109 protein-coding genes and 1 pseudogene (2 of these 110 cut by a window edge) are annotated in these 113,389 nt (G+C 73.0%); 50 read left to right on the top strand and 60 right to left on the bottom strand.

Features of this window, described 5'->3' with window-relative positions; genetic code table 11:
- A protein-coding gene (locus HNR21_RS23295; RefSeq protein ID WP_182706861.1) for a phosphatase PAP2 family protein crosses the window boundary here: on the bottom strand, positions 1-481 show its 5' portion. The gene continues 221 nt to the left of window position 1, outside the view; only the first 481 of its 702 coding nucleotides appear in the window; it begins with the start codon at positions 479-481; its stop codon lies off the left edge, out of view.
- Positions 482-624: 143 nt separating this feature from the next.
- A complete protein-coding gene (locus tag HNR21_RS36105; RefSeq protein ID WP_312881198.1) occupies positions 625-1,245 on the bottom strand; it encodes a DedA family protein in 621 nt (206 codons plus the stop codon).
- Between the two features lie 176 nt (positions 1,246-1,421).
- Between HNR21_RS36105 and HNR21_RS23285 the strand changes: the two genes are divergently transcribed.
- On the top strand, positions 1,422-1,844 hold the full coding sequence (locus HNR21_RS23285) for a nuclear transport factor 2 family protein (protein WP_182706859.1): 423 nt from the start codon (positions 1,422-1,424) through the stop codon (positions 1,842-1,844).
- 290 nt (positions 1,845-2,134) lie between these two features.
- Here the strand turns inward: HNR21_RS23285 and HNR21_RS23280 are convergent, their stop codons facing one another.
- Positions 2,135-3,154: a tyrosine-type recombinase/integrase gene (locus tag HNR21_RS23280; RefSeq protein ID WP_312881197.1), complete on the bottom strand. Its 1,020-nt coding sequence runs from the start codon at positions 3,152-3,154 to the stop codon at positions 2,135-2,137.
- A 309-nt stretch (positions 3,155-3,463) separates the two neighbouring features.
- Between HNR21_RS23280 and HNR21_RS23275 the strand changes: the two genes are divergently transcribed.
- Positions 3,464-4,081, top strand: coding sequence for a dihydrofolate reductase family protein (locus tag HNR21_RS23275; protein WP_182706857.1), 618 nt, complete (start codon positions 3,464-3,466; stop codon positions 4,079-4,081).
- Positions 4,082-4,734: 653 nt separating this feature from the next.
- Here the strand turns inward: HNR21_RS23275 and HNR21_RS23270 are convergent.
- Positions 4,735-5,745 (bottom strand): tyrosine-type recombinase/integrase, encoded by a 1,011-nt coding sequence (locus tag HNR21_RS23270; RefSeq protein WP_182706856.1) that lies wholly within the window; start codon positions 5,743-5,745, stop codon positions 4,735-4,737.
- A 1,138-nt stretch (positions 5,746-6,883) separates the two neighbouring features.
- On the opposite strand from HNR21_RS23270, the gene HNR21_RS23265 reads away from it, so the two are divergent.
- Positions 6,884-7,585 (top strand): polysaccharide lyase family protein, encoded by a 702-nt coding sequence (locus HNR21_RS23265; protein WP_182706855.1) that lies wholly within the window; start codon positions 6,884-6,886, stop codon positions 7,583-7,585.
- A gap of 380 nt (positions 7,586-7,965) precedes the next feature.
- Here HNR21_RS23265 and HNR21_RS23260 read toward each other — a convergent pair whose 3' ends face one another.
- A complete protein-coding gene (locus HNR21_RS23260) occupies positions 7,966-8,748 on the bottom strand; it encodes an HAD-IIA family hydrolase (RefSeq protein WP_119730524.1) in 783 nt (260 codons plus the stop codon).
- Positions 8,749-9,278: 530 nt separating this feature from the next.
- A complete protein-coding gene (locus HNR21_RS23255; protein ID WP_182706854.1) occupies positions 9,279-10,367 on the bottom strand; it encodes an aminotransferase class V-fold PLP-dependent enzyme in 1,089 nt (362 codons plus the stop codon).
- Between the two features lie 84 nt (positions 10,368-10,451).
- On the opposite strand from HNR21_RS23255, the gene HNR21_RS23250 reads away from it, so the two are divergent.
- A complete protein-coding gene (locus HNR21_RS23250; RefSeq protein ID WP_119730522.1) occupies positions 10,452-11,363 on the top strand; it encodes a LysR family transcriptional regulator in 912 nt (303 codons plus the stop codon).
- A 27-nt stretch (positions 11,364-11,390) separates the two neighbouring features.
- Here the strand turns inward: HNR21_RS23250 and HNR21_RS23245 are convergent, their stop codons facing one another.
- The 3 genes from HNR21_RS23245 to HNR21_RS23235 all read right to left on the bottom strand — a co-directional run bounded on the left by HNR21_RS23245 (position 11,391) and on the right by HNR21_RS23235 (position 13,709).
- A complete protein-coding gene (locus HNR21_RS23245) occupies positions 11,391-11,855 on the bottom strand; it encodes an SRPBCC family protein (RefSeq protein WP_119730521.1) in 465 nt (154 codons plus the stop codon).
- A gap of 134 nt (positions 11,856-11,989) precedes the next feature.
- Positions 11,990-13,303: a hypothetical protein gene (locus tag HNR21_RS23240; RefSeq protein WP_182706853.1), complete on the bottom strand. Its 1,314-nt coding sequence runs from the start codon at positions 13,301-13,303 to the stop codon at positions 11,990-11,992.
- 1 nt (position 13,304) lies between these two features.
- On the bottom strand, positions 13,305-13,709 hold the full coding sequence (locus tag HNR21_RS23235) for a cupredoxin domain-containing protein (protein WP_182706852.1): 405 nt from the start codon (positions 13,707-13,709) through the stop codon (positions 13,305-13,307).
- A 140-nt stretch (positions 13,710-13,849) separates the two neighbouring features.
- Here HNR21_RS23235 and HNR21_RS23230 point away from each other — a divergent pair, with 140 nt between their 5' ends.
- Together HNR21_RS23230 and HNR21_RS23225 are read left to right on the top strand one after the other, a co-directional pair.
- Positions 13,850-15,727, top strand: a complete 1,878-nt coding sequence (locus HNR21_RS23230; protein WP_220500273.1) for a hypothetical protein — start codon at positions 13,850-13,852, stop codon at positions 15,725-15,727.
- The gene (locus tag HNR21_RS23225) at positions 15,724-15,921 is read left to right on the top strand and encodes a hypothetical protein (protein WP_182706851.1); all 198 of its coding nucleotides are present in this window, start codon (positions 15,724-15,726) and stop codon (positions 15,919-15,921) included. The genes HNR21_RS23230 and HNR21_RS23225 overlap by 4 nt, the downstream gene beginning before the upstream one ends.
- A gap of 101 nt (positions 15,922-16,022) precedes the next feature.
- Here the strand turns inward: HNR21_RS23225 and HNR21_RS23220 are convergent, their stop codons facing one another.
- From HNR21_RS23220 to HNR21_RS23205, 4 genes are all read right to left on the bottom strand, one after another.
- On the bottom strand, positions 16,023-17,117 hold the full coding sequence (locus HNR21_RS23220) for a hypothetical protein (protein ID WP_182706850.1): 1,095 nt from the start codon (positions 17,115-17,117) through the stop codon (positions 16,023-16,025).
- A 67-nt stretch (positions 17,118-17,184) separates the two neighbouring features.
- Positions 17,185-18,195, bottom strand: a complete 1,011-nt coding sequence (gene add, locus HNR21_RS23215; protein WP_182706849.1) for an adenosine deaminase — start codon at positions 18,193-18,195, stop codon at positions 17,185-17,187.
- A 75-nt stretch (positions 18,196-18,270) separates the two neighbouring features.
- Complete coding sequence (locus tag HNR21_RS23210; protein ID WP_312881192.1) at positions 18,271-19,074, bottom strand: ABC transporter permease; 804 nt, start codon at positions 19,072-19,074, stop codon at positions 18,271-18,273.
- Complete coding sequence (locus HNR21_RS23205) at positions 19,071-20,009, bottom strand: ATP-binding cassette domain-containing protein (protein WP_312881191.1); 939 nt, start codon at positions 20,007-20,009, stop codon at positions 19,071-19,073. Before HNR21_RS23205 ends, HNR21_RS23210 begins: the two co-directional genes overlap by 4 nt.
- A 130-nt stretch (positions 20,010-20,139) precedes the next feature.
- On the opposite strand from HNR21_RS23205, the gene HNR21_RS23200 reads away from it, so the two are divergent.
- Positions 20,140-20,727, top strand: coding sequence for a TetR/AcrR family transcriptional regulator (locus tag HNR21_RS23200; protein ID WP_119730517.1), 588 nt, complete (start codon positions 20,140-20,142; stop codon positions 20,725-20,727).
- A 106-nt stretch (positions 20,728-20,833) separates the two neighbouring features.
- Here HNR21_RS23200 and HNR21_RS23195 read toward each other — a convergent pair whose 3' ends face one another.
- From HNR21_RS23195 to HNR21_RS23185, 3 genes are all read right to left on the bottom strand, one after another.
- Positions 20,834-21,115, bottom strand: coding sequence for a hypothetical protein (locus HNR21_RS23195; RefSeq protein WP_119730516.1), 282 nt, complete (start codon positions 21,113-21,115; stop codon positions 20,834-20,836).
- Positions 21,116-21,369: 254 nt separating this feature from the next.
- Positions 21,370-22,404: a tyrosine-type recombinase/integrase gene (locus HNR21_RS23190; RefSeq protein ID WP_182706847.1), complete on the bottom strand. Its 1,035-nt coding sequence runs from the start codon at positions 22,402-22,404 to the stop codon at positions 21,370-21,372.
- A gap of 37 nt (positions 22,405-22,441) precedes the next feature.
- The gene (locus tag HNR21_RS23185) at positions 22,442-23,551 is read right to left on the bottom strand and encodes a ferritin-like domain-containing protein (protein WP_119730514.1); all 1,110 of its coding nucleotides are present in this window, start codon (positions 23,549-23,551) and stop codon (positions 22,442-22,444) included.
- 59 nt (positions 23,552-23,610) lie between these two features.
- Here HNR21_RS23185 and HNR21_RS23180 point away from each other — a divergent pair, with 59 nt between their 5' ends.
- Positions 23,611-25,200 (top strand): AMP-binding protein, encoded by a 1,590-nt coding sequence (locus tag HNR21_RS23180; RefSeq protein ID WP_220500272.1) that lies wholly within the window; start codon positions 23,611-23,613, stop codon positions 25,198-25,200.
- A gap of 11 nt (positions 25,201-25,211) precedes the next feature.
- On the opposite strand, the gene HNR21_RS23175 is transcribed toward HNR21_RS23180, so the two are convergent.
- Both HNR21_RS23175 and HNR21_RS23170 read right to left on the bottom strand, forming a co-directional pair.
- Positions 25,212-26,156 carry an aminoglycoside phosphotransferase family protein gene (locus HNR21_RS23175; protein WP_182706846.1) on the bottom strand — a complete coding sequence of 315 codons (945 nt, stop codon included), beginning with the start codon at positions 26,154-26,156 and terminating at the stop codon, positions 25,212-25,214.
- Positions 26,157-26,163: 7 nt separating this feature from the next.
- A complete protein-coding gene (locus HNR21_RS23170; protein ID WP_312881189.1) occupies positions 26,164-27,006 on the bottom strand; it encodes a pentapeptide repeat-containing protein in 843 nt (280 codons plus the stop codon).
- Positions 27,007-27,267: 261 nt separating this feature from the next.
- Here HNR21_RS23170 and HNR21_RS23165 point away from each other — a divergent pair, with 261 nt between their 5' ends.
- From HNR21_RS23165 to HNR21_RS23135, 7 genes are all read left to right on the top strand, one after another.
- Positions 27,268-27,975, top strand: coding sequence for an SRPBCC family protein (locus HNR21_RS23165; RefSeq protein WP_182706844.1), 708 nt, complete (start codon positions 27,268-27,270; stop codon positions 27,973-27,975).
- Between the two features lie 863 nt (positions 27,976-28,838).
- On the top strand, positions 28,839-29,219 hold the full coding sequence (locus HNR21_RS23160) for a hypothetical protein (protein WP_119730510.1): 381 nt from the start codon (positions 28,839-28,841) through the stop codon (positions 29,217-29,219).
- 2 nt (positions 29,220-29,221) lie between these two features.
- Positions 29,222-30,022: a hypothetical protein gene (locus tag HNR21_RS23155; RefSeq protein ID WP_220500271.1), complete on the top strand. Its 801-nt coding sequence runs from the start codon at positions 29,222-29,224 to the stop codon at positions 30,020-30,022.
- 11 nt (positions 30,023-30,033) lie between these two features.
- Positions 30,034-30,546 (top strand): roadblock/LC7 domain-containing protein, encoded by a 513-nt coding sequence (locus HNR21_RS23150; protein WP_182706843.1) that lies wholly within the window; start codon positions 30,034-30,036, stop codon positions 30,544-30,546.
- A 33-nt stretch (positions 30,547-30,579) separates the two neighbouring features.
- Positions 30,580-30,951: a hypothetical protein gene (locus HNR21_RS23145; protein WP_182706842.1), complete on the top strand. Its 372-nt coding sequence runs from the start codon at positions 30,580-30,582 to the stop codon at positions 30,949-30,951.
- A gap of 156 nt (positions 30,952-31,107) precedes the next feature.
- Positions 31,108-32,307 carry a hypothetical protein gene (locus HNR21_RS23140; RefSeq protein ID WP_182706841.1) on the top strand — a complete coding sequence of 400 codons (1,200 nt, stop codon included), beginning with the start codon at positions 31,108-31,110 and terminating at the stop codon, positions 32,305-32,307.
- A 172-nt stretch (positions 32,308-32,479) separates the two neighbouring features.
- Entirely contained in the window at positions 32,480-33,667 is a 1,188-nt protein-coding gene (locus HNR21_RS23135; protein ID WP_182706840.1) for an amidohydrolase, read from the top strand.
- Between the two features lie 56 nt (positions 33,668-33,723).
- Here the strand turns inward: HNR21_RS23135 and HNR21_RS23130 are convergent, their stop codons facing one another.
- A complete protein-coding gene (locus HNR21_RS23130; protein ID WP_182706839.1) occupies positions 33,724-33,996 on the bottom strand; it encodes a LysR family transcriptional regulator in 273 nt (90 codons plus the stop codon).
- On the opposite strand from HNR21_RS23130, the gene HNR21_RS23125 reads away from it, so the two are divergent.
- Positions 33,943-34,371 carry a DUF6817 domain-containing protein gene (locus tag HNR21_RS23125; protein WP_182706838.1) on the top strand — a complete coding sequence of 143 codons (429 nt, stop codon included), beginning with the start codon at positions 33,943-33,945 and terminating at the stop codon, positions 34,369-34,371. The two genes, HNR21_RS23130 and HNR21_RS23125, sit on opposite strands and share 54 nt — an antisense overlap.
- 175 nt (positions 34,372-34,546) lie before the next feature.
- Here the strand turns inward: HNR21_RS23125 and HNR21_RS23120 are convergent, their stop codons facing one another.
- Together HNR21_RS23120 and HNR21_RS23115 are read right to left on the bottom strand one after the other, a co-directional pair.
- Positions 34,547-34,951 (bottom strand): hypothetical protein, encoded by a 405-nt coding sequence (locus HNR21_RS23120; protein ID WP_182709003.1) that lies wholly within the window; start codon positions 34,949-34,951, stop codon positions 34,547-34,549.
- Complete coding sequence (locus tag HNR21_RS23115; RefSeq protein ID WP_220500270.1) at positions 34,948-35,310, bottom strand: PadR family transcriptional regulator; 363 nt, start codon at positions 35,308-35,310, stop codon at positions 34,948-34,950. The genes HNR21_RS23120 and HNR21_RS23115 overlap by 4 nt, the downstream gene beginning before the upstream one ends.
- A gap of 312 nt (positions 35,311-35,622) precedes the next feature.
- On the opposite strand from HNR21_RS23115, the gene HNR21_RS23110 reads away from it, so the two are divergent.
- Positions 35,623-36,066 (top strand): DUF3592 domain-containing protein, encoded by a 444-nt coding sequence (locus tag HNR21_RS23110; RefSeq protein ID WP_182706837.1) that lies wholly within the window; start codon positions 35,623-35,625, stop codon positions 36,064-36,066.
- Between the two features lie 57 nt (positions 36,067-36,123).
- On the opposite strand, the gene HNR21_RS23105 is transcribed toward HNR21_RS23110, so the two are convergent.
- Positions 36,124-36,555, bottom strand: a complete 432-nt coding sequence (locus HNR21_RS23105) for a DUF6098 family protein (RefSeq protein WP_220500269.1) — start codon at positions 36,553-36,555, stop codon at positions 36,124-36,126.
- A 177-nt stretch (positions 36,556-36,732) separates the two neighbouring features.
- Between HNR21_RS23105 and HNR21_RS23100 the strand changes: the two genes are divergently transcribed.
- Complete coding sequence (locus HNR21_RS23100; protein ID WP_182706835.1) at positions 36,733-39,525, top strand: ATP-binding protein; 2,793 nt, start codon at positions 36,733-36,735, stop codon at positions 39,523-39,525.
- Between the two features lie 93 nt (positions 39,526-39,618).
- On the opposite strand, the gene HNR21_RS23095 is transcribed toward HNR21_RS23100, so the two are convergent.
- The gene (locus HNR21_RS23095; RefSeq protein ID WP_119730500.1) at positions 39,619-40,071 is read right to left on the bottom strand and encodes an iron chaperone; all 453 of its coding nucleotides are present in this window, start codon (positions 40,069-40,071) and stop codon (positions 39,619-39,621) included.
- A gap of 99 nt (positions 40,072-40,170) precedes the next feature.
- On the opposite strand from HNR21_RS23095, the gene HNR21_RS23090 reads away from it, so the two are divergent.
- Positions 40,171-40,308, top strand: a complete 138-nt coding sequence (locus HNR21_RS23090; RefSeq protein ID WP_182706834.1) for a hypothetical protein — start codon at positions 40,171-40,173, stop codon at positions 40,306-40,308.
- A 38-nt stretch (positions 40,309-40,346) separates the two neighbouring features.
- On the opposite strand, the gene HNR21_RS23085 is transcribed toward HNR21_RS23090, so the two are convergent.
- Together HNR21_RS23085 and HNR21_RS23080 are read right to left on the bottom strand one after the other, a co-directional pair.
- Entirely contained in the window at positions 40,347-41,012 is a 666-nt protein-coding gene (locus HNR21_RS23085; protein ID WP_220500268.1) for a phosphotransferase, read from the bottom strand.
- Positions 41,013-41,131: 119 nt separating this feature from the next.
- Entirely contained in the window at positions 41,132-42,346 is a 1,215-nt protein-coding gene (locus HNR21_RS23080; protein WP_182706833.1) for an XRE family transcriptional regulator, read from the bottom strand.
- A gap of 281 nt (positions 42,347-42,627) precedes the next feature.
- Between HNR21_RS23080 and HNR21_RS23075 the strand changes: the two genes are divergently transcribed.
- Positions 42,628-43,362: a hypothetical protein gene (locus tag HNR21_RS23075; protein ID WP_182706832.1), complete on the top strand. Its 735-nt coding sequence runs from the start codon at positions 42,628-42,630 to the stop codon at positions 43,360-43,362.
- Positions 43,363-43,665: 303 nt separating this feature from the next.
- Positions 43,666-44,004 carry an IS3 family transposase gene (locus tag HNR21_RS36660; RefSeq protein ID WP_376766598.1) on the top strand — a complete coding sequence of 113 codons (339 nt, stop codon included), beginning with the start codon at positions 43,666-43,668 and terminating at the stop codon, positions 44,002-44,004.
- Between the two features lie 67 nt (positions 44,005-44,071).
- On the opposite strand, the gene HNR21_RS23070 is transcribed toward HNR21_RS36660, so the two are convergent.
- From HNR21_RS23070 to HNR21_RS23060, 3 genes and pseudogenes are all read right to left on the bottom strand, one after another.
- Positions 44,072-44,458 (bottom strand): hypothetical protein, encoded by a 387-nt coding sequence (locus HNR21_RS23070; RefSeq protein ID WP_182706831.1) that lies wholly within the window; start codon positions 44,456-44,458, stop codon positions 44,072-44,074.
- 547 nt (positions 44,459-45,005) lie between these two features.
- Positions 45,006-45,335: a hypothetical protein gene (locus HNR21_RS23065; protein WP_182706830.1), complete on the bottom strand. Its 330-nt coding sequence runs from the start codon at positions 45,333-45,335 to the stop codon at positions 45,006-45,008.
- A gap of 74 nt (positions 45,336-45,409) precedes the next feature.
- Positions 45,410-45,823 (bottom strand): annotated as a pseudogene (locus HNR21_RS23060) (transposase); the annotation flags it as partial.
- Between the two features lie 147 nt (positions 45,824-45,970).
- On the opposite strand from HNR21_RS23060, the gene HNR21_RS23055 reads away from it, so the two are divergent.
- Positions 45,971-47,200, top strand: a complete 1,230-nt coding sequence (locus tag HNR21_RS23055) for a hypothetical protein (protein WP_182706829.1) — start codon at positions 45,971-45,973, stop codon at positions 47,198-47,200.
- A gap of 324 nt (positions 47,201-47,524) precedes the next feature.
- Here the strand turns inward: HNR21_RS23055 and HNR21_RS23050 are convergent, their stop codons facing one another.
- Together HNR21_RS23050 and HNR21_RS23045 are read right to left on the bottom strand one after the other, a co-directional pair.
- A complete protein-coding gene (locus HNR21_RS23050; RefSeq protein WP_312881188.1) occupies positions 47,525-48,064 on the bottom strand; it encodes a DUF1062 domain-containing protein in 540 nt (179 codons plus the stop codon).
- Positions 48,065-48,430: 366 nt separating this feature from the next.
- Positions 48,431-49,168: a VOC family protein gene (locus tag HNR21_RS23045; protein ID WP_182706827.1), complete on the bottom strand. Its 738-nt coding sequence runs from the start codon at positions 49,166-49,168 to the stop codon at positions 48,431-48,433.
- 345 nt (positions 49,169-49,513) lie between these two features.
- On the opposite strand from HNR21_RS23045, the gene rox reads away from it, so the two are divergent.
- Positions 49,514-50,947 (top strand): rifampin monooxygenase, encoded by a 1,434-nt coding sequence (rox, locus tag HNR21_RS23040; protein WP_182706826.1) that lies wholly within the window; start codon positions 49,514-49,516, stop codon positions 50,945-50,947.
- 96 nt (positions 50,948-51,043) lie between these two features.
- On the opposite strand, the gene HNR21_RS23035 is transcribed toward rox, so the two are convergent.
- The 4 genes from HNR21_RS23035 to HNR21_RS23020 form a co-directional block, all read right to left on the bottom strand.
- Positions 51,044-51,847, bottom strand: coding sequence for an ABC transporter permease (locus HNR21_RS23035; protein WP_182706825.1), 804 nt, complete (start codon positions 51,845-51,847; stop codon positions 51,044-51,046).
- Positions 51,844-52,818 (bottom strand): ATP-binding cassette domain-containing protein, encoded by a 975-nt coding sequence (locus tag HNR21_RS23030; protein ID WP_182706824.1) that lies wholly within the window; start codon positions 52,816-52,818, stop codon positions 51,844-51,846. The genes HNR21_RS23035 and HNR21_RS23030 overlap by 4 nt, the downstream gene beginning before the upstream one ends.
- Positions 52,819-52,846: 28 nt before the next feature.
- A complete protein-coding gene (locus tag HNR21_RS23025) occupies positions 52,847-53,692 on the bottom strand; it encodes a DUF4097 family beta strand repeat-containing protein (RefSeq protein WP_182706823.1) in 846 nt (281 codons plus the stop codon).
- 92 nt (positions 53,693-53,784) lie between these two features.
- Positions 53,785-54,306: a toxin-antitoxin system HicB family antitoxin gene (locus HNR21_RS23020; RefSeq protein WP_182706822.1), complete on the bottom strand. Its 522-nt coding sequence runs from the start codon at positions 54,304-54,306 to the stop codon at positions 53,785-53,787.
- 527 nt (positions 54,307-54,833) lie between these two features.
- On the opposite strand from HNR21_RS23020, the gene HNR21_RS23015 reads away from it, so the two are divergent.
- The 5 genes from HNR21_RS23015 (at position 54,834) to HNR21_RS22995 (ending at position 59,319) form a co-directional block, all read left to right on the top strand.
- Complete coding sequence (locus HNR21_RS23015; RefSeq protein WP_220500266.1) at positions 54,834-55,289, top strand: M15 family metallopeptidase domain-containing protein; 456 nt, start codon at positions 54,834-54,836, stop codon at positions 55,287-55,289.
- Positions 55,290-55,363: 74 nt separating this feature from the next.
- Complete coding sequence (gene alr / locus HNR21_RS23010; RefSeq protein ID WP_220500265.1) at positions 55,364-56,416, top strand: alanine racemase; 1,053 nt, start codon at positions 55,364-55,366, stop codon at positions 56,414-56,416.
- Positions 56,413-57,405 (top strand): D-alanine--D-alanine ligase family protein, encoded by a 993-nt coding sequence (locus tag HNR21_RS23005; protein WP_182706819.1) that lies wholly within the window; start codon positions 56,413-56,415, stop codon positions 57,403-57,405. Before alr ends, HNR21_RS23005 begins: the two co-directional genes overlap by 4 nt.
- A gap of 107 nt (positions 57,406-57,512) precedes the next feature.
- Positions 57,513-58,220: a response regulator transcription factor gene (locus HNR21_RS23000; RefSeq protein WP_182706818.1), complete on the top strand. Its 708-nt coding sequence runs from the start codon at positions 57,513-57,515 to the stop codon at positions 58,218-58,220.
- Positions 58,213-59,319 carry a sensor histidine kinase gene (locus HNR21_RS22995; RefSeq protein WP_182706817.1) on the top strand — a complete coding sequence of 369 codons (1,107 nt, stop codon included), beginning with the start codon at positions 58,213-58,215 and terminating at the stop codon, positions 59,317-59,319. The genes HNR21_RS23000 and HNR21_RS22995 overlap by 8 nt, the downstream gene beginning before the upstream one ends.
- Positions 59,320-59,326: 7 nt before the next feature.
- Here the strand turns inward: HNR21_RS22995 and HNR21_RS22990 are convergent, their stop codons facing one another.
- A complete protein-coding gene (locus tag HNR21_RS22990; protein WP_246446643.1) occupies positions 59,327-59,638 on the bottom strand; it encodes a hypothetical protein in 312 nt (103 codons plus the stop codon).
- A 105-nt stretch (positions 59,639-59,743) separates the two neighbouring features.
- The gene (locus HNR21_RS22985) at positions 59,744-60,151 is read right to left on the bottom strand and encodes a RidA family protein (protein WP_182706816.1); all 408 of its coding nucleotides are present in this window, start codon (positions 60,149-60,151) and stop codon (positions 59,744-59,746) included.
- A gap of 75 nt (positions 60,152-60,226) precedes the next feature.
- Here HNR21_RS22985 and HNR21_RS22980 point away from each other — a divergent pair, with 75 nt between their 5' ends.
- Positions 60,227-60,892 carry a TetR/AcrR family transcriptional regulator gene (locus tag HNR21_RS22980; protein ID WP_220500264.1) on the top strand — a complete coding sequence of 222 codons (666 nt, stop codon included), beginning with the start codon at positions 60,227-60,229 and terminating at the stop codon, positions 60,890-60,892.
- A 377-nt stretch (positions 60,893-61,269) separates the two neighbouring features.
- Complete coding sequence (locus HNR21_RS22975; protein WP_182706815.1) at positions 61,270-62,562, top strand: tetratricopeptide repeat protein; 1,293 nt, start codon at positions 61,270-61,272, stop codon at positions 62,560-62,562.
- A gap of 117 nt (positions 62,563-62,679) precedes the next feature.
- Here the strand turns inward: HNR21_RS22975 and HNR21_RS22970 are convergent, their stop codons facing one another.
- The 10 genes from HNR21_RS22970 to HNR21_RS22925 all read right to left on the bottom strand — a co-directional run bounded on the left by HNR21_RS22970 (position 62,680) and on the right by HNR21_RS22925 (position 70,927).
- Positions 62,680-63,306 carry a dihydrofolate reductase family protein gene (locus HNR21_RS22970; protein ID WP_182706814.1) on the bottom strand — a complete coding sequence of 209 codons (627 nt, stop codon included), beginning with the start codon at positions 63,304-63,306 and terminating at the stop codon, positions 62,680-62,682.
- Positions 63,303-63,779 carry an SRPBCC domain-containing protein gene (locus HNR21_RS22965; RefSeq protein WP_182706813.1) on the bottom strand — a complete coding sequence of 159 codons (477 nt, stop codon included), beginning with the start codon at positions 63,777-63,779 and terminating at the stop codon, positions 63,303-63,305. Before HNR21_RS22965 ends, HNR21_RS22970 begins: the two co-directional genes overlap by 4 nt.
- Positions 63,776-64,114, bottom strand: coding sequence for an ArsR/SmtB family transcription factor (locus HNR21_RS22960; RefSeq protein ID WP_182706812.1), 339 nt, complete (start codon positions 64,112-64,114; stop codon positions 63,776-63,778). The genes HNR21_RS22965 and HNR21_RS22960 overlap by 4 nt, the downstream gene beginning before the upstream one ends.
- Before the next feature lie 99 nt (positions 64,115-64,213).
- Positions 64,214-65,194, bottom strand: a complete 981-nt coding sequence (locus tag HNR21_RS22955; RefSeq protein WP_182706811.1) for a helix-turn-helix transcriptional regulator — start codon at positions 65,192-65,194, stop codon at positions 64,214-64,216.
- Positions 65,195-65,742: 548 nt separating this feature from the next.
- Positions 65,743-65,976: a hypothetical protein gene (locus HNR21_RS22950; protein ID WP_182709002.1), complete on the bottom strand. Its 234-nt coding sequence runs from the start codon at positions 65,974-65,976 to the stop codon at positions 65,743-65,745.
- Positions 65,918-66,937, bottom strand: coding sequence for an ABC-2 membrane transporter-related protein (locus tag HNR21_RS22945; RefSeq protein WP_182706810.1), 1,020 nt, complete (start codon positions 66,935-66,937; stop codon positions 65,918-65,920). The genes HNR21_RS22950 and HNR21_RS22945 overlap by 59 nt, the downstream gene beginning before the upstream one ends.
- A complete protein-coding gene (locus HNR21_RS22940) occupies positions 66,934-67,782 on the bottom strand; it encodes an ABC transporter ATP-binding protein (protein ID WP_312881185.1) in 849 nt (282 codons plus the stop codon). The genes HNR21_RS22945 and HNR21_RS22940 overlap by 4 nt, the downstream gene beginning before the upstream one ends.
- 762 nt (positions 67,783-68,544) lie before the next feature.
- Positions 68,545-69,198: a response regulator gene (locus HNR21_RS22935; protein WP_182706808.1), complete on the bottom strand. Its 654-nt coding sequence runs from the start codon at positions 69,196-69,198 to the stop codon at positions 68,545-68,547.
- On the bottom strand, positions 69,195-70,340 hold the full coding sequence (locus tag HNR21_RS36430; protein ID WP_182706807.1) for a sensor histidine kinase: 1,146 nt from the start codon (positions 70,338-70,340) through the stop codon (positions 69,195-69,197). The genes HNR21_RS22935 and HNR21_RS36430 overlap by 4 nt, the downstream gene beginning before the upstream one ends.
- Positions 70,341-70,423: 83 nt before the next feature.
- Entirely contained in the window at positions 70,424-70,927 is a 504-nt protein-coding gene (locus HNR21_RS22925) for a metal transporter (RefSeq protein ID WP_182706806.1), read from the bottom strand.
- A 159-nt stretch (positions 70,928-71,086) separates the two neighbouring features.
- Between HNR21_RS22925 and HNR21_RS22920 the strand changes: the two genes are divergently transcribed.
- Together HNR21_RS22920 and HNR21_RS22915 are read left to right on the top strand one after the other, a co-directional pair.
- A complete protein-coding gene (locus HNR21_RS22920; protein ID WP_182706805.1) occupies positions 71,087-71,281 on the top strand; it encodes a hypothetical protein in 195 nt (64 codons plus the stop codon).
- 57 nt (positions 71,282-71,338) lie between these two features.
- Positions 71,339-72,541: an erythromycin esterase family protein gene (locus HNR21_RS22915; RefSeq protein WP_182706804.1), complete on the top strand. Its 1,203-nt coding sequence runs from the start codon at positions 71,339-71,341 to the stop codon at positions 72,539-72,541.
- 72 nt (positions 72,542-72,613) lie between these two features.
- On the opposite strand, the gene HNR21_RS22910 is transcribed toward HNR21_RS22915, so the two are convergent.
- The 4 genes from HNR21_RS22910 to HNR21_RS22895 all read right to left on the bottom strand — a co-directional run bounded on the left by HNR21_RS22910 (position 72,614) and on the right by HNR21_RS22895 (position 78,087).
- Positions 72,614-74,329: an ABC transporter ATP-binding protein gene (locus HNR21_RS22910; RefSeq protein WP_182706803.1), complete on the bottom strand. Its 1,716-nt coding sequence runs from the start codon at positions 74,327-74,329 to the stop codon at positions 72,614-72,616.
- On the bottom strand, positions 74,326-76,149 hold the full coding sequence (locus HNR21_RS22905; RefSeq protein WP_182706802.1) for an ABC transporter ATP-binding protein: 1,824 nt from the start codon (positions 76,147-76,149) through the stop codon (positions 74,326-74,328). The genes HNR21_RS22910 and HNR21_RS22905 overlap by 4 nt, the downstream gene beginning before the upstream one ends.
- An 84-nt stretch (positions 76,150-76,233) precedes the next feature.
- Positions 76,234-76,623 carry a cupin domain-containing protein gene (locus HNR21_RS22900; protein ID WP_182706801.1) on the bottom strand — a complete coding sequence of 130 codons (390 nt, stop codon included), beginning with the start codon at positions 76,621-76,623 and terminating at the stop codon, positions 76,234-76,236.
- Positions 76,624-76,689: 66 nt separating this feature from the next.
- A complete protein-coding gene (locus HNR21_RS22895) occupies positions 76,690-78,087 on the bottom strand; it encodes an MFS transporter (protein WP_312881184.1) in 1,398 nt (465 codons plus the stop codon).
- A gap of 347 nt (positions 78,088-78,434) precedes the next feature.
- Here HNR21_RS22895 and HNR21_RS22890 point away from each other — a divergent pair, with 347 nt between their 5' ends.
- Together HNR21_RS22890 and HNR21_RS22885 are read left to right on the top strand one after the other, a co-directional pair.
- A complete protein-coding gene (locus tag HNR21_RS22890; protein ID WP_182706799.1) occupies positions 78,435-79,577 on the top strand; it encodes a sensor histidine kinase in 1,143 nt (380 codons plus the stop codon).
- Complete coding sequence (locus HNR21_RS22885; RefSeq protein WP_119730476.1) at positions 79,574-80,233, top strand: response regulator; 660 nt, start codon at positions 79,574-79,576, stop codon at positions 80,231-80,233. Before HNR21_RS22890 ends, HNR21_RS22885 begins: the two co-directional genes overlap by 4 nt.
- 64 nt (positions 80,234-80,297) lie before the next feature.
- On the opposite strand, the gene HNR21_RS22880 is transcribed toward HNR21_RS22885, so the two are convergent.
- A complete protein-coding gene (locus HNR21_RS22880; RefSeq protein WP_182706798.1) occupies positions 80,298-82,568 on the bottom strand; it encodes an ATP-binding cassette domain-containing protein in 2,271 nt (756 codons plus the stop codon).
- 275 nt (positions 82,569-82,843) lie between these two features.
- Between HNR21_RS22880 and HNR21_RS22875 the strand changes: the two genes are divergently transcribed.
- From HNR21_RS22875 to HNR21_RS22855, 5 genes are all read left to right on the top strand, one after another.
- A complete protein-coding gene (locus tag HNR21_RS22875) occupies positions 82,844-84,352 on the top strand; it encodes an SDR family oxidoreductase (RefSeq protein ID WP_312881183.1) in 1,509 nt (502 codons plus the stop codon).
- An 89-nt stretch (positions 84,353-84,441) separates the two neighbouring features.
- Entirely contained in the window at positions 84,442-85,788 is a 1,347-nt protein-coding gene (locus HNR21_RS22870; protein ID WP_182706797.1) for an aldo/keto reductase, read from the top strand.
- 84 nt (positions 85,789-85,872) lie between these two features.
- Positions 85,873-86,772 carry a transposase gene (locus tag HNR21_RS22865; RefSeq protein ID WP_182706796.1) on the top strand — a complete coding sequence of 300 codons (900 nt, stop codon included), beginning with the start codon at positions 85,873-85,875 and terminating at the stop codon, positions 86,770-86,772.
- A gap of 140 nt (positions 86,773-86,912) precedes the next feature.
- Positions 86,913-88,820: a DUF4158 domain-containing protein gene (locus tag HNR21_RS36100; protein ID WP_182706795.1), complete on the top strand. Its 1,908-nt coding sequence runs from the start codon at positions 86,913-86,915 to the stop codon at positions 88,818-88,820.
- Positions 88,787-89,956 (top strand): Tn3 family transposase, encoded by a 1,170-nt coding sequence (locus HNR21_RS22855; RefSeq protein ID WP_182706794.1) that lies wholly within the window; start codon positions 88,787-88,789, stop codon positions 89,954-89,956. The genes HNR21_RS36100 and HNR21_RS22855 overlap by 34 nt, the downstream gene beginning before the upstream one ends.
- A 35-nt stretch (positions 89,957-89,991) precedes the next feature.
- On the opposite strand, the gene HNR21_RS22850 is transcribed toward HNR21_RS22855, so the two are convergent.
- On the bottom strand, positions 89,992-90,369 hold the full coding sequence (locus HNR21_RS22850; RefSeq protein ID WP_182706793.1) for a hypothetical protein: 378 nt from the start codon (positions 90,367-90,369) through the stop codon (positions 89,992-89,994).
- Between the two features lie 26 nt (positions 90,370-90,395).
- Positions 90,396-90,971, bottom strand: coding sequence for a recombinase family protein (locus HNR21_RS22845; RefSeq protein ID WP_182706792.1), 576 nt, complete (start codon positions 90,969-90,971; stop codon positions 90,396-90,398).
- Positions 90,972-91,527: 556 nt separating this feature from the next.
- Here HNR21_RS22845 and HNR21_RS22840 point away from each other — a divergent pair.
- The 3 genes from HNR21_RS22840 (at position 91,528) to HNR21_RS22830 (ending at position 96,010) form a co-directional block, all read left to right on the top strand.
- Positions 91,528-92,055 (top strand): pyridoxamine 5'-phosphate oxidase family protein, encoded by a 528-nt coding sequence (locus HNR21_RS22840; RefSeq protein WP_182706791.1) that lies wholly within the window; start codon positions 91,528-91,530, stop codon positions 92,053-92,055.
- A gap of 662 nt (positions 92,056-92,717) precedes the next feature.
- The gene (locus tag HNR21_RS22835; RefSeq protein WP_220500261.1) at positions 92,718-94,748 is read left to right on the top strand and encodes an excinuclease ABC subunit UvrA; all 2,031 of its coding nucleotides are present in this window, start codon (positions 92,718-92,720) and stop codon (positions 94,746-94,748) included.
- 362 nt (positions 94,749-95,110) lie between these two features.
- The gene (locus HNR21_RS22830; RefSeq protein ID WP_182703785.1) at positions 95,111-96,010 is read left to right on the top strand and encodes a transposase; all 900 of its coding nucleotides are present in this window, start codon (positions 95,111-95,113) and stop codon (positions 96,008-96,010) included.
- 30 nt (positions 96,011-96,040) lie between these two features.
- On the opposite strand, the gene HNR21_RS22825 is transcribed toward HNR21_RS22830, so the two are convergent.
- On the bottom strand, positions 96,041-96,994 hold the full coding sequence (locus HNR21_RS22825) for a helix-turn-helix transcriptional regulator (protein WP_182706790.1): 954 nt from the start codon (positions 96,992-96,994) through the stop codon (positions 96,041-96,043).
- A gap of 89 nt (positions 96,995-97,083) precedes the next feature.
- Between HNR21_RS22825 and HNR21_RS22820 the strand changes: the two genes are divergently transcribed.
- From HNR21_RS22820 to HNR21_RS22800, 5 genes are all read left to right on the top strand, one after another.
- Positions 97,084-97,833, top strand: coding sequence for an alpha/beta hydrolase (locus tag HNR21_RS22820; RefSeq protein WP_182706789.1), 750 nt, complete (start codon positions 97,084-97,086; stop codon positions 97,831-97,833).
- Between the two features lie 214 nt (positions 97,834-98,047).
- A complete protein-coding gene (locus HNR21_RS22815) occupies positions 98,048-98,983 on the top strand; it encodes a pseudouridine-5'-phosphate glycosidase (protein WP_182706788.1) in 936 nt (311 codons plus the stop codon).
- Complete coding sequence (locus tag HNR21_RS22810; RefSeq protein ID WP_312881182.1) at positions 98,959-99,894, top strand: carbohydrate kinase family protein; 936 nt, start codon at positions 98,959-98,961, stop codon at positions 99,892-99,894. Before HNR21_RS22815 ends, HNR21_RS22810 begins: the two co-directional genes overlap by 25 nt.
- A 149-nt stretch (positions 99,895-100,043) precedes the next feature.
- Complete coding sequence (locus HNR21_RS22805; RefSeq protein ID WP_233358704.1) at positions 100,044-100,433, top strand: VOC family protein; 390 nt, start codon at positions 100,044-100,046, stop codon at positions 100,431-100,433.
- Between the two features lie 165 nt (positions 100,434-100,598).
- A complete protein-coding gene (locus HNR21_RS22800; protein ID WP_182706787.1) occupies positions 100,599-101,270 on the top strand; it encodes a hypothetical protein in 672 nt (223 codons plus the stop codon).
- Positions 101,271-101,297: 27 nt separating this feature from the next.
- Here HNR21_RS22800 and HNR21_RS22795 read toward each other — a convergent pair whose 3' ends face one another.
- Positions 101,298-102,284, bottom strand: coding sequence for an EamA family transporter (locus HNR21_RS22795; protein WP_312881181.1), 987 nt, complete (start codon positions 102,282-102,284; stop codon positions 101,298-101,300).
- Positions 102,285-102,403: 119 nt separating this feature from the next.
- Between HNR21_RS22795 and HNR21_RS22790 the strand changes: the two genes are divergently transcribed.
- On the top strand, positions 102,404-105,337 hold the full coding sequence (locus tag HNR21_RS22790) for a hypothetical protein (protein ID WP_182706785.1): 2,934 nt from the start codon (positions 102,404-102,406) through the stop codon (positions 105,335-105,337).
- A 55-nt stretch (positions 105,338-105,392) separates the two neighbouring features.
- Positions 105,393-106,466, top strand: a complete 1,074-nt coding sequence (locus HNR21_RS22785) for a helix-turn-helix transcriptional regulator (RefSeq protein WP_182706784.1) — start codon at positions 105,393-105,395, stop codon at positions 106,464-106,466.
- 33 nt (positions 106,467-106,499) lie between these two features.
- Here HNR21_RS22785 and HNR21_RS22780 read toward each other — a convergent pair whose 3' ends face one another.
- The 3 genes from HNR21_RS22780 to HNR21_RS22770 form a co-directional block, all read right to left on the bottom strand.
- Positions 106,500-107,036, bottom strand: a complete 537-nt coding sequence (locus HNR21_RS22780; RefSeq protein WP_182706783.1) for an ATP-binding protein — start codon at positions 107,034-107,036, stop codon at positions 106,500-106,502.
- A gap of 576 nt (positions 107,037-107,612) precedes the next feature.
- Positions 107,613-107,801 (bottom strand): DUF3040 domain-containing protein, encoded by a 189-nt coding sequence (locus HNR21_RS22775; RefSeq protein ID WP_119730464.1) that lies wholly within the window; start codon positions 107,799-107,801, stop codon positions 107,613-107,615.
- Positions 107,802-107,884: 83 nt separating this feature from the next.
- Positions 107,885-109,486: a glycoside hydrolase family 10-like protein gene (locus HNR21_RS22770; RefSeq protein ID WP_182706782.1), complete on the bottom strand. Its 1,602-nt coding sequence runs from the start codon at positions 109,484-109,486 to the stop codon at positions 107,885-107,887.
- A 132-nt stretch (positions 109,487-109,618) separates the two neighbouring features.
- On the opposite strand from HNR21_RS22770, the gene HNR21_RS22765 reads away from it, so the two are divergent.
- On the top strand, positions 109,619-110,632 hold the full coding sequence (locus HNR21_RS22765; protein WP_182706781.1) for an Rv2578c family radical SAM protein: 1,014 nt from the start codon (positions 109,619-109,621) through the stop codon (positions 110,630-110,632).
- 124 nt (positions 110,633-110,756) lie between these two features.
- On the opposite strand, the gene HNR21_RS36095 is transcribed toward HNR21_RS22765, so the two are convergent.
- Positions 110,757-111,683: a S1C family serine protease gene (locus tag HNR21_RS36095; RefSeq protein WP_182706780.1), complete on the bottom strand. Its 927-nt coding sequence runs from the start codon at positions 111,681-111,683 to the stop codon at positions 110,757-110,759.
- A 346-nt stretch (positions 111,684-112,029) separates the two neighbouring features.
- On the bottom strand, positions 112,030-113,389 hold the 3' end of the coding sequence (locus tag HNR21_RS22755; RefSeq protein ID WP_246442301.1) for an ATP-binding protein. It continues 1,886 nt past the right edge of the window; the window shows 1,360 of its 3,246 coding nt (coding positions 1,887-3,246); the start codon falls outside the window, past its right edge; the stop codon is at positions 112,030-112,032.

Raw genomic sequence — 113,389 nt, 5'->3', positions numbered from 1 at the left:
ACCCGGCCGCCACGTCGTGCGGGTAGTGCACCCCCACGAACACCCGGGAGAACGCCATCAGCGCCGCCAGCGGCAGCACCAGCGGCGCCACCGCCCGCCACGCCACCGCCAGCGCCGTCGCCGACGCCGCCGCGATCGTGGCGTGGTTGCTGGGGAACGACCAGTCGCCCACCGCCGGGCAGGCCGCGATGTTCATCGCCCCGGCCACCGCCCGGCACGGGCGTTCCTGCTCGATCAGGCTCTTGGCCACCTCGCTGACCAGGTAGGCGGCCACCGTGACCACCGGCCCGGCCACCGCCAGCGCCATCGCCCGCGCGTCGGCGGTGCGGGCCCGCCACCAGCCCGCCGCGAACAGGACGGCGAACAGCAGCAGTCCCGCGTCGGTGCCGACCTCCGCGACCGTGTGCAGCCACGCGGGGGTCCCGTGCGCGAACTCGGTGACCGCCCGATACCAGTCGGCGCTGAATTCCGGCGCTCGCATGCTCTCCCTCGACCTCGGAGCCCGGCCCCGCGCACCGTGCGCAAGGGCCCGTACACGAACAGATCGTCTCCTGGACGGGGCGAGTTCACATCCCGTTCATCTTTTTATGGGGATATCACCCGATCAAGATCGAAATGTGCGGATCAACGGCCCGCGGGCACCCCCGCCCGCCGCCGCGCCACCACGAACCGGACCGTCTCCACCGCCACCGTGATCCCCACCGCCAGCCCGAACCCCGCCAGCAGCCCCCGCAGCGGATCGGCCTCGAACGCCCGGCCCCCCACATACCCCACCAGCGCCGCATAAGCCCCCCAGCTCACCGCCGCCACCCCCGCGAACAGCGCGAACAACCGCCCCGGATATCCCGACGCGCCCATCGTCACCGTCACCGCCGTACGACCCCCCGGCACGTACCGCGCCACCACCAGCACCAGCCCGCCCCGCCGCCGCAGCGTCCGCGACGCCCACCCGAACGCCCGCTCCCGCCGCGACCCCGGCCGCAACCGCCCCTCCAGCCGTCCCCGCGACGCCCACCCCACCCAGAACGCCACATGATCACCCGCGAACGCCCCCGCCGCCGCGCACACGATCGCCCCCGCCAGGCTCGGCTCACCCGACGCCGCGTACACCCCCGCCGTGATCACCAGGCTCTCGCTCGGCACCGCCGGGAAGAACGCGTCCACACATGCGAACACCAGCAACGCCACATAGAACCACGGCGAGGACACCGCCCCCTCCACCCACACCAGCACCTGATCGACCACCGCGGCCATCCCTCTCACGTCCGTCCGGCGACGTGAACGGCCACCCCGCCCACGCACCGCACGACCGTAAGGACCGGCCACCGGCCCCCACATCCGGCCGAAGACACCTCCCGCCCCCGACTTTCGTCACCCCGCCGCTGATATACCTGGACATCCCGTACGCGAAAGGCACCCGCATGGACACCGCACGCCGCTTCCAGCAGGCCGTCCACGACCGCGACCTGGACACCATCACCGCCCTGCTCGCACCGGACGTCCGCTTCTTCAGCCCCGTGAAGTTCACCCCGTTCACCGGCGCCGACATGGTCGGCGGCCTCTTCGGCGTCCTGCTGCGCACCTTCGAGGACTTCCGCTACACCGGCGAACTCCACGGCCACGCCCGCATCGGCGCCGACGGCCCCGACGCCCCCTCCCACATCCTGATCTTCCACGCCACCGTCGCCGGCAGGCACATCCACGGCATCGACCTCATCCAGACCGACGCCCAGGGCCTCATCACCGACTTCACCGTCATGGTCCGCCCCCTGTCGGCCGTCACCGCCCTCAGCGAAGCCGTCCACGCCGGCCTCGTCGCCGACGGCCTGGTCCCCGCCCGCTGACCCCCGCAACACCAGCACCCCGCAACAGCCCCACCGGCGGATCCCAAGGCCCGCACGGCGGGCACCGGCACTCGACCCAGACCACGCGGCCGGATCGGTTTCGCGGCCCGGCCACACGGCGAGGCCGGAGGGGTGCCGCCGACCCCCGCATGCTTCGGCGGCGTGAACGGCCACGCCGCCGAAGCATGCGACCGTAAGGACCGGCCCCCGTCACCCCGCCGCTGATACACCCCTGCGACGCGACGGCATGGCGGCGGCCCCGGCGGGCGGCCGACCGCCGCGGCACCGGCTCACCTGCGGCCCTCCTCCAGCAGCGGGTGAACGCGCATCGCCGCCTCCAACTCGCCCGGCAGCTCGTCCCGGTAACGCGACAACGTCGACAGATCCGAATGCCCCAGCACCCGCCGCACCGCGTCCATGTCCGTCGCCGCCGCCAGCAGATGCGTCGCCGTCGTGTGCCGCAACCCGTGCGGCGTCACCGCCCGCCGCCGCGACGGCTCCACCCGCGCCAGCACCCGGTCGATCACCGCCTGCACATCACCGCGCGCCAGCCGCCGCCCCCGCCACGACAACAGCAGCGCCTTCGGCTCCACACCCCGGTCCAGCAGCGGACGACCCCGCGCCAGATACTCCTCCAACAACACCGCCACCGGGCGGGGGAGCGGCACGTCCCGCGTCCGCCCGCCCTTGCCGAAGATCCGCCAGTACCGGTCACCGCCGTTGACGAAGAAATCCTCCACGTTCGCCCGCGTCAGCTCCGACACCCGCGGCCCCACCGTCGCCAGCAGCACCACCGCCAGCGCATCCCGCAACTCGGTCCGCTGATCGCGCCGCCGCGCCGCCGGAACCGGCTCCTCGGCCATCCGCCGCGCCGCCGCCAGCAGCCCACCGGCCTGCTCCACCGTCAACGCACGCCGCTCCGCCCGCAGCCCCCCGCGTTCACGCGCCGACACCGTCACCGCCCGCATCGGATCCAGCTGCACCCACCCCGCCGTCACCGCATGCCGGAAGAACACCGACAACGACCGGCGGAACCGCGCCTGCGACGCCGCGCTCTGCGACGCCCGCCCCGCCCGCGCCGCACCCCCGCCGTCCCCACCGTCCTCGCCGGCCCGCCGCCGCCCGTCCGGCCTGCGCGCGAACGCCAGCAGCACCGCGTCCACGTCCGCCCCGTCCAGATCGTCCAGCACCCGCCCGGCGCCCGCCAGCTCCGCGAACGTCTGCACATCCCGGCAGTACACCTCGGCGGTCGCCGGCGAGAACTGCCCCGTCACCGTCTTGGCCCGCACCAGCTCCACATACCGATCCACGGCTTCCTGAACGGACACACGCTCGATCTCGGCAGGCCGCATACCCCCGAACCCTAACCACCCCCACCGACAAACCCCGCCCCACCGGCCCCCCGGGCACCAACACGACCGATCCCGCACCTCCGGCCTCCTGAACCCTGACCGCAGCCAGCCGGGACCGACCGACCCGACCAGCGCCCGACAAGCGAAGAAGAGGCAGATCCGATCTCTTGCCGATTGCTCGAACCCCGGTTCACGCAAACCGAGGAATCCCATGAGCCCGCCCCGCCTACCGTGACGAACAGGACCGGCGGCGGAAGGGGCGGACCCATGAGCAGGCTGGTAGTGAACACCTTCGTCACCCTGGACGGCGTGATGCAGGCCCCGGGCGGACCCGAAGAGGACCGCAGCGGCGGCTTCGAGCACGGCGGATGGATAGCACCGCACTTCGACGACACGGCGGGCGCGTTCATCAACGAGGTGATCGAACGCGCCGGCTCGTTCCTGCTGGGACGCAGAACCTACGAGATCTTCGCCGGGTACTGGCCCCACGTGACCGACGAGGACGACGTGGTGGCCTCCCGGCTCAACACGCTCCCGAAATACGTGGCCTCCCGCACGCTCGACAAGGCGGACTGGCACAACACCACGGTGATCCGCGACGTGCCCGCCGAGGTCGCGGCGCTCAAGGAACAACCCGGCGGCGAACTACAGGTCCACGGCAGCGGAAACCTCGTCCAGACGCTCATCGAACACGACCTCGTCGACGCCTACAACCTCCTCACCTTCCCCGTCGTGCTGGGCACCGGCAAACGCCTCTTCCCCGAAGGCACCACCCCCGGCGCACTACGCCTGACCCACACCCAGACCACCGGCACCGGCGTGGTGATCACCTCCTACGAACGCGCCGGCAAACCCACATACGGCACAGTCGGCCAGGACACCTGACCCCGCGCCCGACACGGGACGCCCCCGATGACTGCCACGGGGCCGTGCTGAGAACCCCTGAAGATGGCCGTGAGAGGCGGGACGCCCAGGGAGTTCCGCGACTACATCCGCCCAGGGCCCCGTCCTAGGGTCTGTCCGGTAGACCTTGGCGGTGGCCCGAACGTCACGCTGCGTGACCCGTTCACCAGCCGTTCGCAGTGGCCGTCCCAGGGGAGTGCGCCCCGAGAACTGCGGTAGGCGTCCACGGTCGCCGCCAGGGGAGTGGGGCGGTGCGCCGGCCGCGAAGTGCACATCCGACCGGACGCGGAAGAAGTGCGAGCCTGGAGCTGCCGGGCCGCGTTGCAACAGCGGGTGGGATCGTTCTGCGGCTGGAGTGGACGGGGCTGCCCGCAGGATCTCCCTGGCGAGAGGGCCCGCCGGGTCGGTCGGCCGGACCAACGGCGATACCCAACAGAATTTGGCTTCTGTCTGGTATCAACCTGAATGTTCCGAATGTCCGAGTGGGGTCATGGGCGGCTGGCAGGGAGGCGCTGGGGAAGGGGGGACATGGGATTCGGTGAAGGCGGTCAGCGAGGCGCCCTGCGGCAGCGGCGAGGCACCCGAGCGTTCAAAGGCACCGGGGCATGTGCCCGGTCGGGGACGTGGTGCGGGGGTCATGTGCCGGGGTCGGAGACGGGCGGGCGGGTCTCGCGCAGGTGCCGCAGGACCGGTGCCGTGCGGGCCAGGTCGCGCAGGCCCTCGGCGGCGACCTTGGTGTAGATGCTGGTCGTGGCCAGGTTCTGGTGGCCCAGCGCCGCCTGCAGCTCGTTCAGCGAACCGCCCTCGCGCAGCACGCCGACCGCGTAGGTGTGCCGGAACACGTGCGCCAGCTCGCCCTCCGGCCGCCGCACCCCGGCGCGGCGGAACCACTGGTCCACCCGGTACTCGATCATCCCGGTGGTGATGGCCCGCCCGGTGAGGGTGACCAGCAGGGGATCGCCGGCCTCGAACGGCCCCAGGCGCCGCCGCCGGTCGGCCAGGTAGTCGTCCACCGGCTCCACCGCGACCGGGTCGATCGGCACGTTGCGGTGCGCGCCGCCCTTGCCGCGCAGCCGCAGCAGCACCCCGCCGGTGTCGCGGACCACGTCGTGGACCCGCAGGCCCACGACCTCCGACGTGCGGGGCCCGGCTCCGGCGAACAGGGCGATCAGCGCCCGGTCCAGCAGGATCCACTGGCCGCGGGCCTGCCGGTGGGGGGTGGAGGCGGCGCGGACGATCCGGCCGAGCTCTTCGTCGGTCAGCGCGACCGGCAGGCGGCGCGGCAGCCGCGGGGTCTCCAGTTCGATGGTGGGGTCGGCGGTCAGGTGCCCGGTGCGCACCAGCCAGGCGCACCAGCCGCGCATCGCCGAGATCCGGCGGCTGCGGGTGGCGGCGGACTTGCCCTCCCGGAAGAACGCGGCCGCCGCGGAGGTCAGCGCCTCCACGGTCAGGTGCGCCGGTTCCAGCGCCTCCAGCGGCTCGAGCCCCTCGGGCACGTGGACGCCGTGGTGGTCGGCCAGCGCCTGCCCCCATGCCTGCAGGTCGGCGCGGTAGGCGGCCTCGGTGTTGTCCGACATGCCCCGCCCGGAGGCGCGCTTGTGGTCGAGCCAGCGTCGCCCGAGCTCCCACAGCGTCACGTCCGCCACGCGCATCCTCCCTGTCCGTTCGCTCACCCTGAGGGGTGTCGGTGTCGCTCGTTCACGACGGTGGAACGGCGCCACGTGCCGACCGCCCGGACCCCGCCGAGCCCCGCTCGTTCACCTGCTTATCCAGGATAATACATATTATCCTAGACAGATTCCCGCTCCTCCGCCGGCGCCGGGACCCTCGTGTCGCGCACTCGCATCGCCTGGTCCTGCGTCCCCGGACGAGCCAAGCAAGCGACGTCGGTACGGTGCCGCCCCATGCCGACCAGCGGACCATCGCCCATGGCACCGCAGTGCCGGCGCGCTGCAGGCAAACGTGAGCGCCGGACGCCCGACGTTCACGCTCGCCGCATTCCGTCTCCACAAGAGTTCTCCCGAACGACCGCCGCATGGCACATGGGCCCGTGCTCTCCGGCGTACGCGGCCTGCCCTGGCCCACCGCCCGTTACGGCGGACGACGGCGATCCGACTCGCTGGTGCCGCTTTCCGGGCTTCTGGAGCGGTGAGCCGCCTTCCCTGCGGCAAGAGCGGCGTCCGATCAGGATCAGTGGTGCCACAAGCCCGCCTGCGCGAACTGCGATCACAGGAAGGTCTGGAATGGGTGGCGTCGGCGCCTCGTGACGGTCCCGCAGAGGGCTCTGCGGTATTTCGGTCAGGCCCATGGCAAGGAGGTTGGGCGGGTTTCTGTGGCGGGGCCTGGCCGGCCTGTGACGCGCCACTCCCCTACGCGCCTCCTGTGCGGTGGGCCGCAGGCGGTCGTTGCCGTCCGGCGAGAAGACGTCACGAATCGGCGATTACGGTCCGTAGTTGGATGGTGTCGGTTCGGGTGGTGCGGCATGAGGACATGGCGGGTGGTGCTCCCCCGCCGGCCGCCCCTGGTCGGCCGACGAGGTGCGTCCTTGGCGTGCCTTCGGTGGCGGACGCGGCGACCGGGCGAGAAACGCCTGCAAGGAGGCCGCTCCTCTCCCCTGCCTGCGGTTTCCGCCTGGCCCTCCCCCAGTTCGGCCGCCGGCCCTAGAGCAGGGTGCCGAACGAGGGCGGGTGGCCTGCCGAGGATGAGCGGTGACCGGCGGTTCCGCGGGGGTTGTTGATGCCGGGTTTCCGAGGTGGGGGGAGACGGGGGCGCGACACTGGGCGGGTGGGTGGTGATCGCTGGACGTTGGTGTGGAGTCCGGTGCCGCGGCGGGACGGGCTGGGGGCGTTCGGGGGGATCGAGGACGACCGGGCCGGGTCGCATCCGGGGGTGCCGCATGTCAGGGCGCTGGGCACCATGTACCGGTTCGACATCCACCATCCCGGTGACGTGGACACCTACCCGGACCGGCAGCGGCAGGAGGTGCGGGGGATGCGCGTCGGCGGGCGGGAGCGGCGGGCCGCCGAGGGTGAGACGTGGCGGTTCACCTGGTCGTGGTATCTGCCCGCGGCGCTGCGGGCGACGAGGAGCTTCACCCATGTCCACCAGCAGTTCGCGTCGGGGGCGGGCGGCGGGCCGGTGTTGACGGTCTCGCTGCGGCGCCGTGGGGGCCGTGACCTGGTGGAGCTGAACGCGTTCCGCTCGGGGGTGATCGTCGGGGAGGCGGAGCTGGCGCCGTTGCGGAGCCGCTGGATCGGGGTGGAGCTCGAGGTGCTGTTCGCCGGGCCGCCCGCCGGGCGGGTGCGGTGGCGGGTCACCGCGGGGAACGCGGTCGCGGTCGACATCGAACGCGGTGGTCTGGCCACCTGGGCCGGTGCGCGAGGGGTCTTCCCCAAGTGGGGCATCTACCGTTCGCTCGAGGACGCTTCGCGGTTGAACGATGCGCACCTGCTGCTGAAGGACCTCAAGGCGTACGTCCGGCGGTGACCGCCGGGGCATTCCCGGCGGTGACCCGCCACCGCACCCGCCCGGCGGGCGGCGCCTCCACCGGTGTCCCCTGAGCCCCGTTCCGGACTTCTCACCGGGTGTTCGACGCCGCCGGTCCCCGGGGCCGTTTGAAGACGAGGATGCCGTGTTCGGGATGCACAGGCGTGCGCACGGTGCGGCGGTTCCGCCGTTCATCTTGCGGAGAACGGGAGCGGGTGTGCCTTGCGGCGGCTTCCCGTTCCTCGCATCTGGGCGGCGCGATCGTGCTTGGGGAACGCGGCCCGCACCAGAGGGGCCGGTCGGTGGGGCCGTGTCGTACGGGTGCCGCTCCCCCACCGGCGGGGCCTTGAGGCCGGTGGGTGGGCGTGCTGCGTCGGCGGTCAGGTGATGAGGGGGATGACGTCGGCGATGGAGGGGAGCACGCGGGTGGGGCGGTAGGGGTAGCGGTCGACGTCGGCGGAGCGGGTGACGCCGGTCAGGACGAGGATGGTGCGCAGGCCGGCCTCCATGCCGGCGACGACGTCGGTGTCCATGCGGTCGCCGATCATGACGGTGGACTCGCTGTGGCCCTCGACGGCGTTCAGGGCGCTGCGCATCATCAGCGGGTTGGGCTTGCCGACGAAGTAGGGGGCGACGCCGGTGGCCTTGCTGATCATGGCGGCGACGGCGCCGCAGGCGGGCAGGGAGCCCTCGTGGGAGGGGCCGATGGGGTCGGGGTTGGTGGCGATGAAGCGGGCGCCGCGTTCGATGAGCCGGATGGCCTTGGTGATCTGGGAGAAGCTGTAGGTGCGGGTCTCCCCCAGCACGACGTAGTCGGGGTCCAGGTCGGTCAGGACGTAGCCGGCCTCGTGCAGGGCGGTGGTGAGGCCGGACTCGCCGATGACGTAGGCGGAGCCGCCGGGCCGCTGGTCGTCGAGGAACTTGGCGGTGGCCAGGGCGGAGGTCCAGATGGCGGTGGGGGGCACCTGCAGGCCCGCGGCGGCCAGGCGGGCGGACAGGTCGCGGGGGGTGTAGATGGAGTTGTTGGTCAGGACCAGGAACCGTTTGCCCGAGGCGGTCAGGCGGGCGATGAACTCGGCGGCTCCGGGCACGGGGTGGCCTTCGTGCACCAGGACGCCGTCCATGTCGGTCAGCCAGTATTCGATGGCCTCGGGTTCGTTCATGCCGTCATTGTCTCAGCAGTGATCTCCCGACGCGCGGATCATCGGCCCGTCCGCCGTCCACGACCACAACGTGGGCTTGACCGGCCGGTTCCACGCGGTCCCGGGTGCTCCGCCGCGTGGGTCGGCGGTCGTCTTCCTGCCCGTCCTCGACGGCGCCGCCTGTGGTGAACGGCGGACCGCGCCCGGTTGACGGCCGGGAGTGCGTGATGTCGGCGGCTTTGCCGCAGGCAAGTCCGCACGGCGTGTCAGGCAAGTCCGCGCGGCGTGTGCGGTACGACGACCGGTGGGCTCGGGCCGCGGGGTCCGTGGCTCGGTGGCATGGCCCCCTGAGCGGCACGGTGGCATCGGAGTCCTTCGGCAGGACGACGATCCTGGACAGCTGTGGTAGGGAGCCGACGCTGCGGAGGGTCCGGGTGACGCCCTTGGGAGTTGGGCCCCGCCCGGCCGGATCGTCGACGGCGCGGCCGGACCCGGGGCGGTGAAGGGATACGCGGGTCCGCACCCGGTGGCCCGCCGGGGCGGTCGCGGGGTCAGACGGCGGCGGGGAGGCGGCGGCCGAGGTGGTGGGTGAGGTGGTGGGTGAGGACGTCGGCGGCGTGGTCGACGTCGGCGACGGTGGTGGACAGGTGGAAGGCGCAGCGCAGGCGGCCGGCGCGGACGCTGGTGATGATGCCGTGGGCCTGGAGGGTTTCGGCGGTGCCGTCGGGGACGGGCAGGGAGACGATCGCCGACTCCCCCGGCGGCAGGCCCAGGGCGGCGCGGAACCGGTTGGCCAGGGCGACGTTGTGGTCGTGGATGGCGGGGACGCCGACGTCGGCGAGGAGTTCGAGGGCGGGGGCGTGGCCCGTCCAGCACTGCCAGGCCGGGGACAGGTCCAGGCGGCGGGCGTCGTGGGCCAGGCGCAGCGGGGCGCCGTAGATGGCCTCCCAGGGGTCCTCGCCGGCGTACCAGTTGGCGGCCAGGGGCGGGAGGGCGGCCAGGGCGTCGTCGGTGCCGGTCAAAAAGCAGGTGCCGCGGGGGCCGAGCAGCCACTTGTAGCCGGAGGCGACGAGGAGGTCGACGCGGTCGGTGGGCAGCGGGAGCCATCCGGCGGCCTGGGTGGCGTCGAGCAGGATGCGGGCGCCGGCGGCGCGGGCGGCGGTGATGAGGTCCTCGAGGGGGGCGATGCGGCCGTCGGCGGACTGCACGGCCGAGACCGCGACCATGGCGAGGCCGGGGGTGACCGCGTCGGGCAGGTGTTCCAGGGGGGCGGAGCGGACGGTCAGGTCGGGGCGGGCCAGGAACGGGAACAGCAGGGAGGTGAAGTCGCCGTCGGCGACCAGGACGGTGGCGCCGGCGGGCAGGGAGGCGGCGGCCAGGGCGACGAAGTAGGAGGCGTGGGAGGCGACCGCGACGCGGGCGGGGTCGGTGCCCAGCAGGCGGGCGAACGCGGTGCGGCAGCGGGCGACGGCCTGGTCGGCGGCGGGGACGGACAGGCGTCCGGCGTAGCGGTCGGTTTCGCTGTCGAGCATGGCCTGGTGGGCGCGGCGGGGCGGCAGGCCGTAGGTGGCGGTGTTGAGGTAGGTGAGGTCGGTGGTGAACTCGGCCTGGGCGGCGGCGATCGGCAGGCGCTGGGACATGGGTCGATGCTGGCCCACATGCGAGGCATTAGGCAAAGGACTGTTTTCTGGGGGATCCATAAGCGGTGTTGATATCGTGCGGGTGTGCTGGATCTGCATCGGGCCCGGATTCTGCGGGAGGTGGCGCGGCGGGGGTCGATGACCGCGGCGGCGCAGGCGCTGGCGTACACGCAGCCGGCGGTGTCGCACCACATCGCGCGGCTGGAGCGGGAGCTGGGGACGCCGCTGGTGGTGCGGCACGGGCGGGGGGTGCGGCTGACGGAGGCGGGCCGGATCCTGGTGGAGCACACCGAGGCGGTGCTGGCGCGGCTGGCCGACGCCGAGGAGCAGATCGCGGCGATCGCCGGGCTGCGGGCGGGGCGGGTGCGGGCGGCGGTGTTCCCGACCGCGGCGGCGGGGCTGCTGCCGGACGCGCTGGTGGCGTTGCGGGAGCGGGCGCCGCAGGTGACGGTGTCGCTGCTGGAGGCCGAGCCGCCGGAGGCGCTGGCGGCGCTGAAGGCCGGTGAGGTGGACGTGGCGGTGGTGTTCTCCTACGAGGAGACGCCGGAGGCGGGGTGGCGGGAGGTGCCGCTGCTGACCGATCCGGTGCTGGCGGCGGTCCCGGCCGGGCACCGGCTGGCCGGTGCGGGGCGGGTGCGGCTGGCGGATCTGGCCGACGAGGCGTGGGCGGCCGGGTGCGAGCGGTGCCGGGGGCATCTGACGCGGGCGTGCCTGCGGGCGGGGTTCGAGCCGCGGATCGCGTTCGCCACCGACGACCATGTGGCGGTGCAGCGGCTGGTGGGGCGGGGGCTGGCGGTGACGGCGCTGCCGCGGCTGGCGTTCACGGTGCACACCGATCCGCAGGTGGCGGTGCTGCAGGCCGCGGAGCTGGGGTGGCGGCGGGTGAGCGCGCTGGTCCCGGCGGGCGGGCGGCCCCCGGCGGTGGCGGCGCTGCTGGACGAGCTGGTCGCCGCCGCGCGGCAGGCCCCGCCCGGGCCGGGCGTCCCGGCCGCCTGACCGGGCGGCCGGGCCGGACGCCCGGGGTCAGCGGGTGGGGTCCTGGCCGACCTCGCCGCGCCAGGCGCCGGTCTCGGCGCCGCGGGACTCGATGAACTCCTTGAACTTGTCCAGGTCGCCCTTGATGCGGGTCTGCACGATGTTCAGCGCGTCACCGGCCTTCTCCACGACGCCGTCGGGCTCGTACTCCATCTGCAGCATGACGCGGGTGCGGCCGGGCGCCAGCCGGTGGAACGTCACCACCCCGGCCTGGCGGGGGCCGTCGACGGTGCGCCAGGCGATCCGCTCGTCGGGCCGCTGCTCGGTGATCTCGGCGTCGAACTCGCGGGTGACGCCGCCGATGCTGGTGCGCCAGTGGGTGCGGGTGTCGGTGATCTGGTCGATCCGCTCCACGCCCTTCATGAAGCGGGGGAACTCGGTGAACTGGGTCCACTGGTCGTAGGCGGTGCGGACGGGGACCTCCACGTCGACCGACTGCTCGATCGTGCTCATGGGGGATTTTCTCCTTTCGTTCGGGGCGGCTTGCGTCCCCGGGCAAAAGGTCGTTAAACGCCCGGCGGGCGTGGCGCGGGCCGCACGGCCCGGTGCGGGAGGCCCGGGCCGGTGGCGGCCCGGTGGGCGGCGGATCACCCGCTGAGCAGGGCGAACAGGCCGGCGCAGGTCAGCGCGACCATCACGGCGGCCACCGGGAGCTGGCCGCGGACGGCGCGGCCGGGCGGGCCGAGCCGCAGCGCCAGGTCGTGGGCGGCGACGGTGGCGGCGATGTGGCCCAGCACGATCGCGTTCACCTGCACCTGCGCCACCAGCATCGGCGGGGCCAGGTCGTAGTCGACGCGGTGCCCGGCGGTGCCCAGCAGGTCCCATCCGGCGCCGAACGGGTCACCGGCCAAGATCACCGTCATCTGCCCTTCCAGCAGGAAGAACGAGAAGTAGTGGGCGAGGGTGTAGCCGAGGGCGATCGGCAGCAGGGTGGGGGCGAACCGGCCGGGCAGGGCGGCGGCGTCCAGGCCGGTGAGGGCGGCGGTGACGCGCAGCGCCCCCAGGTACAGGGCGGTGACCAGGGCGATGGCGGCGGCCAGGCCGAGGGTGCCGGCGGTGACGCTGCCGGGGTCGACGGTGTCGCGCCAGTAGGTGGTGCGGGTGATCCCGTCGAACGCGGTCGACCCGATCAGCACGCACGCCACCGCCGCCAGTCCCCGCTCCGGCGGCTGGTCGGGGTCGCGGGTCAGGCCGGTGAGGGGGGTGCGCCACACCAGCCGCCCTTGGGGGTGGCGGCCGATCGGGGACATGCGGGCCAGCAGGGTCGCGTACACCTCGAAGCCGTCGCCGCGGGCGAACCAGCCGCGCCCGAAGTACAGCGCCGCCGCCACGTTCACGACCGCGTACCCGCAGATCACGGCGCCGACCAGGCGGGGGTCGGCGCGGTGGGGGGCGACCAGCTCCAGCCACACGAAGGCCGTCAGCCACGCCGCCGCCGGCCAGTGGCCGCCGGGGGCGGGCCGCCGCCCGGCCGGGTCCAGGCGGGTCAGGCGGCAGCAGGCGGCGTGCAGGGTCCGCAGCGGGTTGATCCGCCGCCACACCGGCCCGGCCAGCACGCTGAGCGGCACCAGCCCCACCCAGAACGTCACGTACAGCGCCCACGGGGCCAGGTTGCGGCGCTCGTCGCCGGGGCCGGCGAACGCGGCCGCGACCACCAGGGCCAGCGCCGCCAGCGCCACCGCCCGGCCCGCCGCCGTCACCGCCCGCGACCCCGCCACGGCCTCCAAGGCGGCCGGGACGGGGCGGCCGGCGTCGGGACGCAGCCGGGGCCGCTTCCACGCGGCGGTCAGCGCCCAGAACGAGGCGGCCACCGCGATCCCGCCGCCGGCGATCGCGCCGAGCGGGTCCAGTGGCAGGTCGGTGCGGCCGCCCAGGCCGTGGGCCAGCAGCAGCGGGTCCACCTCAGCCGACCTGCAGTTCGAACACCCGGGCGCCGGAGTGGTGCAGCTCGGCCTCGAACACCCCCGGCACGTCGCAGGTCAGCTCCAGCACCGCCGGGCTCCCCGGCCGCAGGTCCAGGGCGCGGTCGTAGCCGTGCAGGTGGAACTCGTCCGGGGCGTCGGAGGTGACGGTGATGCGGACGCGGGCGCCGCGGTCCACCGTGATCCGGCCGGGCTCGGGGGTGACGCGTCCGCCGCGGACGGTGACGGTGATCGGGACCACCGCCGGGGACGCCGCCGCGGTCCCGGAGGGGCCGCCGGCGGGTCCTGCGGGGGCGGGGGCGGCGGGTTCTCCGCAGCCGGCGACCAGGGCCGCGACCAGGGCCGCGGCCGGGGCGAGGGCCGCGAGGGGGCGGCGTGCGCGCATCGGTGCCTCTTTCGCTCGGTGCTCCGCTCAGTGCGTGACACCACACAACGTGACACTGGACAATGACACATTGAAGGATGACATACTCCTGGCATGCGGGGGCATGACCGCCCCGTGGGCGCACGAATGGAGACCGAGCCGTGTGGGACGAACGGACGCAGCACGCGCTGCGCGTGATCGCCGAGGAAGCGCCGCCCGCCGGCGGGGCCGCCCTCGACCAGGTCCTCATCGCCACCGGCGGCGCCGGCGCGCTGACCGCCGTGCTGCTGGTGCTGGGCGCCGGGCACCGCACCGGCCGGATCGCCCTGCTGGGCCGGCTGGCCGCCGCGGCCGCCTCCCGCGGCCCCAGCCGCGGCATGCCCGGCTGGGCGGCGCTGCCGATGATGGTGGCGTTCTGGTCGCTGCTGACCGCGCTGCTGGGCATGTACTGGGACATCTCCCTGCACATCACCCAGGGCCGCGACGAGGGGCCGCTGGCCAACCTCGCCCACTACCCCATCCTGATCGGCCTGTTCGGGATCTTCACCGCCGGCGTGCTGGCCATGACCCTGCCCAAGGGCGAACGGCCCGGGCCCGCGTCACTGCGGATCACCCGCGACTGGCACGCCCCCACCGGCGGGGCGCTGCTGGCCGGCGCCGGGTTCTACGCCCTGCTCGGATTCCCCCTCGACGACGTGTGGCACCGCATCTTCGGCCAGGACGTCACCCTGTGGGGACCCACCCACCTGATGCTCATCGGCGGCGCGGGCCTGTCGCTGGTCGCCATGATGGTCCTGGAACGCGAAGGCCGCCTGGCCTCGGCCCCCGACGTCCCCGGCGCGCCCGGCGGGCGGCTGCGGTACGTGCGGCGCGTCATGTCCGGCGGCGGCCTGCTCATCGGGCTGTCGGTGTTCCAGGCCGAGTTCGACTTCGGCGTCCCCCAGTTCCGGCTGGTGTTCCAGCCGCTGCTGATCGCCATGGCCGCCGCCTGCGCCCTGGTCGCCGTGCGGCTGTGGGCCGGCCGCGGCGCCGCCCTCGGCGCCGCGGCGTTCTACCTGCTGGTCCGCGGCGGCGTGTCGGTGCTGGTCGGCCCCGTCATCGGGGAACTGTGGGCGGCCGTGCCGATGTACCTGGCCGAGGCGATCCTGATCGAGCTGGCCGCGCTCGCGCTGGCCCGGCGGCCGCTGCTGCTCGGCGCCGTCGGCGGCCTGCTGGTCGGCACCGTGGGCTTCGCCGCCGAGTACGCCTGGACGCAGGTGGCGTTCCGGCTCCCCTGGAGCGGCGACATCCTCGCCGAGGGCACGCTGATGGCCGTCACCGGCGGCCTGGCCGGGGGCGTGTGCGGGGCGCTGCTGGCCCTCGGGCTGCAGGGCCGCATGCCCCGGCCCGCCGTCGCACGCACCCTGTTCGCCGCCGCGCTGGCCGCCGTCGCCGCCGCCGTCGCCAACGGACTGCTCACCACCGTCCCCACCGGCGTGCAGGCCACCGTCGACCTGCGGCCCGCCCCCGGGGCGGGCCGCACCGCCCACGCCACCGTCACCCTGCGGCCGGCCGGCGCCGCCGACGCCCCGGCCTGGCTCACCATCACCGGCTGGCAGGGCGGCGACCTGCACGTCCACCCCCTGCGGCGGATCGGGAACGGGGTGTACCGGACCAGCGAGCCGATGCCGCTGGACGGCACCTGGAAGACCATGATCCGCCTCCACGACGGCCGGTCCCTGGCCGCCGTCCCGATCTACCTGCCGGCCGACCCCGCCATCGACGCGCCCGCCGTCCCCGCCACCGACCCCCTCACCCGGCCGGTGCAGACCGAACGCGCCATCCTGCAGCGCGAGCTCAAGGACGACGTGCCCGGCTGGTGGTGGGCCGCCGCCTCCGCGGTCGTGCTCGCCTGCACCCTCACCCTGGTCATCTCCCTCGGCTGGGGCGTGAACCGGGTCTCGCGCCGCAGCCCCGCCGCACTCTCCGGCCCGGCGGGCACCGCCGGACCGGCCGGAACCGAGGGCGCCGCCGACCCGGTGCCGCAGACCGCCCGATGACCGGCCCCGCAGCCGGGATGGACGGGGCGGCCGGGGTGCTGGCCTCCCACCCGCTGATCAGCGCCGTCCCGTTCTTCGTCCCGACGTTCATCGTGGTCGCCGTCATCGCCGTCGTCATCTGGCGCGACCGCCACCGCACCGACGACCACGAAGACGAACACGAAGACGAGCGCGAAGACGACCCCCGCCCCTGACACCCCCGGCCCGCACCGCCCGCCGGGGGCACCCGGACCCGCCCGCTGTGCAACCGCCCTCCCCCGCACAGCGGGCGGCCGGGCGCGGGCCAGCCCGCGGGTCAGGGGTGCTCGGGCGGGTCCTCGGGGGTGCGGGCGGCCTCGGCGGCGGCGCGCAGGGCGTCGGCGGCCACCTGGCGGGCCGCGTCCCGCAGCGTCTCACGCAGGGTGTGCTTCAGCGCCGCCCGCAGCGGCTCGCGGATCAGGTCCCACAGCAGCGGCTCGATCGCCGAGGCGGCCAGCCGCCCGGCCCGGCCGCCGGCCGTCGCCAGCGCCGCCCGCAACGGCGCCGCGTCCCGCGACCCGGTCAGATCGGCGGCCACATCCCCCGCCAGCGACGCCGCCAGACCCGCCACCGCCGACACCAGCGGCAGCGCGCCCGTCCCGGCCACCGCGCGCACCGCCCGGTCCCGTACCGCACCGGCCGCCTGCCCGGCGGCGCGGGCGGCCAGCTGCCGGGCGGCGTCGGCCAGCACCGCCCGCACCACGTCGGCGCCGGCGTCCATGACCACGTCGACGGCGGCGTCGGCGGCCGCGTCCAGCAGCGGATCCAGCACCGTGTCGGTGACCGCGCGGGCCGCCGCCGTCACCACCGGGGAGGCCGCCAGCTCCAGCGCGGTCGCGATCGAGGCGCGGCCCAGCGGATGCGCCGCCGCCAGCCGCAGCGCCCGGCCCGCCATCGGCCGGCCCCCGCGCCCGGCCAGCCGCGCCGCCGCGGCCGCCGCCTCCAGCGCCGTGCCGGCCAGCCGGTTGCCGCCGGCGGCGGTGCGCGCCTCGGCCAGCGCCCGCTCGGCCGCCGTCTGCGCCGCCGTGATCATCGCGTCCCGGGCGGCCTGCTCGGCCGCCCGCATCACCGGGGTGCCCGCCAGCCGCCGCACGATCACCGCGGCGGCGTCCTCGGCCGCCTGCGCGGCCCGCCGCCGCACCGCGTCCGGCACCGGCGGCACCAGTGGCATCGGCGGCCGCGGTGCGCCGCGCACCACGACCGCGCCGACCACCGCGTCGTCCCGGCCGGCGCCCTGCCCGGTGCCGTGATCGGTGCCGGGGCCGGTGTCGTGATCGGTCTGATGATCGGTGCGCCGGTCGATGTCGTCGCCGGTGGCGGGTGCGGGGAGCGCCGCCCGCCGCGGCCGCGCTGCTTCGTGCCGTTCGTCCACTACCCCCGCCTTTGCCGTGCCAGGATTTCACGATAACCCGCGGCCCGCGGCGGCGGCACCCGCGCCGTCAGCCCGCCCTCAGCCCGCCGCCGGCCCCCCGCGCCCAGGCGGCGATCCGCCCCAGCAGCCGGTCCTTGACCTGCGGCGGGGCGAACGAGGCCGACACCCCGGCGGCCGCCAGCTCGGCCAGCACCCGGTCGCCGTACCCGAACACCCGCCGCAGACGGGCGTACTCGGCGGCCAGCGGCGTGCCGATCGGCGCCGGGATGTCGGTGCTGACCGTCACCACCAGCCCCGCCTCCCGCAGCCGCGGCAGCGGATGCTCCGCCAGCGACGGCGCGAACCCCAGCGCCACGTTCGACGAAGGGCACACCTCCAGCGGCAGCCGCCGGTCCCGCACCTCGGCCACCAGGGCGGGGTCCTCCAGGATCCGGATGCCGTGCCCGATGCGCTCCGCGCCGCCGGGGCCGATCGCCTCCCGGACGCCGGCCGGTCCCTCCCCCTCCCCGGCGTGGTGCACCACGTGCAGGCCCGCCGCCCGCGCCGCCGCGAACACCTCGACGAACGGCGCCGCCGGATGGGCCTCGTCCCCGGCCAGCCCCACCGCCACCACCCCGTCGGGGGCGTACCGTTCGGCCAGCTCCAGGGTCCGCCAGGCGCGTTCCACCGGGCGGCGCCGCGAATGGTCCAGGATCACCCGGACCTCCACCCCGGTCTCGGCGCGGCCGGCCGCCAGGCCCTCCAGCACCGCCCGCAGCGGCATGTCCGGGTCGCCCAGGCGTTCCCCGTGCGCGGCGGCGCTGAACGACACCTCCGCATAGGCGGTGCCCTGGGCGGCCTCGTCGTGGCAGAACTCCCGCGCGATCCGGTGGAAGTCCGCCGGGGTGCGCAGGCAGGCGCGGACCAGGTCGTTGTAGGCGAAGAAGCCGGCGAACCCGCCGAACGCGCCGCCCGGCGGCGGGTCCGGCGGGACCGGCAGCCCGTTGGCGGCGGCGATCTCGCGCAGCGTGGCGGGCCGCACCGTGCTCTCCAGATGAACGTGCAGATGAGCCTTGGGGAGCGTCAGCAGATCACGCACCGGCGTACGGTACGTCACCCGGCCCCGCCGCCGCACCGCGATTTTCCCGCCGTGCCCGCCGCCGCGGCCGCCGCGTCAGCGGTCCAGGCGGCGGTAGCGGCGGACCGCCAGCGGCGCGCACACCGCGATGATCACCACCGGCCACGCGACCGCCAGCTCCAGCGCGTGCCGCGCCGCCCACCCGTCCCCGGCCACCCCGGGATTGCCGAACAGGTCCCGGCAGGCGGTGACCGTGGCCGACAGCGGGTTCCACGCCGCGACCGGCTCCAGCCAGCCCGGCAGCTGGGCGGGCGACACGAACGTCGCCGACAGGAACGTGACCGGCAGCACCGGCATCCACGCCGCCTGCGCTCCCTGCGGGCTCAGGCCCAGCCCCAGCCAGATCCCCAGCCACACCATCGCCAGCCGCAGCGCCAGCAGCAGCCCGACCGCCGCCAGCGCCGCCGCCGGGCCCCGGTGCCAGGACCACCCGGCCACCAGCGCGCACCCGGCCAGGATCGCCAGCTCCAGCGTCCCGTTCACCATGTCGGCCAGGCAGCGGCCCAGCAGCGGCGCCGCCCGCGACACCGGCAGCACCCGCAGCCGGTCGGTCACCCCCTGGGCGGCGTCGGCGGCCACCACGATCATCGTGGACACCACCCCCATCGCCATCGTCTGCGCGAACATCCCCGGCATCAGGAACTCGCGGTAGTCGCCGCCGCCGGCCACCTGGATCGCGCTGCCCAGCACGTAGCCGAACAGCAGCACCATCACCGCCGGATAGGCCAGAACCCCGGCGACCATGCCGGGGTTGCGGACCCAGTGGACCAGGCCGCGGCGGGCCAGCGCCCACGCGTCGGCCAGCGCCCACCGCACCGCGACGATCGTCGAGGCGATCACGACCGGGTCCCCGTCCTGCCGGTCAGGTGCAGGAACACCTCGTCCAGGGTGGGGCGGCGCAGCTGCAGGTCCTCCACCGCCACCCCGGCGCCGCGCAGCTCCCGCGCCGCGGCGATCAGCGTGCCGATCCGGTCGCGGACCGGGACGCCGACCCGCCGGGCCGCGGCGTCCACGGCCGCCGGCGCGCCGGCGACCCGGGACAGGACGGCGGCGGCGTCGCCGAGGCGGTCCGCCTCGGCGACCACCACGTCGACGCGGTCGCCGCCCAGGCGGTCCTTCAGCCGCGCCGGGGTGTCGTCGGCGATCACCCGCCCGCCCTCCAGCACCACGATCTGGTGGGCCAGCCGGTCGGCCTCCTCCAGGTACTGGGTGGTCAGCAGCACGGTGGTGCCGTCGGCGGCCATCTGCCGGACCGCCCGCCACACCTGGTCGCGGCTGCGCGGGTCCAGGCCGGTGGTCGGCTCGTCCAAGAACAGCACCCGCGGCGCCCGCAGGAACGCCGCCGCCAGGTCCAGGCGGCGGCGCATCCCGCCCGAGTAGTGCCGCACCCGCCGGTCGGCGGCGTCGGCCAGGCCGAACCGCTCCAGCAGCTCGTCGGCGCGGCGGCGGGCCTCGGCCGCGCCCAGATGGTGCAGCCGCGCCCACAGCCGCAGGTTCTCCCGCCCGGTGAGGATCTCGTCGACCGTGGGATGCTGCCCGGCCAGCCCGATGCGGCCGCGGACCCCCGCCGGGTCGGCGGCCACGTCCCGGCCGGCGACGCGGGCGCGGCCGCCGTCGGGGCGCAGCAGCGTGGCCAGGATCCGCACCACGGTGGTCTTGCCGGCGCCGTTGGGGCCCAGCAGCCCGCACACCGCGCCCCGGCCCACCCGCAGGTCCACACCGGCCAGCGCGACCGTACGGCCGAACCGCTTGCGCAGCCCCTCCGCCTCGATCACCGGCCCCCCACCCACCGGGTGGGAATCAAAACTCCAACTCATGGAGTCGAACATACATTAATGAGATATCAATGTCCCATCGGGGGTGCCGGGGATCCCGCGGTGGGAGGCGGTGATAACTTCCGATGCCATGAGGGGGACTCCAGTGCCGGCCGAATCGGGAACCCGCAGCCGCACCCGCCGCGCCATCCTCGCCGCGGCCGCCTCCGTGCTCGCCCGCAACCGCACCGCCACGCTGGCCGACATCGCCGCGGCCGCCGACGTGGGCCGCAGCACCCTGCACCGCTACTTCCCCGACCGCGACGAGCTGATCAAGGCCGCCGTCGAGGACTCCCTCCGGCTCATCGAGCAGGCCGTCGCCGACGCCGCCATCGACCAGGGACCCCCGGCCGAGGCGCTGCGCCGCCTGGTCGCCGCCCACGTCGAAGTCGGCGACCGGCTGCTGTTCCTGTTCGGCGACCCCCGCACCCTCGAGGGCGTCACCCTGCAAAGCGTCGGGGAACGCCCCACCGCCGGCGAGCGCGCCATGCTCGACCTCATCGAACGCGGCCAGCGCGCCGGCGTCTTCGACCCCGACCTGCCCGTCGGGTGGATCCAGCACACCCTGTGGGCCCTGGTCTACACCGGCCTGGAGGCCGCCGCCCTGGGCGTCCTGCCCCGCCACGGCGTCACCGCCACCGTCATCAAGACCCTCGAGAACGGCATCCGCCGCCCCTGACCCCGCGGCCCGCGGCCGCCGGGACCGGTGACCCGCCGCGCGGTGCCCGCCCGGCCCGCGGCCGCCCGGCCCCGAAGACCGTGCCGGGCGGCGCCTGAGTGCCGGGTCAGCCGACCGGCATGGTCTCCGGTGCCGGCTGCTCCATCATGCGGGCGTCGGCGCGGGTGGTCTCCCCCCACTGCTCCTCCAGCCGCAGGGCACAGCCGAGGGCGAAGAACGTCGGAGCCCACTGGCCCACGAAGATGCCCCACCGGTCGGCCCGCGCCAGACTCGCCGCCTCCAGGTTCTTGGAGGCGAACCAGCTCGCCACCGACAGGCCGATCGAGGCGATCCCGGCGGTGTACATCATGGAGGACGAGATGCCCACCCGGCGCAGCAACGTGATCATTGTTCCCCCCGAGAACGTCGGTTACCGGCGGTGACGTGCCCCGCCCCTCCGACCGTTAACCACCCGGAACGCCCATACGGGAACCAAGCCGACGCAAGCCGCGCCGCGGACCGGCCAAGGAGGACCGGGCGCCCCGCCGTGTCCCGGGGGGAGGAACACGGCGGGGCCGACCGGGCCGCATGAGGAAAACCAGGGCCTCGCTCCAGCGCCCCCCATTGTGCGCGCCCGCCCCGCCCCCGCCCAGCCCCACATGTTCAGATAGTGAACTCCGGGAACGGGAGCCGGTCCACCGCCCCCCGCCGCCGCCGCTCCGGCCGCCGGTCGTACCGCGCCGTCGTCGCCGGGGAGGCGTGCCCCACCAGCGCCTGCGCCGTCGCCAGGTCCACCCCCGCGTCCAGCAGGTTCCCGATGAACGTGCGGCGGAAGTCGTGCGGCGTCATCGGCGGCAGCCCCGCCTGCCGGCGCCGCTTGACCACCGCGTTGCGCACCGCCGCGTCCGTCATCGGCCGGTGCTGGATCGCCCCCGACCGGTGCACCGGCTTGAACAACGGCCCCCGCGTCCGCTCGTCGACCGCCAGCCACGCCCCCAGCAGCTCGGCCGCCCGCCGGTGCACGTACTCGATCCGCTGCTTGTCGCCCTTGCCGGTGATCCGCAGCGACCGCTCGCCCGGGTCGTAGTCCTCCCGCCGCAGCCCCGTCACCTCCGACCGCCGCGCCCCCGTGGTGTAGAGCACGGCCAGCAGCGCCGCGTCCCGCCGTCCCGCCGCCGACGCATCGGCCGCGCACACCCGCAGCAGCGCCGCGAACTCCTCGGCGTGCACGCTGCGGCCGGCCGGCAGCCGGCTGCCGCGGAAGTTGCGGACCGCCGCCGCCCGCCGATGCTCGTCGGTGCTCATCAGCCCCAGCCGCCACGCCGCCTCCAGCACCCCCCGCAACGCCGACAGGTGCTTGTTGCGGTACGCCGGCGACCACGGCTGCTCGGTCCCGTCCGGGCCGGTCGTGGTCTGCCGGGCGATCAACGCCCGGATCATCTCGGTGTGCTCGGCCCGCAGCGCCGCCCACGGGAACGTCTCACCCGGCGACGGCCCCGGCTCGGTTCCGTAGGCGGTCAGCGTCAGCGCCGCGATCCGGTGCAGGCACGCCGCCATCGCCCGCCGCGACCCCGCGCTGCCCAGCGACGCCACGTACACCGCGAACGGATTCGCCGCCCTGACAGGCCCGGCCGGGGCCGCGCCCGGCAGGGCGGGGGGCGCCCCGGCCGGTTGGAAGGCCGGTTCGATCTCGGGCATGGCGGCAATCTACCGCCGCCCGCGCCCGGTGATCCGTTCAGTGATCGTCGCGGGCGCGTTCGATCACCGCGTCGACCTCGGCGCGGCGCTCGGCCTCCTCGGCGGCGAACCGCTCGGCGTCCAGCCGTTCGGCGATCTCCTCGTCCGCCGTCATCAGCGCCTGCAGGTCCGCCTTGGACATCTCCAGCACGCCCATGTCCTCGTACGCGCGGCGGATCCGCTCGCTCCACAGCCCGATGTCCTTCACGCACGGCACGATCCGGCTGAACAGCAGGCTCTGGAACATCCGCAGGTACGGGGACTCGGAGACCAGCTCGTTGATCTCGTCCGGGTTCAGCCCGAAGTTCTCCCACACCTCCCGGCCGCGGATGCGGTCGCGCATCAGCAGGCAGCCCTCGATCACGAACTCCTCGCGCTCGGCCAGCTCCGCCGAGGTCAGCTCCCGGTAGTAGTCGCGCAGCGCCATCCGCCCGAACGCCACGTGCCGGGCCTCGTCCTGCATCACGTACGCCAGGATCTGCCGGGGCAGCGGCTTGGTCGTCACGTCCCGGATCACCCCGAACGCCGCCAGCGCCAGCCCCTCGATCAGCACCTGCATCCCCAGGTACGGCATGTCCCAGCGGGAGTCGTTGAGGGTCTCGCCCAGCAGGTTCTGCAGGTTGGGGTTGATCGGGTACACCAGGCCGACCTTCTCGGTCAGGAACCGGGAGAAGATCTCCACATGGCGGGCCTCGTCCATCGTCTGGGTCGCCGAGTAGAACTTGGCGTCCAGGTCCGGGACCGTCTCCACGATCCGCGCCCCGGTGATCATCGCGCCCTGCTCGCCGTGCATGAACTGGGAGAACTGCCAGGACGCCTGGTGGCGGCGCAGCTCCCGGCGATCCTTTTCGCTCATCTTGTCCCAGTGCCGGGTGCCGTAGATCGCCAGCGACTGGTCCGGCACCCCCATCACGTCGTACGGGTCGACCTCGAGGTCCCAGTCGATCCGGGTGACCTGGTCCCACTGCCTGTCCTTGCCCTTTTGGTACAGGGCCAGCAGCCGGTCCCGGCCATCGTCGTACTCCCAGGTGAAGCGGGTGTCGCCGGTCATCGGCACCGTCCAGGGCGCCCGCCCGGCCTCGGCGGTGTACAGCTCGTGGGTCGACATCGGCGCCTCCTGGGACTTACACCGTACGTCTTGCGGCGGTGCCGTCACCGTGACACGGTGTGCGAGCACCTGTCAACGGCCCCGGACAGCTGGAGGGCCCCTTGGCCGAACTGCTGCGCCCCCACGCCCAAGCCCGCCCCCACGAGCCCGCCCTCACCGACGAGCACGGCACCACCACCTGGGCCGAGCTCGCCGCCCGCACCGACCGGCTGATCGGCGCCCTGCGCGCCCTCGGCCTGCAGGTCGGCGACGCCATCGCCATCCACTGCGGCAACCGCCGCGAGTACTTCGAGCTGATGGCCGCCGCCGGCCACACCGGCCTGCGGTACGTGCTGGTCAACTGGCACTGGACCGCCGACGAGCTCGCCTACGTGCTGACCGACTCCGGCGCGTCGGTGCTGTTCTCCGAGGCCGCGTTCGCCGACGTGGCCCGCGACGCCGCCGCCCGCGCCGGCGTGCGCGGCTACGCCATCGGCGGCGCCGTCCCCGGATTCGGCGACTACGAGGAGTTCCTGACGGGCGGGCCGGACGGCGAACCCGGCGGGCAGAGCACCGGCTTCCCCATGATCTACACCTCCGGCACCACCGGCCGCCCCAAGGGCGTCACCCGCACCCTCCGCGGCGCCGGCTCCCCGCTGGAGCTGTCCGGACTCGTCGCCGCCGGCATCGCCGACCTGCTGCACATCCCCGCCGCCGGCCGGTCCCTGCTGGTCGGCCCCGTCTACCACTCCGCCCAGTGGATGTTCTCCCACCTGCTGCTGTACGCGGGCCGGTCGGTGGTGATGCGCCGCTCCTTCGACCCCGCCGAGACGCTCCGGCTGATCGACGAGCACGCCATCACCAACGTGCACCTGGTCCCCACCCAGTTCGTGCGGCTGCTGCGGCTGGACCCCCAGGTGCGCCGGGCGTTCGACGGGTCCAGCCTGCAGGTGGTCTGGCACGGCGCCGCGCCCTGCCCGCCGCAGGTCAAACGCGACATGATCGACTGGTTCGGCCCGATCATCTGGGAGTACTACGGCTCCACCGAGGCCTCGGTCAACACGATCATCGGGTCGCAGGAATGGCTGGCCAGGCCCGGCAGCGTCGGCCGGCCCCTGCCCACCACCGAGATCCACGTCCTGCGCGAGGACGGCACCCCCGCCGCCCCCGGCGAACCCGGGCAGCTGTGGTTCCGCTACACCAGCGGCGACGACATCGCCTACTGGGGCGACGAGGCCAAGACCGCCTCGGTGCACCGGCCCGGCGGGCTGTTCACCACCGGCGACATCGGCTACTTCGACGACGACGGCTACCTGTTCCTGGCCGACCGCGCCATCGACATGATCATCAGCGGCGGCGTCAACATCTACCCCGCCGAGATCGAGGGCGTCCTCATCACCCACCCCGCGGTCGCCGACGTCGCCGTGTTCGGCGTCCCCGACCCCGAGTACGGCGAGCAGGTCAAGGCCGCCGTCCAGCCCGTCCCCGGCGTGAGCGGCACCGACGACCTGGCCGCCGAGCTGATCGCCCACTGCCGCGCCCGCCTGGCCGGCTACAAGGCCCCCCGCTCCGTCGACTTCGTCGACCAGCTGCCCCGCACCCCCACCGGCAAGCTCTACAAACGCCTGTTGCGCGACCCGTACTGGAAGGACCACGCCCGCGCCATCTGAGTCAGCCTGGGTCAGGCGTCGACGAGCAGGCCGGCGGTGGCCAGCAGCGGGCGGCCCGGATCGTCCAGACCCACCCGCAGGCAGTACAGGCCGGAGGAGACCCGCTCGAGGAACCCCCACTCCCAGATCGCCGTCTCCTCCAGCCCGCCCGCGGCGGCCAGCAGCCGGCAGTAGCGGCGGGCCAGGGCGGCCGGATCGGACGCGGCCAGCAACTGCGGGCACCACTCGCGCAGCACGACCCCCAGATCGTAGGCCGGGTCCTCCCAGAACCCGTCGGGATCGATGAACACGAACCCCGACTCCGCCCCCGCCCGGGGCACGGGAACCCGCAGCGCGTTGCCCGGATGCGGGTCCCCGTGGACCAGCACGGCACGGCCGGGATCGAACGCGGCGGCCCGCCGCTCGGCGAACGCCAGCGCCCGGGCCACGACCCGTTCCGGGCACGGGCGCTGGCCGAGCTCCTCCCACAGCCGCCGGATCAGCCCGGCGAGCCGCTCGGCCTTGCGGGCGGGCACGGCGCCGGGCGGCGGCGCGACACGCCAGGCCCGCCGCAGCGTCCGGCACAGCGCGGTGATCGCCTGCTCCGGGGACAACGGCAGGTCGGTCATCGGCGGGCCCAGCGCCTCCAGCAGCATGGCGCGGCGGCCGGTGTCGCAGGCCAGCAGCCGTACGTATCCGCGGCCCCGGGCGGCGGCGAGCGTCCGCATCTGCCCGGCGGCGCCGTGGCCGGGCAGCGCGATCTTCAACACCGCCTCCCGCCCGTCGCCGGTCCGGACCCGGGCCACGTAGGCGGCGCTGCCCCCCGGCAGCGGCGGCCCGGTGACGGTGACCGACCAGCGCCCCGACAGCTCGGCCACGATGCCCGGCAGGTCCCGCAGCCACCGTTCGCCCTCCGCGCCGAGGTGGGCGGCCTTGTGCCGGACCTGCGGCGGCAGCCCGTTCACCGGCCCGCCCATGCGGCGATCACGCCCTCTTGCGGGCCCGGGACGCAAGGGTCGGCCGGCCGTCCCGCCAGTGCGCCGGGCGGGCCATGCCGCGGGGCGGGCGGGTGGCCGCATCCCCCCGCGCCGCCTCCAGCTGCGGACGGGTCACGAACAGCGCCCCCGCCAGATCCGCCCCGGCCAGGTCGGCGTCCCGCAGGTCGGCGCCGGTCAGGTCGGCCGCGGTCAGATCCGCCCCCGACAGGTCGGCGGCGATCAGCAGGGCGCCGCGCAGGTTCGCCGCCCGCAGATCCGCCCCGGACAGATCCGCGCCGATCAGGTCGGCGCCCCGCAGCGGGCGGCGCGGCCCCGGCGCCGCCGACCGGGCCAGATCACCGGCCCGCGACAGCAGCGCGTTGACCCGTTCACGGTGGGCGGCGACGTCCAGGGCCAGCAGCTCACCGGGACCCTGACCGGCCAGGCGGCGGGTGTCCGCCAGAGCCCGCCGCAGCTGTCGGTGCAACCGCCGCGCCGCCGGCAGCTCCAGGGCCTGCGTGAGATACCAGGCCAGCTCGTGCAGCGCCCGCACCACCGGGAACACCGCGAACATCGCCCGCGCCGCGCCCGGGTCGCCCCGCCAGTCGCGCCCGCCGAACACCACCTGGCTGACCTGCTGACCCGCCCCGAAACAGTCGAAGACCGCGCAGCCGGAGAACCCCTCCTCCCGCAACCGGGCGTGGACGCCGCAGCCGAAGTCCTCACCCAGGTTGGGGCAGGGCCGGCCGGCGGGCTTGTCGATGGCGAAGCCCGGCGACGCCGCGAACGGCAGCGCCACGCAGCACAACCCGAAACAACGGCCGCAGTCGGCCGCCAGCTCCTGCGACACGATCCCCTCCCAAGGCCCCGGCGCTCCCGATACTCCCAGACCACCCGCCATGCTCCGGCCGTTGCACCGCCCGGCGGCGGGTACGTACGCTGGACGGGTGGGCGCCGTCCCGCGCCTCACCTCCATTCCGGTGCTCACGCCACCGGCGTCGCGGAGGCAAAGGGGACCCCAGTCCTCGGGACGCACGACCGGCGTGCCCCTTGATGCGGCGGGCCTTCAGGAGCGTGAGTCCTGCGGTCGCGCCGCGGACGGGGAGCAGCGATGACCACCCGCAAGTCGTTCAAGAGCCGGGTCCGCGCCCGCATGGCCAAGACCGGCGAAAGCTACACCACCGCCCGCCGCCACCTCCTGGCCACCACCGAACCCACGACCGAACCCGCCGCCGCGCCCGTGACCGCGCCGGGTGAGGCGCCGCCGGAGGCCATCCGCGGCAACCGGGTGTCCGACGACGTCGTCCGCGCCCGCACCGGCCGCGGCTGGGACGAGTGGTTCGCCCTGCTGGACGGCTGGGACGCCACCCGCCTGACCCACCCGCAGATCGCCCGCCGCCTCGTCGAGGACGAGAACGTCCCCGGCTGGTGGTCGCAGAGCATCACCGTCGCCTACGAACAGGCCCGCGGCCTGCGCGTCCCCGGCCAGCAGAGCGACGGCTCCTTCGGCGCCGGCGCCAGCAGGACCGTCGACGTCCCCGCCGACCGCGCCTTCGCGGCGTTCACCGACCCCGGCCTGCGCGCCCGCTGGCTGCCCGGCCGCACCGTCACCGTCCGCACCGCCACCCCCGGCAAGTCGTTCCGCGCCGACTGGGAGGACGGCGCCACCCGCATCGCCGTCTGGTTCACCGCCAAGAGCGACACCAAGACCCAGATCGCCGTCGCCCACGAGAAGGTCACCGACCCCGCCACCGCCGCCGCCCTCAAGGCGTTCTGGCGCGAACGCCTCACCGCCCTCAAACACCTCCTGGAGGCGTGACCCTCACCGCCCGCACCGGCCCGCCCCGCCCCGGGGCGGGCCCGGCCCCGGGAGGCGTCCCGTTATCCGAGGGAACCGTAAAGGCTGGTTTCGGACGTCTATATGGAACGTCGTTCCTCCCCGGTCGGCGTGGTTTGCGAGATCATCTGAGGATTTCAGGGATATTCGTGCGGATTCCGGTGGTCGGCGGGTGCGGTCCTGTGTAGCGTCGGCACCACTGCAACTCTCACCGCAGGGAGGGAGGGGAGAGTGCTGCGGGCTGCTCATTGCCTGGACCGTGTCATGGTCATTTCCGCCGCCCGGAACATGACACCGCACGGCCGTTCCGGAGAGTGCGCGACAATCACCGACGGTGACGTTCTCGCCGGCCGGTGCGAACGCCCCACCGGCGGGGCGGGCGGCGCCCGCTCTGGACACCGCCGGGCGGGGGGCCCGGTCCGGCCGGCGCCTGTTCCTGCCGGTCACGGCGGTCGTGCCCTGCGCCGATCCCCTGCGGTGCCGCCGGCCGGCGGCCGCGCCGGACGCCGCCGTGCGCCACCGCCGGGCCCCTGGGGCGGGCGTGCCCGCGACCGTTGCGCGGGGACCGCGGAATCCCTGGAATATCGTCTTCCGTTTCAGTCTCATCGACGTCGTCGCGTACGCGTTACCACGCTTCGGATATGACCGCCGGGACGGAGCCGAGAAGATCTCGTCGGCCGCATCCCGGTGCACGCGATGACACGTTTATATGACGCCGCCGGGCCGCACCACGGCATCGCCGGGAAAATGGCGGCGCGTTCTTTTCCGGCGGCACGGCCGCCGACTCCCGGCCGCCGCGCGAACCGGCGGCCCGTACCCGCCACCCCTATCACCGGAGGGAGATCGTGCTCGGTATCGACCAGTGCCTGGACCGCGTCATGGCCATCCCCGGCGCCCAGAGCGTGACGCTGGTGGACGGCGCCAGCGGGCTCGCGGTGGCCGCCGCCGGCCGCGAGGACCTCGCGGACCAGCACGAGGACGCCGCCGGCACGACCGACGTGGTGCGCGCCGTGCTGGCCGCCCCCAGCCTGCGCACCCGCGCGACCGGCGAGGACATCGAGGACATCATCGTCTCCGGCGCCCACGGCCACCACCTGCTCACCCTGCTCAACACCGCCTTCGACGGCCGGCTGTTCCTGCACGTGCGCATCGACGGCGACACCGGGAACCTGGCGCTGGCCAGGATCCGGCTGCGCGAGATCGTCCGCGAGATGGTGGGGCCCTGACGATGCCGCCGACGCCACCGCCGACGTCGACGCCGCAGCCGACGCCGACGTCGCAGACCGGCCCGATCACCGCCGAACTGCACCGGCTGGGCGAGCGGAAGGCCACCGGGATGCTGCGGGTCGGCGCCGAGGGGGCGTTCTTCCTCGTCGACGGCGCCGTCACCTTCGCCCAGCACCGCTGCGCACCCGGGCTGGACGAACTGGTGACCGCCTCCGGGCGGGTGCCCGCCGAGCAGTGGTGGCGCGACCGCCGGGCCGGCCGCCCGCCCGCCGGGCTCGGCCGGGCCGAACTGGAGATGTTCACCCTGATGGCGCTCTTCGACGCCGCCTACTTCCTGCTCGGCTCGCAGGACGACCCGCGCTTCGCCGACGGCATCCGGCACGACCTGCCGCCGCTGTGCCGCATCACCCCCGCGACGCTGGCGTTCGAGACCGAACGGCGCCGCGCGCTGCTGGCCGCGCAGTGGCCCTCGGCGCAGGCCGACCGGGCCCCCGTCGTCCCGGTCCGCAGGCTGCGCCGCCAGCGGCTGGTGCTGACCGGCCTGCAGGCGGAGATCCTGCTCAACGCCGACGGCCGGCGCACCCCCGTCGACCTGGCCCGCGACCTGGGCCGCACCGCCTACGGCTGCCTGCTGGCGGTGCGCGGCCTGGCCGCCGACGCGCTGATCGAACCCGCCGATCCGCCCCACCCCGAACCGCCCCGCACCCCCACCGGACCGGCGCCGGCGACACCGGTCCGGTGGAGCCCCGTCGACCAGGACGTGCTGCACCGGCTGCGCGCGGCGCTCGAACAGCTGGCATGACCCAAAGCCCGATGAGACGGCGACTGGGAACTCTGATCGAAAGGCTCACCAAGGTGACCGTCCACCCCCCGGCCGACGGCCGCACCCCCCCGCCGCCCGAACCGCCGGTGCTCGGCGAGCTGCGCACCCTGCGCCACCGGCTGCCCGGCCTGACCGGCAGCCTGATCGCCTCCGCGGACGGCCTGCTGGTGGCCGCGGACCTGCCCGCGCAGATCGAACCGGCCGGGATGGCCGCGCTGACCACCTCCGGCCTGGCGCTGTCCCAGCGGATCGCGCTGACCGTCCAGGACGGCGGGTTCCAGGAGGTGGTGATCCGCGCCGCCGGCGGCTACGTGGTGACCTACGCGGCCGGGGCCACCGCCTCCCTGACCGTCCTGGCCGGCCCCGACGTCAACGTCGGCCGGCTGCACCTGGAGTCCCGGCCGACCGCCGCCCGGATCGCCGCCCTGCTGGAGGACCCCGGCGCCGCCGCACCGCGCCCCCCGCCGTCCAAGAGCCCGCGCCACCGCCGAAACCGCAAGTGACCCAGCCACCGACTAGCGAAAGGGGACACCCCCATGTCGAACATCGACCTGGTCCTCAAGGACATGATGTCGATCGAGGGCGCCGTCGGCGCCGCCGTCGTCGACTACGGCAGCGGCATGGCCCTCGGAACGCTGAGCAGCGCCAAGGGCCTGGACCTGAACGTCGCCGCCGCCGGCAACACCGAGGTGGTGCGGGCCAAGCTGCGCACCATGGAACAGCTCGGCCTCAAGGACGACCTGGAGGACATCCTCATCACCCTGTCCGGCCAGTACCACATCATCCGCCCGGTCACCGGCCGCAAGAACGCCGGCCTGTTCCTGTACTCGGCGCTGGACCGGGGCCGCGCCAACCTCGCGCTGGCCCGCCACCGCCTCAAGACCATCGAGGAGGACCTGGAGGTCTGAACGACGTCCCACGCGGCCCCCAGACGGGGGGCCTGCGGGACCTTTCCTCGGCGGAGGCGGCGGGCGGGAACGTCCGCCGCCTCCGCCGTACACTGTACGGATCGCCGTACGGCTAGCTTCCCCGGGGACGACGCCTCAAGGAGGGAGACAGCCGCGATGACGCCCCAGGAGTGGCTGCACGGATACGCATTGCTGGCCTTGCGCGTCAACCGGCAGGTCGCCGGGGACGGCGGAGCGACGGTCCTCATCTACCGGGGACCACAGGAATGGAACGCGCAGGTCGACGCCGAGGAGCCGCCTCCCCCCGGACGGCTGGCCGACGACGCCGAGACGCTGCTGGAGGACCCGCCGTTCGACCCCGGACGCGCCCGCTACCTGACCGCCCAGGTCCGGGCGCTGCGCGCGGTCGCCCGCCGCCTGGCCGGTGAGCAACTGCCGCTGCCGCAGTACGCCCGCCAGTGCCTGGGCATCGAGGTGCACCGGGTGCCGCAGGAGGTGTTCCAGGAGGCGCACGACCGGCTGGACCGGGCGCTGCCCCGCACGGCGGGCACCCTGGCCGAGCGGCTGCGGTCCTGGCAGACCGCCCACACGCTGCCGCCGGAACGGCTGGACCGGCTGCCCGCCCTCGTGGAGAGGGCCGTCGCCGAGACCCGGCGGCGCACCCGCACCCTGGTGCCGCTGCCGGACGGGGAGGTGGTGGACTGCCGCCTGCGGCACGGCGCGCACTTCCTGGCGGCCGGACACTACGCCGGCGACCTCCGCTCCACGATCTTCATCAACGCCGACCTGCCGTTCAACCTGGCCGACCTGCTGTACGTGGTCGCCCACGAGGGCCACCCCGGGCACATCGCCGAGTCCATGCTCAAGGAACTGACGCTGGTCCAGCGGCAGGGCCGGCTCGACCAGCAGGTCCGGTTCATGCTCGGGCCGTCGTTCGTCCTCAGCGAGGGCCTCGGCCTGCACGCCCAGGACCTCCTCTTCCCGGGCGACGAGGCCCAGGCGTGGCTGACCGACAACGTCCTGGCCGACCACGGCATGCCCCCCGACGGCAGCGACTTCGCCGCCATCCACCGGGCCCGCAACGCGCTGCTCGGCGTCTGGGCCGACGCGGCGCTCCTGGCCGACGAGGGCCGCCCGGACCATGAGATCACCGGGTACCTGTCCCGCTGGGCCCTGCTGTCCGACGACGAGGCCCGCATGGCACTGGGCACGCTGCGGGCCCCGGGCGGGACGCTCTACACCCTCGGCTACTACCACGGGTGGCGGCTGCTGAACGCCTGGCTCGACTCCCCCGACCGCACCACCCGGGTACGGCGCCTGCTGACCGAGCAGCTCCTGCCGGCGGACGTCCTTTGAGCGGCCGCCCGCCGGATCCGTCGCCCATGCACCGGACCATCGCACGGAGCGGCGCCCCGCCCCGGTGAGGGCGCCGCGTGCGGGCCTGTGGCGCGGCATGCCTCGTACGGCGCGGCCGGCCGTGTCCGGTGGGGCTTGTGGGACTTGATGGGCGGGGGTCAGACTCGGGTGCGTGTCTGAGATCGTTCTGCGCGGCGGCCGGCCGTGGCGGCATCCGGGCCCGGCCGACGTGCTGGTGCGCGACGGGGTGATCGCCGAGATCGGGCCGCGGGTGGCGGCGTCCCCGGACGCCGAGGTGATCGACGTCTCCGGGCGGCTGGTCCTGCCGGGCCTGGTCGAGGCGCACTGCCATCTGGACAAGACCCTGTACGGGCGGCGGTGGGAGCCCCATTCGGCCGGTGACGCCCTGGCCGACCGGATCGCCAACGAGCGTCGCCGCCGCGGCGATCTGGGGCTGCCGAACCCCGACTACGCCACCGCCCTGCTGGAACGCATGGTCGCCTTCGGCACCTGCCACGTCCGCACGCACACCGACGTTCACACGGGAGCGGGGCTGACCGGGATCGAGGCCGTGCAGGAGGCGGCGCGGCGGCTGGACGGGCGGGTCACGGTCGAGCAGGTGGCCTTCCCGCAGAGCGGGATCCTGGCCGATCCGGGCACCGCCGAGCTGCTGGCCGAGGCGCTGGAGCTCGGCGCGACCACCGTCGGCGGCATCGACCCGGCGGGCATGGACCGCGATCCGGTCGGCCACCTGGACGTGGTGTTCGGCCTGGCCGAGCGGTACGGCGCGGGGATCGACATCCATCTGCACGACGGCGGGACCCTGGGCGCGTTCGAGCTGGAGCTGATCATCGAACGGACCCTGGCCACCGGGCTGGCGGGCAGGGTGACCGTCAGCCACGCCTACGCGCTCGCGCAGATCGACACCGCCCACCAGGACCGGCTGGCGGCCGGGCTCGCCGAGGCCGGCATCACGCTGACCACCGCGGCCGTCTTCGACTTCCCGGTGCCGCCGATCAAACGGATGCGGGCCGCCGGGGTGAACATCGCCTGCGGCCACGACGACATCCGCGACCTGTGGAGCCCGTACGGCAGCGGCGACATGCTGGAACGCGCCATGCACGTGGCCTACCGCAGCACGTTCCGCCGGGACGAGGACATCGAGATCGCCCTGGAGGCCGCCACCCACGGCGGCGCCCGCGCGCTCGGCCTGCCCTCCTACGGCCTGACCGCCGGGGCCGCGGCCGACCTGGTCGTGGTGAGCGCCGACACCCCGGCCGCCGCGGTGGTGACCCGGCCGGTACGCGACCTGGTCCTCAAAGCGGGCCGCGTGGTGGCCCGCGACGGCGCCCTGGTCTGACGACGACCGCTCTCACGGCGCGGCCGACGGCGCCGGACCCCCGCAGACCGACCCGCTCACCGGGTGTCCTCGCCGGTGGGGGTCTCGGCCCGGTCTGCGGCGAACCGGGCCTGATCGGCGGCGACGAGATCGGCGAATTCGGCGGCGAGCGGACTGAGGGCGTTCCACTGCCGGGCCGCCCACCCGACCGTGATGGGCGAGAGCGCGGGGATGGGAACGGCCCGCACCGGACCGTCCGGTGAGAGCGCCAGCCGGGGCAGGCCCGGCAGCACGGCGTGGCCGACGCCGAGCTCGGCGAGCAGGACCGCGGTGTCCCAGTCGGCTGCCACGCCTTCTACGGGACCGACGGTTTCGCCACGGCCCTCGGCGACCCCGGCCGGCGCGGCGACCTGATCGAGGTCATCGGGCCGGAGGCCGAGCGCCTGGTCTACCTGTACGCCGCCTGCGACCGTTCCCGGTCCTATCCGCACCTGACCTCGCCCGACGGCCCTTTCATCGACCGTTTCACCGGAACGGCGCACCGCCTGCGGCCGGCCGACCGCCGGGACTTCGCCGAGCTCACCGTCGCCAACGAACTCGACGTCCTGGCCGCCTCCCCCGCCCTGCGCGCCGCCCACGGCCGAGCCCTGGCCGCCCTGTTCACCGCCTGGCGTCCGCTGCTCAGCCCATCCGCCGCCCGCGCCGCCGCCGACCTCCACCGATAGCGCTGCGCCCACGACCGCCCCGACGACCAGCCCGAGCCCCCAGTGCGGGTCGGCGGGAACACCATGGACCGGATCGGGAACCTCTGCGGGGTCAGCGCCCGCCGTCATCGCAGCGGACTGCGGGCGTGTGCCCGCAGTCCGCCCCGGGAACGGCAGACGACCTCGCCCGGGGGTGCTACTTGCTGCGCAGGACGGTCCTCACACCGAAGGTGACCGCGCCGACGACGAACAGGGCGCCCAAGAGCTGGAGGCCGGGCGAGTCATCGGCCTCTCCGAGCACGACGGCGGCGACGCCGATCACGATGGCGAGGATGGCGAGAAGGGGCTTCATGGGATTTCCTTTCACAGGTCGAACCCGCCGCCGCCAGGAGGCGTCGGCCGTCAGGCCGCGGACCATCCGCGACAGGATGCTCAGGGCGATGCGCCGGTCGCCGATCCCGTGGGCGCGTTCATAGGCGATGTGGTCGTGGAGGTCGGCGTTGATCTCCTCGATCCGGCGTTGGGCGATCGGAGGAGGCAGGCCCCGCGTGTAGAACCGCACCCACCGGGCCACCAGCTCGGCCATGCGCTCCGGTGTCATGCGGGCCCCGGGGCGATGCGCGGAGAACGTCGAACGGCCTTGTCCTCCTTGGCGGCAAGGGCCTGCCTGGCCGCCTGGGCACCCCGTTCCGTGAGCTCGTACAGTCGCCGCCGCGGTCGCCCCTCAGCGGAGGCCGCGTCCTCCCACCGGGAGGTGAGCAGACCGAACTCCTCAAGCCGGCCCAGGGCCTTGTACAAGGTGCCGTGGGCGGTCAGGGACCGTGACGCGCCCTGCTCCCGCATGGCCTGGGCAAGACCGAATCCGTGGAAGTCGGCCTGCCCCGAACGCAGCATCACCAGCGCGACCTCGAGGATCTCGGTTTCCAGAGGCAGCAGGGTTCCAGGTTTGCGCCGTGGCATGACGACAACAATAGGAAGATATCTTCCTATAATCAAGCGGCCTCCGGGTCAGGTGGAGGCCGCACCAGCCGCGCCACCCGGCGCCCACCTGCTGGACGGTCCGCCGCCGAGCCGCAGGCCAAGTCCCGCCATGCCACCCCGGGCAGCCTCGGCCGCCATGTCCGGCTCGGCGAGGAGACCTCACCCTGCACCCGCCGAACACGACCCCGCGGCACGTCACCGTTCCCGCTGGGCGTCTAAGCCCCGGGCGCCTGGGGTGCCCGGGACATCCACCTCTCACCTTCGGGACGCCCGCCCGTTTAACGTCGTCCCGTGATCGAGACCCTCGCGTCGGCGAACCAAGGCGAGGCGCCGGTCGCCCTGGTCGCCTTGGGGACACCGGGCCTGATCTTCGCCGTCGGGGCCGTGCTCGTGGTGTGGGAGACGCTGAGCGACATGCGCTTGGACCGCGTCGCCGTGCTCGCCCCCGACCCCGGAGAGGTCGTGAGGGAGGAGCACACCAGGGGCGAGCGCCGCCAGATCATCTCCCACATCCGCTTCACCACGTTGGAAGGCGAGGAGGTCGTTGCCAGGATCGTCACCGGCCGCTCCGTCTCCAGGCTGGGACGTGGGCTTCGCGTCAAATACGACCCGGCCGACCCCGGCCGCGCCGCCCTCGTCCGGGAGCCTTCCCACGGCCTGAGCATCGTCGTCGCCCTCGTCTTCGGCGGCCTCGCGGCGCTCTTCCTCGGCGTTCTCCTGATCGTCCTGCTCTGAGCGCCCGCAGGCCACCGCCGAGCCGGACGCCGACGACCGCCGAGGCCGAGACGTCGGCTATACGTCGGCGGGGCGGCGCATCGGGCCCCACTCGCCCCTCTGCTCGGCGACGACGCGTTTGGCGTCGCTCAGCAGGGCCTCGTCGATCCAGGCGACCGGCCGCACGCAGCGCACCAGCGGCTCGTTGTCGGGGCCGCGCCCCAGCTCCTCCCCCACCAGGATCCACGGCCGTACCCCAGGGCCCTTCTCGCGTTCGAGGTGGGAGTAGTCGTACAGACGCCGGGCCACCCACACCACGAGCGGGCGCGGCGCCCACCAGTCCTCCACCGCGAGAGGATTGGCCGACAGACCCGGCATCTGGACCCCGGTCAGGTCGTCGTGGCTGCATCCCTTGGCGTCGGCCTGGGGCCCGCGCGACCACCGGACGAACAACCGATCGTCCTTCTCCACCAGTTTGACCAGGTCATCAAGGGTGCTGACGGTGGGCATCTCCTCCATTGACCGGGTTCTACCCCCATCCCGGCACCCCTACCTGGCCGGGTCCGGGAGGTTCCCCACGGCGCCGTCGCCAAGGCGGACCACGGTGATCACGAGCCGCTCAGGAACGTGGGACGCCGGCGACCCGCCTCCGTGCCGGCCGTGGAAACCACTACGGATAATGAGTCGGTGTCCAGTCCGGTGATCTCGGCTCGGGAAGCCGAAGTGCTCGCGCTGCTCGGAGAGCACCTCAGCAACGCGGAGATCGCCGCGCGGCTGGTCATCTCCGTGCGCACGGTCGAGTCGCACGTCTCCTCGCTGCTGCGCAAGCTGCAGCTGCCGGATCGGCGGGCGCTCGCCCGGCACGCGGCCGAGTTCGCCCGCGCCGAGCGGTCGCGCCCGGCACCCGCCCTGCCGGCGCCGTTGACGTCGTTCATCGGCCGGGTGCGGGAGCGCGGGGAGCTGGCCGAGGCGGTGAAGGCGCACCGGCTGGTGACCGTGGTCGGCCCCGGCGGGGTGGGCAAGACGCGCCTTGCGTTGGCGGTGGCGGCGGACGTGGCCGGTGACTTCGCCGACGGGGTGTGGTTCGTCGACCTGGTCCCGATCGCCGAGCCGGGCCGGGTGGGGGCGGCGGTCGCGGCGGCCGTGGGCGTGGGCGAGCAACCCGGGCGCGGCATCGACGACGCGGTGCTGGCCGCGCTGGCCGATCGCCGGGCGCTGCTGGTGTTGGACAACTGCGAGCAGGTGCGCGACGGGGTGGCGCCGTTCCTGGAGCGGCTGCTGGCGGCCTGTCCGCGGTTGCGGGTGCTCGTGACGAGCCGGGCCCGGCTGATGGTGCCGTTCGAGCGGGTCTTCCCGGTCCTCCCGCTGTCGTGCGCCGACGGTGACGAGTCGGAGGCGGTGGCCCTGTTCATGGACCGGGCGGCGGCGGTCGGCTGGCCGCCGGGCCCGGCGGCCGGCGATGGGATCGTGGCCATCTGCGAACGGCTGGGCGGCATGGCGCTGGCGATCGAGCTGGCGGCGGCGCGGTGGTCCACGCTCGGACTGGACGGCCTCACGGCCGGCCTCTCCGACCAGCTGCGGATCCTCACCGGCGGACCCCGCGCCGACGACAGGCACCGGTCGATGCGGGCGGTGCTGGACTGGAGCCACGACCTGCTGGAACCGCAGGATCAGGCACTGCTGCGCCGGGTGTCGGTGTTCGTCGCGCCGTTCACCGCCGAGGCGGCCGCCGAGGTCGCCGGGTTCGCCCCGCTGGATCCGGCCGCGGTCGTCGACGGGCTCGGCAGGCTCGCCGAGCAGAGCCTGCTCACCGTGACACCGTCTGAGACCGGCACCCGGTACCAGGCGCTGGAGACCATCCGCCAGTACGGGACGGAGCGGCTCGCCGACGCCGGCGAGCTGACGGGCGTCCGATCCCGGCATCTGGGTTGGTGCCTGACCGGTGCGGCCGCCCTCAGGGAAGCCGCGGGAGCGGACTGGCGCGCCCGGTTCGACGCTGTGGCAGAGGAGATGCGGGCCGCCCTCACCTGGGCCGCCGACCGGCCGGAGCAGCGTGCGGACGCCTGCCGGCTCGCCCTGTCCATGGCCGAGCTGGCCTTTGCCCGCAACCTGCTCGGCGAGGCCCAGCAGCGGTTCGAGCAGGCGGCCCGGCTCGCCGACGCCGCCGCCGCTGCCACGGCGCTGCGGCACGCCGCCGCAGTGGCCGGGTGCCGCAGACTCGGCGACGACATGTTCCGCCTGCACCGTGCCGCCGCCGAGGCCGCCCGCCGGGCCGGGGACACCGCCGGCGCCGGCCGCGAACTGGCGGCCGCCGCCACCGTCGCGTACCGCTTCTCCAGTTCGTTCACGCGGATTCCCCCCGTGGACGAGGTGACCGCCATGCTCGCGGAGGCGCGAGAGCTGTCCGGCGGCACCCCGGCCGCCGAGGCGGCCGTCGCGCTGGCCGAGGCGGCGGTGGTCGCGGACGCGTTCGGCGCGGTCCAGGGAAGCACGGACAACACCGTGCAGGAGACGGTCGAGCGCGCCGAACAGGCGGTCGAGCTCGCCCGGCGCGCGGGCGATCCGGTGGCGGAATCCGCCGCCCTCGACGCGCTCTCCGGCGCCCAGAGCTGGGCCGGTGACGCCTTCGCCGCCGCAGCGGCCGCCCGGCGCCGGATCGACGTCCTGGCTTCCATGCCGCCCGCCCCTGCCAGTACGCACGAGCTGATAGACGCCCTGGCCATGGCCGCCGGAACCGCCATCGGCGTGGGCGAGCTGCCGGAGGCCCGCCGGTGGGGAAGGCGGCTCGCCGACCACCCGCTGCTGGCCGAGGCGGGCCATCACGCCACGTCCTGGCTCCTGGTCGCGGACGCGTTCACCGGCGACGCCGCCGAGGTGCTCACAGGCAGCGTGAGGTTCCTCGACGCGTGGGAGCACAGCGGCCGCCAGCGGTCGTTCTCTCTCGGCCCCGCCGCCGCGTCGGTCGCGATGATCCACGGCCTGCGCGGCGACCACGACGCCCGAGCGGCCTGGCTCGCGATCGTCGACCAGGCGGGCACCGCGTCGGAGCACCACTGGGGCTATGGCGCGGTCTTCGACGCCATGGTCCTGCTCCACCACGGGGACACCGGCGCGGCGCTGGAGCGGGTCGCGCCGGAGCCGGATCAGGTGTGGAAGTGGGTTTCCTGGATCTGGCTTCACTGGTACGTGGCGCTCCGCGCGGAGGCGGCGGTGCTCGCCGGGCACCCGGACGCCCGGGACCGGGTCGACGCCGCCCGGACCGTGGTCGCCGGCAACCCGGTCGCCTCCGCCCAGGTGGACCGAGCGGAGGCGCTGCTGGACGGCGACCCGACGCGGTTGCTCGCCGCCGCGGCGGCGTTCGACGCGGCCGGCTGCCGCTACCAGTCGGCGCGCACGCTGGTGCTCGCCGGGGACGAGCACGCCGCCGCCGACGAGGCCGCGCTCGCCGACCTCGGCCTCGCCCCCACGGCCGTCCGGTAGCCGTACCACCGGCGCCGCTACGGCGAGCAGCACGGCCGGGGCACCAGCGGAGCCGATCCCGCCCGCCGCACCCGGCCGCTCACCGGGCGCGCCTCAGCTCACCGCCTGCTTCACGAGCGCCGCGATCCGCGCCTCCACCTCGGGCGTCACCTCGGTCAGGGCGAAGGCGGTCGCCCACATCGCACCCTCGTCCAGCTTCGCCGGGTCGTTGAACCCGAGCGTCGCGTAGCGTGCCTTGAACTTCGCCGCGCTCTGGAAGAAGCAGACGACCTTGCCGTCCAGCGCGTAGGCGGGCATCCCGTACCAGAGCTTCGGCGCCAGGGCCGGGGCGTTGGCTTTGATGATGGCGTGGACGCGCTCGGCCAGGATGCGGTCCGCCTCCGGCATCTCGGCGATCTTCGCGAGCACGTCCCGCTCCGCCTCCGCCGCCTTGTCCGCGCGCGAGCCGCGGCGCGCCGCCTTCTTCTGCTCCTGAGCGTGCTCCTTCATCGCGGCCCGCTCCTCGGCCGTGAATCCCTCGTACGTGCTGTTCTCGCTACCGGCCATGTTCACTCCTTTAGATGTGGGTCACGATCGGCCCGGGATGTCCCGCCGGGCTGATCGCTGTGATCACAGCATCTCCCAGTAGGGGTACGGGCCGCCTCCGTGCTGACCACGGAAACCACCACGGACAATGAGTCGGTGCCGGCCCTGCACCCGCAGGGCTATGACGAGGCGACGAGCACGGGGCCGGTCGAGCGCCAGGGCAGCCGCTGGCGCTACGCGCCGACAACGGAGCGTTGAGCCGGCAGAACGCGCGCCCCACTGACGCTCGCTGGTGATCAGCTTCTCGACAGATCAAATCGTTCACCCGAGCGGTCGTCGGCGGACGCGAGTCGTCCCGACGTCGCGGTCACCCATCGAGCAGGGCCCGCGCCCATGTCTGTTGGTGGTGCTCGATGTACTCGGCGTCGCTGCGCCAGCCGTCGCCGTGACCCTGCGCCCAGAGCCTCCCAGGGCTGGGTGCCCCGGGCGGCCTGGTCCCGCAGGAAGTCGTGCATGGAACGGGTACGGCGGCCCAGCAGGGGCACCAGACGCCGTCGTTGGTCCTCGTCCAGGCCGTAGGCATCGGCGAACACGCGCAGCCGGGCGGCGGCATCGGCCCGTTGCAGACCCGGATCCGCCGACAAGGGAATGAACCCGTGAACGGCATAGGCGACATCCCACAGGCGAGAACCGGGCGCGGCGGCGTCCCAGTCGATGAACACCCACCCCTGCTCGCCGGCCACCAGGTTCCACGGCGCCAGGTCGTTGTGGGCGATGATGTCGCCTCCCTCCGCGGGGATCAGTGCCCGCCAGCGGGCGTCCGGCGGCGGAGTGAAGTCCTGCACGGCGTCGTGGAAGTCGCGGATCAGACGAGCCACACGCGCCAGCCGCCACGGGAGTTCCAGCAGGTCGAACCGGTCGGACCAGACCACGGTGCCGGAGGGCGAAGCCCAGTACTTCACCAGGGCGGCCGGAACATGACAGAAAGGCACCGCGCCGAGGGGCTAACCGACAGAACAGGGGTGCCGTTAGCTGAACAGACCCTGGGCTGGCCAAGGGCTGGTCGGTGCTGCTGGTCTTGTCATGGGGAGGCGAGGAGGAACACCTGGTGGGGCGCTGCGGTGTCGCAGGGCTGTTGGAGCAAAGGTGCTCCTTCGCGGGCTTGGCCGCTGGCGAATCCGAGACAGAGTTTGCTGTGGACGAGAGTGATCCGGAATCCGGATGTCGGTGTGGTGACCGGTTCCACCCAGAATCGGTCGCCGCCGAGGTTGGCACCCCGGTCACCGCAGTAGTCGTTGTAGAGCGCTGCGCCGGGGTCTGTGGAGGCTTTTCTGACTCCCATGCATCCTGGGCCTGCCACCGGATGGTTGGGGGTGATGAGGTAGGTCCCGTCGGCCTGGGCCTGCAGTGCCAGCGGGGGGAAGGCGGCCTGACAGGGAAGTTGATGGATCTGGCCACTGGATTCAGGTGTTCGTTCCGACAGGCAAAGACCGGAGTGCGCCGACTTGATCTTGTAGCGACCGGACAATCGACCCGGCACGGCCCCGGTGATCTGATGGCGTGCGTCCGCAGACTGGCTGCTGGACGGTGAAGACGGGGCTTGCCCCGTTTGGGCATGGACGCCTCCGGTGCACACGAAGGCGGAGATCGCGGTCACCGCGCCCAGCCGTACCACCGCATGAGCCGGATGCTCGCCCCACCGTTGCCGGCGGGCGGCCTTGGGGGCGGCCGGAGGCACGGGGTCCGGCAGCGCCGAGGCGGGGTGGGCGTCGGGGGCGAACCCTGGATCCGGCCTTTGCCCGGACGCGGTCTGTGCAGCGGTGGCCGGGGAATCGGGCGGGGTCTGGTGAGCCGCACCTGTGCTGGCCATCGCGAGGTTCCTGCGGATCGTCAGCCACTGGGCGACGGTGTCTGGTTCAGCTCCGCACGCACGAACGAACGCGGCCAAGAGTTCCTCACGAGGAAGACGATCACGCTTGAGCGCCTCCACCAACGTACTGCGCGGAAGCACATCCCCCATGGCCGCCGCCCGGCTCTCCAACTGCCGAAACGTCAAACCCGACCAGGACCTGAGCCGACGCATCTCACCGACGAACTCCGCCACCGTATTCGCGCGCTCGGGAACAGGGATGTCCTCACCGGCCATCATTTCTCGCAACCATCTCAACAACAAGATCAATAAGGCGTCCGCGATCCGTCTGACCTGCCCGGACAGATCCGGACAAGCCTGAGCATCAAAGATCTTGCCATGCGAACCAGATCCCCACAAGACCCTGACTCGCACAGAAATCTCCATGTCTGCAGAAAAATGAAAAATAAATCAATGCAGGATTGCGCTGCATATCTTGTTGCTGTTGGCGCGGTGGCGGCAGGAGTTTTCGTCCCCCATCACCGCCTGCCCCTGGGAAGGACCCATCTACGGGGTGTCGTTAACGGCGGTGTCATCCGCCGCAAGCATGGACGTGCAGCCGGAGGCGACGGGACTGGCTAAGCGGTGATCTGTCCGAGCCCCTCTTGCATCTGAGAGGCATGGGCGATCCGGGTGAGCCGCCTGCCGAATCCTCGAATCCGGTAGTGGTGCGGTGGTGGCGTCGGCGGTGGGTGTGGTGGACGGCCGGAATCGTGCTGGCGCTGGTGGTGCTGTTGCTGTGGCCGACCACGGCGGTGGCGATCTACTACACCGCCAGCAACGCCCGCTCGGCCCGCCAGACCGCCGAGGCGGCGCTGCGCCCCGTCGATCACAACGAGGCAGTCCAGCGCCGTACCCACGAGCTGACCGAGCAGGGCCAGGTCACCGACCGGTTCACCGCCGCCGTCGCCCGGCTCGGCGAGACCAGCCCGGCCGTTCGGCTCGGCGGCGTGCATGCCCTGGCCGGCATCGCCGACGACGCCCCCGCCATGCGGCAGACCTGCATCAACGTGCTGTGCGCCTACCTACGCCTGCCCTACACCCCCGACCCCGGGTCTCTGGACAATGACCAGCAGACGGCCATGACCACCGAGGAACGCGAGGCCCACGAGCGGCGTCGCGCCGAGTTCCGGGGCCGATGCGAGGTCCGGTACACCATCATCCGGCTCATCGGCAACCACCTGCGCCTGCCCGTCGGCGACCCGCGCTCCTGGCAAGGCCACGATTTCGACTTCACCGGCGTCATCTTCGACGGTGGCGACTTGCACGGCGCCTGCTTCACCGCAGGCACCATCAGCTTCGCCCGCGCCACCTTCACCGATGGCTTCGACTTCAGGAGCGCATCTTTTCTTTGGTGGCCGGGTCGACTTCGGAGGCGCGACGTTCTCCGGCGGCCAGGTTGACTTCAGGGACGCGGAGTCTCCGGCAGCCGGGTTGATCTCCGTGCGACGCGGTCATGGGAGGTTCCTCCTGTCGGGGCCCCCGGTAGATGAGGAGGCAATCCTCCCGAAGGCGCATCTCTGCCCGATCTGGGCTAAGGAACCAGCTCTCGTTCGCGGTTGACAGCACATCGGTTAACGACACCCGTATTGGGTGTTTCCCGATCGGGATACCACGACCGGGCCGGCCCGCCTCGCCGAGAGGCACCGGGAGCACCGGACTGGTCAAGCCGATCAGGCAGACCCACGAAGAATCCTGCAGGAGATATGGCGCGCCCCGCGTTCACGCCGAGTTACGTCTGTCCTGGCAAGCCGGTCAACCGTAAACGGGTCGAACGGCTCATGCGCGCGGCCGGCATCCAGGGCCTACACCACCGCAAGGAACGCCGCAACCTGGCAGGCCAGGCCATCGTGGCGGGCCGACCATCAAGATCCACTTGTCATGTGAGCAGGCCGCAAGGTGCTGTCGTTGCTGATCACCGCCGGTCAGCGGGGAGGCTCTCCGCAGTCGGCGATCTTTGGGCCGGCCGAACGGCCCCTGTGTCCGCCAGACCGACGATCGGCACGGATAGCCGTTTCCGGCGCCCCGGTATGTCCGGTTCTTGAAGCGGCTATCCGTGCCGTACCCGGCTTGGTCTTCAGCTCAGTTCTCGCGTGCCCTAAGGCCCCGTGTTCAGGAGCACCTGGGGATCGATGAACCAACGACGTCGACGTTCCCGGAGTAGATCCAGCCCGGGTCCCACCCCGACTCGTCCGGGCGGACGTAGTACCAGGTGTTGCCCGAGCCGTTGACGGTGTAGCACCAAGCCCACAGCTTCTGCCCCACGGGCATGTCGAACCACCCGATCCAACTGCAGGACGCGGCGGGGCCCGTCCTCAGACGGATTTCCTTCGTGGTGTACATGTACCCGTCGCCGTTGGTGGCAGGGTTCCAGTTGCAGTTGGCCCTCTTCTGCTGGACGTCGGGAGTCGCCTGGGCGACGGGGGCGGCGGCCACCAGAAGGCCGGCGGCCGACGCCGCGGCTGCTGCGATACCTGCGAGACGAACGGCTGTGCTCACGAGGGCACTCACTCCTTCCAGTGCGCGGCCAGCGGCCGCGCGGTGACAGGTCTGCGGGGGCGTCAAGGCGGCAGATCGTGCGTTCCGCCTCTCGCCCGCGCCGTTAAGCGACGTCCAGAGCTTGTAAGGAAACCCGCTCCGCCGCCAAGATCCATGACTGTCCGGTCTTGTCCGGTCTTGTCCGTGCTGGTCATTGCCCGGGTGACGTCGCTTGAGCCCCGCTGAGGTCCGTGCGCTCCGCCGCAAAGTAGAGCCTCCGGGCACGACACGGCGCTCTCAGAACTGTTTCTCAGAACGCCGAGGTTGTGAGAGGAGTTCTGCAAACGGTGACCTGGAGGACGCCCCGCTGGACGTACGGCGCGCTGATCTCGCGCAACCGGTCATTTATGAGAGCACTCACCGTAACGACGGTTACGCAGAGCTATTTTGCCCCTCGTGGCGCGGACCCGGGCGGGGGACCAGATGGATATGGAGCGCGGTCAGAGACGCCCTTCGCCACGCCCGGGCCCAGCTCCCGCAATAACCCATCAACGATCTAGGCCGTGTTTTAGAAGTCGTTGGCTTGGCTGGTTGGTAGTCCGGGGAAGTGGCGACCAGCCAGCCAGATGATGAGGTCATGGGCGATGTCGTTGATGCTGGCCGACGTGGTGACCTCGTGCTCGTTGCGGGTGGTGTCCCGGCGGACGATCTCGTAGCCGCCCTCTTCCCGGACTGCTACCGAGGCGAACCAGAGGGGGTCGTCCTGGTCGGGCTGGATGACGACGAAGGTGTTGTCGGAGTCGTTGAGGTCACTGATCAGCATGAACAGCGAGTCCTCGGACGGGTCGTCGACGCGGTCGCCGTTCTCGCTGTCGGCACCGTAGTAGCCAGCCCCCATCTGCGGCTTCTCCCCTCGCCCCGCTCACCCTGGTCGCGGTCAGCATGGCATGGCCGGGCGACCCCTCCAGCAGGTCACAGCCATTCGCCGATCGCCGCGACCAGAACGGTGGCCTCGAAGCGGACGGCGAGCTTGTCGAACCGGGTGGCCACCGCGCGGTTGCGCTTGAGCCGGTTGATCCCGCACTCCACTGCGTGACGGGCTTTGCAGTCCTCATGGTCGAAGGCCGGAGGCCGTCCGCCGGCCTTCCCGCGTCGTTCGCGGTTCCTGGTCTGGTCGGCCGGTTCCGGGATCGTGCTGCCGATCCCGCGTCTGCGCAGGTAGGCCCGGTTGGCGCGGGAGGAATAGGCCTTGTCGCCGCGCACCCGCAGCGGACGAACACGAGGGCGGCCGAGTCCCAGGCGGGGAACCCGTATGCCTTCCAGGACGGCGGTGAACCGCGGACTGTCACCCCGCTGCCCCGCGGTGACCAGCCCAAGGGCCGCCGGCCCTGTCACAGCAGTCCCTGGCGGCTGGCTTCTGGGAACGAACATTCCCGTCAGTCAGACGGTGGAGATTTATCGGAATACTTGTTTTCTGGAAATAGAAAATCTTTAATGGTGGGGCTGGTGTGACGACGCGAGGAGCGAGAGCGGATGGACGCGGGGACCGAGGTGGACGCCGGGCAGGAGGAGGCGGCGCCGGAGGCGCGGGCGTGCCGGTACTGCGGGAAGCCGGTGCCGCAGCGGGCGGGGCGGGGACGGCCCCGGGAGTACTGCGCCGGCACCGACTGTCAGGCGCGGGCCAAACGGGACCGGGAGCTGCGGCGGTCCGTACCGGGACTGGAGGGGGCGCTGGCGCGGGCCGAGGACCTGTACGAGCGGATGGAGCGGGGGCTGGCGGCCGCGGTCGCGCCACTGGCGCAGGCGCTGGAGGCGGAACTGTCGCCGCGGGGGGTGGAGGCGCGGATCAGCGCGGTCCGCGCCGAGGCCCAGGCGCAGGTGGCCGCGGCGATGGCGGCGCGTGAGGAGGCCACCGAACGGGCCGTGCGGGCCGAGGAGGAGGCACGGCGGGCCCGCGAGCAGGCCGAGGACGCGCTGCGCAGGGCACGGGAGACCGAGCGGGAACGGGACGCGGCACTGCGTTCCGCCGAGGAGGCCAAAGCCGAGGCACGCGCCGCCGCCGAAGAGGCCGAGCGTACGGTGACGGCGGTGCGCCGCGAGGCCGACGAGCGGATCGGCGCCGTCCGCCGAGAGGCCGAAGAAGCCGTCGCGCAGGCCCAGGCGGCCGTCGCGCAGGCGGCCGAAGAGGCCGAGCGGGCCCGGCGGGACGCCGCCGAGGCGCGGCGGGCGGCCGACGCCGCCGAGCAGCGGGCGCAGCAGGCCGCACGGCAGGCGGCCGAGGAGGCCGAACGCGCCCAGCACGCCGGACGGCAGGCGCGCCAGGCCGCCGAAGAAGCCGCCGAGGCACGCCGGGACGCCGCCCGCGCCGACCGGGAACTGGCCGTCGAACGTGCCCGCGCCACGGCGGCCGAGCAGGAACGCGACCGCGCCGAGGACCGCGCCCAAGCCGCGGAACAGGCTCGCCACCAGGCCGAAGAACGCGCCCGCACCGAACAGGCCCGCCGCGCGGAGGCGACCGCCGACGCCGAACGCGCCCGCGAGGCCGCCGACCGTTCCCACGCCCGGGCGGCCGACGCCGAGCAGCAGCTCCAGCGGCTCCGCCACGAACTGGACGAACTCCGCGTGACCCTGCGCGCCGAGCAACTGCGCGCCGCCGAGCTGGAACGCGACCGGGACCGCGCCCGCGCCGAGGCCGCCGCCCAACGCGAACGCGCCGTCGCCGCCGAACTACGCGCCCGCCACGACCCACCACACGCGGAGTGACCCCCGGCACCGGCCGGGCCATGCGCAACGTTGCGCGCCACCGCCCTGCCGGCGCCCCCCCTTCGGCAAGTCCGGCGCCTGAGGCTTCGGGGTGCTCGCTGCCGAGGAAGATGACGGCCTGGCCGGCTCCCAACGTCGCACATGCTGAACGAAGCCCCGATGGCCTCCATGATCGTCCCCGAGTCCCCGCTCTCTGCCTCTACCGGCCCGCTCCGCGCACACCGTGGCCGCCCGGGGGCGGCTCCATACCGCCGGAGCCGCCCCCGGACGCGGCGTGTTTCGCGCGGATGCTTGAGGGGATCGCGCGCCGCGGCTACATCCCCGCTAGTCCCCGGCCATCACGGTGAAGGTGAATCCGGCGCTCGTCGGACGGCGCAGCGGAATGTCGCACTTGATCCGGCGTCGTACCTCGTTCCTGCTGAGGCCGAGCCCTTGCGCGATGAGCCGGTCCGGGCGCACCGGTACCGGATCCTCGAAGACGACCTCCACCTGGACCGGCCACGCCTCGTCGGGCCGTGCCGGCGGGGCGTCCAGCCGCCAGGCCCCCGTCCAGTCCAGGGTGAAGCGGTTGCGCCGGGCGAACAGCGGATCCAGCAGCCTGGACGCCACCAGTTCCGGATCGTTGACGCGGTAGCCGTGGATCTCGGCCGGATCGAAGGACCTGACCGGCGCTCGCTCGTGCACGGTGAGCTTGCTCGTCCGATCGCAGGACACGCAGCGGACCAGCAGCCACACGTCCAGCAGCTTGCCGTTGGCGTTGACGCGGAACCTGCCCTCGCCGGTGGTGGCCGACTCCGACCGGCAGTCCGCGCACCGCAACGACAGCAGAGGCAGCCTGGTCCGGCGAACGACCCAGGGCAGCACGATATGAGGTTGTGAAGACATGAGCTCTCTAGACCTGACACGAGGCCGATTGCGCGCGGCCTCAAACGCCGTACGACCGGGCGCACATGGGCAGCCCGGCAGAGCCGACGAGAGGGTCGGCTACAGGTGAGCGGAAGAAGGTGTCAGGTCTAAAGAGCAGGCGGGGTCACGCGGTCTTGTCCTCTGTCCTCACTGCGACGGGGTCGCAGGCAAGCTACGGGAACGCGGAAGGAAGGCTCAAACGGTTTTCCGGCCGAAACTCCGTCAGTGCCACCGGGACCCCTCAGCGGCGAAGGCGATGGTGTCGTCGAGGCCCGGCCGGTGGCCGTCGCTGGTGTCCACGGTGAGGGTCGGCAAGGCTCCGCGTCAGAGCGGGGTGAGGACGCAGAACTCGTTGCCCTCCGGGTCGGCGAGGACGGTCCACGGCACGTCGCCCTGGCCGATGTCGATGTCGCTGGCGCCGAGAGCCCGCAGCCGGGCCGCCTCCGCCGCTTGATCGTCACCGGGGTACGGCCGCAGGTCGAGGTGGACGCGGTTCCTCACGGTCTTCACATCGGGCGTGCGGAGGAACTCCAGATACGGCCCGACGCCCTGGGCGGAGCGCAGCACCGCATGCTCGTCGGTCACCTCGTGCACGGTCCAGTCCATCGCCTCGCCCCAGAACCGGGCCATGGCCCGCGGATCCGTGCAGTCGACCACCACCGCGGCGATCGGCCCGGTGTCCCGGTAGATCGATCGGGGCTCCAGCACACAGAACTCGTTGCCCTCGGGGTCGGCCAGGACCGTCCACGGAACGTCGCCCTGGCCCACGTCGGCGGGCGTCGCGCCGAGATCCTTCAGGCGCGCGACCAGGTCCGCCTGATGGGCCGCCGAGGTGGTGGCGAGATCGATGTGCACGCGGTTCTTCACCGTTTTGGGCATCGGGTCGGCAACGATGTCGATGCAGACGGCGGTGGGGTCGGGATAGTCGAAGCCCACGGGCTCGAGGTTGGTCACGCCGGGTCCCTCGCTGGAAACCCCCCAGCCGAGCGCCTCCGCCCAGAACCGGCCGAGCGCCGAGTCATCCCGAGCCTTCATATGGATCTGAACAAGCCGCGTCGTCATGCCGCCGATCCTATGCCCGCGTGGATCAAGGAACCGCCCGCATGCGCCTGCCGCAGGCGGGGTCGTCCGCGACGGCCGGAACCCCGTTCCGGGCATCCCCGCATCCACCGACAAGCACCGCCCGGCTGTGGGGCCAGGATCGGGATCGGTCCCCTACGAGTCGGCTGGCGGCTGAGGCGTGTCGATGGCGCTGGGGGCCAACAGCGCACGGCAAAAAGAAAGGGCAAGGAGATTGCCGACTCCTCGCCACTTTCAACTTATAGCGCACCGGGGGGCTTGCGGCAAGACCCCGGTCGTGCCGCAGAATCGCCGACCGAAACCGGAACTTGCGGAAACGGGGGGTTCGTGTTCGACGTGATCATTGCCGGTGGTGGACCGACCGGGTTGATGCTGGCCGGCGAGTTGCGGCTGCACGGCGTGCGCGTGCTGGTGCTGGAGAAGGAGACGGAGCCGACCAGGTACGTCCGCGCGCTCGGCCTGCACGTGCGCAGCATCGAGGTGATGGACCAGCGCGGTCTGCTGGAGCGGTTCCTCGCGCACGGCCGGCGGTACGAGCTCGGCGGGTTCTTCGCCGGCATCGCCAAGCCCTCCCCCGACCGGCTGGACACCACGCATCCCTACGTGCTCGGCATCCCGCAGACCATCACCGATCGCCTGCTGGCCGAGCGCGCCGCCGAGCTCGGCGCCGAGATCCGGCGCGGCCACGAGCTGGTCGGGCTGAGCCAGGACGAGGACGGGGTGACCGCCGAGCTGGCCGACGGCACGCGGCTGCGCTCGCGCTACCTCGTCGGCTGCGACGGCGGCCGCAGCACGGTGCGCAAGCTGCTCGGCGTCGGCTTCCCCGGCGAGCCCGCCAAGGTCGAGACGCTGCTGGGCGAGATGAAGGTGACCGAGGATCCGGCGACGGTCGCCGCCATCGTCGCGGAAGTCCGCAGGACCCAGCTGCGGTTCGGCGTCACTCCCTTCGGGGAGGGGGTGTACCGCGTCGTCGTGCCCGCCGAGGGGGTGGCCGAGGACCGCACGGTCCCACCGACCCTCGAGGAGTTCAGGCAGCGGCTGCGGGCGGTCGCCGGCACCGACTTCGGCGTGCACTCACCGCGCTGGCTGTCCCGGTTCGGCGACGCCACCCGGCTGGCCGAGCGCTACCGGGTCGGCCGGGCGCTGCTGGCCGGCGACGCGGCGCACATCCACCCGCCGGCCGGCGGGCAGGGCCTCAACCTCGGCATCCAGGACGCGTTCAACCTCGGCTGGAAACTGGCCGCCGAGATCGGCGGCCGGGCCCCGGAGGGGCTGCTGGACAGCTACCACACCGAACGGCACCCGGTGGCCGCCGACGTGCTGGACAACACCCGCGCGCAGATGGAGCTGATGTCCACCGAGCCGGGGCCCCGGGCAGTGCGCCGACTGGTGTCGGAACTGATGGACTTCGAGGAGGTGAACCGGTACCTGATCGAGAAGATCACCGCGATCGGGGTCCGCTACGACTTCGGCGAGGGGCACGACCTGCTCGGCCGGCGGATGCGGGACGTGGGGCTGAAGCGGGGACGCCTCTACGAGCTGATGCACGGCGGCCGCGGACTGCTGCTCGACCAGACCGGCCGGCTCTCGGTCACCGGCTGGGCCGACCGGATCGACCACGTCGTCGACGTCAGCGAGGAACTGGACGTGCCCGCCGTGCTGCTGCGGCCGGACGGCCACGTGGCCTGGGCCGGCGAGGACCAGCAGGATCTGCTCGACCACCTGCCCAGATGGTTCGGCGCCCCCGTCCGGCGCGGATGATGCACCGGCCCCTTGAGCCCGGGGCGTTTCCAGCACGCTGAAGGCGCCCCTCCGGTGCGGGTTGCCGGTGGGGCGCCTCGGCGTTGGGGCGGGTGGTCAGGCGCTGACCGCCTTCTTGTAGAGGCGGGTCGCCAGCGGGACGAACACGATCAGCATGACGGCGATCCACAGCAGTGACGCCGGGACGGCGTGCTGGATGGGCCAGGCGTCGGAGGTCTTCATCGCGGTGCTGGTGTTGCCGAACAGTTCGCGTGCGGCCTGGGTGAAGGTGGAGACGGGGTTCCACTCGGCGACGACGCGCAGCGGCGTGGGCAGTTCGGAGCTGTCGAGGAATGCGTTGGAGATGAACATCAGCGGGAAGGAGACCATGGTGGCGATGTTGTTGAAGTTCTCCGGCGTGCGCAGGGCCAGCGCGACGGTCGCGGTGACCCAGGAGAACGCGTAGGCGAACAGCAGCAGCAGCCCGAAGCCGAGTACGGCCTCCTGCGGCGAGGTGTGCACCCGCCAGCCGACGATCAGTCCCATCACCGCCATGACGACCAGGCTGGCGAGGTTCATCAGCAGGTCGCTGACGGTCTGGCCGATCAGCACCGCGGACGGGGCCATGGGCAGCGAGCGGAACCGGTCGAAGATGCCCTTCTGCAGGTCCAGGGTGAGCGTGTACCCGGTGGTCTGCGCGCTGATGAGCACGGCCTGGACGAAGATGCCGGGGAGCAGGAACTCCCGGTACGACATCCCCGGCACGTCGATGACGCTGCCGAAGACGTAGGCGAACATCAGCACGAACACGATCGGGAACATGACCGCGGCGCCGAGCAGGTCCGGCGACCGCCTGATCTTCAGGGCGTTGCGCTTGGCGATGGTCCAGCCGTCGGCGATGGGCATGGTGAGCGCGTTCATCGGGTGGCCTCCTGGGCCTGCGGGCCGGCGCCGGACGCCCGGTGCCCGGTCAGGGTGAGGTAGACGTCGTCGAGGGTGGGTCGCCGCAGCCCGGCGTCCCGCACCCGGACTCCCGCGTCGGCGAGCCGGCCGAGGATCTGGCGGAGCGCCTCGGGGCCGTCGGTGACCGGGACGGTGATCTGGAGCGATTCCGGCACGGTCCGCATGGCGCCGACGGCGAACCAGGCCAGCGTCTGCCGGGTGGTCTCCAGCTCGGCGGCGTCGGTCACGGTCAGCTCGATGCGGTTGCCGCCGACCCGGTCCTTGAGCTCGTCGGCGGTGCCGCGGGCGATGGCGCGGCCGTGGTCGACCACCATGATCTGGTCGGCGAGGCGGTCGGCCTCCTCCATGTACTGGGTGGTGAGCAGCAGCGTGCTGCCGCCCGCGACGAGTTCGGAGATGGTGTCCCACAGCGCGGCGCGGGCGCGGGGGTCCAGGCCGGTGGTGGGTTCGTCCAGGAACAGCACCGGCGGGTCGGCGACCAGCGCGCCGGCCAGGTCGATGCGGCGGCGCATGCCGCCGGAGTAGCCCTTCACCGGACGGTCGGCGGCGTCGGTGAGGTCGAAGCGTTCGAGCAGCTCGCGGGCGCGGGCCTTGCTGCGCTTGGCGCCCAGGTGGTAGAGGCGTCCGACCATCTCCAGGTTCTCGGCGCCGGTGAGGTGCTCGTCGACGGCGGCGTACTGGCCGGACAGCCCGATGTGCGCGCGCAGCCGCCGGGCGTCGCGGACGACGTCGTATCCGGCGACGGTGGCGCGGCCGCCGTCGGGGTGCAGCAGCGTGGTCAGGATCCGTACCGTCGTGGTCTTGCCGGCGCCGTTCGGGCCGAGCAGGGCGAGCACCGTCCCTTGCGGGACGGAGAAGCTCAGCCCGTCCAGGGCGGTCACCTCGCCGTATCTCTTGACCAGTCCTTCGGCTGTGATCGCGTCGCTCATGAGGGGTCTCCTTGCTGGTGTCCGGGGGTCAGGACCGGTGGACGGCGATGTCGCCCCAGTTGGTGTGCGCGTGCACCTCGACGACCGTGTCGCCGGTCTCGGGGCCTTCGGCGGCGATCAGGGTGTTGCGCACCACGCCGTTCTTGGAGTGCAGGTCCAGCCAGGCGGCCGTGCCCTCGGCGATCCCGACGTCGACCTTGCCGTGGCCGCCCTCCAGGCGGACGGTGCCGCTCACCGCCGCGCCGATCCGGATCCGGCCGTGCGCGGTCTTGGCGGTGAGGTCGCCCACCACCCGGTCGATGGTGATGTCGCCGGTGCCGGTCTTCATCTGCAGGTCTCCGGTCGCTTCGCCGAAGGTGATGGCGCCGGTGGAGGCCTTCAGAATGCCGGGGCCGTCGATGGTCCCGATCCGGATCGACCCGGTGGAGGTGGTCACCTCGGCGGATCCGGTCACCCGGTCGACGGAGATGTCACCGACGGAGGCCTTGGCCTCCAGGGGGCCGGTCTCTTCCAGGCGGACGTCGCCGAACAGGCTGCGCAGGACCGTCCGACCGAGCGGGCCGGTGGCGATGAAGTCCGCGGCGACCTCGGCCGCGACGCGGGAGCCGGCCGGCAGGTCGACGGTCACGTCGATGGAGCCGCGCCAGTTGCGCAGTTGCCCGAGGATGTTGGGCTTGGGACCCTTGACCAGCAGCCGTCCGCCGGAGAACTCGACGATCGTCCGCTCGGCGGCCTGCACGCTCGCCTCGGTGGACGGGTCGGTGGGGTGCACCTCCACCACGGTGTCGGTCCGGTCGCTCGCGTGGACGCGGACCTGGCCGGTGTAGATCTGAATGTCGGCGGTGATCGGTTCGGGGGTGTCGAAAGCAGGCATGGCGGAGCCCTCCTCACGGGTCCGGTGCGATATCCCGGCCTCGGGGCCGGGCGATGAGTGGTGACGGGTAATGGGGGCCCGGGCGGGTGCCGCTAACGCACCCAGCCGGTGTAGCTGCGCCCGCTCGGGGGCTGCTGCGGCCGGTCGGCGGGACGACTCCCGGCGCCCGGCTCGAACGCGGCGGATATGGCGCGGACCAGCCAGGCGTTGACCGAGATCCCCTGCCGGCCGGCCGCCTCCTCCACGCGCAGCTTGAGGTGCTCAGGCAGCCGCAGGGTCACCCGCGCGGTGCCGCCCTCCTCACCGGCCGGCGGCCCGGCGGGCGGCGCCGTCTCCGCCCCGCCGACCGCGCCCTCCGAAGACGGCCCCGGCTGCGGCGGCGTCACCACGAACTCCGGGTCGCCGCCGCGCAGCCGCACGTCGACCGAACCCGGTGCGAGATCGCGGGTGATCTCGTCCGCCGCCGCTGACAACGCCTCCAGCAGGGTGAGCCTGGCGGCCGATTCGAGGACGCCGGTGAGGCGCTCGGCCAGCGCGCGGGCGTCCGGGCCGCCCGCCTCGGCGGCGACGGCGAGCTCGCGGCGGAGGTTCTCCACGTACGGCATCAGGTCCATGCCTCAACTATGACGCCATCATGACGTCACGTCAACCGGCTAATGACGTCAGTGCGCATCGAGATGATGTCATGCGTGGTCGTCCGACCGCCCGGACATGCCGTCTCAGCGGTCTCTCCTCGAGCAGGCCCAAGCCGCCCTGTGATGACGGTGACTGTGTGTCTCGCATGAGTGCGCGATGTTCACGGACGAGTCGTCCGGCACCTGCAGGAGCCGGGCTGGTGCGATCACCGGCGGCGGGACCCTCTCACCGCCGGCTTGCGCCCGTTCCTTGATGGCGGGGATCGCGTGTATCGCGGGCGTATCGAAAAGCGCATACGCCACCGCAACGGCTCTCCCTCTTCAGTGGAGGCATGAACCACAGCGCATCACTGTCAGCGCCGGCCCGTCGTACGCCCAGGATCGCGCTCGTCAGTCCGGCGATCCTCGGTGCGGCGATCGCCGGACTGATGCTCCGCCCGGCTCTCGCCGACCGGGACCGTGCGTACGGCCCGACCCTTCGGCGGTGAGGTGTGGCCAATCCCCCCTTGGCGATCAAAGCGCGCGTCCTCGCGACCGTCACCCGGCTCATCGCGGTGCTGCTGGTGCCGATCGCCTTCTGCCTCGCACCGGGCCGCGCCCGCTTCCTGGCCTGCCAGTGGGCGTTGGGCCTGCGCTTCCCCGCCGAGGATCTCCGCGGGCTGACACCGGAAACGCTGGCGGCGTTCACGCACGCGCGAGCCGAGGCGTTCTGGCGCGACGGACAGCTGATCGGCCTCACCTACGACAACGAGTGGTGGCACTTCGAGTACCGCACGGTCGAGCCGATCCGGCTGCCGCATCCGGCTGCCGCGGCCTGGCTGTGCGAGCACGGTGCCGCGTACGGGCTGTGTCGGATCTATGACAATGAGCCCTGGCATGACGAACTGCGCCCCGATGCCGTCGACGACGGTCGCCCGCCGATGTACGCGGATCCGGCTGAGAACCCGAGGACGCAGCCGTGAATCGGGCTCCGGACGCGCTTCAGCGTCGATCAGGCACCTTTCGACCCCCGACCTTGCAGACGCTGCCTGCGGCCGTGACCGCGAACGTGGCCGAGATCCGCGCGCGGACTCCGAGCACGATCATGGCCGTGGTCAAAGCCGACGGTTACGGCCACGGCGCCGTCACGGTCGCCAAGGCCGCCGTGGCCGCCGGTGCCGGGTGGCTCGGGACGACGAGTGTCGCGGAGGCCTGCGCGTTGCGCGCCGCGGGGTTGGCGGTGCCGATCCTCACCTGGCTGCACCCCTCCGGGATCGACGCCGAAGCGGCAGCGGCCACCAGGGTCGATGTCGCGGTCGGGTCGGTGGACGAGCTCGGCGCGCTTGTTGCGCAGGCCGCGTCGCCGGTGCGGGTTCACCTGCATGTGGACACCGGAATGTCGCGTGGCGGCTGCCCCCGAGGGCAGTGGGACGAACTGATCGGTCTGGCCCGGCGTGGTCAACGGGCTCGGAGAATCCGCGTCGTGGGTGTCATGGGGCATCTTCCGCTGGCCGACCGGGCCGACCCCGCGGCGAACGCGCCGGCGGTCGCCGCAATGCACGAGGCGCTGAAAGCGGTCCGGGCGGCGGGGCTCGGTTCGCCGCTTGCCCATCTCGCGGCCACATCGGGGACGCTGACCGACCCGGCGACACATTTCGGCATGGTCCGCGTCGGGGCGGGACTGGTCGGCATCGATCCCTCCGGGACCGTGGAGATGCACGGCGCGTCCCGTCTGACCACACCGATCGCGCACACGACGGCGGCCCCGGCCGGCGTGCCGGTCGGTTACGGCGGCACGTACGTCACCGATCGCGCCACCCACCTGAGCGTCCTGCCCGTCGGATACGCCGATGGGATCCCGCGCGAGCTCTCGCCCCAGGCCGGCGTCGAGATCCGCGGGCGCCGTTTCCCGGTCGTCGGACGGGTCTCGATGGACCAGATCGTGATCGACACCGGTGCCGAGTCCTTCCCGGTCGGCACGTCCGCGACCGTGTTCGGCCCGGACGGGGGCGCGACCCCGACCATCCAGGACTGGGCTCGCTGGGCCGGGACCATTCCGCACACCATCGTCACCGGCATCGGGCCGCGCGTGAAAAGGAGCACCGCATGACACGGCGGATCGTGGTGATCGGCGGCGGACAGAACGCCGAGCACGACGTTTCCCTGGCCACCGCCACAGCGGTCGCGCAGGCTCTGCGTTCCGGCGGATTCGACGTCGACGAGCTGACCATCGACCGCGACGGGACGTGGCGGCGAGGAGCCGACGCGCTCGGGTCGCAGGCCATCACCTCCTTGGCGGCGGCACTGGACGTCATCGAACGCGCCGACGTCGTCTTCCCCGCGGTCCACGGCCCGTGCGGCGAGGACGGGACCCTCGCGGCGCTGTGCGCCCTGACGCACACGCCGATGGTCGGCTCGGGCCTGCGCGCCGGAGCGGTCGGCATGGACAAGTGGGCGACCAAGCTCGTGGCCGAAGCCGTCGGGATCCGCACCGCTCCCGGCCGGCTGGTGGCGGCGGCGGAGATCGCCGACATCGGGTTCGAGACGGATGTGGTGGTGAAGCCGGCCTCGGCCGGGTCGAGTTTCGGTGTCGCCCTGGCACGCGACGCCGCCCAGCTACGGGAGGCGCTGCGTGGCGCGGCGCGCTTCGACGACCGGATCCTGATCGAGGACGTCGTCGAGGGCCGGGAGATCGACGTGGCCGTCCTGCGCGAGGCCGACGGCCGTCGATGGGCGTCGCCGCCGCTGGAGATCCAGGCCAACGGCCTGTTCGACACCCGGTCCAAGTACGACGGTTCAGCCCGGTTCACCGTGCCCGCCGACCTCGACGGCGCGGACCGGGCGGCCCTGACCGGGGCGGCGCTGCGGATGTTCGACGCGCTCGGCTGCGCCGGTGTCGCCCGCATCGACTTCTTCCTCACCGACCACGGCCCCGTCCTCAACGAGGTCAACACCATGCCCGGGATGACGGCCGCCTCCCAGGTGCCCAGAATGTTCGCCGCAGCCGGACTGCCCTACGAGCAGCTGGTCGCGCGCCTGGTCGACGCCGCCACCGTGCCCGGACCCGCGAGCCCGGGATCTGAGCGTGTGAAGCCATGACCCGGCCGGCCCGGCAGACGTCGCGAAAGGCAGAGGAGATCACGGTCACCGTGCCGGGGTCCGGTTCGCATACGTCGGCGATATGCCGTGCCGCCTAGGCTTCGGGTATGCGCGTGCTGATCGTGGAGGACGAGCCCTACCTGGCCGAAGCCGTCCGTGACGGTCTCCGGCTGGAGGCGATCGCCGCCGACATCGCCGGCGACGGCGACACCGCCCTGGAACTGCTCGGCATCAACTCCTACGACATCGCGGTCCTGGACCGCGACATCCCCGGCCCCTCCGGCGACGAGATCGCCCGGCGCATCGTCGCCTCGGGCAGCGGCGTCCCGATCCTCATGCTCACCGCCGCCGACCGGATCGACGACAAGGCCTCCGGGTTCGAGCTCGGCGCCGACGACTACCTCACCAAACCGTTCGAGCTTCGGGAGCTCGTGCTGCGGCTGCGGGCGCTGGACCGCCGGCGCGCGTACGCCCGGCCCCCGGTGCGCGAGATCGCGGGCCTGCGGGTGGACCCGTTCCGCCGGGAGGTCTTCCGCGACGGACGCTACGTCGCGCTCACCCGCAAGCAGTTCGCCGTGCTCGAAGTCCTCGTCGCCGCCGAGGGCGGCGTCGTCAGCGCCGAAGAGCTCCTGGAGCGGGCCTGGGACGCCAACGTCGACCCCTTCACCAACGCCGTCCGCATCACCGTCTCCGCCCTGCGCAAACGACTCGGCGAACCATGGCTCATCGCCACGGTGCCCGGCGTCGGCTACCGCATCGACACCGGCCTGGACACCGGCGAGGGCACCGCCCGCCCCGGCGGCACTCATGAATAGACGCCCAGGGCTCAGCGCCCGGCTGAAACTCACCCTCAGCTACGCCGGATTCCTCCTGCTCGCCGGCGCCCTGCTGCTGGCCGTGGTCTGGGTGTTCCTGCTGCGCTACGTACCCGACCGCCCCATCATCGCCCTCGGGTTCGTACCCAACCGCTCCGACCTCCTGCGCGCCTTCGTTCCCCGCGCGGCCCAGGCACTGGCCTTCCTGCTGGCGTTCGGGCTCCTGGGTGGATGGATCCTCGCCGGCCGGATGCTCGCACCACTCACCCGGATCACGGACGCGGCGCGGATGGCCGCCAACGGGTCGCTGTCCCACCGGATCCGCATGGAGGGCCCCAACGACGAGTTCCGCGAACTCGCCGACGTGTTCGACACCATGCTCGAACAACTCGAGTCCCACATCACCGAACAGCAGAGGTTCGCCGCGAACGCCTCCCACGAACTGCGCACCCCGCTGGCGATCGCGCAGACACTCCTCGACGTCGCCCGCAGCGACCCCACGCGGGACCAGGCACAACTCCTCGAACGCCTCTACACCGTCAACACGCGGGCGATCGACCTCACCGAGGCCCTCCTGCTGCTCAGCCGCAGCGACCGCAGGAGCTTCACCCGCGAGCCCGTCGACCTGTCCCTCATCGCCGAAGAAGTCACCGAAACGCTGCTCCCCCTGGCCGAAAAACGCCAGATCACGCTCAACGTCACCGGCGAGACGACGCACACCGTCGGCTCTGCGGAGCTCATCCTGCGGATGATGACCAACCTCGTCCAGAACGCCATCGTCCACAACCTCCCCACCGGCGGCACCGTAACGGTCCACACCCAGTCGCAGCACGACGCGAGCGTGCTGCGGGTCGAGAACACCGGCCATCGGGTCCCACCGGAACTGGTGCCGACCCTCATCGAACCCTTCCAGCGCGGAACACAACGCATACGCACCAACGAGCACGCCGGCATCGGCCTCGGGCTGGCCATCGTGCACAGCATCGTCCGAGCGCACAACGGGACCCTCGACCTCACACCCCGCCCCGGCGGTGGTCTCCTCGTCACGGTCCGGCTTCCCCGCACGCCGCAGGCATCGCCCCCGAACCGGGCCCACTAGTGCCGCATCAGGCAACGTTTGCCCGGTTGACGACCCGGCGCAGGTCGGGGTCGCTGGTGTGTCGGTTGCGCCAGGCGAGGTAGCGGCGGATCATGCTGCCCTGCTCGCGGTGGCCGGCATGGTCGGTGCCGTCCAGGGTGAAGCAGCGCAGGGCCGTGAACTGGGCCTCGATGCGGTTCAGCCAGGATGAGTTGGTCGGCGTGCAGGCGATCTCGACGTTGTTTGCCGCCGCCCATTGGCCGACCCGCTTGTCGGCTTCGGTGGTCAGGTGCGGGCTGAATCCGCAGCAGCCGCTGCCCCCGGTCGTCATCGAGTTCACGGACCCGCACCCGGTCGGACATGCCCGCAGTCTGAAGTGGTCACGCCCGCCGGCCCAGGAGGTCGACGGGCATGTCTGTGATGGGCGTGTCTGGGGCGCCCTGATTCAGTCGATGACCGCGGTGGCTTCGACCTCGACCAACAGATCGGGTTCTCCCAGCGCCGCAACGCCCAGCAGCGTGATCGGCTTGACCGGGTCGATCCCCAGCTTCGCCGCCGCCCGGGTGACGCCCTCTCCCAGCAGCGGCATCTTGTCGGGTGTCCAGTCGACGACGTAGATGGTCAGCTTGGCCACGTCATCGAAGGATCCGCCGACCTCGGCCAGGGCGGTGCCGATATTGAGATAGGCCTGCTCGACCTGAGCGGCCAGATCTCCTTCGCCGACTCGTCGCCCCTCGGCATCGCGGGCCACCTGGCCCGCCAGGAACACCAGTTTCGACCCGGTGGCGATCGACAGTTGGCGGTATACGTCGGGTTTCGGCAGCCCGTCGGGGTTGACCAGCGTCACGGTCATGTCCGCTCCTTGAGAACCGGCACAGACGTGTTCTGCGCTCCCCGAAAACATAGCAATGCTATGTATTGTGATGCCATGGTGAGGATGAAAGATCCGGCGGTCCGCTCCCTGCTCATCGACCGAGCCGCGCAGATGCTCACCGCCCGGCAGCCGGTCACGCTCCGCTCGCTGGTGGCCGGAACCGGCGTCTCGACCATGGCCGTCTACACCTACTTCGGCGGCATGGACGGCCTGTGGACGGCAATGCGTCAGGAAGGCTTCACCCGCCTGGCGGCCCGGCTCGCCGCGGTCGCGCCGTCGGAGGATCCGGTACAGGACCTGGCCGCCCTCGGCGCCGCCTACCTGTCCAACGCCCTGGCCAGCCCAGATCTCTACCGGGTCATGTTCGACGCCGGCTTCGAACTCCAGGACGCCGCGGCCGCCGATGACACGCTGCACTGTCTGGTTCGGGCCGTCGAACGGGCCATGGCCGCCGGCCGCTTTCGCGGCGACATCGACCCGCTGGAGCTGGCCACGCAGAGCTGGACCATCGGTCATGGACTGGCATCACTGGTCGCCACCGGCCCCCTGCCCCGTCAAGCGCTCGCCCATGGCGTGCCGCTGCTGATCGCCCTGTTCACCAGCGCAGGCGACGACCCCGAACAATGCCGCCGGTCGGTTGAACATGGTTGGCGCCCTGTGACATCCGATCACTGCTCCGAACACCCCGACACGGTGTCAACGGATGTCTCGCCTCGATGACAACAACTCTGAATCGCGGGCGAAGAACATCACGAGGACCAAGTACGGGGGGCGAACGTTGCCTGATGCGGCACTAGATCGTTGACGGGAAATCCGGTGGCCGGCTCCGCCGTCCGCTTGGGCGGCCCCGTCTGGACCTGCCGGTGGATGCGCGTCCCGCCGCTGCGGTTCACAGGCGTTCACGGTCCAGGGCAGATGTGCGGCCGTGACGGCGAGCTCGGCCTGGATGCCGGGGATCGCGTGTATCGCGGGCGTATCGAAAAACGCATACGCCGCCGCAACGGTCCTCCGTCTTCAGTGGAGGCATGGACCACAGCGGTCCGTGCCGGGGGCATGCTGCCCCGGCCTCGGAAGGTGACCACGAAAAGGAGAAGGCCATGGCTGATGACGGTGGATGGGACCGGCGTTCGCTGCTCCGGGGCGCCGCCGTGGTGGCCGGTGCCGCCGCGACCGCGCCGCTGCTGGGCAAGGCGGCCACGGCGCAGGCCGACGGCGGTGACGCGGACGCGTTGTTCAGGGCCGGGAAGTTCGAGCAGGCCGGCCGGGCCTACGAGGAGATCCTGAAAAATGATCCCGGCAACGTGCACGCGGCCCGCCAGCGCGGCTATGTGGGGCTGCTGGCCAACAGGTTTCCCGACGCCGAGAAGTACCTCAAGATGGCCGTCACGCTGGCGCCCGACGACAGGGAGGCCAACCGGTTCCTGGGCGACTGCTACATCCGGCAGGACAAGTTCTCCCTCTCCGTGCCGCACTGGCAAGCGGCCGGCGAGAACGGCTACGCCAAACTGTTCGCGGCATTCCGCGGCGAGCCGTATCAGATCCACGGCGACATCGCGCGGGTGCCATGGAAGCAGATGGACCCGAGCCCGCTGGTAGAGGCCTCACTCAACGGCGGACCGCCGAGGAGGTTCTCGTTCTACACGCGCCTCGCGTCGCTGAACCTGTCGCAGAAGGCGGCCGAGGAAGCCGGGCTGCGCGCCGTGGTCGAGGAACAGTTCGAGCACGAGGGCAGAACCGTGACGAGCTACTCCGGGGTGCTGGACTCCTTCAAACTGGGCGGCATCGAACTGCGCAACATCCCCGTGAGCTGGTCGGACGCAGAGGACGGCGCAGAGTCGTTGGGGGACGGATTGATCGGTACGTGGATCCTGTACCACTTCCTGACCACCGTCGACTACGCGGGCCGGTCGCTGATCCTGCGCCGCCGGACCCCCGAAACGGCCAGGCAGGCACGCGCCGACGCCGAACGGGCGGGAGCCGAGCCCCTGCCGCTGTGGCTGGCCCATGAGCACCTGCTGTTCAGCAGGGGCAGCATCGCAGGCTCCGGCGCACGGGTGGTGGGCCTGCATATCGGCGGGCCCGGCGAAATGGCCGCGGGCATCACCGAGGAAACGGCCAAGCAGTTGCGGATCCGCACCGACTACGACCGCCCGCGGGAGGCTTTTGCCGGGGGCCGGCCGATCGTCAGCCACCCCTGCTACCCGAAGGAGATCCGCCTCGGCAACGCCGCCGCCAAGGACGTCTACTGCTACGCGAACAACCGGTCCGCGCTCGGCCGCGAGGGGTTCGAGGTGGTGGCCCACTTCTCCCACAGCTTCTACAAGCCCTACAACGTCACCCTCGACTTCACCGACATGAACGTCTACATCGCCCCCGGCAGGGCCACCTGATCGCCGCGACCGCACGGGCGTCCCGGGAGCCGCTCCGCCAGGGGGCGAGAGTGACCCGGAGGTAAAGGCCCGGCTCACACCGGACGGGATCAGGTGCCGAGCTCCCGGTGGCGCCGCTCATGTGAAGGCGGCGACGCCCTCGTATTCGCCTTGGCGTGCTTGGCCGGTCACCTCGTATTCGAGGAGCAGCAGGCCGTTCGGCGTGGCCTCGTGGTGGAGCAGGCGGAGGCCGGACGGGGTGCCCGCGCCGGTCAGCAGCCGCCGGCCGGTCCGGAGGACGGCGGGGGCGATCACGAGGCGGAGCGTGTCGATCAGGCCCGCCGACAGCAGTGCGTCGCCGAGGCGGGCGCTGCCGTGGATCTGGAGTTCCCGGCCCGGCCGTGCCTTGAGTTCGGTGACCGCGTGGACCGGGTCGCCGTTGAGGACGATCGTGGGGTTCCAGGTCCCTTCGGTGAGGGTGTTGGTCACGACGTACTTCGGCAGGGTGTTCATCCGCTCGGCGAACGGGTCGGCCGGGTCGGTGATCTTCGGCCAGTCGCGTGCGAACGCCTGGTAGGTCCGCCGTCCGAGCAGCAGGCCGTCGGCGAGGTCGAGCCAGTCGGAGACGCGCCGGACGAACGTCTCGTCCATGTGAGGGACGAGCCAGCCGCCGCGGGTGAATCCGTCGCCGGTGTCCTCGGCCGGCGAGCCGGGTCCCTGGCTGACCCCGTCGAGCGTGACGAACTCGGTGAGGGTGATCTTCATTGCATGTTCTCGGTGAGTGCGGCCAACTGGGCGGCGACCGTCCCCCAGCCCTCGGCGAAGCCGAGCTTGTCGTGATGAGCGCGGGCCTCCGGGTCGCCGTGCCGGACGACGACCCGGTAGTGCGTGCCGTCCGGGTGATCGGTCAGCGTGATCGCGGCGGTCATCGCGACCGGGGCGGGGCTCGCGGGACGCCACGCGCTGTCGATCGCGTTGGTGAACACGATCCGCTCGAGTTCGTCGACGGCGAGGAAGCACGCGTCCATGTGCGGGACGAACTCGCCCCCGTCGTCGCTCAGCCGCGTCACGAACGCCCCGCCGGGCCGCAGGTCCAGGCGGTCCACCCGGCAGCGGGACGGCGCCGGGACCCACCACCGCTCGAGCCGGGACGGGTCGGTCCAGGCGCTCCACACGGTCGCGCGCGGGGCGCGGATGATCCGCTCCAGGTCGAGATCGAGGTCACGGTCAAGGTTCATTGCCGGTTCTCCTCCGGGTCGGTGACGAACTGTTCGAGGCGGTCGGTGCGCTCCTCCCAGATCCGGCGCTGCTCCGCGAGCCAGTCGTCGACCAAGGCGAGCCGTTCCCGGTTGAGCACGCAGGTGCGCACCCGGCCGGACTTGACCGTGCGGATCAGCCCGTTCGATTCGAGCGTCCGCACGTGCTTCATGAACGAGGGCAGGGTCATCGGGAACTCGCGGGCGAGGTCGCCGACGCTCGTGGGCCCGTGGCCGAGGCGCCGGACCACGGCGCGCCGGGTCGGGTCGGCGAGGGCGAGGAACACCCCGTCGAGCTGCGCCGAATACTGTGCCATACGGCTAAGTATCCGGCCTCACAATGGTTAGCGCAAGGGCTAAGTGTCGAGCCGCGCAGATGATCACGAATCGTGACGGCCTGGCAGGTGAACCGCCCATCAACTCTCAGGTTGACGCTCGTAGCGGGCGGCGATCGCGGCGGCGCGGTCGCGCAGGGCGGTGCGCAGCCACTGCGGGGCCAGCGCTTCCGCGTTCGTGGCCAGTTGCCACAGCGCCCATTCGGCATGTCTGGGATCTTGGAAGGTCACCTCCAGCCGCAGCCAGCCGTCTGCGTCGGCTTCTTCGGCGCGGACGGCCAGCGCGGTGCCCACCAGGTCCTCCCGCCGCGCCGGGTTCACCCGTACCAGCACGGTGACCTGGTCGCCGCCGGTCCGGAACCGCATGCTGCGTTCCTGCCAGGCCCGGTCCAGATCGACCCGGTCCGGTCGCTGCGCGGGTTCGGCGAGTTCCTCGGCGGCCAGGATCCGCGACAGCCGGTAGGTGCGGTCCGCGCCCGACCTCGTGGCCAGCAGGTAGCCCTGGCCGCGTACGGTGACCAGGCCGATCGGGTCCACCGTGCGCCACTTGGGGGCCTGGTCCACGGCCGCGTAGTGGATGCGCAGTTTGTGTCCGGCGAGCACCGCGCGCCGGACCTCGGCCATGACGGTGTCGGGCACCTCCTCGGTGACCAGCCGGCGCGAGAGCAGATCGGTCTCGGGGTCGATGAGCAGTCGCCGGGCCGCGCCGGCCGCGGTGTCCCGATGGCCTTCGGGTAGCGCGTCGACCACTTTGAGCATGGCCGAGGCGAGCGCCGCGCCGAGGCCGAAGGCCTGCGCGCCGCGCCGTGATCCGGCGATCAGCAGGGCGAGTGCTTCGTCGTGGTTCAGTCCGGTGAGCTCGGTGGAGAAACCGGGCAGCAACGCGAAACCGCCGTGCCGGCCGCGTTCGGCGTAGACCGGGACGCCGGCCGCGGACAGCGCCTGGATGTCGCGCAGCACGGTGCGGGTGGAGACCTCCAGCTCGCGGGCCAGCGCGGTCGCGGACAGCCGACCGTGCCGGCGCAGCAGCAGCACCAGCGAGACCAACCGGTCGGCGCGCATACGAGGATTCTGCCGGAATACCCGACACGGCATGTCGTGATTCGCTGGGAGGCTTCATGGAGGGGGGCCCGGGACTCTACTGGTCGGTAGTAACGCTAGGACTGGTCCGTGGTTCAGCGCGGTTTGTTGCGACCGAGAGTAATTTTGTGATCACGTCTGCCGCTAGCGGCCGGTAGTCACCTGAGGGGCCCATATGGTCACGCTTCGTGGCCCATGAGTTTCCGTCGGATGAGCAGGTGCGGCGGTATGGGGCGTTCGTGGCGGATCCGACGCCCGAGGAGCTGGAGCGGTTCTATGGATGAACGCTGCCGTGACGCCGAACGCATCCGCCGCGTTCTACGCAAAGCCGGAATCCGCGAGTTGGCCTGTCGTTAAGGAAGCTGCCACAAGTACACGCGAGCGCGTTGTGCATGGTCAGCGCCGGGCGAGGTCCATCGTCCGCGGCCGAGACGGAGCGCCCGTCGCCACGGCCGAGTTCCCCCGGCCGTGGCGACGGGCGTGCTCCAGTCAATAGTTGGTGGGGCTCTGCTGTTGACGGAGATCCCCGGTCACACGATTTCGATGACGAGGTTCTGGCAGGCGGCCTCGACCACCTCCTTGGTCACGATGTTGAGCCGCTCGATCCGCAGGGTCCGCTCGATCCGCGCGACCAGGCGGCTGGTGAGCCGGAAGTTCCTGATGGTGATTCGGGTGATCGCGACGACGGCCTCCTTGGTGGCGCAGTCATGCGCGCCTGATGCGCCGGAGACCGAATGCGATGAGGATGCCGCTGAGCGCCACATAGAGCGCGGTCTCGCTCAACTGGAACGCCCAATAGCGGTCGCTCGGCTGGTACCGAATGTCGACGTGCAGGTTGAGCTTGGCCAGACACACCGCGGCGTCGCCGAACGTGCCGCCGGCGCCGGTCTCGGGCGGGGTGTTGAGGCACGCGTTGAACGCGGTCTCGCTGAGCGTGCGCCCGTCCGCGGTGCGCATCGGGCTGATCTCGCTGATCCACGCGTCGGGGGCGCCCGGCACCTCCAGGCCGCCGATGACGGGAGCGCCGGTGATGCTGCCCAGGTTCCTGGCCTGGTTGATGGTCTCCGCCGTCATCGGCAGGGTCGTCTTCTCGGGCGGCATGAGATGCGGACGCACCAGGTTCGGCACGGCGAACTGCAGGACGAGGAAGACGACGCCGGTGATGGCCATCGCCGGGAGGGTCCGGCGCACGAGCAGGCCGATGACGGTGCCGAGCGTGAAGGCGAGGACGGCGTAGCCGAGGGGGGCGATGTTGCGGGCGCCGAACTCCACGGTGCCGAACCGGTCCCCGGCGACCTGGTCGTACGGTGAGGCCGCCCAGGTGAGCAGGAGGCTGGCCAGACCCGTGAGCAGCATCGCGGCCAGGCCGACGAACGCCATCCTGCCCAGCAGCCAGCGGCGGCGGGTCACGCTCTGGTTCCACACGAGCCGGTGGGTGCCGGTCTCCAGTTCCCGGGCGATGAGCGGCGCGCCCCAGAACGCGCCGATGACGACGGGGAGCAGCCCGAGCCCGGCGGCCAGGAACAGCAGCGTGTTCTGGTAGGTGCTCTGGAACTGGCTCTTGGCCTGGGCGCAGTCGCCGGGGTTTCCGCAGCCGGACCGGTAGGCGTCATGGGCGTCCCGGATGTCCCCGCCCAGGTGGAGCAGGTAGACGGCGATCAGGGCCAGTACGACGGCGGCGACGAGCGCCTGGAGGCGGAACTGGCGCCAGTTCAACCAGATCATCGCGGACCCTCCATGGCTGCGGCGCCGACCTGGGCGACGGGCGCGTTCGCCCGGGACATGTAGGCGAGCACCAGTTCCTCGAGGGTGACGGGTTCGACCGGGTACGGAATCGACGACGGTGGGATGTCGGTGCGCACGACCGCGCTGCTGTACTGGGCGTTGTGATCCGTCCGGATGACCTCGACACCGGCGGGCAGCCGGTCGAGCTCGCCGCGGGGCGCGACCAGCCGGTGATGGTCGGCCAGCAGGTCCCGGACCTCCCCGGCGACCTGGATCCGCGAGTCGCACAGCACGATGAGGTAGTCGCAGACCCGCTCGATGTCACCGAGCAGGTGCGACGACAGCACGGCGCTGGCACCGAGCTCGGCGACGAGCTCCATCAGGTTCCCCAGGAATCCCTGGCGCGCCAGCGGGTCCAGCGCGGCGGCCGGCTCGTCGAAGATCAGCAGTTCGGGGCGCTTGGCGGCGGCGATGGTCAGCGCCAGCTGCGCGCGCTGGCCGCCGGACAGCCGCCCCGCCTTCTGCGTCGGGTCCAGCCCGACCTGCGCGATGCGCCGTTCGGCCAGGCCCTGGTCCCACGACGGGTTCAGCCGTGCGCCCAGGCGCAGATGGTCGGCCACGCTGAACGACGCGTACACCGGCGTGTCCTGCGCCACGAACCCGACCCGGGCCAGGTGCGCGGCGCTCTCCGCCGGGCGGGACCCCAGGACGCGCAGCGAGCCCGACGTCGGCTCGAGCAGCCCGCAGGCCAGGTGCAGCAGCGTCGACTTGCCGGCCCCGTTCGGGCCGACCAGGCCGATGACGCGGCCGGAGGGAACGGTGAGGTCAACGTCGCTCAGTGCCACACGGCGGCCGTACCTCTTCGTCAAACCCTCCGCCTGCAGAACCAGGGGGGAATTCTCCTTCGACATGGTCCCATCCTGGAAATCGGCGCCATGCCGGGCATCGGCCCAAGGCACGGTTGGCGCCGTGACGATCGTACTTTTGACCGGTTCGGTTCCCCGGGGCCCGCTGCTGAGCAAACTGGGTGCGGTACAGCCCGGCTGGCGGGTGTAGGTGCTGGACGCGGCCGGGTGCCCGGCGACGCCGGGGGGCGAGATCCACGTCGCCGGGGCCGTGAGCGCGCGGGGCTACCTGTGCCGTCCCGAGCTGACCGTGGAGAGGTTCCGCGCCGACCCCGTTCGGCGGCGGGCTGATGTACCGCACCGGCGACCGGGGCGGCTGCGCCCTGACGGCGCGCTTGAGCACCTGGGCCGGTTCGACAACCAGGTCGAGCTGCGCGGGTATCGCATCGAGCTGGACATGACCCGGTCTGTGCTGGCCGAGTGCCCGGCGTGGCCGTGGCCGACGATCCCCCGCCGAGGAGGGCGACCTCGCCGACGAACTGCTCGACGTGTGGCGTCACCTGGTCGGCTTCTCCGCCGGGGTGTCCGACAACTTCTCGGGGCTGGGCGGCAATTCACTGCTTGCCGTGCGAATGGCCGCGGTCACGCGCGAGCAGGGTCTGGCGTCGCTTCACCTACGTGCGCTGTACCTCACCCGACGGTACGCCGGCTGACGGCGGCGCTGCGGTCGTGGTCCCGCCCGCGCCCCGGAGGGTGCCGCCGTCACGTGCTCTCCACGATGCGGTTCTCCCACGCCCACGCGGCGATCTGGACCCGGTTGCGCGTCCCGAGCTTGGCCTGGATGCCGGACACGTGGCTTTTCACGGTGCTCAGCGAGATGAACAGCTCGGAGGCGATCTGCTGGTTGGTGCGGCCGCGCGCGATGGCCCGGACGACCTCGATCTCGCGGTCCGACAGCGGCGACTGCACGGCGGAGCGCGGCCTCACGGCGGCCGTCATGTGACGCAGCAGCCGGAGGGTGATCGACGGCGAGACCAGCGCCTCGCCGTTGTGGGCGGCGCGGACGGCCTCGACGAGCAGGGCGGGCCCGGCGTCCTTGAGGACGAATCCCACCGCACCGCCGCGCAGCGCTCCGTACACGTACTCGTCGAGGTCGAACGTGGTGACCACGATGACCCGCATCGGATCGGGCACCCCCGGGCCGGCCAGCGCGCGGGTCACCTCGATGCCGTCGAGCCGGGGCATCCTGATGTCCACCAGGCACACGTCGGGACGCAGCCTCCGGGCCATGGAGACCGCCTCGGCCCCGTCCGCGGCCTCCCCGATGACGCTGATGTCGGGCTGGTCCTCCAGGAGCAGCCGCAGGCCGCGGCGGATCATCGCCTGGTCATCGGCGAGCAGGGCCGTGATGGTCATCCGGGCTCCCTGGCGGGGACGGGCAGGGTCGCCCGCACGGACCAGCCGGCGCCGGCCCGGGGGCCGGCGGACAGCGAGCCGCCGAGCGTCTCGACGCGTTCGCGCATGCCGATCAAACCGTACCCGCCGCGATGGTGCCGGACGGAGGTCGGCGGGGCGTCGTCGACGACCTCGACGGTGACCCCCCGCGGATCCCGGTCGACGGTGACGCTGACCGACCGGGCGTGCGGCGCGTGCCGCAGCACGTTCGTCAGCGCCTCCTGGACGATGCGGTAGACGGTGCTGGTCACCTCCGGCGGCCACGTCACGTCCTCGTCCGGCACGCTCAGGCACACCTTCGGGCCCCGCCGGCCGAACCGCTCGACCAACTCGCTGAGCCGCTCCGGTCCGGGAGACACCGGCGCCGCGTCGTCGGCGTCGCGCAGCAGCCCGACGACCCGCCGCATCGCGGCCAGGGCGTCGGCGCCGGCGGCCTCGATCTCGACGAGGGAGCCGGTCACCTCCTCCGGGTTCCGCCGCGCGACCACCTGGGCCGCCTGTGCCTGGATCAGCATGCCGGTGATGTGGTGGGCCACGACGTCGTGCAGTTCCCGGGCGAGCTCCAGCCGCTCGGCCCGGCGCACCCGCTCGGCGGTGGCCCGCGCCCGGGCGTCCAGCAGCCGCAGCGACAACCCGACCGCGACGGCGGCCAGCCAGAACAAGCCGTCCAGCACAGTCACCCCCGTGATGCCGGGGGACGACGGACCGGCGGTGAACTGACCGGCGACGACCACCGCCAGCCCGCCGCCGGCGACGGCACCGGCCGGCACGGGCGGCAGGACCCGAAGCGCGGAGCCGACGAGCACCGCCAGTCCCAGGGTCAAGGCCGGACTCGGCTCGGCGGGAAGGTCGCGGTCGGCCAGGCCGGCGGCCACGATCGCCAGCGCCGCGACGCCGAGACCCCCGACCGCCGCCCAGACCGGCCACCGCTGGCGCAGCAGGGCCAGCAGGCATACCGCCACGGCGGCGCCGCCGCCCGGGACCCAGTACCAGGCACCCCAGGTCTGCGCGATGGCAATGGCCTGGACGGCGATCGCCGTGAGGAACACGGTGCCGAGTCCGGCTGCGGAGGCGACCCCGACCCATCGGTCCGGAATGATCACGCTGGCCAGGCTACTGACCCGCCGTCCGCGGGCCGCGTTCTCCGGCGGGACGGCGCTCGCCGCGCCTGGAGTTCGTCCCACTCCTACGGCCGCGGCCGGTCGGCCCAGGAGGGCCCCGTGGTCGGGGCGTTGGCGCGCCGGCCTCTGTCGAACAGGCGCAACGCCGATCCGAGCACGAGGCCGGCGACCAGGGCCGCGGTGGCCGAGGCCGTCACGCCGGTGGGCCCGGAGAGCCAGGCCAGCGCGATCACCGCGACGCCTCCCACGGTGATGACGGCGGCCGACCACGCCGGCAGCGTTCGGATCGAGGAGCCGACGAGCACGGCGAGGGCCAAGGCCGTCATGGGCGCGGGCTCCTGCGGCCAGTCGGCCGCCAGAGACACCACGATGGCGACGGCCGCCACGGCCAGACCCGCGGTCGCGGTCCACACCTTCTGCCGCTCGCGCAGCAGCGCAAGCGCGCACACCACCACCGCGACGGCGGAGTTGTAGACCCAGTAGGCCGCACCCCAGCTGTCGATGAGCATGTACGCCGTGAAGGCGATACCCGAGGCGAACACCACGCCCAGCCCGATGTTGGCCATCATTGCGCCCGGCCTCGTCGGCCGTTCCACGGTATTCATGCTGTTGAGGCTAGGAAGACGCGGTGTCGCAGGAACCGGCCGAAAGTACGGTAGCGGGCCGTTCAAGCCGTGCTTTGGACCGATTCCGATGCCCGGGCGTCCAGCCGCGCCGGTGTCGGCCGCATGATCGAACTGGTCTTCGAACCGTTCGACCTGACCGCACTGAAAGTGCGCTGGAACGGTGAGCCGATGGTCATGGCCACCCCAGACCCTGCCTCGTGGGTGGGCGTCGGCGGCTTGCGGAGGTGGACGGGCCGTGCCGTACGCCGGGCCGGCCGGCTTGGGCTCCTCGTTGTTTTGAAGGTTTTTGTCTCTTAGTGCTGGTGATATGGCGATAAAGCCTCAACTGATTTGTTCAACGATACCGTTGAATGCATGGTTGCTGACATCAAGGCCGCCGTCCATGCCGTCGATGCCGCCGCCGTCATGGGGCTGCTCCCGGCCCGGCCACGGCTGCTCGCACTGGGCGAACCCACCCACGGCGAGGACTCTCTGCTCGAGCTGCGCAACGAGCTCTTCCGGCAGCTCGTCGAGCAGGAGGGCTACCGGTGGATCGCGATCGAGAGCGACTGCGTGATGGGCCTGGTCGTGGACGACTACGTCACCTCGGGCACGGGCGCCCTCGATGAGGTCATGGAGCGCGGATTCAGCCACGGGTGGGGCGCGTCCGCGGCCAACCGCGAACTCGTGCGCTGGATGCGCGCCTACAACGACGGCCGGCCCGCGTCCGAACGGCTCCGCTTCGCCGGTTTCGACGGCCCGCTGGAGATCACTCACGCCGCGAGCCCCCGGCAGTCCCTGACCGCACTCCACGGCTACCTCTCGGCCCGGGTGGACGCGGACCTGCTCCCCTGCACCGCGGAAACGCTCGACCGCCTGCTCGGCGACGACGACCGGTGGACGAATCCCGCCGCGATGATGGACCCGTCCCGATCTGTGGGGCGGTCGGCCGAGGCCGAGCGATTGCGGCTGCTCGCCGACGATCTGGTGGCGCTGCTCGACGCGCAGACGCCGGGCCTGATCGCGGCGTCCTCGCGGGACGACTGGCAACGGGCGCGCCTGTACGGGCGCACCGCCACCGGCCTGCTGCGTTACCACTTCTGGATGGCCGACACGTCACCGAACCGGATGACACGGCTGGTGAGCCTGCGGGACCAGATGATGGCCGACAACCTCCTCGCCGTCGCCGAACAGGGCCCGGTACTGGTCCACGCCCACAACGGCCATCTCCAGCGCCACAAGTCCACGATGCGGATGGGCGGCCTGCCGCTGGAGTGGTGGAGCGCCGGCGCGATCGTGAGCGCCCGCCTGGGCGAGGAGTACGCCTTCCTGGCCACGGCCCTCGGCACGATCCGGCACCAGGGAGTGGACACCCCGCCCCCGGACACCGTCGAAGGGCTCCTGTACGCGCTCCCGGAGGACCGATACGTCGTCGACCCCCGCCGGCTGGCCACCGCCCTCGGCGACGTGCGGCCCGCTCCCCGCGTGTCCCCCTGGTTCGGCTACTCCTCGCTGGACCCGGCCCACCTGGCCGAAAACGACGGGATCGTGTTCGTCAAGGACGTCCCGCAGAGCTAGGCTCCCTCAGCCGCGGCAGGCCCGCCCCACCCTCCACAGGCTCGGCGGGCCCGCGGCGAAGGGTCGACCGGTTCATTCACTCGCCGCCGGTGTCAGGGACATGTTCCAGTAGTCGGCGTAGCGGCCACCGCGGCGCAGCAGCTCGTCGTGGGTGCCCTCTTCCACGATGCGGCCGCCGTCCAGGAAGACGATGCGGTCGGCGCGTTGGACGGTCCGCAGCCGATGCGCCACCATCACCACCGTCCGGCCCGCCATCAGGCGCTCGATGCCCTCATGGACGGCCGCCTCGTTGATCGGGTCCAGCGCGGAGGTCACCTCGTCCAGCAGGACGATGGGCGCGTTCTTCAGCAGCGCCCGCGCGATCGAGACGCGCTGGCGTTCACCGCCCGACAGCAGGGCGCCGCCCTCGCCGACATTGGTCGCCCATCCGCCGGGCAGTCGCTCGATGACCTCGTCCAGTCGCGCCGCGGTCGCCGCCGCCCGCACCTCGGCCTCGTCGGCGTCGGGACGGCCCAGACGCACGTTCTCCTCGATCGTGCCGTCGAAGAGATAGACGTCCTGGAAGACGATGGCGATCTGCGCCGTCAACGCCTCGGTGCTGATGGCGCGCACGTCCACGCCCCCCACGCGCACCGCGCCCGCGTCCACGTCGTAGAACCGCGCGAGCAACTGCAGCAAGGTGCTCTTGCCCGCACCCGACGGTCCGACGACGGCGAGCCGCTGCCCCTCGGGCACGGACAGCGACACGCCGTCGATCACCGTGCGGTCGCCATGGTGGAAGGTGACGGACTCCAGCTCCAGGTCATGGCCTGCCGGCCGGATCGGTTCGCGAGGTTCCGGCAGCGGCTCGGTGCGCAACACCGCGTCGAGCCTGGCCAGCTCGGCGCGTGCGCCGCGGAGTTTGCCGGCCAGGTCCGACAGCGACAGCAGCGGATCCGCGCAGCGGGCGGCCAGGACCAGGATCGTCAGGACCTCCGCCGCGCCGATGTCCCCGCCGAGCGCGAGGTAGGCGCCCAGGACCAGCAGCACGGTGAACATCGTCTGCACCACCAGCGTCAGGCCCACCACACCGGGCAGCGCCGACAGCACGGTACGGCGGGACGCGCGCTGCAGTTCCCGCAGCGAGTCGTCGAGCAGCCGGAAGCGTTCGGCGGTCCGGCCGCCGACGCGCAGCACCGGCTGGGCCTGGAGGTATTCGATGACCCGCCCGGTGGCCTCGTGGTCGCGTTCGGCGCGTTCGGCGTCGGCGGCGGCCATCGAGCGTCCCGTCCAGATCTGGGTCGCCGCCACGACCGGTGCGGCGAGCAACGCGGCCAGCCCCATCTGCCAGTTGAAGGCGAGCATCACGACGACGATCGTCAGGGGCGTCGCCCAGGCGGAGATGAACGGTGCCAGCAGATGCGCGATCACGCTCATCGCCTGCAGGACGCCGTGGCTGGCCAGGACGGACACCTCCCCGACGCGGCCGGCGCCGTACCAGCCGAGGGGCAGCCGGGCCAGGTGATCGCCGAGACGGTGGTACATGCCGCGCAGCAGCGTGGTCGCGACGCGGAAACCGGACAGGTCGCTGACGTAGCGCAGCACCGCGTAGACCGCGACCGCGGCCCCGAACGCGATCAGCCAGGGCCGGGCGTCCCCGGGGTCGTTTCCGAACAGTGCCCGCAGCACCGGAACCAGCAGCGCGTAGGACAGGCCCTCGGCCACGGCGGTCGTCGTCATCAGGGCCACGGTGCGGCGCACCGGCCGGGCGTACTGGTGTCCCAGCACGCGCAGCAGCATTCGGATCATCGGGGTTCGCCTCCTTGCGGTACGCCACCGTGGGTTTGGGTCTGGCCGGTGACCGCCGATCGGTGGGATCGCCAGAACGCGGCGAACCTTCCGTCCTGTGCCAGCAGCTCGGCGGGCCTGCCGCGCTCGACGATCGACCCGTTCTCCAGCATCACGACGGTGTCGGCGTCGGCGATCGTCTCCAGGCGGTGGGCGATGACCAGGATCGTCCGGTCGCCCTTCAGCGTCGCCAGGGCCCGGCGCACCGCCTGTTCGGTGTGCGGGTCGGCGAAGGCGGTCGCCTCGTCGAGCACCAGGACGGGCGCGTCGGCGAGCAGTGCGCGGGCGATGGCGATCCGCTGTGCCTCGCCGCCCGACAGTCCGGCGTCCTCACCGATCACCGTGTCGTATCCGCGTGGCAGCTGGAGGATCCGATCGTGGATGTTCGCCCGCCGGGCGGCGCGCACCACGTCGTCGGGGTCGGCCTGCGGCACCGCCAGCGCGATGTTGTCGGCGACCGACGCGCGCAGCAGGCGAACGTCCTGGAAGACGAAGGAGACCATCCGGTAGAGCTGCCGGCTGCCGATGTCGCGGAGATCGACGCCGCCGAGGGCGACCGAACCGTGGGTCGGGTCGAAGAACCGCGGCAACAGCTGGACCAGCGTGGACTTTCCGCTGCCCGACGGCCCGACGATCGCGGTGACCGTCCCCGGCTCGAGCACCAGGTCGATCCCGCGCAGCACCTCGTGGCCGGCGTCGTAACCGAATCGAACGCCGCGCAGTTCCACCCGGTGTCCCTGCGGTGCGACCGGGTGCGCGGGCTCCGGCAGCGACCGCACGCCGAGCACGTCCCGGATCCGGCCGACCGCGCGCCGGGCGGCCTGCATGTCGTCGAAGCCGTGACCCAGCGCCTCCACCGGGGCGGTCAGGCCCAGCCCGAGCAGCAGGAAGGGCAGCAGGTCGGCCGCGGCCATGGAGCCGTTCGTGATCAGGGCGGCACCGCCGATCAGCACGACCAGCAGCACGAACGGCGGCGACAGCACCACCTGCATCCCCGCGGCGATCCCGGCGAGACCGCGCACCATCCGGAAGAACGAGCCGACGAAATCGTCCACGGCCGTGAGGAACCTGCGGTGGGCGCGCTCGGATCCGCCGAACGCCTTGACCACCGCGATCCCCTGCACGAACTCGACGACGGAATCGGCGATCCGGCCCATGGCCGCGTCGAACTCCTTCTGCTCGCGCAGCCGGGCCGGGGTCATCATCAGCGGGACCAGCGCCACCGCCAGCGCCACCGGTATCAGCGTGACCAGCGTGAGCCGCCAGTCGACGGTGAACAGGTAGATCAGCGACACCAGCGGCACCACGAACGCGGAGACGAGCTCGCCGGGGGTGTGGGCGATGAACGGGTGCACGGCGCTGACGTCCTCCCCCACCACCTTCGCCAGCTCGCCGGTCCGGCGCCGGGAGAACCAGCCGATCGGTACGCGCCCCAGCCGCGCGGCCAGCCGCCGGCGGAACGACAGTTGCACCCGGTCGTCGAGAAGGTGCCCGATTCCGGAGGACGCGGCGGTGAACAGCAGCCGGGCGAACAGTCCGGCCGCACCCGCGATCACGACGAACCGGACATGGTCGTGATCGATCGGGCCGGGCGCCAGCAGCACACGGCCCAGTTCGGCGACCGCCAGCAGCGGCGCCAGGCCCGCGACGGCGCCGATGATCTGCAGGATCACCACGGCGGTGAAACTCCACAGATAAGGGCGCAGCAGCCCCGCCACGGAGTCGGCATCCGGTGGCGGTATGGACTGCTCCCTCGCCTCGGCGAGGTCGGTGGTGGTCATTGCTCTACCGTCTCCGTCGATCTCGTCACGGCCGGGCAGGTGGCCGGGCCGGTGGTGGATGAGGACAGGGTTCGGGGGTCTGGCCTAGGTCTCGGTCCGCTTCTCCAGCCGGCTGCCCCGCGGCAGGGTGACGGCCATGATGTTGCTGGGGGTGTCCAGCTCGATGCGGTGCCAGCGCCCGCGCGGGATGATGGCGGCGGTTCCGGCCGTCAGCCTGATCTCCTCCTCCGCCTGTCCCGGCCGCTCCGGACGCAGGTAGAGGCGTATCGTCCCGATGAGGCAGGACACGACCTCCTCGGCCTCGGGGTGGACCTCCCAGTGGTCGGCGTGGACGTCGGCGTCGGTCTTGGCGTGGAAGGCCGTCAGCCGCCAGCCGTCCCGGTCGGGGTCCGTTGTTGTCTTCCCGGCGTGGATCTGGCCGCCCTGGCGGAGGTGGATGAAGGACGCGAAGAGATCGATCGGGGCGACGGTCATGCCGGGACGTCCTTCCTGCGGTGCTCTTTCGTCTGGTGGGTTGCGGGATCGGGGGTGGAGTGCCGGTCAGTCCCGGGCGGGGAGCAGATCACGGCCACCGGCCTGCTCGGCCCGTGCCGGCGGGCCGGTCCGGCGCGGGACGGTGAGGGCGATGAGGGCGGCGGCGACCAGGAGCGCGGCGCCGAGGGTCAGGCCGAGCGCGTATCCGTCGTTGAGGGTTTCGGGTGTGACGGTCTGGCCGGTGCGGTGGTGGGCCGCGGTGCCGAGGGCGGCGAGTCCGAGTGAGGCGCCGATCTGGCGTGAGCTGTTGAGCAGCCCTGAGGCGATGCCGGTCTCGTGGGGCGCGACGCCGGTGGTGGCGGTGGAGACGACCGGTCCGAGGCAGAGCCCGAAGCCGACGCCGACGACGATCGAGGGTCCCAGGACGTCGGTGGTGAAGGCCCCGTCGGGGCTGATCAGGCCGAACCAGGCGAACCCGGTCGCGGTCAGGAGCCCGCCGATGACCAGGAGGGTCCGGGCGGCGAGGCGGTAGCCGAGTGGGACGGCGAGCACGGAGCCGGCGATCACTGCGAGGGCGAGCGGCACGAACATGATCCCGGTCAGCGCCGGCCCGGTCCCGAGGACCTGCTGGAGGTAGAGGGACAGGAAGTAGAAGGCCGCGGCCATGGCCGCACCGGCCAGGAGGTTGAAGGCGTTCGCGCCGGCGACCGAGCGGTTGGCGAGCAGGCCGAGCCGGATCAGCGGTTCGCGGGCGGTGGTCCGCTCGACGTGGACGAACGCGGCCAGCAGCGCGGCGGCGACCGCCAGGGTCGTCAGGGTGACCGGCGAGGCCCACGCGTACCGGTCGGTGCGGACGACGCCGAACACCAGCAGGGTCATGCCCGCCGTGGCCAGGACGGCGCCGAGCACGTCCGGGCGGCCGCCGCGGGCGGCCGGCGGGCCGGCGGTGATGCCGCGCCAGGCCAGGGCCAGCGCGCAGGCGGCCATCGGCACGCTCACGAACATCACCCAGCGCCAGCCGGCGTACTCGGTGAGCAGGCCGCCGATCAGGACGCCGAGGGCGCCGCCGGCGGCGTTCGTCGCGCTCCAGACTCCGAAGGCCCGGATGCGGGCCTGGCCGGCGGGGAACGCCGCGGTCAGCAGCGCCAGCGCGGCCGGGGCCAGCGCGGCGGCCCCGACGCCCTGTGCGGCGCGGGCGGCGACGAGGTGGCCGGGTTCCTGGGCCAGGCCGCCGAGGAGAGAGGCCAGGCCGAACAGGCCGAGCCCGAGCAGCAGGACCCGCTTGCGGCCGTACCGGTCGGCGGCCTTGCCGCCCAGCAGCAGCAGTCCGCCGAAGGTGAGGGCGTAGGCGTGGATCACCCAGGTCAGGCCCACCGCGCTGAAGCCGAGGCCGGTGGCGATCTGCGGGAGTCCGACGTTCACGACCGACAGGTCCAGCGACACCATGAACTGCACGACGGCCACCGCGGCGAGGGTGAGCCCCGGCCGGGCATCCGGATCGGTGGCCGATGTCCCGCCTGCCGTTTCCTTGACCGTCATCGCAGCTCGGCCCTCGGTGCCGCGGGCTGGCCCGTGCCGGATCTCCGCGCAAAGGGCGGCTTCGGGTGCGGGTGGCCGAACCCGCCTTCGACTCGGATCGTGTGCATGCCGGACATCGTGGTGTTCGGGCCGGTCGGCGGTCATCGTGCCCGGGAAGTCTCCTCCGGCCGGCACCGGGGAAGCAGGATCGGCCCCACTACATCGCCGGGAGTAGCCGTTGATTACGACTTCCAGCGGAGGATCCTCGGCAGGAATGGCCCTAATCTGCCCGAATGAGGTTTGTGGACCGGTGGCGGCCGTTCGCCCAGGACGTCCTGCTCGCCGCCGCGATGGCCCTCCTGCTGTCGGTCTTCGTGTTCAACACGCCGGGTGCGGGCGCGCCGGATCTCGCGGCCGCCCTGGCCGGCTCGCTCGCGCTCGTCGCCTGGCGGCGGGCGCCCCTGCTGGCGTTGCTCGTCAGCACGGCCTGCATGCTGGTGGTCGCGGCGCGCGTCCAGCCGGGCCCGGCGGCCGCCTATCCGGTGATGGTGTCGGTGTTCGCCGCGGTCAGGGTCGGTCATCGGCTGGCCGCGGCGCTGGCGAGCCTGGTCTTCCTGGGCGCCGGCCTGGCGGTGAACCTGTCCGGCGCCGACGGGTCCGGGCAGAACCTCCAGGACACCACGCTGCTGGTCGGCTGGTTCGTGGCGGCCGGCGTGGTGGCGACGGTGACCCGGCACCGGCAGGCGTACCTGGAGGAGGCCCAGCGGCGGGCCGCCGAGGCCGAACGCACCCGCGAGGAGGCGGCCCGGCGCCGCGCGGGCGAGGAGCGGCTGCGCATCGCCAGGGAACTGCACGACTCGCTCACCCACAGCATCTCGGTCATCAAGGTCCAGGCCGGGGTGGCCGTCCACCTGGCGCGCAGGCGCGGCGAGGAGGTGCCTCCCGCGCTGCTGGCCATCCAGGAGGCCAGCAGCGACGCCATGCGCGAACTGCGCGCCACCCTGGAGGTGCTGCGCGATTCCGGCCGCCCCGACGACCAGGCCCTGGCCAGCGGCCTGGACCGGCTCGACGACCTGGTGGAGCGGGCCCGCTCGACCGGGCTGCCGGCCACGGTGACGATCTGCGGCACGCGGCGGGAGCTGCCGGCCGAGGTGGACCGGGCCGCGTACCGGATCGTCCAGGAGGCGCTCACCAACGTCTCCAGGCACGCCGGCGGGGCGACCGCGCAGGTGCGCATCGAGTACGCGGACGGGGAGCTGGTCGTGCAGGTCGACGACGACGGCGAGGCCGACCCGGCCGCGCCGCCCGTGCCCGGCACGGGTCTGCTCGGCATGCGCGAGCGCGTCGCGGCGCTCGGCGGCCGGCTGCGGGCCGAGCCGCGCCCCGAGGGCGGCTTCACCGTACGCGCCGAGCTTCCCCTGGGAGAGCCCTCGTGATCCGGGTGCTGCTCGTGGACGACCAGGCGCTCATCCGCGGCGGCTTCCGGGCCCTGCTGGAGAACGAGGACGACATCGAGGTGGTGGCCGAGGCCGCCAACGGCGAGCAGGGCGTCGCGCTGGCCCTCGAGCACCGGCCCGACGTCGCCCTGGTCGACATCCAGATGCCGGTGATGGACGGCATCGAGGCGACCCGGCTGATCGCCGCCGACGAGCGGCTGAGCGGCGTCCACGTCGTGATCCTCACCAACTACGGCCTCGACGAGTACGTCTTCAACGCGCTCCGCGCCGGCGCGTGCGGCTTCATGGTCAAGGACACCGAGCCCGCCGACCTGGTGCAGGGCGTCAGGGTCGCGGCCCGCGGCGACGCGCTGCTGTCCCCCGCGATCACCCGCCGCCTGATCGGCGAGTACGTCGCCCGCCGTCCCGGGCCCGCGCCCGGGGCGCTCGAGGTGCTGACCAACCGCGAACGCGAGGTCACCGCGCTGGTGGCCCGCGGCCTGTCCAACGACGAGATCGCCGCCCACATGGTGATCAGCCCGACCACCGCAAAGACCCACGTCAGCAGGGCGATGACCAAGCTGGGCGCCAGGGACCGCGCCCAGCTTGTGGTGTTCGCCTACGAGTCCGGCCTCGTCACTCCGCGGCGCGGCTGACCGCCCGCCGCCCGGCGGCCATGGGCCTGCGACGGGGACCGGGTGCGCGCCGGGCGGTCTTTGCTCAGCTGACGTACTCGCGCAGGTGGCGGGCGGTCAGGGAGGCGCCGGATTCGACCAGTTCGGCGGGGGTGCCGGTGAAGACGACCCGGCCGCCCTCGTGGCCGGCGCCGGGGCCCAGGTCGATGATCCAGTCGGCGTGGGCCATGACGGCCTGGTGGTGTTCGATGACGATGACGGTGTTGCCGTCGTCGACCAGGCGGTCGAGCAGGGCGAGCAGGTGGTCGACGTCGGCCAGGTGCAGGCCGGTGGTGGGCTCGTCCAGGACGTAGGTGTGCCCGTTCCTGGCCATGTGGATGGCGAGCTTGAGGCGCTGGCGTTCGCCGCCGGACAGGGTGGTGAGGGGCTGGCCCAGGCCGAGGTAGCCGAGGCCGACGGCGTGGAGGCGGTCGAGGATGGCGCGGGCCTGGCCGGTGGTGAAGAACTCCACGGCCTCGGCGACCGTCATGTCCAGGACCTCGCTGATGTTCTTGCCGCGCAGCCGGTAGGACAGGACCTCGGGGGTGAAGCGCTTGCCCTCGCAGGACTCGCAGACCGAGGCGACCGCGGCCATCATCGCCAGGTCGGTGTAGATCAGGCCGATGCCCTTGCAGTTCGGGCAGGCGCCCTCGGAGTTGGCGCTGAACAGGCTGGCCTTGACGCCGTTGGCCTTGGCGAACTCGGTGCGGATCGGGTCCAGCAGGCCGGTGTAGGTGGCGGGGTTGCTGCGCCGGGATCCGCGGATCCCGGACTGGTCGGCGATGATCACCCCGTCCCGTCCGGTGAGGGAGCCGTGGATGAGCGAGCTCTTGCCCGACCCGGCGACCCCGGTGACGACGGTCAGGACGCCCAGGGGGATGTCGACGCTGACGTCCTGGAGGTTGTGCAGGGTGGCGTTCCTGATCGGCAGGTGCCCGGTGGGCTTGCGGGGCTCGTCCCGCAGGCGGACGCGGTGGTCGAGGTAGCGGCCGGTGAGCGTGCCGGATGTGCGCAGGCCGTCCAGGTCGCCCTGGTAGCAGATGCGGCCGCCCTCCTTGCCGGCGCCGGGGCCGAGGTCGACCACGTGGTCGGCGATCGCGATCACCTCCGGCTTGTGCTCCACGACCAGGACGGTGTTGCCCTTGTCGCGCAGCCGCCGCAGCAGGTCGTTCATCCGCGCGATGTCGTGCGGGTGCAGCCCGATGGTGGGCTCGTCGAACACGTAGGTGACGTCGGTGAGGCTGGACCCCAGGTGCCGCACCATCCGGACGCGCTGCGACTCGCCGCCCGACAGGGTGGACGACTCGCGGTCGAGGCTGAGATAGCCCAGGCCGATCTCGACCATCGAGTCCAGCGTCTCGCGCAGGTGCTCCAGCATCGGCCCGACCGAGGGGTCGTCGATGCCGCGGACGAACTCGGCCAGGTCGCTGATCTGCATGGCCGCGCATTCGGCGATGCCGCGCCCGTTGATCTTGGACGAGCGGGCGGCCTCGTTCAGCCGGGTGCCGCCGCAGGACGGGCAGCCGACCAGCTTGACGGCGCGGTCGGCGAACTCCCGCATGGCCGGACGCATCGACTCGCGGTCCTTGGCCAGGTAGCTGCGGCGGACCCGGATCACCAGGCCCTCGTAGGTCAGGTTGGTCCGGTCGTACTTGATCTTGGTGGGGGGCTTGTGCAGGAGGTCGTCCCACTCGGCGGGCGTGAAGTCCTTGAGCTTGGTGTCCGCGTCGTACAGGCCGGACTCGGCGTAGATCCGCCACGACCAGGTGTCCACGCCGAACCCGGGGACCTTGATGGCGCCCTCGTTCAGCGACTTGTCCCGGTCGACCAGCTCGTCCACGTCGATGTCGGAGATCTTGCCGAGGCCCTCGCAGTCGGGGCACATGCCGTCGGGGTCGTTGAAGCTGAACACGTGCGCCGACCCGGCGTGCGGCCGGCCGATCCGGCTGAACAGGATCCGCAGCATCGTGTAGGCGTCGGTGACGGTGCCCACGGTGGAGCGCGCGTTGGCGCCCATCCGCTCCTGGTCCACGATGATCGCCGTGGTGAGGTTGCGCAGCGCGTCCACCTCGGGCCGCGCCTGGCTGGGCATGAAGCTCTGCAGGAACGCGGTGTAGGTCTCGTTGATCAGCCGCCGCGACTCGGCCGCGATCGTGTCGAAGACCAGCGAGGACTTGCCGGACCCGGAGACCCCGGTGAAGACGGTGAGCCGCCGCTTGGGGATGTCCAGGTCCACGCCGGTCAGGTTGTTCTCCCGGGCGCCGCGGACCTGGATCAGGTCGTGGCCGTCGGCGGGATGATCGGATCTGGAGAGCACCGCGCAGAACCTTCCGTTCGGGGACGAGCACAACTACGCCGTACACTGTACGGCTTTTGTTGGGCGGGCGGCCACGCCGGAGCCGGACTCGCGCCGCGCCCTCCGGGAGGGCCTCGGGGATCACGCTACGGCCGGGCGGCGCACCCGGCTTCTCCGTTCCTGATCGGCCGCGTGAGGATCGCGGCGAGGCGGGCCGGAACCGGCCGGTGGCGTGCTTGCCCGCCTCCGCGCAGGGTAGGGGGGCCGTCTCGGCGGTGACGCCGGCCGGTGACCGAGTGGGGGCTGAGGTGGGCGACCGGTTGTGCCTGGTGACGGGGGCCAGTGGTTATATCGGGGGGCGGCTGGTGCCGCGGCTGCTGGACCGTGGTCACCGCGTGCGGTGCATGGTCCGCTCGGCGCGACGGCTGCGGGACCATCCGTGGGCGGATCGGGTGGAGATCGCCGAGGCCGACGCCACCGACGCGGAGGCGACCGCGCGGGCCCTGGACGGGGTCGACGTCGCCTACTACCTGATCCACGCGATCGGCAGCGGGGACGCCTTCGGCGAGGTCGACCGGCGGGCGGCGCGGGTGTTCGCCGCCGCGGCGCGCGAACGGGGCGTCGGGCGGCTGGTCTACCTGGGCGGCATGGCGCCCGCCGACGAACTGTCGCCGCACCTGGCGTCCCGGGCGGAGGTCGGGCGGATCCTGCTGGACGGCGGCGTCCCGACGATCTGGCTGCGCGCCGCGGTGATCATCGGTTCGGGGTCGGCGTCGTTCGAGATGCTGCGCTACCTGACCGAGCGGCTGCCGGTGATGGTCACCCCGCGGTGGGTGCGCACCCGCATCCAGCCGATCGCGATCCGCGACGTCCTGCACTACCTGGTGGCGTGCGCCGACCTGCCGCCCGAGGTGTCCGGGGGCTTCGACATCGGCGGCCCGGACGTGCTGACCTACGAGGCCATGATGCGCCGCTACGCCGCCGTGGCGGGGCTGCGGCGCCGTCTGATCGTGCCGGTTCCGGTGCTGAGCCCCTGGCTGTCGAGTCTGTGGGTGGGGGCGCTCACCCCCGTTCCCGGCGGCCTGGCCCGCCCTCTGGTGGAGTCGCTGCGCAACGAGGTGGTGTGCCGCGAGCACGAGATCACGCGCCATGTGGGGCCGCCGCCGGGCGGGCCGACCGGGTTCGAGCGTTCGGTGGCGCTGGCGCTGCGCCGGATCCGGGACGCCGACGTCGCCACCCGCTGGTCGTCGGCCGCGGTTCCCGGCGCGCCCAGCGACCCGCTGCCGACCGATCCGGACTGGGCCGGCGGCAGCCTGTACGTCGATGAGCGGACCCGCCCGACCGCCGCCCCCGCCGCACTGCTGTGGGAGGTCATCGAGGGGGTCGGCGGGGAGCACGGCTGGTACTCCTTCCCGCTGGCCTGGCGGGCCCGGGGCGTCATCGACCGGCTGGTCGGGGGTGTGGGCCTGCGGCGCGGCCGCCGCGACCCCCGGCGGCTGCGCGTCGGGGAGAGCGTGGACTTCTGGCGCGTGGAGGAGATCGAGCCCGGACGGCTGCTGCGGCTGCGCGCGGAGATGCGGCTGCCCGGGCTGGCGTGGCTGGAGCTGGGCGTGCGCCGGCGGGACGGCCGCACCGCCTACACCCAGCGGGCGTTGTTCCATCCGCGCGGCCTGGCCGGGCACGCCTACTGGTGGGCGTTCCGGCCGTTCCACGAGGTGGTCTTCGGCGGCATGTGCCGCGGCATCGTCCGCGCCGCCGAGAACGCGGCGGCCCGCCCGAAGGACAGGACCACCACCCCGGCCTGACCTCCGGAGGCCGAAGGTCCCGGGCATGGCGCACCCAGGCGGCGGCCGGGGTTGACTTAGAGCGCGCTCTAACAGGAAGGGTTGCCGTCATGGATGAGGGGCTGTCCATCGCGGAGGCCGCCGAACGGACCGGGCTGACCGCGCACACGCTGCGGTACTACGAGCGGGCGGGGCTGCTGGCCTCGCCGGTCCGGGCGGCGGGCGGGCACCGCCGGTACCGGCAGGGGGATCTGGACCGGATCCACCTGATCACCCGGCTGCGGGCCACCGGGATGTCGATCTCGGGCATCCGCCGGTACTTCGAGCTGGTGGACGCGGGCGCGGCGACCACGAGCGCGCGCCGGCTGATGCTGGTGGAGCACCGGGCGAAGGTGCTGGGACAGATCGCGCAGCTGCGGCAGGACCTGGCCCTCATCGACCGCAAGATCGGCGACTACGAGCGACGTGAGGAGGCGGCGATGAGCACGCGCACCCTGGGACAGGGGCTGGTGAGCTCGGCGCTGGGCCTGGGCTGCATGGGGATGAGCGACTTCTACGGGCCGGGCGACGACACCGAGTCGATCGCCACGATCCACCGGGCGCTGGACCTGGGCGTCACCCATCTGGACACCTCCGACATGTACGGGCCGTTCACCAACGAGCGGCTGGTCGGCAAGGCGATCCAGGGGCGGCGTGAGGAGGTGCTGCTGGCGACCAAGTTCGGCGTCGAGCGGCTGCCGGACGGCACCCGGGTGGGGATCAACGGGCGGCCCGAATACGTCCGCAAGTGCTGTGACGCGTCACTGCAGCGGCTCGGCACAGACCACATCGACCTGTACTACCAGCACCGGGTGGACCCGTCGGTGCCGATCGAGGAGACCTGGGGGGCGATGGCGGAGCTGGTGCAGGCCGGGAAGGTGCGGCACCTGGGGATCTCCGAGGCGACCCCGCAGACGCTGCGGCGGGCGCACGCGGTGCACCCGATCACCGCGGGCCAGTACGAGTACTCGCTGTTCACCCGGGATCTGGAGGGCGACATCATCCCGACGCTGCGGGAGCTGGGGATCGGGCTGGTGGCCTACAGCCCGCTGGGCCGCGGGTTCCTGACCGGCGCGATCACCAGCCCGGACCAGTTCGCCGACGACGACTTCCGGCCCGGCAGCCCCCGTTTCCAGGGGGAGAACTTCACGGCGAACCTGAGGCTGGCCGAGCGGGTCCGCCGGATGGCCGAGGCCAAGCGGGTCACGCCGGCGCAGCTGGCGCTGGCGTGGGTGCTGGCCCAGGGCGACGACATCGTCCCGATCCCGGGCACCAAGCGGCGTGCCCGGCTGGAGGAGAACGCCGCCGCCCGCTACGTCGAGCTGACCGCGGAGGATCTGGCGGCGCTGGCCGAGGCGGTGCCGGCCGACGCGGTCGCCGGCGACCGGTACCCGAACCCGCACACCGTCCGCCACTAGGCCCCCGCCAGGCCGCCCCTAGATCGTTGATGGGAAATTGCCGAACTGGGCGCGGACACGGCGAAGGGCGTCCATGGTCGGTGTGTGAAGACAAACCTGGACGCCCTTGTGACCGCACGCTACGTCCATCTGGACGATCACGTCCTGCCTTCGTGGCGGCAGCAGCGGCGGCGGGGCCGCCGGCGGCTGCTGACCGATGCCGAACTGGTCTGCGTCGCGGTCGCCCAGGTGCTGCTGGGATGTGATTTCGAGCACCGGTGGCTGCGCCTGGCTCCGGCCCGGATCGGGCACCTGTTCCCGCGGCTGCCCGGCCAGTCCGAGTACAACCGGCACCTGCGCGATGCCGCCCCCGCCCTGCCGGCCGCGGCGGCCTGGCTGGTCCGCCAGATACCGTCCTGGCATGACCGGCTGCGGCTGATGGACGGCACCCCGGTGCGCTGCGGCGCCTCGCGCACCACGGTGCACCGCTCAGCCCTGGGCGAGATCGCCGGCTACGGCATGGACAAGTCCCACCACGCGTTCTCCTGGGGCGCCAAGCTGATGCTGATCACCACCCCCGAGGGCGCGGTGTGCGCCTTCAGCCTGGCCCATCCCAAGGAGCTGGACGAACGCAAACAGGCGGTGCATCTGCTGCACGCCCGGCCGCCCGCGCCCGGGCCGTGCCCGATCGTGTGCGACAAGGGCTTCGCCGGGGCCGGGGTGGCCAAGGCCGCCGCCGACCTGGGCCATGTGCTGATCCGCCCGGTCCGCGCCGACGAGCCCGCCCCGCCGGTGACGGCCTTCCCCGGGTGGCTGCGCCAGCGGATCGAGGCGGTGATCTGGACGTTGAAGAACCAGCTCGGGCTGGAACGCCACCAAGCACGCACCACCGAAGGGTTGTGGGCACGGGTGTGCCAGCGCATCGTGGCGCTCAACGCCGCGATCTGGCACAACTGGCTGATCGACGCACCGGTCAAACGGTCACTGATCGCCTACGACCATTGACCAGCACCAACATTTCCCATCAACGATCTAGGGGCCCGCGAGGAGGATTGGAACGGGTTTTGGCGGTAGCAGGGCGATCTTGACCACGGTTCGGTGACGGCGGGATTTTGCCTGGTTGGTGGGATCTACGGTCCTTGGCCATGCCAGTTGATTTCTTGTCCGAAGAGCAGGTCGCGCGGTATCGCCGGTTCCGTGGTGAGGTGACGGTCGCCGAGCTGGAGCAGTTCTTCCGGCTCGATGCCAAGGCCCTCGCTGTGGTTTCGGGGAAGCGGCGGCCGGCCACGAAGTTGGGCTGGGCTGTGCAGTGGGGCACGGTCCGGATGCTCGGGACGTTCTTGGCCGATACCCCGCTGGAGGTCCCGGCGGAGGTGATCGGGTTCGCGGCCGAGCAGGTCGGTGTCGAGCGGGAGTGCGCGCCGGAGTACCTGACCCGTCCCAAGACCGCCTACGAGCATTCCTGGGAGATCCGCGACCTGCTGGGCCTGTCGGAGTTCTCCGACCGGGAGCAGGAGGTGCGGGCGTTCGTGGCAGCGCGGGTGTGGGCGACGACCGAGGGGCCGCGGGCGCTGTTCGACCGCGCGGTGGTGCACATGCTGGAGGCCGGGATCCTGCTGCCCGCCGGGATCACCACGCTCACCCGGCTGATCAGCGAGGTGCGGCGGGCCGAGAACTGGCGGCTGTACGGGCTGCTGGCCGACCGGACCCCGATGGAGACGACCGCGGCGTTGCGCGAGTTGCTGCTGGTCCCGGCGGGGATGCGGGTGTCGGAGCTGGAGCGGCTGCGCACGGCGCCGGTGAAGGCGTCGAGCCGGGTGCTGGTCAAGGAGTTGGGCCGGGTCTCGGAGATCGCCGAGCTGGGCGCCGGGAAGGTTGAGGTGGATCTGGTGCCGCCGGTGAAGCTGGCGGCGCTGGCCCGCCACGGGATGGCGTCCAAGGCGCCGACGCTGCGGGACCTGGAGGACCGGCGGCAGACCGCGACGTTGCTGGCCACGGTCCGGCACCTGGAGACCTCCTCCATCGATGACGCCCTGGACGTGCTGGACCTGCTGGTCACCTCGAACCTGCTGGCGCGGGCCGAGCGGGAGGGCAAGGCCGAGCAGTTGCGGACGTTGCCGAAGCTGCGCAGTGCGGCGCGTCAGGTGGCCTCGGCGATGGAGGTGGTGATGGGCACGCCGCAGGCCACCGAGGACCGGCTGGTGTCTCTGGCGGAGGTGTGGAACGCGATCGAGGAGGTCGTGCCGCGCGAGAAGCTGGCGGCCGCGGTGGAGACGATCGCGGCGTTCATCCCGCAGACCGATGACGACGCGGCCGCCGCGTGGCGGGCCGAGCTGGTCAAGCGCTACCGGACCGTGCAGCACTTCATCGAGCTGCTGCTGGAGGTCATCGACTTCCGGGCGGTGGAGGCCGGGCAACAGGTGCTGGCCATGGTCCGCACCGCCGCGGCGATGGCCAAGGCCCGCCGTAAGTACGCCCGCGGCGACGTCGCCGCGCACGAGGAACTGATCACCGGGTCGTGGCGGCCGCTGGTGTTCGCCAACCCCGACCTGCCCGCCGGGCAGGTCGACAAGGCCGCGTTCGTGCTGTGCGCGGTGATGCACCTGCACCAGGCGCTGCGCCGCCGGGACGTGTTCGCCGCCGGCGCCGACCGATGGAGCGACCCGCGGGCCCGGCTGCTGGAGGGCCCGCGGTGGGAAGCGGCGCGGCCGCGGGTGCTGGCGTCGCTGGAGCTGGAGACCGAACCCGCCGGGCACCTGGCCGAGCTCGCCTCCGCGCTGGAAGGCGCCTACACCCGCGTGCTCGACGGGCTCGGCGGCAACACCGCCGTCCAGTTCGTGGGCGGACGCCTGCAGATCGAGAAGCTCGGGCCGGTCGCCGAGCCGCCGCTGATGAAGGAGTTCCGCGTCCTGGTGGACGGGATGCTGCCCCGCCTGGACTTCCCCGAGCTGCTGCTGGAGGTGTTCGACCGCACCGGACTGCCCGCTGACTTCACCCACATCTCCGGCGCCGACTCCCGATGGAGGACTTCGCGGTCAGCCTGTGCGGCCTGATCGTCGCCGAAGCCTGCGAAGCCTGCAACGTAGGCCTGGTCCCGATCGAGAAGCCCAACGTCCCGGCGCTGACCCGGGCCCGGCTGCAACAGGTCGACCAGGGCTATCTGCGCGCGGAGACGATCTCGGCGGCCAACGCCCGGCTGATCGCCGCCCAAGACGACATCGACATCGTCGCCACCTGGGGCGGCGGGCAGATCGCCTCGGCCGACGGGCTGCGGTTCGTGGTCCCGGTCGCCAACCTCCACACCGGCCACAACCCGATCTACTTCGGCCGCCAGCGCGGAGCGACCTGGCTGAACGTGGTAAACGATCAGGTGATGGGCATCGGCGGCCTGGTCGTCCCGGGCACCCTGCGGGACTCCCTGTTCATCCTGGACGCCATCCACACCATCGACGGCGGCCCGCGCCCCGAGATGGTCATCACCGACACCGCCTCCTACAGCGACATCGTCTTCGGTCTCTTCGCGATCTGCGGATACCAGTTCTCCCCGCGCATCGCCGACCTGGCCGACACCCGGCTGTGGCGGACCAACACCCGAACCACCTACGGCCCGCTGGATCACATGTCCCGGCACACCGTCCGGCTGGACCGCATCCGCGTCCACTGGGCCGACATGCTCCGCGTCGCCGGGTCCCTCACCATGGGCACGGTCCGTGCCTACGACCTGATCCGGATGCTGTCCCGCGACGGCCGCCCCACCGGCCTGGGCGACGCCTTCGCCCACTACGGCCGGATCTTCAAGACCCTGCACCTGCTCCAGTTCATCTCCGACGACGGATACCGCCGGATGATCGGCACCCAGCTCAACGTCCAGGAGGCCCGCCACCGGCTGGCCCGCCGCATCGCCTTCGGCAACCGCGGCCAACTCCGCCAGCGCTACCGCGAGGGCATGGAAGACCAGATCGGCTCCCTCGGACTCGCGCTCAACGCCGTGGTGTGGTGGAACAGCCTCTATCTGGATGCTGCGGTCAAGCAGCTGCGCACCGACGGGTTCCCTGCCACCGACGAGATGTGCGCCCGGCTCTCGCCAATCTGCTACGACCACATCAACTTCCTGGGCCGCTACGCCTTCACCCGCGCCGAGCTCGACGCCGGGCTCCGCCCCTTCCACGACCCCGCTCAGGAGTCATAGAGCGGCGGCCGGAACCGGCGGGCACTCTGCGCGGCCTACTTCTTTCGAGGGATCGACGGGTCTTCCACCAGGTCCAGATAGGAGTTCCACAGGTGTGCCAGGGCGGCTCCGATCCCGCCTTGGCGCTGGTGCTGGCGCAGACGCTGGTCTCCCAGATCGCCCTCGTGCTCGTACAGGCGGTTCAGATGCCGGGTGGCCTCGGCGGCCGCCGCCTGGGAGTCGGGGAGCACCGTGAAGATGACCAGGGCCTTCATCGCGCTGAGGATCACCTCGGCCTTCGCCAGCTCGCTCTCTTTGAGCAGGAGGGTGTCCCACAACTCGGTGATCTCGTCGTATCGCCGGGCCGGGGGGCCGATGAGCGCATCCATTTCCTCGGGATCGAGGTAGGTGAACCGCTTGCCCGCAGTACTCATGGGCCCATCCTCCCCACCCTCGTGCGCTACGGCTGCTGCTCTTGCTGCCTGGCGTCGGTGAGGGTCTTGTGGACGACGTCGACGGAGACACCCACGCCGGCGGCGATGGTGCGGATGGATTGGCCGCGCTTGCGGCGGTCCAGGATGGCAGCGCGTTTGTCGGCGTCAACGACGGGCCGCCGGCCGCCGACGCGTCCGCGTCTGCGGGCGGCTTCCAGGCCGTTGTTGGTCTTGCGGACGATGTCGCGGCGGCGGTCCTCGGCCAGGGCGAGGGCCAGGTCGAGGATGAGGGAGCGTTCGGTGTGCTCTCCGGCCGCGATACCGTCCAGGACCTTGACGGCGATGCCGCGCTGGAACAGGTCGTTGAGGACGATCAGTCCTTCTAGGAGGTTGCGGCCGAGGCGATCGACCTCCTGGACGGTGAGCATGTCGCCGTCGCGGATGTGGGACAGCGCCTCCAGGAGCGCGGGCCGGTCGTCGGTCTTCAGCTTGCCGCTGATCTTCTCTTCGACGACCTTCCAGCAGATGGGGTCGAGGGCGTCGTGTTGCCGTTGGGTGTTCTGCTTGTCGGTGCTGACCCGGACCAGACCGATGAGCGCCACGACGACCGCCTTCCGTTCATCAAACGTGCTGCGCGAGGTAGATGAACCCTAGCGGACACAACCGGAAAATGAACGGCCAAATGAACGCTCGAATCGGACTCGCAGTACATCTGGCGCGGCCCAGGTGCGTGTCCGGCGAGCGTTCGTCAAACGCTCGTTAGATGAACGCCCGGACGGGCCGCCGTCCGTACCGCGCTGGCCGACCCACTGCCCGACCCATCGGCACGGCAGGCGGCGGTAACACTCCGCAGCCAGCGATCACCAGCGGCCTACTTTGCGGCTCGCCGTGGCTTCGGGAGTTCTAGGCCATAACGGCCGCCACCTCAGCCACAAGACTGGCGGGCCGTCATCATCGAGACGACTTGACCGACCGCTCGCCTACCTGGCGGCCGGGGACACGTTCGGAAGAAGGACGTCGGCCAGACGGCCCGGTGGCGTCCGCAGGACGGATGAAAACCTGACGCAAGGTGTCAGGTTTTAAGGCGATCATGGGTTCACCGGTCGGCGCCGATGGTGGACGCGGACCGGATCCCACGAACAGACAAGGAGGAGCTCCATGCGCGAAACGCGAGAAGATCTCGAAGAGCTGCAGGCCCTGCTGGACGCCTCTCTGTCCCGCTCCACCTCGCACCTCCGCTCGATCATCAACACCGGGAGCACACTGACCGCGGAGCAGCTCACCGGGGTCCTCACCGGCATGTGCACCCTGGCCCTGGCCACCGTGACGGCGAAGGGCGAACCGCGGATCAGCGGCGTGGACGGGCACTTCCTGCACGGCAAGTGGCACTTCGGCACGGCGCGCGGTGCCGCCAAGGCCCGCCACCTGGCCGCCCGCCCGGCCGTCAGCGCCGCGCACATGCGCGGTGAGGACCTGGGCGTGTTCACGCACGGCACGGTGGAGATCCTCAACCCCCAGCACGGCGAGCCGGCCGCGGACTGGCCGGACCTGCTCGCCTACCTCAAGGACTTCTACGGCGACGACTCCGACTGGGACGACGACGTGGTCTACTACCGGCTGCATCCGCACTGGATGAGCGTCTACGCCCCCGATATCGCCAAGCTCACTGCGGTGTCCCGGTCCTGATCGGCGGCACGGGCCGTATCGGGACGGCCACCTGCTGGCCGACAGATCTGGTGAAGCGGCCGCTCGGCGCCATTGGTGACGAGTGGCCGTCGCGTAGTGGCGTGATCGGTTTGTTCGGCATGGGTGGGGCCTGGCCGCCCATGCCCTGCTGCGTTGCGAGAGGGTGGAACGAAGGTTGAGTGTATTCGTACGGGACGTCGCGAGTATGGGGCGCGAGACCATCGACGTGGTGGGGGCTCGTACCAACAATCTGCGGGACGTGTCGGTGAGCATCCCCAAGGGGCGGCTCGTCGCCTTCACCGGAGTGAGCGGCAGCGGCAAGACCTCGCTGGCCATCGACACTCTGCACAACGAGGCCCAACTGCGGTATCTGGAGGGACTTTCGCCGTTCGTGCGGCAGTACATCACCCAGCGCAATCGGCCGAAGGTCGACCGCATCCTGGGACTCGGCGCGACGCTCGCGGTCGACCAGCGCCGCCTGAACCGCAACCCCCGCTCCACGGTCGCGACGATCACCGGCATCGACGGGCACCTGGGGCTGCTGTACTCGCGCCTTCCGGGGATCGGCGCGGCCCCGGCGGCGGAGAGTGGGGACGGGCCCTTGACGACCGCTCACTTCGACCGCAATACACCAGAAGGGAGCTGCGTGGACTGCCACGGGGGTGGGCGGGCGCTGGCAGGCGCAGGAGGACCTGATCATCATCCACCCGGAGCTTCCGCTCTTCGAGGGCGCCTCGCCCTGGTTCGCGAAGTGGCGGTCGGGGGAGCACGCGTTCGTGCCGGCGCTCGCCGAGAAGCGGGGCGTGGACCTCGGCCGGCCGTGGCAGTCGCTGCCTAAGGAGTTCCGTCACTGCGTGCTGTACGGCACGGGTGAGGAGAAGGTCGAGGCGACCGTCGACATGCCGAACAAGAACGAGACGGCCCGGATGACCTACACCTCGAGCCAGCCGCTGCGGGGCGCGCTCGCCGAGGTGGAGCGGGTGTTCGTGAACGCCCAGACTCCCAGCGCCAAGCAGCGCTACCTGCCGTACATGCGCAAGCAGCCCTGCGGCACCTGCGGCGGCAGCGGGTACGACCAGGTGGCCCGGTCCGTGCGGCTCGGCGGGCTGACCTACCCCGACCTGCTCGCGGTGGAAGTACGGGAGGTACGCGACTGGGCGAAGCGTGTGGCGGACGACCTGGACGCCCGGCAGCGCGAGGTGGGTGAGCCGCTGCTGCAGGACCTGGGCCGCAGGCTCGGAATCCTTGACCGGCTCGGCCTGGCCCATCTCCAGCTGTCCCGGAGCGCGGCGACGCTGTCCGGGGGTGAGCTGCAGCGGACCCGGCTCGCCGCGCAGCTCAGCACCGAGCTGAGCGGCATCGTCTTCGTCCTGGACGAGCCCGGGACCGGGCTGTATCCGGCGGACAAGGCGCACCTGCTCGACATCGCCCTGGAGCTGCGCGAGGCCGGCAACACGGTGCTCCTGGTCGAGCACGACCCTGAGCTGATCGCCCGGGCCGACTGGGTGATCGATATGGGGCCCGGCGCGGGCCGCCTCGGCGGTGAGGTCCTGGTGTCGGGGCCTCCCGCCGCCGCGGCCGCTCACCCGAAGTCGCTGACCGGGCGCTATCTGGCCGGTGAGGGGCCGCGGCTGCGCCGGACCCGCCGCCCGGCCGGGGACGACACCGGCTGGGTGGAGCTGCACGGCCTGCGTGCCCACAACGTGACCGCGGACCTGGTGCGTTTCCCCGCCGGTCGGCTCACCTGCCTGACCGGGGTGAGCGGCAGCGGCAAGAGCAGCCTGCTCGGCGCGCTCGGGGCGAGCGTGGAGGCCGCCCTGAACGGGACCGCGACCGACACGGTGCGGGAGGTGACCGGCCTCGAGGGGTTCGGCTGGGTCGCCGTCGTCGATCAGGAACCGCTCGGGCGGACGCCGCGGTCCAACCCGGCTACCTACAGCAAGGCGTTCGACATCGTCCGCAAGCTGTTCGCCGAGACCGACGTGGCGCGCGGGCGCGGAGTCAACGCCTCCTGGTTCAGCTTCAACACCACGGAAGGCGGCCGCTGCGAGACCTGCACCGGTTACGGCCGCAAGCTGGTCGACATGCACTTTCTGCCGGATGTGTGGGTGGTCTGCGACGCGTGCGAGGGCCGACGTTACAAGCCAGAGGCATTGGAGATCAGGTATCAGGGGTTGGCCATCGATCAGGTGCTGGAGCTGACCGTTGCCGAGGCCGGAGAGCGGTTCTCCGAGCCCCGGCAGCTCGCGGAGACTCTGGGAGCCTTGAACCAGGTCGGACTTGGCTACCTCCAACTCGGCCAGAGCGCCACAGAGTTGTCCGGCGGCGAGGCGCAGCGGCTGAAGCTGGCGTCCGCAATCCAGCGCGGTGCCGCAAGCCGCAAGGCGGGCCTCATCGTTCTCGACGAGCCCGTCTCGGGCCTGCACCCGTCTGACATCCAGCGTGTGGTGGACGCGCTCGATGCATTGCTCGACTCGGGCAACACCGTCGTCGTGGCCGAACATGACATCCCCGTCGCCGCGTCCGCGGACTGGGTGATCGACCTGGGGCCGGGAGCCGGCCCGGACGGGGGCACGGTGGTCGCGGAGGGCACCCCGGACACCGTCGCGACGACGGACACCCCGACCGCCGGTTTCTTCCGCCGGTACGCGGCGGGCCTGCCACTCCTGGAGGTGCGGGAAAACGGCTGCTGAAGGGCCAGCGCGCGTCTCGCGTCACGTCCTGCCCTTGTTCCCCAAGGGCACTCCTGGCCCGAAGGCAACTGGAGATTCCTATCGGACCTCCGAGAACTCCACTAACGGGGGTTTCCGTTCCGATTCCCTCCGAGCCCCGTACCGCTCCAGCTCACGGTAGATCCGGCGGGTCTGGCGCAGCAGATCCTCGTAGGTCGCCGCAGCCGAGTCCGGTGTCTCGTTCATGGCTCCCACGTTGCCACCCTCTGTTCCGCAACGCTGGTACCGCCAAAATCCGGTCCGATCCTCCTCGCTGGCCTAGATCGTTGATGGGGTTTGCTGAACCGGTGGTGGACACGGCGAAGGGCGCCCATGATCAGTGTGTGAAGACAAACCTGGACGCCCTTCTGACCGCACTCTACGTCCATCTGGACGACCATGTCCTGCCATCGGCCGCCCGCCGGCGCAGACGCGGTCCCGAGCGGCTGCTGACCGATGCCGAGCTGGTCTGCGTCGCCGTGGCGCAGGTGCTGCTGGGGTGCGATTCCGAGCGCCGGTGGCTGCGGACGGCGCCGGGCAGGATCGGGCACCTGTTCCCGCGGCTGCCGGGCCAGTCCGAGTACAACCGGCACCTGCGTGATGCGGCCCCGGCCCTGCTGGCCGCGTCGATGTGGCTGGTGCGCCGGGTTCCGTCCTGGCATGAGCGGCTGCGGTTGATGGACGGCACCCCGGTGCGCTGCGGCGCCTCGCGCACCACCGTGCACCGCTCGGGGCTGGGCGAGATCGCCGGCTATGGCATGGACACCTCGCACCACGCCTTCTACTGGGGCGCCAAGCTGATGCTGATCACCACCGCCGAGGGCGCGGTGTGCGCCTTCAGCCTGGCCCACCCCAAGGAGCTGGACGAGCGGGTGCAGGCGGTGCATCTGCTGCAGGTTGCCCCGCCCGCGCCCGGGCCGTGCCCGATCGTGTGCGACAAGGGCTTTGCCGGGGCCGGGGTGGAGAAGGCCGCCGCCGATCTGGGCCATGTGCTGATCCGCCCCGTCCGCGCCGACGAGCCCCGTTCTCAGACGGCGATGTTCCCGGCCTGGCTGCGCCAGCGGATCGAGGCGGTGATCTGGACGTTGAAGAACCAGCTCGGACTGGAACGCCACCAGGCCCGCACCACCGAAGGGCTATGGACACGTCTGTGCCAGCGCATCTGCGCGCTCAACGCCGCAATCTGGCACAACTGGCTGATCGACGCACCGGTCAAGCGATCACTGACCGCCTACGACCACTGAACCTCAGCCCCAACAACCCCCATCAACGATCTAGGGCGTCCGGTCGGCCTGGGCGCGCAGCGTGTCGGCCAGGTCGCGGATGTGCCGCCGCAGCTCGTCGGGCTCGCAGACGACGAACGGCCAGCCGAGCCCGGCGAGCATGACCGCCATTCCTTCCAGGGATTGCACCCGCGCCTCCAGCAGCACTCCCCCGCCGTCCTCGGTGAGGACGCCGAGGGTGGCGGGGATGCGGCGGCGCGCCTGCGCCAACGTGGTCTCCAGCCGCACCCGCACCAGGTGCGGGTAGGGGACGGCGGCCAGGGAGGCGGTCAGGTGCGCGGCCGGGTCGGTGCCGTCGGGCACGGTGAACGTCTCGGGCCGCGGCTCGGCCGAGGCGATCCGGTCGACGCGGAACGTGCGGATCTGGCCGCTGCGGTGGTCGTGGCCGGTGACGTACCAGCGGCCGGAGTGCAGCACCAGCCCGTGCGGGTCCAGGTCGCGCTCGCTGTCGCCGCCGCGCCAGGACCGGTACCGGATCCGTGTGCGCCGCCGGTCGCGGGCGGCGGCGGCCAGCGTCAGCAGGGCGGCGGTGGCGGGGGCCGTGCCGTCGCGTTCGGCGAGGGTGAACGCCAGGGTCTGCTCCAGCGCCTGGACCCGGTCGCGCAGCGCGGCCGGCAGCACCCGCTGCACCTTGGCCAGCGCCGCGGCGGCGGCGTCGCCGGGCAGGCCCAGGCGCCGCGCGGCCAGCAGCCCGAGCACCACCGCGACGGCCTCGTCGTCGGTGAGCATCAGCGGCGGCAGCTTGTAGCCGGGCGCCAGGCGGTATCCGCCGTACCGGCCGCGGTCGGCGACGACGGGCACGCCCAGGGCGGCCAGGCGGGCGGCGTAGCGGCGGACGGTGCGCTCGTCGACGTCCAGGCGCCGCGCCAGCTCGGCGCCGCCGATGCCGGGGCGGGCCTGCAGCAGCTCCAGCAGCGCCAGCACCCGCGTCAGCGGATGTGACACAGGTCACTCCCTTTATCTGGGCGGAGACTGTCCGGTATTGATCCTAGGGTCGTCATGAACGCGGAGGAAGACGGCGGAAGGAACCGACGATGGCGACGTACGTGCTGGTCCCCGGGTACTGGCTGGGCGCGTGGGCGTGGGACGAGGTGGCCGGCCGGCTGCGCGCGGCCGGCCACCGGGTGCACGCGGTGACGCTGACGGGCCTGGCCGAACGGGCCGCCCAGGACATCCGGGCCGCCGCCGAGGTGGACCTGGACACCCACATCGACGACCTGGTCTCCCTGATCGAGGGCGAGGACCTGCGGGACGTGGTGCTGGTGGCGCACAGCGGCGCCGCCATGCCGGTCACCGGCGCCGCCGACCGCATCCCCGAACGGCTGGCCCGCGTGGTGTACGTGGACACCGCGCCGCTGCCGTCGGGGATGGCGCAGCAGGACTTCCTGGACCCCGAGGAGCGCGCCGAGACCGAGCGGCGGGTCGCCGAGGAGGGCGGCGGGGTGATGATGCCGCCCCCGCCGTTCGACCCGGCCGCCGACCCGGCGGGTCTTGCGGGCCTGTCGCCCGAGCGGCTGGCCGAGCTGCGCGAGCGCGCCACCCCGCAGCCGTACCGGACGGCGACCCAGCCGCTGCTGCGCCCGGACCGGCTGCCGGACACCCCCAAGACGATGATCGCGACGTCGATCCCGCTGCCGCTGGTCAAGGAGCTGGCCGCCGGCGGGAACCCGGTGTTCGCGGCGATGACCGGCCCGGAGTGGAGCCACCTGGAGCTGCCGACCGGCCACTGGCCGATGCTGTCCCGCCCGGCCGACCTGGCCGACCTGCTCGCCGACCTGGCCTGACGCCGGGGCGCGGGGCCACTGTCAGGGTGGGTGCGGCCCCGCGCCCGAAAGCGGCCGGGCCGCCGCGCTCTCCCGCTCCCCCACCTCCTTGATCGACCTTCGGTGTTCCGGGTCCTTGTGGCCGTTTCGCGGCTTTGGGGTGGATGCCGATAACGTCGGTTTCCGCTGGTTGCCGAGGACCGGCGGACAATCGTCGTGATGGGGGGAAGTGTCGATGCCCGAGTCGCCCGACGTTGCCGGGCTCGTCGTGTCGCCGGAGGTCGCCGACGCGCTGGAGCGGGACCTGCCGGTGGTGGCGCTGGAATCCACGATCATCGCGCACGGGCTGCCACGGCCGCGGAACCTGCAGGTGGCGCGGGAGCTGGAGGACCTGGTCCGGGCCGGCGGGGCGGTGCCGGCGACGATCGCGGTGCTGGACGGCGTCGCGCACGTGGGGCTGGAGGAGGCGGAGCTGGAACGGGTGGCAGCCGACCCGCAGATGCGCAAGCTCGGCTACCGCGACCTGGCGCCGGCGGCGGCGACGAAGTCGTCGGGGGCCACGACGGTGTCGGGGACGGCGTTCCTGGCTGCCCGCGCCGGGATCCGGGTGTTCGCCACCGGCGGGCTGGGCGGGGTGCACCGGGGGTGGGCCGACAGCTGGGACGAGTCGGCGGACCTGGCGCTGCTGGCCCGCACCCGCATCACGGTGGTGTGCGCGGGGGTCAAGTCGATCCTGGACGTTCCGGCGACGCTGCAGCGGCTGGAGACGCTGAACGTGGCGGTCGCCGGATACCGCACCGACACGTTCCCCGGCTTCTACCTGCACTCCTCCGGTGAGCCGGTGGACTGGACGCTGACCGGCCCGCAGGAGGTGGCGGCGGTGATGCGCGCCCAGGACGCCCTGGACGGGCCGCCGGCGGCGCTGGTGCTGGCCAACCCGGTGCCCAAGGAACTGCAACTGGACCCGGACCTGCACGACCGGGTGCTGGCCGAGGCGCTGGCCGCCGCCGAACGCCAGGGCGTCACCGGGCAGGCCACCACCCCGTTCCTGCTGGACCACCTGGTCCGCGCCACCGGCGGCGCGTCGCTGGAGGCGAACCTGGCGGCGGTGCGCGGGAACGTGCGGCTGGCCGCCGAGATCGCCGCGTGCTGGGCGGCCGGGACGCGATGAGCGGCCCGGCCGCCGCCCTGCTGGTGGTCGGCGACGTCGTCACCGACGTGGTCGCGCTGCACGCCGGGCCGCTGCCGCCCGGCGCGGACCTGCCCGCCGAGATCACCGTCCGGGCGGGCGGGTCGGCGGCCAACACGGCGGCGTGGGCGGCGGCGCTGGGCGCGGACGCCCGGCTGCTGGCGCGGGCGGGCGCGGACGCGGCCGACTGGCACGCGGCGCGGCTGGCCGAGGCGGGGGTGCGGCCGCACCTGCGCGTCGACGCCGCCTGCCCCACCGCGGTGATCATCGTGATGGTGGACGCGGCCGGGGAGCGCACGATGCTGACCCAGCGGGGCGCCGGCGCCCGGCTGGGGCCCGGCGACTGGGACGACGCGCTGCTGGACGGGGCGGCCTGGCTGCACGTGTCGGGGTACGTGCTGTTCACCGCGCCCGGGCGGGCGCTGGCCGAACGCGCGGTCGCGGCGGCCCGGGCCCGCGGGGCCGGGGTCAGCGTCGATCCGGCCTCGGCCGGTGACCTGCGGCGGTGGGGGCCGGACCGGTTCCTGGCGGCCACCGAGGGCGCGGACGTGCTGCTGCCCAACCGCGACGAGGCGGTCCTGCTGGGCGGCGTCCCCGACCCGCGCGCGGCGGCCGCGCGGCTGAGCGGCCGGTACGGGCTGGTGGCCTGCAAGCTCGGCGCCGACGGCGCGCTCGCCGCACGGGACGGGCGGATCGTCGCGCAGGTCCCGGCGAGGCGGGTGCGGGCGGTCGACTCCACCGGCGCCGGGGACGCGTTCGCCGCCGGTTTCCTGACCGCCCGCCTGTCCGGCGCGCCCGTCCCGGACGCCCTGGCGGCCGGCTGCCGCGCCGGGGCCCGCGCGGTCACCGCCGTCGGCGGCCGCCCCCCGGCCCCGCCGCGCACGGCGGGCTGACCCTGGCCGGTGGTCAGGGCGCGTGGGCCGATGACCGGCCCGGGGGTTCCCAGGCGCCGGTCCGCTGCGGACTGTGCGCCGGTCGCCGATGACACGCCGGGAGGTCGGCCCGGGCGTGACACAGTGGGGGCATGCTCGAGGACTTTCCTGTGGCGACGCGCCTTCCGGCGCGGGATCTGGAGCGGGCGCGCGCCTTCTACGCCGACAAGCTGGGGCTGCGGCCCATCGACGAACGCCCCGGCGGGCTGCTGTACGAGTGCGGCGGCACCCGGTTCGCGGTGTTCGCCTCCACCGGCGCGCCGTCGGGCGAGCACACGCAGATGGCGTGGCAGGTCACCGACATCGAGGCGGTGGTGGCGTGGCTGCGGGACCGGGGCGTGGTGTTCGAGGACGTCGACGTTCCGGGGCTGCGGACGGTGGACGGGATCGCGGAGGTGACCGGCCACTACCCCTCCACGGGGGCGACGGGGGAACGGGCCGCCTGGTTCCGTGACAGCGAGGGCAACCTGCTGGGGATCGGCCAGCCGGTCCGCCGCTAGCGGTGCCGTGCCCCGGCGGGCGCGCGGCGAGGGGTGTGGACGGTCACCGCCGCCCGCCTTCGGATGGGGCAAACCGCCATCATCCGGCGCGGGATACGGCAGGATTTGTCCCGCCGACCGGCGGTGTTCCGGCGGCGCGCACGGTGAGCTGGGGGTGATGGCGGGGTGAGCCGGAGGCTGCTGCGGCTGGGGGTGCGGGTCCATCCCGACAAGGCCGCCTTCCGCGTGCACGATCGCGGCGCCGACCCGACCGGCCTGCAGGCGCCGCCGCTGCCGCAGCCCGGGGAGCTGCTGACGGTCGGCTACGACCAGATGTGGGTCGGCAGCCTCCAGGACGACGTCGAGGTGACGGTGCTGCTGGAGGAGTGGGACGCCGAGCCGCCGCCGGGTCCGGGCTCCTGGGAGCACGAGGCGTCCGGCGAGCTGTACCTGCGGGGGGCGGTGGCGGTCAGCACCGTCACCGGGGAGCCGGTGCTGCACGGGGTGCGGCTGCTGGGCGGGGTGGGCCGCTACCGGATGCGGATCCGCGCCCAGCACCGGGAGGCGATCGCCCGCCTGTACGACCAGCTGCTGGACCGGTTCCGGGACGGGTTCAGCGCCGAGTTCCAGGCGGCGCTGCGGGAGCTGCAGGGCGTGGAGCACTACCTGATCCAGCTGTGGCCGTCGCGGGGGGCGCAGCGGCCGGTCAGCGAGGCGGCGCTGGCGCTGTCGGGGTCGTTCCCTCCGGCGCCGGCGGGCCTGCCGGTCCCCGACCAGACGGGCCCGCTGCCGTCGCTGCCGGAGACCGAGCCCGCCGGCCCGCCGGACGGGCCGCCGGCGGACGCGCCCGACCGGTGACGAGCGGCTGACGGGCGGCCCGCCGGGTCAGCGGGCGGCCTGGGCGCTTTCGGCGACGGCCTGTTCGACGGTGGGCACGGGTGCGGGCGGCGGGGCCTGCACGCCGGGGGAGGCTGCGGTGCGCTGGGCGACGAACGCCCCGGCCAGGACGATGACGCCGCCGACGAGCTGGGGCGTGGTGAGGCGTTCGCCGAGGGCGGCCCAGGCGATGACGGTGGCGGCGACGGCCTCGGTGTAGCAGATGGCGCCGGCGACCGGCGCCGACAGCCGCTGCACGGCCGCCACCCCGGTCAGGTAGGCCAGTACGGTGCTGACGACGATGATCCAGGCGGCCAGCGTCCAGCCGGGGGCGGCGTGGTCGCCGACGGCGACCTGCCGGCCGAGCACCTGCCACGGCAGCGCCCAGGGGGCGGCGACGGCGGTCAGCAGCACCGAGCCGGCCACCATCCCGGCGGCGGTCATCACCAGCGGGTCGACCCGCCCGGTCATCCGTTCCACCAGCAGGAAGTAGGCGGCCTGGCAGGCGGCGGCGCCCAGCCCGGCGGCCAGGCCGAGCAGGTCCAGCCCGATCCCCGACCAGATCTCCACCACGCACGCCAGCCCGGCCATCGCCATCGCGACCCCGGCGGCCGCCGCCCGCGGCACGCGGGCCCGCCGCACCAGCCCGATCCACGCCAGCACCAGCACCGGGCCGGTGAACTCCAGCAGGATCGCGATGCCGACCGGCAGCCGGGAGGCGGCCACGAAGTACAGGCCCTGGCAGGCGGCCACCGCCACCGCCCCGTAGGCGGCCAGGGCGGGCCAGTGGGCGCGCGCCCCGGCCGCGGCCCGCCGTCCCCGCAGCACCAGCACCAGCGGCACCAGCACCAGCGCCGCCCCGGTGACCCGCACCCACACCGCCTGCAGCGGGTCCAGCCCGGCGCCGATCAGGGCCTTGCCGAACGGGCCGGAGGCGCCGAAGCAGATCGAGGAGATCACCGCCAGCGTCAGCCCCCAGGCCTTGGTTCCCGCCACCGTGCGCCCCTTTCCGCGCCGCCGACCCGCAACGAACATGAGCATACAGGTGGAACGGTCATTACATCGAGATCGTCCGGGATGCCCGTCCCCGCGGCGGAGGCGACTACTATCGCCCCGTGAGCTGGCAGGCGGCCGGGCCCGGACCCGGCACCGGAACCGACGACCCCTTCTCGACGGTCGAGGCCGAGGTCCGCGCCATGGTGTCGGCGCCCTGGTGGGCCGCCGCCCCGCCGATGCAGCGGGCCGAGGCGATCACCTCCCGGATGCTGGCCGGCGCCGGCGAGTGGTGGCTGTTCGGCGCCTGGGGCCGCTGGTACCGGTGCGGGCTGGACGGCGGCTGGCAGCCGTGCCCCCCGCCGTCGGACCCGTCGGCGCGCCGCCGCGTCTTCACCGCCCCCCGCGGCGCCGGGAACCCGCCGGTCCCCCCGCAGCTGCTGCCCACCGGCCCCGACCTGGCCGCCGGGCCGGTGGCGACCGCCGCGCTGCTGGGGCCGCCGCCCGACCCGGCGGTCGTGGCCCGCATCGAGCAGATCCAGATCAACGCGCTCGGCGTCAACGCCGCCCAGTTCGCCCTGGCCGACCCCACCTTCCAGCCGCACACCCCCAGCACCCTGGCCGCCGCGTGGGGCGCGCTGCTGTGGTGCGCCGGCGCCCCCGTCACCCTCGACGAGCACCCCCTGGTACGGCTGTTCGCCGCCTACCTGACCACCCCCGCCGACCGGCTGCGGTGGATGACCCCGCCGGACCTGGCCACCCTGGTCGGCTACTACACCGGCCGGCTGGTCGCCGGGGACTGGGCGGGCGCCACCGCCATCGCCCGCGTCATGCACGACGTGGCCGCCGCGCTGCGCGCCGACGCCCGCTTCAGCCCCGGCGCCGACGCGCTCGCCGCCATCACCGCCGCGTCCCTGCCGCTGGTGCAGCACGACATGGCCGCCGCCCGGTACGGCCCCGCCGCCGTCCTCACCGAGTGGCGGCGCCGCTGCCCGGCCGAGCACGCCCTGCCGATGGTCCGCGACGCCTCCCCCGGCGAGTTCCTCCGGCTGGCCCTGTACGACCTGCAGCTGCTGGTGGTGCGGCTGACCGGCCGGCCGATGGACCACGGCGAGGTCCGCCGCGCCGCGGCCGCCCTGCTGGCCGCCGACCTGCACGCCGCCCCCGCCGCGGTGCACGCCGTGCTGCCGTGGCTGGACGGCGACGGCGCCCGCACCGTGCAGGCGGTGCTGACCGACCCGCAGCATCCGGGGCGGCGGCTGTGGCCCCGCGACGGCCGCCTGCCCGACGAGCTGCGCGCGGGCGACGCCACCGCCCTCCAGGACCTGCTGGCCACCACCTACACCCTCGGGCTGACCTGGTGCCGGCTGGCGGGCGGCCCGCCCCCGCCGACCGGGTTCGCGGTCGCGGCCGCCGCCGCGGCGGCGCTCGCCGACGGCCCGCCGGCCGCGCCGCGCGGCACGGGGGAGCTGACGCCGTGGCAGATCATCGAGGCGGCCCGCGCCCACATGGCCTCCGAACGGGCCGCCGCCCCGGTGCCGCCGCCCGTCCCGCCCGCCGACCAGACCCCGCCCCCGCCGCCCGTGGCCGAGCCGCGGCACACGCCCCCGCCGGGGGTGCCGCCGGCGGCGGAGACGGCCGTCGCCGGACCGGACGCCTTCCAACCGGCCCCGCCGCCCCCGCAGGCCGAGACCGGCGGGCACGACCCGTACCCGCCGCATCCGCCGTACCCGCCGCCCGCGCACGACCCGGCCGGCGGCCGCCCGGACCCCTACGACCGGATGCCGCCGCCGGGCCCGGCGGCCGACCAGGACGCCCATCAGCCCTATCCGCCCTACCCGCCTCCGCCGGGTGACGCGCCCGGCGGGGGCACCGGCGGATCTGATGCGTTCGGCCACGCCCAGCCGTCCGCGGGGGCGGCCGAGGGCGAGGGGTTCCCGCGGATCCCGCCGCCCCCACCGCCCTCGTCCCCGCCGGACCCGTGGGGGGCCGGGCAGGGCGGGGCGTCCCCGGCGGCGTTCGCCCACGACGGCCCGCAGACGCCGCAGGCCCCGCCCGGCGCCGAGCCCGCGCAGCCGGTGGAGCCGTTCCCGCCGCCTGCGGACGCGACGGTGGCCGAGCAGCCGTCCTGGCAGGCCGGTGAGGCCCCGCCCACCACCCGTTACCGCATGGCGGACAACCCGCCGCCCGCACCGTCTTCGTCGGCCTCGTCGGCCGTGCCGTCGGCGCCCGCCGCGGGGCGGCCGGACCTGGAGGGGGTGCGGATCGCCGAGGCGTACGGGATCCGGTTCCTGTGCGGCGAGGAGGACGTGGAGCGGTTGCTGTCGGAGGTCCGCCGCCGCGGCAAGTGGGCGCAGCGGCTGCGCGGCCAGGAGGTCTCCAGCGCCTCCATGCCGGCGCTGCTGCTGGTCGGCGAGCCGTCGACCGGGCAGCGGCGGCTGGGCCGGATGGTCGCCAAGGCGCTCGCCGAGGTCGAGGTGTCCAGCGGCCGGCTGCACGGCCTGCACGCCGACGAGCTGCGCGACCGCGGCCCCGACGGGCTGCGCGCCGTCCTGGCCGAGCACTCGGGGCACACGCTGCTGCTGGAGGGCCTGGACCGGCTGCTGCTGGACGACGCGGCCGGCCCCGCCTACGCCACCGCCCTGTACCGGGCGCGCGCCGAGGGCGTCAGCGACACCGCCCTGCTGGCCACCTGCGCCCCCGACCGGCGGGCCGACCTGGCGGCGGCCGCCCCGGAGGTCGTCACCGACCTGCGGGCGGTGCGGATGCCGGACCTGGCCGACCCGACGCTGCGGCGGGCGCTGCTGGCGCTGCTGGCCGACGAGCGCCGGCTGGTGCTGAACGCCGGCGCCTGGCGGATCGTCGAACGGGACCTGCCGGGCCTGCGCGGCCGCGGCCGCCTGACGGGCGCCCGGCTGATCGAGGCCTACCTCGACCACGCCTGCAACCGGAACCTGGGCCGCGCCGTCGCCACCCAGGCGATCGGCGACGCCGGCGCGCTCGAGCTGACCGGCGCCGACTTCGAGGGCCTGGCCGCCGAGCTGTCCGGCCCGTGACGTTCCCGTAGAGGGGGCCTGACCGGCCGCGCCGGGTGTGCGTCAGCATAGGGGTATGGACCGTGCCGACCGGTTGCTGGCCCTGGTGGCCGAGCTGCGCGCCGCCGCGCCCGCCCCGGTGGCGGCCGCGGAGCTGGCGCGGCGCCTGCGGGTTCCCGCCGCCACCGTCCGCCGTGACCTGCAGGACCTGACCCGCCACGGCCTGCCGGTCCGCGGGGTGCCCGGCCGCGGCTACGCCCTGCGGGCGCCCGGCCCGCCGCCGCTGCCGTCCCCGGTCGACGCGCTCGCCGGGCCGGTGGAGGAGGCGCTGGCCGCCGCCGCCCGCCACGGCCGGGTGGTGCGGATCGAGCACACCGGCGAGTCGGGGGAACGCACCCGCCGCGACGTGGAGGCCCACGGCCTGGTGATCGCCCCCTACGGCGTCTACCTGGTGGGCTGGTGCCGGATGCGGGAGGGCCCGCGGGTGTTCCGCGTCGACCGGATCGCCGCCGCCTACCCGGCCGGCCCCCACACCCGCCGCCGCGACATCGACGAGCTGCTGACGCTGCTGTGGGAACCGCCGCCGCCGCGCCCCTCGCGCGGCCCCGCCGCCCGCGCCCGCGTCCTGGCCGCCTTCACCGACCTGTACGCCCGGCTGGCCGAGCTGGTCGCCGGCACCGAGGCGGGCGGGGAGGGCGCCGCGGCCGCCCGGGCGGTGCTGGGGCATCTGGCCGAATGGACCCGCTGGCAGGTCGCGGCGGTCCGCGCCGTCGCCACCGGCACGCCCCCGCAGCTGGACGGGGACCGGCCGGCGTTCCCCGCCGCGTTCGACGACGACCTGCCCTACCCGGTGCGGGAACGGATGATCCAGGACGCGATGGCGCCGCGGTCGCTGGCCGAGCTGGGCCGCGACCTGCACATGGTGCTGCGCGCCGCGCACCGGTGGGCGGCCGGCTGCGATGCGGGCCTGTGGCGGCGGACGCTGCCCGACCCGGCCCGCCCCGGCGGTTCGGCGCCGCTGGAGGAGCTGCTGACCGCATCGCACGGCCCGGTGGGGCACGTGCGGTGGCATCTGGACCGCCTCACCGGACCGGACCGTGCCGAGCCCGGGCGCCCCGGGCCGGTGGAGCACTGCCCCCTGCGCACCTGAGCCTGCGGAGCCGCCAGGGGCCGCGCGGTGCGGTCAGTGGCGGACGGGCAGGCCGCCGGCGGTGACCGGGCCCGGCGCCGCCTGCCGCAGCGGCAGCCCGAACCACACGACCTTGCCGTGCCCGTTGGGGCGGGCGCCGTGGTCGTCGGCCAGCGCCGCCACCAGCATCAGCCCCCGCCCGTTCTCGGCCCAGTCGACCTGGTCGTCCGGGCGGCGCCGCGGCCGCGGCAGGCGGGGACTGTCGTCGCCGACCTCGGCGGTCAGCCGCCGCCCGTCCAGCCGCAGCCGCAGCCGCACCTCCCCCGTGCCGTGCAGGATCGCGTTGGTGACCAGCTCGTCCACCAGCAGCACCGCGTCCTCGACGTCGGCCGGGTCCGGCACCCGCCACAGCAGCAGGGCGCGGCGCACCAGCGCCCGCGCCCGCGCCGCCGCGGTGACCTCACCGCCCAGCTCCCACGACGCCTCCCAGCCCGCCGTCCCGTTCTCCCCCGCCGTCCGCCCGGTGACCGGCCCGCCGGCGCGCCCGCCGTGCGGGGACCGCCCCTCGGCCCCGAGCCGCCTGATCGCCACTCCCTGCTCCTCACCCTCGCCCCGGCGCCGCCGGACGCGGCTCCACACCGCTGTGTTCCCGGTGGGGGCCCGGCGATGGGGCGCGACGGGCAGATCTGGCCGCCAGGGAAGATCGACGTTCCATGCGCGGAAGGTCGCCTTTCCGGTGCCGTGCGCTCCGCGTCCGCCGCCGGTTTCGTCCGCCCGTCTCCTCGGACGCCGCGGCACCGCAGGCGGTGCACACCCGGCAAGGCGAACGCACCCCCCGACCACACCGGCCTCACCTTCCGGTGAGCCTCCCGCGCGCACCCGCACCGCCCGCCGCGGGTGAAACGGCAGGTCGAGGGAACAGGCACCGGCCCGATGCCGTTAAGGTGGGACGAGCCGGTGTGGCATGTGTCCCCCGGGCCGCACCTTTTGCCTTCGTGGAATACCGCCGGCCGCACGGCCGGGCAGGAGCCACGTTGTGCCTTTCGCCGTGAGGCGACCACCACACCGGCCCGAGCAAACGCCGAGGCCCCGGCGGGAAGCGCGTTCCCGCCGGGGCCTCGGCGTGTTCCGGCCTCGTCCGGGCGCGGAACCGGCCCGCGGAGCGGCCTAGGTCACCACCACGAGCAGCACCGCCAGCAGCGCCGGCACCAGCACCGCCGCCGCGACCGCCCGCATCCGGCGTCGGCGCCGCAGCCGGGGCAGCGCCGACAGCCGCGCGGCCAGCCTGGGGTCGTCGTGCGCCAGGTGCGTCTCGATCTGGGCGAGGATCCGCTGCTCCTCCATCGACAGCGCCATGCGAGAACCTCCGGGGGGTGGGCAGGTGCTGTGATATCTGCCCCACCATCAAGATCATTAGCCGTGGACCGACCGGCCGGTGATCATCGGCCTTCGGCGGCGGTCACCGTCGCGCCCCGCGCCGGCCCGCTCTCGTGGTGCCGCCGGTCCAGCGCGGTCACGTAGTAGGTGTAGGTGACGCCCGGCTTGACGGTGGGGTCGACGATCGACGCGCCCCGCACGGTCGTCAGCAGCCGCTTCGGGTCGACCGGGGCGCACGCCCGTCCCTTGCCCTCCACCCGGTACACCGCGTACGAGGTGGCCCGTTCGCTCGGCGACAGGTGCCACGACACCTTCACCCCGCCGCCGGTGGGGGCGGCCTTGACCGACCCGGCCGGCTTGGGGGCCTTGCCGCCCTCGGCGGCCGGGGGGATCGCCGCGGTCCGGTAGTGGTCCTTGCGCAGCCGGGACGTCTGCCCGCCCTTGTCGCCGAGCAGGTCCTTGGCGCTGAAGTACACGTCCCCGCGGATCTGCGGCAGCCCGGCGTTGACCGACAGGTGCCGCGACAGCTCCGCGGCGCCGCGCCACGCGCCCGCCTCACCGGCCCGGTAGGAGGCCTGCCCGATCGTCAGCTCCACCCCGGTGCCCTCGACCTGCTCGGCCCACCATCGCGCCAGCGTCCGGTAGTCGGCGGCCGGGTTCCCGATCTCCCAGTACAGCTGCGGGGTGATGTAGTCGACCCACCCCTCTTTCACCCACTTGCGGGTGTCGGCGTAGATGTCGTCGTAGCTCTGCAGCGCCCGCGTCGCCGACCCGTTGGGGTCGCTGGTGCGGTTGCGCCACACCCCGAACGGGCTGATCCCGAACCGCACGTGCGGCTTGGCGTCGTGGATCTTTTCGTGCAGCTCCCGCACCAGCGTGTCGACGTTGCGGCGCCGCCAGTCGGCCTTGCTCAGGCCCCCGCCGTACCTGGAGTAGGTGTCGGCGTCGGGGAAGTCCTTGCCGCCCACCGGATACGGGTAGAAGTAGTCGTCGAAGTGGACGGCGTCGATGTCGTACTTGTCGACCACGTCCAGCACGACCTTGGTGGTCAGCTCCCGCACCTGCGGGATCCCCGGGTCGTACCACAGGCCGTCGCCGTAGGCGCGCACCCACGAGGGGTTCTTGCGGGCCGGGTTGTCGGGGTGCAGCTTGGAGCGGTCGGTGCCGCGCGCCACCCGGTACGGGTTGAACCAGGCGTGGAACTCCAGGTCCCGGGCGTGCGCCTCCTCCACGAAGAACTTCAGCACGTCGAACCCGGGGTCCTTGCCCTGCGTGCCGGTGATCCACTGCGACCACGGCTCGTACGGGGAGTCGTAGAAGGCGTCGGCGTTCGGGCGGACCTGCACGAACACCGCGTTCATCCCGAGCGCCCTGGCCTGGTCGAGCATCTTGCGGTAGTCGGCCTTCTTGCGCTCGGCCGAGTGCGCGACGTCGCGCGGCCAGTCGATGCCCGACACCGTCGCGATCCACATGCCCCGCAGCTGCCGGTGCCGCGAGTCGCCGGGCGCGTCCACGCCCGGGCACTCGGCGTCGCCCCGGGCCACCGGCGCGTCCGCGCGGCGGCCGGCCTCACCGGCGGCCGAGGTGCAGCCGGCCAGCAGCCCGGTCGCCACCAGCGCGGCGATCGCCTTTGCGCATGCTTGGTTCCCCGTTAGCCATGCCATAGCCCCCGATTCTTACGGAACGACAACAGTGCCATGTACGGATCGTTCCGATCGGTGGGTCAAGTGAGGCGCCTGAGACGAAATTTTGCCTAAATCGAACACGTGTTCTATCGTTGGGGGTGGGGGTGAGGCATGCGCTGGGACCATCTGCGGCTGACCGACGACACCGGGCCCGCGCTCCCCCTCCTGCGGCGCCGGGCCGTCGCCCGTACCTTCGACACCCCCGGCTTCCACGGCGTCACCTTCTATGAGATCCACGCCCGCACCATCATCAACACCGTCCCGCGCGCCTCACGGCTGCCCTTCACCCACACCATCAACCCCTACCGCGGCTGCACCCACGCCTGCGTGTACTGCTTCGCCCGCAACAGCCACACCTACCTGGACCTGGACCCCGGCGCCGACTTCGACTCCAAGATCATCGTCAAGGTGAACGCCGCCGAACTCGCCCGCCGCGAGCTCACCCATCCCCGCTGGCACGGCGCCCCCATCGCCCTGGGCACCAACGTCGACTGCTACCAGCGCGCCGAAGGCCGCTACCGGCTCATGCCCGGCATCCTGGCCGCCCTGCGCGACACCGCCAACCCCTTCTCCATCCTCACCAAGGGCACCCTCATCCTCCGCGACCTGCCGCTGCTGGCCGAGGCCGCCGAACGCACCACCGTCTCGGTCGCGGTCTCGGTCGGCTTCATCGACCACGACCTGTGGCGCCAGGCCGAACCCGGCACTCCCAGCCCCACCGCCCGCCTGCAGGTCTGCGCCGCCCTGGGCGACGCCGGCATCGGCTGCTCGGTCCTCATGGGCCCCGTCCTGCCGTATCTGACCGACTCTCCCCGCCGGCTCGAGAACGCCGTACGGCAGATCGCCGACGCCGGCGCCACCTCCGTCACCGCCATCCCCCTGCATCTGCGGCCCGGCGCCCGCGAGTGGTACATGGCCTGGCTGCAGCGCCACCACCCCCGCCTCGTCGAGCCCTACCGCCGCCTGTACGCCCGCGGCGCCTACGCCCCCAAGGCCTACCGCGACCGCATCACCCGCCAGGTCGCCGACCTCGCCGCCAGGTACGGCATCGGCCGCCACGCCCGCCACCGGCCCGCACCACCGCCTCCGCCGCCCGGCCCCCAGCAGCTCAGCCTCCTCGGCTGACCCGGCACCGGCCCCACGCCCAGGCTCGTTCTGCACGCCGCGCTCCCGCGGAACGCTTCCAGCGGTCCGCGGGGTGAATGAACCCCACGCGTCCTTGGGGCACGCTGTGAGGCCGCCCGGAGGCTCACACGCCGGTCAGCTCCACCGGCTCGGCGATCACGTCCACCATCGCGCCGTTGCGCACCACCGTCACCGGCAGCGGACGCCCGATCGCCTCCGCGAACAGCAGCCGCTGCAGGCCCTGCGCCCGGTCCACCGGCACCCCGCCCGCCGACAGCACCAGATCCCCCCGCCGCAGCCCCGCACGCTCCGCCGGGCTGCCCGCCACCACCTCCGCCACCCGCAGCGCCTCCCGGCGCCCCGTCCGCTCCCGCAACCCCGCGGGCACCGGAACCGGCACCGTCACCAGGCCCAGGAACGCCCGCCGCACCCGGCCCTCGCGCAGCAACGCCCCCACGATCCGCCGCGACGTGCCGTTCACCGGGATCGCCAGCCCCAGCCCCACCCCGGCCACCGCCGTGCTCACCCCCACGACCCGGCCCCGCGCGTCGGCCAGCGCACCCCCCGAACTGCCCGGGTTCAGCGCCGCGTCCGTCTGGATCACGTCCTCGACCAGCCGCACCGCCCGCCCGTCGCCCACCGGCAGCGACCGGCCCAGCGCGCTGACCACCCCCGCCGTCACCGACCCGGCCAGCCCCAGCGGATTGCCCACCGCCACCACCAGCTGCCCCACCACCAGCTCGTCGCTGTCGCCCAGCACCGCCGGCGGCGGAACGTCCCCCGCCGCCCGCACCACCGCCAGGTCCGACAGCGGGTCGGCCCCCACCACCTCGAACGACGTCACCGTCCCGTCCGAAAACGCCGCCCGGCCCTCCCGCGCCGACCCCACCACGTGCGCGTTCGTCAGCAGCAGCCCGGCGGCGTCGAACACCACCGCCGAACCCCCGCCCGCACCGCCCCGCCGCGGCACCCGCAACGCCGCCACCCTCGGCGTCAGCTCCCGCGCCACCGCCGACACCACCTGCGAGTACGCATCCAGCGGCTCACCCATGATTACAGCATTACACGGCAAAACCCGAACGTGAAGACATACCGTCGCTCGCCGACGGCAGCGCCGCCCAAGCGAGGCGGACCTGCCGTTGAGGAGCGTGAGCTGATCGCCGGGAGGCGCGGCGCCACGCGGCTCGGCGAGGGTGCAGGCACCGGATGAGCCGGGTCGGCCGGGGAACGCGGCGACGGACACCCGATGGCCTCCCCCCAGGGCGATGTGACACATGAGGTTGCCGACTCACTCCCGCCGCGGCGGACGGCGAGCTGGGCGGACGCGAGCCGACGCAGGACGGTGCGACAGGTAGTCCGAGTTCTGTGTCACCGATGTGCGGCGCCGTGGGCACAGGCTAGGTGGCCGTTCGCAACCGGGCCTCGGCGGCCCAGTGGGGTGCGTTCCATTGGTCGGCGATGGCGGCGGCCTGGGTGAAGTGGGCGGCGGCCTCGTGGTCGCGGCCGAGGAGGACGGCCAGCTCGCCGAGGGTGTGGGCGACCGGGCGCAGCGCCACCGCCAGGCTCGTGGCGCCCGCCGGGGGGCCGTTGCGGTGCGGAAGCAGCGTCGCGTAGATCTCCTCGGCCGCGGCGCGGTCGTTCAAGGCGACGATGGCCATCGCACGCAACGTTGTGAGGAAGGTGAAGAAGAAGTCGGGGCGGATCGGGCCGGGTGACGCGCGGACCTCGCGGGCTTCGGCGTCCAGGCCGTTGGCGTGGAGGGCGAGCGCGAGCAGGTCGCAGACCATGGGGCCGAGCGCGGCGTGGAGGGCGCGCACGTCGTCCAGGTGCGCGCCCAGCGTGCCGTCGTTCAGCCAGATCACGGCCAGGGCGAGTTGGAGAAAGCCCGCGGCGTGCACCGATCCGGCGCGCCGCATGCCCTCGTCGGCCTTGATGTAGAGGAGCTCGGCGTCGGCGAATCGGCCTTCGACGAGCGCCAGGGTCGCCAGCGTGATCTCGGCGACGGCGATCGCCTCGCGCATCCGGTAGGTGCGCGCGAGGTCCAGGGCCTCGGTGGTCACCTGGTGCATGGTCACCGGGTCGTTGGCGGCGGCGGCGACGCCGGCATGGTTGAGCAGCCCGGTGAAGCGGTAGACCGGCAGGTCGTGCTCGGTGCCGATCTCCACCAGCTCCCGGCAGAGCTCGGCGTCTCCGTGGACTCGGGCCAGGACCTGGAGTGCCGCGGCCCGCAGCCGGGGTCCGGCGGCGAGGTCGAGTGCCTCCCGCGCCGCCTCCAGAACGGTCGGGTCGTCCTCGCCGACCAGCTCGTCCGCGTACGCCGTCAGGAGTCGGGCCCGCACCGAAGGGGGCAGGTCACGCTTCAGCAGGCGGCGCAGGCGGTCGACGATGGGCCGGTCCACCGTGCCGTACGTACGGGCCTGCCAGGGGGTCGGCTCCGTCCACGCGGTGAATGCGGCGATCATCAGGTCGTCGCGGCCCAGGGACTCTGCGTACTCCACGGCTTGGCGGCGTGTCTCGCGGGCGGCTGCGACGGCTCCCGCCCGGATCTGCGCGCGCAGCAGCCTGCCGAGCAGTTCGACCCGTTCGTCCGGTCCGGTCGAGTTGGTGACGGCGTCGGTGAGGAGGTCGGCCGCCACGTCATGGGCGTAGCGGGCCTCGGCGAGCTCGGCGGCCTGGACGCAGTAGCCGACGGCCTTGGGTGAGCCTGCGCGCGCGTAGTGGTGGGCCAGCGCCGCGATGTCGTCGGTTCCTTCGAGA

Source organism: Thermomonospora cellulosilytica, assembly GCF_014138835.1.
Taxonomy (GTDB): Bacteria; Actinomycetota; Actinomycetes; order Streptosporangiales; family Streptosporangiaceae; genus Thermomonospora; species Thermomonospora amylolytica.
Note: the sequence above shows the minus strand (reverse complement) of the source record. Positions and strands in the feature narration are given on the sequence as shown.

Bases quoted from the DNA above. Each gene is read 5' to 3' on its own strand.
- HNR21_RS23285 (WP_182706859.1), top strand. From the start codon at position 1,422: ATGGACACCGCACGCCGCTTCCAGCAGGCCGTCCACGACCGCGACCTG.
- HNR21_RS23275 (WP_182706857.1), top strand. From the start codon at position 3,464: ATGAGCAGGCTGGTAGTGAACACCTTCGTCACCCTGGACGGCGTGATG.
- HNR21_RS23260 (WP_119730524.1), bottom strand. From the start codon at position 8,748: ATGAACGAACCCGAGGCCATCGAATACTGGCTGACCGACATGGACGGC.
- HNR21_RS23255 (WP_182706854.1), bottom strand. From the start codon at position 10,367: ATGTCCCAGCGCCTGCCGATCGCCGCCGCCCAGGCCGAGTTCACCACC.
- HNR21_RS23245 (WP_119730521.1), bottom strand. From the start codon at position 11,855: ATGAGCACGATCGAGCAGTCGGTCGACGTGGAGGTCCCCGTCCGCACC.
- HNR21_RS23235 (WP_182706852.1), bottom strand. From the start codon at position 13,709: ATGCGCGCACGCCGCCCCCTCGCGGCCCTCGCCCCGGCCGCGGCCCTG.
- HNR21_RS23225 (WP_182706851.1), top strand. From the start codon at position 15,724: ATGACCGGCCCCGCAGCCGGGATGGACGGGGCGGCCGGGGTGCTGGCC.
- HNR21_RS23200 (WP_119730517.1), top strand. From the start codon at position 20,140: ATGAGGGGGACTCCAGTGCCGGCCGAATCGGGAACCCGCAGCCGCACC.
- HNR21_RS23195 (WP_119730516.1), bottom strand. From the start codon at position 21,115: ATGATCACGTTGCTGCGCCGGGTGGGCATCTCGTCCTCCATGATGTAC.
- HNR21_RS23190 (WP_182706847.1), bottom strand. From the start codon at position 22,404: ATGCCCGAGATCGAACCGGCCTTCCAACCGGCCGGGGCGCCCCCCGCC.
- HNR21_RS23185 (WP_119730514.1), bottom strand. From the start codon at position 23,551: ATGTCGACCCACGAGCTGTACACCGCCGAGGCCGGGCGGGCGCCCTGG.
- HNR21_RS23175 (WP_182706846.1), bottom strand. From the start codon at position 26,156: ATGGGCGGGCCGGTGAACGGGCTGCCGCCGCAGGTCCGGCACAAGGCC.
- HNR21_RS23165 (WP_182706844.1), top strand. From the start codon at position 27,268: ATGACCACCCGCAAGTCGTTCAAGAGCCGGGTCCGCGCCCGCATGGCC.
- HNR21_RS23155 (WP_220500271.1), top strand. From the start codon at position 29,222: ATGCCGCCGACGCCACCGCCGACGTCGACGCCGCAGCCGACGCCGACG.
- HNR21_RS23150 (WP_182706843.1), top strand. From the start codon at position 30,034: ATGAGACGGCGACTGGGAACTCTGATCGAAAGGCTCACCAAGGTGACC.
- HNR21_RS23145 (WP_182706842.1), top strand. From the start codon at position 30,580: ATGTCGAACATCGACCTGGTCCTCAAGGACATGATGTCGATCGAGGGC.
- HNR21_RS23140 (WP_182706841.1), top strand. From the start codon at position 31,108: ATGACGCCCCAGGAGTGGCTGCACGGATACGCATTGCTGGCCTTGCGC.
- HNR21_RS23120 (WP_182709003.1), bottom strand. From the start codon at position 34,951: ATGACACCGGAGCGCATGGCCGAGCTGGTGGCCCGGTGGGTGCGGTTC.
- HNR21_RS23115 (WP_220500270.1), bottom strand. From the start codon at position 35,310: ATGCCACGGCGCAAACCTGGAACCCTGCTGCCTCTGGAAACCGAGATC.
- HNR21_RS23105 (WP_220500269.1), bottom strand. From the start codon at position 36,555: ATGCCCACCGTCAGCACCCTTGATGACCTGGTCAAACTGGTGGAGAAG.
- HNR21_RS23095 (WP_119730500.1), bottom strand. From the start codon at position 40,071: ATGGCCGGTAGCGAGAACAGCACGTACGAGGGATTCACGGCCGAGGAG.
- HNR21_RS23080 (WP_182706833.1), bottom strand. From the start codon at position 42,346: ATGGAGATTTCTGTGCGAGTCAGGGTCTTGTGGGGATCTGGTTCGCAT.
- HNR21_RS36660 (WP_376766598.1), top strand. From the start codon at position 43,666: ATGGCGCGCCCCGCGTTCACGCCGAGTTACGTCTGTCCTGGCAAGCCG.
- HNR21_RS23065 (WP_182706830.1), bottom strand. From the start codon at position 45,335: ATGGGGGCTGGCTACTACGGTGCCGACAGCGAGAACGGCGACCGCGTC.
- HNR21_RS23055 (WP_182706829.1), top strand. From the start codon at position 45,971: ATGGACGCGGGGACCGAGGTGGACGCCGGGCAGGAGGAGGCGGCGCCG.
- HNR21_RS23045 (WP_182706827.1), bottom strand. From the start codon at position 49,168: ATGACGACGCGGCTTGTTCAGATCCATATGAAGGCTCGGGATGACTCG.
- HNR21_RS23035 (WP_182706825.1), bottom strand. From the start codon at position 51,847: ATGAACGCGCTCACCATGCCCATCGCCGACGGCTGGACCATCGCCAAG.
- HNR21_RS23030 (WP_182706824.1), bottom strand. From the start codon at position 52,818: ATGAGCGACGCGATCACAGCCGAAGGACTGGTCAAGAGATACGGCGAG.
- HNR21_RS23025 (WP_182706823.1), bottom strand. From the start codon at position 53,692: ATGCCTGCTTTCGACACCCCCGAACCGATCACCGCCGACATTCAGATC.
- HNR21_RS23020 (WP_182706822.1), bottom strand. From the start codon at position 54,306: ATGGACCTGATGCCGTACGTGGAGAACCTCCGCCGCGAGCTCGCCGTC.
- HNR21_RS23005 (WP_182706819.1), top strand. From the start codon at position 56,413: ATGACACGGCGGATCGTGGTGATCGGCGGCGGACAGAACGCCGAGCAC.
- HNR21_RS23000 (WP_182706818.1), top strand. From the start codon at position 57,513: ATGCGCGTGCTGATCGTGGAGGACGAGCCCTACCTGGCCGAAGCCGTC.
- HNR21_RS22995 (WP_182706817.1), top strand. From the start codon at position 58,213: ATGAATAGACGCCCAGGGCTCAGCGCCCGGCTGAAACTCACCCTCAGC.
- HNR21_RS22985 (WP_182706816.1), bottom strand. From the start codon at position 60,151: ATGACCGTGACGCTGGTCAACCCCGACGGGCTGCCGAAACCCGACGTA.
- HNR21_RS22980 (WP_220500264.1), top strand. From the start codon at position 60,227: ATGGTGAGGATGAAAGATCCGGCGGTCCGCTCCCTGCTCATCGACCGA.
- HNR21_RS22975 (WP_182706815.1), top strand. From the start codon at position 61,270: ATGGCTGATGACGGTGGATGGGACCGGCGTTCGCTGCTCCGGGGCGCC.
- HNR21_RS22970 (WP_182706814.1), bottom strand. From the start codon at position 63,306: ATGAAGATCACCCTCACCGAGTTCGTCACGCTCGACGGGGTCAGCCAG.
- HNR21_RS22965 (WP_182706813.1), bottom strand. From the start codon at position 63,779: ATGAACCTTGACCGTGACCTCGATCTCGACCTGGAGCGGATCATCCGC.
- HNR21_RS22960 (WP_182706812.1), bottom strand. From the start codon at position 64,114: ATGGCACAGTATTCGGCGCAGCTCGACGGGGTGTTCCTCGCCCTCGCC.
- HNR21_RS22955 (WP_182706811.1), bottom strand. From the start codon at position 65,194: ATGCGCGCCGACCGGTTGGTCTCGCTGGTGCTGCTGCTGCGCCGGCAC.
- HNR21_RS22950 (WP_182709002.1), bottom strand. From the start codon at position 65,976: ATGTGGCGCTCAGCGGCATCCTCATCGCATTCGGTCTCCGGCGCATCA.
- HNR21_RS22945 (WP_182706810.1), bottom strand. From the start codon at position 66,937: ATGATCTGGTTGAACTGGCGCCAGTTCCGCCTCCAGGCGCTCGTCGCC.
- HNR21_RS22935 (WP_182706808.1), bottom strand. From the start codon at position 69,198: ATGACCATCACGGCCCTGCTCGCCGATGACCAGGCGATGATCCGCCGC.
- HNR21_RS22925 (WP_182706806.1), bottom strand. From the start codon at position 70,927: ATGATGGCCAACATCGGGCTGGGCGTGGTGTTCGCCTCGGGTATCGCC.
- HNR21_RS22920 (WP_182706805.1), top strand. From the start codon at position 71,087: ATGATCGAACTGGTCTTCGAACCGTTCGACCTGACCGCACTGAAAGTG.
- HNR21_RS22915 (WP_182706804.1), top strand. From the start codon at position 71,339: ATGGTTGCTGACATCAAGGCCGCCGTCCATGCCGTCGATGCCGCCGCC.
- HNR21_RS22910 (WP_182706803.1), bottom strand. From the start codon at position 74,329: ATGATCCGAATGCTGCTGCGCGTGCTGGGACACCAGTACGCCCGGCCG.
- HNR21_RS22905 (WP_182706802.1), bottom strand. From the start codon at position 76,149: ATGACCACCACCGACCTCGCCGAGGCGAGGGAGCAGTCCATACCGCCA.
- HNR21_RS22900 (WP_182706801.1), bottom strand. From the start codon at position 76,623: ATGACCGTCGCCCCGATCGATCTCTTCGCGTCCTTCATCCACCTCCGC.
- HNR21_RS22890 (WP_182706799.1), top strand. From the start codon at position 78,435: ATGAGGTTTGTGGACCGGTGGCGGCCGTTCGCCCAGGACGTCCTGCTC.
- HNR21_RS22870 (WP_182706797.1), top strand. From the start codon at position 84,442: ATGGATGAGGGGCTGTCCATCGCGGAGGCCGCCGAACGGACCGGGCTG.
- HNR21_RS36100 (WP_182706795.1), top strand. From the start codon at position 86,913: ATGCCAGTTGATTTCTTGTCCGAAGAGCAGGTCGCGCGGTATCGCCGG.
- HNR21_RS22855 (WP_182706794.1), top strand. From the start codon at position 88,787: ATGGAGGACTTCGCGGTCAGCCTGTGCGGCCTGATCGTCGCCGAAGCC.
- HNR21_RS22850 (WP_182706793.1), bottom strand. From the start codon at position 90,369: ATGAGTACTGCGGGCAAGCGGTTCACCTACCTCGATCCCGAGGAAATG.
- HNR21_RS22840 (WP_182706791.1), top strand. From the start codon at position 91,528: ATGCGCGAAACGCGAGAAGATCTCGAAGAGCTGCAGGCCCTGCTGGAC.
- HNR21_RS22820 (WP_182706789.1), top strand. From the start codon at position 97,084: ATGGCGACGTACGTGCTGGTCCCCGGGTACTGGCTGGGCGCGTGGGCG.
- HNR21_RS22815 (WP_182706788.1), top strand. From the start codon at position 98,048: ATGCCCGAGTCGCCCGACGTTGCCGGGCTCGTCGTGTCGCCGGAGGTC.
- HNR21_RS22785 (WP_182706784.1), top strand. From the start codon at position 105,393: ATGGACCGTGCCGACCGGTTGCTGGCCCTGGTGGCCGAGCTGCGCGCC.
- HNR21_RS22775 (WP_119730464.1), bottom strand. From the start codon at position 107,801: ATGGCGCTGTCGATGGAGGAGCAGCGGATCCTCGCCCAGATCGAGACG.
- HNR21_RS22770 (WP_182706782.1), bottom strand. From the start codon at position 109,486: ATGGCATGGCTAACGGGGAACCAAGCATGCGCAAAGGCGATCGCCGCG.
- HNR21_RS22765 (WP_182706781.1), top strand. From the start codon at position 109,619: ATGCGCTGGGACCATCTGCGGCTGACCGACGACACCGGGCCCGCGCTC.
- HNR21_RS36095 (WP_182706780.1), bottom strand. From the start codon at position 111,683: ATGGGTGAGCCGCTGGATGCGTACTCGCAGGTGGTGTCGGCGGTGGCG.